Origin of the sequence: Kitasatospora sp. NPDC088346 (assembly GCF_044740765.1) — a bacterium.
Taxonomy (GTDB): domain Bacteria; phylum Actinomycetota; class Actinomycetes; order Streptomycetales; family Streptomycetaceae; genus Kitasatospora.
In genome coordinates, this window is record NZ_JBIURH010000028.1 from 1 (window position 1) to 98,804 (window position 98,804).

88 protein-coding genes, 5 tRNA genes and 2 pseudogenes are annotated in these 98,804 nt (G+C 72.6%); 77 read left to right on the forward strand and 18 right to left on the reverse strand.

The window, feature by feature from the left end; all coding sequences use genetic code 11:
- Positions 1-121, reverse strand: a pseudogene (locus tag ACIOFR_RS28220) (roadblock/LC7 domain-containing protein); the annotation flags it as partial.
- A complete protein-coding gene (locus ACIOFR_RS28225) occupies positions 81-3,872 on the reverse strand; it encodes a nitrate- and nitrite sensing domain-containing protein (RefSeq protein WP_401002006.1) in 3,792 nt (1,263 codons plus the stop codon). The pseudogene ACIOFR_RS28220 and the gene ACIOFR_RS28225, both read right to left, overlap by 41 nt.
- A 528-nt stretch (positions 3,873-4,400) precedes the next feature.
- Here ACIOFR_RS28225 and ACIOFR_RS28230 point away from each other — a divergent pair.
- The 8 genes from ACIOFR_RS28230 (at position 4,401) to ACIOFR_RS28265 (ending at position 7,800) form a co-directional block, all read left to right on the forward strand.
- Positions 4,401-4,622 (forward strand): hypothetical protein, encoded by a 222-nt coding sequence (locus tag ACIOFR_RS28230; protein ID WP_401002008.1) that lies wholly within the window; start codon positions 4,401-4,403, stop codon positions 4,620-4,622.
- A gap of 227 nt (positions 4,623-4,849) precedes the next feature.
- A complete protein-coding gene (locus ACIOFR_RS28235) occupies positions 4,850-5,650 on the forward strand; it encodes a fumarylacetoacetate hydrolase family protein (RefSeq protein WP_401002010.1) in 801 nt (266 codons plus the stop codon).
- A 10-nt stretch (positions 5,651-5,660) separates the two neighbouring features.
- Complete coding sequence (gene gltX / locus ACIOFR_RS28240) at positions 5,661-7,166, forward strand: glutamate--tRNA ligase (RefSeq protein ID WP_401002012.1); 1,506 nt, start codon at positions 5,661-5,663, stop codon at positions 7,164-7,166.
- Between the two features lie 175 nt (positions 7,167-7,341).
- Positions 7,342-7,413, forward strand: a tRNA-Gln gene (locus ACIOFR_RS28245).
- A gap of 26 nt (positions 7,414-7,439) precedes the next feature.
- Positions 7,440-7,512: transfer RNA gene (locus ACIOFR_RS28250), tRNA-Glu, on the forward strand.
- 41 nt (positions 7,513-7,553) lie between these two features.
- Positions 7,554-7,626, forward strand: a tRNA-Glu gene (locus ACIOFR_RS28255).
- 22 nt (positions 7,627-7,648) lie between these two features.
- Positions 7,649-7,721: transfer RNA gene (locus tag ACIOFR_RS28260), tRNA-Glu, on the forward strand.
- Positions 7,722-7,725: 4 nt separating this feature from the next.
- Positions 7,726-7,800 (forward strand) — tRNA-Gln (locus ACIOFR_RS28265).
- Between the two features lie 129 nt (positions 7,801-7,929).
- Here the strand turns inward: ACIOFR_RS28265 and ACIOFR_RS28270 are convergent.
- Positions 7,930-8,643: an IclR family transcriptional regulator gene (locus ACIOFR_RS28270; protein WP_401002013.1), complete on the reverse strand. Its 714-nt coding sequence runs from the start codon at positions 8,641-8,643 to the stop codon at positions 7,930-7,932.
- A 231-nt stretch (positions 8,644-8,874) separates the two neighbouring features.
- On the opposite strand from ACIOFR_RS28270, the gene leuC reads away from it, so the two are divergent.
- The 4 genes from leuC to ACIOFR_RS28290 all read left to right on the forward strand — a co-directional run bounded on the left by leuC (position 8,875) and on the right by ACIOFR_RS28290 (position 12,295).
- A complete protein-coding gene (gene leuC, locus ACIOFR_RS28275; RefSeq protein ID WP_401002015.1) occupies positions 8,875-10,314 on the forward strand; it encodes a 3-isopropylmalate dehydratase large subunit in 1,440 nt (479 codons plus the stop codon).
- A 5-nt stretch (positions 10,315-10,319) separates the two neighbouring features.
- Complete coding sequence (leuD, locus tag ACIOFR_RS28280; RefSeq protein WP_401002017.1) at positions 10,320-10,916, forward strand: 3-isopropylmalate dehydratase small subunit; 597 nt, start codon at positions 10,320-10,322, stop codon at positions 10,914-10,916.
- A gap of 229 nt (positions 10,917-11,145) precedes the next feature.
- Positions 11,146-11,412, forward strand: coding sequence for a hypothetical protein (locus tag ACIOFR_RS28285; protein WP_401002111.1), 267 nt, complete (start codon positions 11,146-11,148; stop codon positions 11,410-11,412).
- A 133-nt stretch (positions 11,413-11,545) separates the two neighbouring features.
- On the forward strand, positions 11,546-12,295 hold the full coding sequence (locus ACIOFR_RS28290) for an HU family DNA-binding protein (RefSeq protein ID WP_401002019.1): 750 nt from the start codon (positions 11,546-11,548) through the stop codon (positions 12,293-12,295).
- A 126-nt stretch (positions 12,296-12,421) separates the two neighbouring features.
- Here the strand turns inward: ACIOFR_RS28290 and ACIOFR_RS28295 are convergent, their stop codons facing one another.
- Positions 12,422-13,231 (reverse strand): GntR family transcriptional regulator, encoded by an 810-nt coding sequence (locus tag ACIOFR_RS28295; RefSeq protein WP_401002021.1) that lies wholly within the window; start codon positions 13,229-13,231, stop codon positions 12,422-12,424.
- 139 nt (positions 13,232-13,370) lie between these two features.
- Between ACIOFR_RS28295 and ACIOFR_RS28300 the strand changes: the two genes are divergently transcribed.
- Positions 13,371-13,625: a hypothetical protein gene (locus tag ACIOFR_RS28300; RefSeq protein WP_401002023.1), complete on the forward strand. Its 255-nt coding sequence runs from the start codon at positions 13,371-13,373 to the stop codon at positions 13,623-13,625.
- Entirely contained in the window at positions 13,622-13,915 is a 294-nt protein-coding gene (locus ACIOFR_RS28305) for a hypothetical protein (protein ID WP_401002025.1), read from the forward strand. The genes ACIOFR_RS28300 and ACIOFR_RS28305 overlap by 4 nt, the downstream gene beginning before the upstream one ends.
- Before the next feature lie 87 nt (positions 13,916-14,002).
- Here ACIOFR_RS28305 and ACIOFR_RS28310 read toward each other — a convergent pair whose 3' ends face one another.
- On the reverse strand, positions 14,003-14,227 hold the full coding sequence (locus ACIOFR_RS28310) for a hypothetical protein (protein ID WP_401002027.1): 225 nt from the start codon (positions 14,225-14,227) through the stop codon (positions 14,003-14,005).
- Between the two features lie 29 nt (positions 14,228-14,256).
- Positions 14,257-14,937 carry a 2-phospho-L-lactate guanylyltransferase gene (cofC, locus tag ACIOFR_RS28315; RefSeq protein WP_401002112.1) on the reverse strand — a complete coding sequence of 227 codons (681 nt, stop codon included), beginning with the start codon at positions 14,935-14,937 and terminating at the stop codon, positions 14,257-14,259.
- Positions 14,938-15,269: 332 nt separating this feature from the next.
- Between cofC and ACIOFR_RS28320 the strand changes: the two genes are divergently transcribed.
- Genes ACIOFR_RS28320 through ACIOFR_RS28330 form a run of 3 tightly spaced genes read left to right on the forward strand, consistent with a single transcriptional unit; the run spans position 15,270 to position 18,270 of the window.
- Positions 15,270-16,088, forward strand: a complete 819-nt coding sequence (locus tag ACIOFR_RS28320; protein WP_401002030.1) for a lysophospholipid acyltransferase family protein — start codon at positions 15,270-15,272, stop codon at positions 16,086-16,088.
- The gene (locus tag ACIOFR_RS28325) at positions 16,085-17,086 is read left to right on the forward strand and encodes an NAD(P)H-dependent glycerol-3-phosphate dehydrogenase (protein ID WP_401002032.1); all 1,002 of its coding nucleotides are present in this window, start codon (positions 16,085-16,087) and stop codon (positions 17,084-17,086) included. Before ACIOFR_RS28320 ends, ACIOFR_RS28325 begins: the two co-directional genes overlap by 4 nt.
- A gap of 41 nt (positions 17,087-17,127) precedes the next feature.
- Positions 17,128-18,270, forward strand: coding sequence for a D-alanine--D-alanine ligase family protein (locus tag ACIOFR_RS28330; RefSeq protein WP_401002034.1), 1,143 nt, complete (start codon positions 17,128-17,130; stop codon positions 18,268-18,270).
- A 72-nt stretch (positions 18,271-18,342) separates the two neighbouring features.
- Here ACIOFR_RS28330 and ACIOFR_RS28335 read toward each other — a convergent pair whose 3' ends face one another.
- Together ACIOFR_RS28335 and ACIOFR_RS28340 are read right to left on the reverse strand one after the other, a co-directional pair.
- Complete coding sequence (locus ACIOFR_RS28335; RefSeq protein WP_401002036.1) at positions 18,343-18,849, reverse strand: DUF3515 domain-containing protein; 507 nt, start codon at positions 18,847-18,849, stop codon at positions 18,343-18,345.
- A gap of 20 nt (positions 18,850-18,869) precedes the next feature.
- The gene (locus ACIOFR_RS28340) at positions 18,870-19,103 is read right to left on the reverse strand and encodes an Lrp/AsnC ligand binding domain-containing protein (RefSeq protein ID WP_363641437.1); all 234 of its coding nucleotides are present in this window, start codon (positions 19,101-19,103) and stop codon (positions 18,870-18,872) included.
- A gap of 248 nt (positions 19,104-19,351) precedes the next feature.
- Here ACIOFR_RS28340 and ACIOFR_RS28345 point away from each other — a divergent pair, with 248 nt between their 5' ends.
- From ACIOFR_RS28345 to thiD, 3 genes are all read left to right on the forward strand, one after another.
- Positions 19,352-20,320, forward strand: coding sequence for a thiamine-phosphate kinase (locus ACIOFR_RS28345; protein WP_401002038.1), 969 nt, complete (start codon positions 19,352-19,354; stop codon positions 20,318-20,320).
- Positions 20,321-20,522: 202 nt separating this feature from the next.
- The gene (locus ACIOFR_RS28350; RefSeq protein ID WP_401002040.1) at positions 20,523-21,548 is read left to right on the forward strand and encodes an ATP-dependent 6-phosphofructokinase; all 1,026 of its coding nucleotides are present in this window, start codon (positions 20,523-20,525) and stop codon (positions 21,546-21,548) included.
- Positions 21,549-21,571: 23 nt separating this feature from the next.
- Complete coding sequence (thiD, locus tag ACIOFR_RS28355; protein ID WP_401002042.1) at positions 21,572-22,384, forward strand: bifunctional hydroxymethylpyrimidine kinase/phosphomethylpyrimidine kinase; 813 nt, start codon at positions 21,572-21,574, stop codon at positions 22,382-22,384.
- A gap of 140 nt (positions 22,385-22,524) precedes the next feature.
- Here the strand turns inward: thiD and rpmB are convergent, their stop codons facing one another.
- Entirely contained in the window at positions 22,525-22,710 is a 186-nt protein-coding gene (rpmB, locus tag ACIOFR_RS28360; protein WP_073813963.1) for a 50S ribosomal protein L28, read from the reverse strand.
- Positions 22,711-23,017: 307 nt separating this feature from the next.
- Between rpmB and ACIOFR_RS28365 the strand changes: the two genes are divergently transcribed.
- The 10 genes from ACIOFR_RS28365 to mutM all read left to right on the forward strand — a co-directional run bounded on the left by ACIOFR_RS28365 (position 23,018) and on the right by mutM (position 32,646).
- A complete protein-coding gene (locus ACIOFR_RS28365) occupies positions 23,018-24,655 on the forward strand; it encodes a DAK2 domain-containing protein (RefSeq protein ID WP_401002044.1) in 1,638 nt (545 codons plus the stop codon).
- Between the two features lie 37 nt (positions 24,656-24,692).
- On the forward strand, positions 24,693-26,894 hold the full coding sequence (recG, locus tag ACIOFR_RS28370) for an ATP-dependent DNA helicase RecG (protein WP_401002046.1): 2,202 nt from the start codon (positions 24,693-24,695) through the stop codon (positions 26,892-26,894).
- Positions 26,895-26,988: 94 nt separating this feature from the next.
- Positions 26,989-27,420 (forward strand): hypothetical protein, encoded by a 432-nt coding sequence (locus ACIOFR_RS28375; protein WP_401002048.1) that lies wholly within the window; start codon positions 26,989-26,991, stop codon positions 27,418-27,420.
- Between the two features lie 64 nt (positions 27,421-27,484).
- Entirely contained in the window at positions 27,485-28,069 is a 585-nt protein-coding gene (rsmD, locus tag ACIOFR_RS28380) for a 16S rRNA (guanine(966)-N(2))-methyltransferase RsmD (protein WP_401002050.1), read from the forward strand.
- Between the two features lie 31 nt (positions 28,070-28,100).
- Entirely contained in the window at positions 28,101-28,586 is a 486-nt protein-coding gene (gene coaD, locus ACIOFR_RS28385) for a pantetheine-phosphate adenylyltransferase (protein WP_401002052.1), read from the forward strand.
- Positions 28,587-28,777: 191 nt separating this feature from the next.
- Positions 28,778-29,968, forward strand: a complete 1,191-nt coding sequence (locus ACIOFR_RS28390) for a cell division initiation protein (RefSeq protein WP_401002054.1) — start codon at positions 28,778-28,780, stop codon at positions 29,966-29,968.
- A gap of 165 nt (positions 29,969-30,133) precedes the next feature.
- A complete protein-coding gene (locus ACIOFR_RS28395) occupies positions 30,134-30,781 on the forward strand; it encodes a YceD family protein (RefSeq protein ID WP_401002056.1) in 648 nt (215 codons plus the stop codon).
- Between the two features lie 2 nt (positions 30,782-30,783).
- Complete coding sequence (gene rpmF, locus ACIOFR_RS28400; protein ID WP_030056747.1) at positions 30,784-30,957, forward strand: 50S ribosomal protein L32; 174 nt, start codon at positions 30,784-30,786, stop codon at positions 30,955-30,957.
- Positions 30,958-30,977: 20 nt separating this feature from the next.
- On the forward strand, positions 30,978-31,766 hold the full coding sequence (gene rnc, locus ACIOFR_RS28405; RefSeq protein ID WP_401002058.1) for a ribonuclease III: 789 nt from the start codon (positions 30,978-30,980) through the stop codon (positions 31,764-31,766).
- A gap of 19 nt (positions 31,767-31,785) precedes the next feature.
- Positions 31,786-32,646 (forward strand): bifunctional DNA-formamidopyrimidine glycosylase/DNA-(apurinic or apyrimidinic site) lyase, encoded by an 861-nt coding sequence (gene mutM, locus ACIOFR_RS28410; RefSeq protein WP_401002060.1) that lies wholly within the window; start codon positions 31,786-31,788, stop codon positions 32,644-32,646.
- A 77-nt stretch (positions 32,647-32,723) separates the two neighbouring features.
- On the opposite strand, the gene ACIOFR_RS28415 is transcribed toward mutM, so the two are convergent.
- Entirely contained in the window at positions 32,724-33,644 is a 921-nt protein-coding gene (locus ACIOFR_RS28415) for a hypothetical protein (RefSeq protein WP_401002062.1), read from the reverse strand.
- Between the two features lie 255 nt (positions 33,645-33,899).
- Between ACIOFR_RS28415 and ACIOFR_RS28420 the strand changes: the two are divergent.
- From ACIOFR_RS28420 to ftsY, 5 genes and pseudogenes are all read left to right on the forward strand, one after another.
- Positions 33,900-35,262, forward strand: a pseudogene (locus ACIOFR_RS28420) (hypothetical protein).
- 30 nt (positions 35,263-35,292) lie between these two features.
- Positions 35,293-35,586: an acylphosphatase gene (locus ACIOFR_RS28425; RefSeq protein WP_401002063.1), complete on the forward strand. Its 294-nt coding sequence runs from the start codon at positions 35,293-35,295 to the stop codon at positions 35,584-35,586.
- A 399-nt stretch (positions 35,587-35,985) separates the two neighbouring features.
- Positions 35,986-36,189, forward strand: a complete 204-nt coding sequence (locus ACIOFR_RS28430) for a hypothetical protein (RefSeq protein ID WP_401002065.1) — start codon at positions 35,986-35,988, stop codon at positions 36,187-36,189.
- Positions 36,190-36,430: 241 nt separating this feature from the next.
- Positions 36,431-40,027, forward strand: a complete 3,597-nt coding sequence (gene smc, locus ACIOFR_RS28435; protein WP_401002067.1) for a chromosome segregation protein SMC — start codon at positions 36,431-36,433, stop codon at positions 40,025-40,027.
- Positions 40,028-40,132: 105 nt separating this feature from the next.
- Positions 40,133-41,350: a signal recognition particle-docking protein FtsY gene (ftsY, locus tag ACIOFR_RS28440; RefSeq protein ID WP_401002068.1), complete on the forward strand. Its 1,218-nt coding sequence runs from the start codon at positions 40,133-40,135 to the stop codon at positions 41,348-41,350.
- Positions 41,351-41,445: 95 nt separating this feature from the next.
- On the opposite strand, the gene ACIOFR_RS28445 is transcribed toward ftsY, so the two are convergent.
- Positions 41,446-42,147, reverse strand: a complete 702-nt coding sequence (locus tag ACIOFR_RS28445; RefSeq protein WP_401002069.1) for a bifunctional DNA primase/polymerase — start codon at positions 42,145-42,147, stop codon at positions 41,446-41,448.
- 558 nt (positions 42,148-42,705) lie between these two features.
- Here ACIOFR_RS28445 and ACIOFR_RS28450 point away from each other — a divergent pair.
- From ACIOFR_RS28450 to ACIOFR_RS28475, 6 genes are all read left to right on the forward strand, one after another.
- A complete protein-coding gene (locus tag ACIOFR_RS28450; RefSeq protein WP_401002070.1) occupies positions 42,706-44,163 on the forward strand; it encodes a hypothetical protein in 1,458 nt (485 codons plus the stop codon).
- Positions 44,164-44,570: 407 nt separating this feature from the next.
- Entirely contained in the window at positions 44,571-45,911 is a 1,341-nt protein-coding gene (locus ACIOFR_RS28455; RefSeq protein ID WP_401002071.1) for an ammonium transporter, read from the forward strand.
- On the forward strand, positions 45,911-46,249 hold the full coding sequence (locus ACIOFR_RS28460; RefSeq protein ID WP_350641981.1) for a P-II family nitrogen regulator: 339 nt from the start codon (positions 45,911-45,913) through the stop codon (positions 46,247-46,249). Before ACIOFR_RS28455 ends, ACIOFR_RS28460 begins: the two co-directional genes overlap by 1 nt.
- Before the next feature lie 141 nt (positions 46,250-46,390).
- The gene (locus tag ACIOFR_RS28465; protein ID WP_401002072.1) at positions 46,391-48,835 is read left to right on the forward strand and encodes a [protein-PII] uridylyltransferase; all 2,445 of its coding nucleotides are present in this window, start codon (positions 46,391-46,393) and stop codon (positions 48,833-48,835) included.
- 198 nt (positions 48,836-49,033) lie between these two features.
- Positions 49,034-50,602 (forward strand): signal recognition particle protein, encoded by a 1,569-nt coding sequence (gene ffh, locus ACIOFR_RS28470; protein WP_371499426.1) that lies wholly within the window; start codon positions 49,034-49,036, stop codon positions 50,600-50,602.
- 164 nt (positions 50,603-50,766) lie between these two features.
- Positions 50,767-51,294: a GNAT family N-acetyltransferase gene (locus ACIOFR_RS28475; protein ID WP_401002073.1), complete on the forward strand. Its 528-nt coding sequence runs from the start codon at positions 50,767-50,769 to the stop codon at positions 51,292-51,294.
- Positions 51,295-51,344: 50 nt separating this feature from the next.
- Here ACIOFR_RS28475 and ACIOFR_RS28480 read toward each other — a convergent pair whose 3' ends face one another.
- A complete protein-coding gene (locus ACIOFR_RS28480) occupies positions 51,345-52,199 on the reverse strand; it encodes an SAM-dependent methyltransferase (RefSeq protein ID WP_401002074.1) in 855 nt (284 codons plus the stop codon).
- 257 nt (positions 52,200-52,456) lie between these two features.
- Here ACIOFR_RS28480 and proS point away from each other — a divergent pair, with 257 nt between their 5' ends.
- The 18 genes from proS (at position 52,457) to ACIOFR_RS28570 (ending at position 69,963) form a co-directional block, all read left to right on the forward strand.
- Positions 52,457-53,869 carry a proline--tRNA ligase gene (gene proS / locus ACIOFR_RS28485; protein WP_401002075.1) on the forward strand — a complete coding sequence of 471 codons (1,413 nt, stop codon included), beginning with the start codon at positions 52,457-52,459 and terminating at the stop codon, positions 53,867-53,869.
- 583 nt (positions 53,870-54,452) lie between these two features.
- On the forward strand, positions 54,453-55,031 hold the full coding sequence (locus ACIOFR_RS28490; RefSeq protein ID WP_371499434.1) for a hypothetical protein: 579 nt from the start codon (positions 54,453-54,455) through the stop codon (positions 55,029-55,031).
- 602 nt (positions 55,032-55,633) lie between these two features.
- Positions 55,634-56,062 (forward strand): 30S ribosomal protein S16, encoded by a 429-nt coding sequence (gene rpsP / locus ACIOFR_RS28495; protein ID WP_401002076.1) that lies wholly within the window; start codon positions 55,634-55,636, stop codon positions 56,060-56,062.
- Between the two features lie 2 nt (positions 56,063-56,064).
- Positions 56,065-56,304: an RNA-binding protein gene (locus tag ACIOFR_RS28500; RefSeq protein ID WP_033824615.1), complete on the forward strand. Its 240-nt coding sequence runs from the start codon at positions 56,065-56,067 to the stop codon at positions 56,302-56,304.
- A gap of 159 nt (positions 56,305-56,463) precedes the next feature.
- A complete protein-coding gene (gene rimM / locus ACIOFR_RS28505) occupies positions 56,464-57,189 on the forward strand; it encodes a ribosome maturation factor RimM (RefSeq protein WP_401002077.1) in 726 nt (241 codons plus the stop codon).
- Between the two features lie 5 nt (positions 57,190-57,194).
- The gene (gene trmD / locus ACIOFR_RS28510) at positions 57,195-58,013 is read left to right on the forward strand and encodes a tRNA (guanosine(37)-N1)-methyltransferase TrmD (protein ID WP_401002113.1); all 819 of its coding nucleotides are present in this window, start codon (positions 57,195-57,197) and stop codon (positions 58,011-58,013) included.
- 154 nt (positions 58,014-58,167) lie between these two features.
- Complete coding sequence (gene rplS, locus ACIOFR_RS28515; RefSeq protein WP_401002078.1) at positions 58,168-58,518, forward strand: 50S ribosomal protein L19; 351 nt, start codon at positions 58,168-58,170, stop codon at positions 58,516-58,518.
- Between the two features lie 386 nt (positions 58,519-58,904).
- Positions 58,905-59,546, forward strand: coding sequence for a signal peptidase I (lepB, locus tag ACIOFR_RS28520; protein ID WP_401002079.1), 642 nt, complete (start codon positions 58,905-58,907; stop codon positions 59,544-59,546).
- Between the two features lie 139 nt (positions 59,547-59,685).
- The gene (gene lepB, locus ACIOFR_RS28525) at positions 59,686-60,483 is read left to right on the forward strand and encodes a signal peptidase I (RefSeq protein WP_401002080.1); all 798 of its coding nucleotides are present in this window, start codon (positions 59,686-59,688) and stop codon (positions 60,481-60,483) included.
- Between the two features lie 302 nt (positions 60,484-60,785).
- Entirely contained in the window at positions 60,786-61,784 is a 999-nt protein-coding gene (lepB, locus tag ACIOFR_RS28530) for a signal peptidase I (protein ID WP_401002114.1), read from the forward strand.
- 261 nt (positions 61,785-62,045) lie between these two features.
- On the forward strand, positions 62,046-62,798 hold the full coding sequence (gene lepB / locus ACIOFR_RS28535) for a signal peptidase I (RefSeq protein WP_401002081.1): 753 nt from the start codon (positions 62,046-62,048) through the stop codon (positions 62,796-62,798).
- Positions 62,799-62,978: 180 nt separating this feature from the next.
- A complete protein-coding gene (locus ACIOFR_RS28540; protein ID WP_401002082.1) occupies positions 62,979-63,452 on the forward strand; it encodes an NUDIX hydrolase in 474 nt (157 codons plus the stop codon).
- Between the two features lie 56 nt (positions 63,453-63,508).
- Positions 63,509-63,835, forward strand: coding sequence for a DUF2469 domain-containing protein (locus ACIOFR_RS28545; protein ID WP_401002083.1), 327 nt, complete (start codon positions 63,509-63,511; stop codon positions 63,833-63,835).
- A 184-nt stretch (positions 63,836-64,019) separates the two neighbouring features.
- The gene (locus ACIOFR_RS28550; RefSeq protein ID WP_401002084.1) at positions 64,020-64,664 is read left to right on the forward strand and encodes a YraN family protein; all 645 of its coding nucleotides are present in this window, start codon (positions 64,020-64,022) and stop codon (positions 64,662-64,664) included.
- 1 nt (position 64,665) lies between these two features.
- The gene (locus tag ACIOFR_RS28555; RefSeq protein ID WP_401002085.1) at positions 64,666-66,318 is read left to right on the forward strand and encodes a YifB family Mg chelatase-like AAA ATPase; all 1,653 of its coding nucleotides are present in this window, start codon (positions 64,666-64,668) and stop codon (positions 66,316-66,318) included.
- Between the two features lie 288 nt (positions 66,319-66,606).
- Positions 66,607-67,668 (forward strand): DNA-processing protein DprA, encoded by a 1,062-nt coding sequence (gene dprA / locus ACIOFR_RS28560; RefSeq protein ID WP_401002086.1) that lies wholly within the window; start codon positions 66,607-66,609, stop codon positions 67,666-67,668.
- A 609-nt stretch (positions 67,669-68,277) separates the two neighbouring features.
- A complete protein-coding gene (whiG, locus tag ACIOFR_RS28565) occupies positions 68,278-69,111 on the forward strand; it encodes an RNA polymerase sigma factor WhiG (protein WP_401002087.1) in 834 nt (277 codons plus the stop codon).
- A gap of 195 nt (positions 69,112-69,306) precedes the next feature.
- Positions 69,307-69,963 (forward strand): TetR/AcrR family transcriptional regulator, encoded by a 657-nt coding sequence (locus ACIOFR_RS28570; RefSeq protein ID WP_401002088.1) that lies wholly within the window; start codon positions 69,307-69,309, stop codon positions 69,961-69,963.
- On the opposite strand, the gene ACIOFR_RS28575 is transcribed toward ACIOFR_RS28570, so the two are convergent.
- The gene (locus ACIOFR_RS28575) at positions 69,940-70,434 is read right to left on the reverse strand and encodes a M23 family metallopeptidase (RefSeq protein ID WP_401002089.1); all 495 of its coding nucleotides are present in this window, start codon (positions 70,432-70,434) and stop codon (positions 69,940-69,942) included. The genes ACIOFR_RS28570 and ACIOFR_RS28575 overlap by 24 nt on opposite strands.
- Before the next feature lie 897 nt (positions 70,435-71,331).
- Here ACIOFR_RS28575 and rpsB point away from each other — a divergent pair.
- From rpsB to rlmN, 6 genes are all read left to right on the forward strand, one after another.
- Entirely contained in the window at positions 71,332-72,228 is an 897-nt protein-coding gene (gene rpsB / locus ACIOFR_RS28580; RefSeq protein WP_401002090.1) for a 30S ribosomal protein S2, read from the forward strand.
- A gap of 130 nt (positions 72,229-72,358) precedes the next feature.
- Complete coding sequence (gene tsf, locus ACIOFR_RS28585) at positions 72,359-73,195, forward strand: translation elongation factor Ts (protein WP_401002091.1); 837 nt, start codon at positions 72,359-72,361, stop codon at positions 73,193-73,195.
- 268 nt (positions 73,196-73,463) lie between these two features.
- Positions 73,464-74,219, forward strand: a complete 756-nt coding sequence (gene pyrH / locus ACIOFR_RS28590; protein ID WP_363641522.1) for a UMP kinase — start codon at positions 73,464-73,466, stop codon at positions 74,217-74,219.
- A gap of 66 nt (positions 74,220-74,285) precedes the next feature.
- Positions 74,286-74,843, forward strand: coding sequence for a ribosome recycling factor (gene frr, locus ACIOFR_RS28595; RefSeq protein WP_401002092.1), 558 nt, complete (start codon positions 74,286-74,288; stop codon positions 74,841-74,843).
- A gap of 193 nt (positions 74,844-75,036) precedes the next feature.
- Positions 75,037-75,903 (forward strand): phosphatidate cytidylyltransferase, encoded by an 867-nt coding sequence (locus ACIOFR_RS28600; protein ID WP_401002093.1) that lies wholly within the window; start codon positions 75,037-75,039, stop codon positions 75,901-75,903.
- A 164-nt stretch (positions 75,904-76,067) separates the two neighbouring features.
- On the forward strand, positions 76,068-77,168 hold the full coding sequence (rlmN, locus tag ACIOFR_RS28605; RefSeq protein WP_401002094.1) for a 23S rRNA (adenine(2503)-C(2))-methyltransferase RlmN: 1,101 nt from the start codon (positions 76,068-76,070) through the stop codon (positions 77,166-77,168).
- A 14-nt stretch (positions 77,169-77,182) separates the two neighbouring features.
- Here the strand turns inward: rlmN and ACIOFR_RS28610 are convergent, their stop codons facing one another.
- The 4 genes from ACIOFR_RS28610 to ACIOFR_RS28625 all read right to left on the reverse strand — a co-directional run bounded on the left by ACIOFR_RS28610 (position 77,183) and on the right by ACIOFR_RS28625 (position 81,281).
- Positions 77,183-78,337, reverse strand: a complete 1,155-nt coding sequence (locus ACIOFR_RS28610) for a hypothetical protein (protein WP_401002095.1) — start codon at positions 78,335-78,337, stop codon at positions 77,183-77,185.
- A 10-nt stretch (positions 78,338-78,347) separates the two neighbouring features.
- Positions 78,348-79,079, reverse strand: coding sequence for an ABC transporter ATP-binding protein (locus ACIOFR_RS28615; protein ID WP_401002096.1), 732 nt, complete (start codon positions 79,077-79,079; stop codon positions 78,348-78,350).
- 337 nt (positions 79,080-79,416) lie between these two features.
- Positions 79,417-80,811, reverse strand: a complete 1,395-nt coding sequence (locus ACIOFR_RS28620) for an aspartate aminotransferase family protein (protein ID WP_350641956.1) — start codon at positions 80,809-80,811, stop codon at positions 79,417-79,419.
- Complete coding sequence (locus tag ACIOFR_RS28625) at positions 80,808-81,281, reverse strand: Lrp/AsnC family transcriptional regulator (protein ID WP_033822804.1); 474 nt, start codon at positions 81,279-81,281, stop codon at positions 80,808-80,810. The genes ACIOFR_RS28620 and ACIOFR_RS28625 overlap by 4 nt, the downstream gene beginning before the upstream one ends.
- Positions 81,282-81,556: 275 nt before the next feature.
- Here ACIOFR_RS28625 and ACIOFR_RS28630 point away from each other — a divergent pair, with 275 nt between their 5' ends.
- The 3 genes from ACIOFR_RS28630 to ACIOFR_RS28640 all read left to right on the forward strand — a co-directional run bounded on the left by ACIOFR_RS28630 (position 81,557) and on the right by ACIOFR_RS28640 (position 85,824).
- Positions 81,557-83,002: a gamma-aminobutyraldehyde dehydrogenase gene (locus ACIOFR_RS28630; protein ID WP_401002097.1), complete on the forward strand. Its 1,446-nt coding sequence runs from the start codon at positions 81,557-81,559 to the stop codon at positions 83,000-83,002.
- Positions 83,003-83,221: 219 nt separating this feature from the next.
- On the forward strand, positions 83,222-84,580 hold the full coding sequence (locus ACIOFR_RS28635; protein ID WP_401002098.1) for an aspartate aminotransferase family protein: 1,359 nt from the start codon (positions 83,222-83,224) through the stop codon (positions 84,578-84,580).
- A 74-nt stretch (positions 84,581-84,654) separates the two neighbouring features.
- A complete protein-coding gene (locus ACIOFR_RS28640; RefSeq protein WP_401002099.1) occupies positions 84,655-85,824 on the forward strand; it encodes a spermidine/putrescine ABC transporter substrate-binding protein in 1,170 nt (389 codons plus the stop codon).
- Between the two features lie 32 nt (positions 85,825-85,856).
- On the opposite strand, the gene ACIOFR_RS28645 is transcribed toward ACIOFR_RS28640, so the two are convergent.
- On the reverse strand, positions 85,857-87,512 hold the full coding sequence (locus ACIOFR_RS28645; RefSeq protein WP_401002100.1) for a PucR family transcriptional regulator: 1,656 nt from the start codon (positions 87,510-87,512) through the stop codon (positions 85,857-85,859).
- 422 nt (positions 87,513-87,934) lie between these two features.
- Here ACIOFR_RS28645 and ACIOFR_RS28650 point away from each other — a divergent pair, with 422 nt between their 5' ends.
- The 9 genes from ACIOFR_RS28650 (at position 87,935) to ACIOFR_RS28690 (ending at position 98,277) form a co-directional block, all read left to right on the forward strand.
- A complete protein-coding gene (locus ACIOFR_RS28650; RefSeq protein WP_401002101.1) occupies positions 87,935-89,452 on the forward strand; it encodes a gamma-aminobutyraldehyde dehydrogenase in 1,518 nt (505 codons plus the stop codon).
- Positions 89,453-89,496: 44 nt separating this feature from the next.
- Positions 89,497-90,744 carry a spermidine/putrescine ABC transporter substrate-binding protein gene (locus ACIOFR_RS28655; RefSeq protein ID WP_401002102.1) on the forward strand — a complete coding sequence of 416 codons (1,248 nt, stop codon included), beginning with the start codon at positions 89,497-89,499 and terminating at the stop codon, positions 90,742-90,744.
- A 50-nt stretch (positions 90,745-90,794) separates the two neighbouring features.
- Entirely contained in the window at positions 90,795-91,940 is a 1,146-nt protein-coding gene (locus tag ACIOFR_RS28660) for an ABC transporter ATP-binding protein (RefSeq protein WP_401002104.1), read from the forward strand.
- Positions 91,937-92,863 (forward strand): ABC transporter permease, encoded by a 927-nt coding sequence (locus ACIOFR_RS28665; protein WP_401002105.1) that lies wholly within the window; start codon positions 91,937-91,939, stop codon positions 92,861-92,863. Before ACIOFR_RS28660 ends, ACIOFR_RS28665 begins: the two co-directional genes overlap by 4 nt.
- Complete coding sequence (locus tag ACIOFR_RS28670) at positions 92,863-93,666, forward strand: ABC transporter permease (RefSeq protein WP_401002106.1); 804 nt, start codon at positions 92,863-92,865, stop codon at positions 93,664-93,666. Before ACIOFR_RS28665 ends, ACIOFR_RS28670 begins: the two co-directional genes overlap by 1 nt.
- A 57-nt stretch (positions 93,667-93,723) precedes the next feature.
- Positions 93,724-95,118: an NAD(P)/FAD-dependent oxidoreductase gene (locus tag ACIOFR_RS28675; protein ID WP_401002107.1), complete on the forward strand. Its 1,395-nt coding sequence runs from the start codon at positions 93,724-93,726 to the stop codon at positions 95,116-95,118.
- Between the two features lie 141 nt (positions 95,119-95,259).
- Entirely contained in the window at positions 95,260-95,706 is a 447-nt protein-coding gene (locus tag ACIOFR_RS28680; RefSeq protein ID WP_401002108.1) for a hypothetical protein, read from the forward strand.
- 56 nt (positions 95,707-95,762) lie between these two features.
- Entirely contained in the window at positions 95,763-96,584 is an 822-nt protein-coding gene (locus tag ACIOFR_RS28685; RefSeq protein ID WP_401002109.1) for a hypothetical protein, read from the forward strand.
- Positions 96,585-96,753: 169 nt separating this feature from the next.
- A complete protein-coding gene (locus tag ACIOFR_RS28690; RefSeq protein WP_401002110.1) occupies positions 96,754-98,277 on the forward strand; it encodes a CoA-acylating methylmalonate-semialdehyde dehydrogenase in 1,524 nt (507 codons plus the stop codon).
- Positions 98,278-98,804 lie beyond the last annotated feature (527 nt).

The following is a 98,804-nucleotide window of genomic DNA, read 5'->3' on the forward strand; positions in this document are numbered from 1 at the left end:
GCGACACCCCGGGGGTGTTGTCCACGAAATTGGTGATCAGCCAGTTCAGGTTCTGTGCGGCCTGGCTCATCTGACTCAACTCAACGCTCCTGGTGCTCGGGGCCGAAGCCGTAGGTGCCATCGGCGTTGCGCTGCCCGTCATGACCGGGACGGTTGCCGCGTGCGGCGCCGCCGAAACCGTCGAACCCCTGCTGGGCCTGGTCGGCCCCGGGGTTGGCGCCGGTCGTACCCGCCTGGCGCCCCTGCTGGATGCCGCGGCGCAGGTTGGTCAGCCGGCCGCGCACCTCGTCGGGGCTCCGGGACACCTGGGGACCGGTCAGCGGCGAGGCCTCCGCCGTGCCCGACACCAGGTTGGCCTGCGGGGTGCGGCGCGGGAGGCCCGAGGTGGTCAGCCCACCGGTGGAGGGCTCACGCAGCTGCTCGGCCCGCCGCCACCGCTCGTCGTTCGCGGACGGCCGCCACGGGGCCTCGCCCTGGGCGGGAGCCTGCGGCCGGCCCTGGGCGGGGCGCTGGGCACCCTGCTCCGGACCGCCCTGCGGGGCCTGGCGCTGCTGCGGGGCCGGCTGCGGCCGACCCTGCGGAGCCTGGCCCTGCTGCGGACCGCCCTGCGGGGCCTGGCGCTGCTGCGGGGCCTGACGCTGCTGCGGGCGGCCCTGCTGGGCCATCCCGGGGGCGGTGGTGCCGGGGCGCTGCGGCTGGTAGCCGCCGGGGCGGCCGGCGCCGTCGGCGTCCTCGGGACGGAACCACTGGGCGTCGTCGCCGGGGCCGGTCGGCAGCGCCATCGGCTGCGGGCGCTGACCGGCCTGCTGGCCGTTCGGCTGCCCGTTCTGCTGCGGGAACGCCTGCTGGGGCGCCTGGCCCTGCGGGGCCTGACCGGCCGGGCCGGGGACGCTGGGCAGCACCGGCTCGACCAGACCGAGACCCAGCGGGTCGCGCGGGTCGATGTCGCTGGCCTCGAAGCGGGGACGGGCGAACTGGGCGGTGCTCTCCGCGTCGCTCTCGGCGGCCGGCTGCGGCTGCTCCGGGCGGGCCTGGGGGGCCTGCGGGCGGCGCGGGGCGAGCCCGCCGCGGGCGGCGTCGTCCGGGAGCGGCCCGCGCTGCGGGCGGCCCGCGGCCTGATCGCCGTCCGGCGCCTGGTCGGCCCGGCCGTGCTGCGGACGCTCGCCGAACAGGCTCGCGTTCTCCGGCCGCTCGGCCCCGGCCCGCTGCTGGGGCTGCTGCTGCGGCTGCGGGCGCTCGGGAGCGGGCCGACGGCCGGGCTGGCCCTGGCCGTCCTGCGGACGCGGGGCCGGACCCCGGCGGGGCATCCCGCCGGGCGCACCGGCACCGGGCGCACCCGGGGCACCGGAGGCGCCGGGCACGCGGCGCGGCGGCAGGTCGGCGGGCTGGCCGCCCTGCGGCGCCGGGTTGCCCTGGAGCGCCTGGCCGACCTCACGGGTCGGCAGACCGCCGGCCCGGTTGCCGGGGCCGCCCGACGGCTGACCGCCGCCGAACAGCCCGCCACCGGACTGCTGGTTGCCCTGCGGACCGCCGGCCGGCGGCGCGCCGAGCTGCGGGCGGCCGCCCGGGGCGCCCGGGCCCTGGCCGAGGGCGGCGGTCTGCCGTCCGGCCAGTGCCTCGGCCGCACCGGCACGACCCTGCTGGCGCGGGGTCGGACCGGCGCCGCGCTGCGGCTTGCCACCGGGGCCGGACGGGCCGCCGGGACGGCCGCCCCGGCGGTCGGCGGAGTTGGTGACGTCGATCGGGAGCATGACCAGCGCGGTGGTGCCACCGGAGTCGCTGGGACGCAGCTGGATGCGGATGCCGTGTCGCAGGGACAGGCGGCCGACCACGAACAGACCCATGCGGCGGGAGACCGAGACGTCCACCACGGGCGGGCTGGCCAGACGCTCGTTGATGTCCGCGAGGTCGTCCGGGCTCAGGCCGATGCCGGTGTCGTGGATCTCGACCAGCACCCGGCCGTCCGGCAGGGCGTGGCCGGTGACCCGCACGCGGGTCTGCGGGCTGGAGAACGAGGTGGCGTTCTCCAGCAGCTCGGCGAGCAGGTGGACGAGGTCGTTGACGACGCGGCCGGCGACCTCGGTCGACGGGACGGCGGCGAGCTCGATGCGCTCGTACTGCTCCACCTCGGAGGCGGCGGCACGGAGCACGTCGACCAGGGGGACGGGACGGGTCCAGCGGCGGCCCGGGTCCTCACCCGCGAGGACGAGGAGGTTTTCACCGTTCCGGCGCATACGGGTCGCGAGGTGGTCCAGCTTGAAGAGGCTGGCCAGCTGGTCCGGGTCGGCCTCGCGGCTCTCCAGCTCGGAGATCAGCGACAGCTGGCGCTGGATGAGGCCCTGGCTGCGGCGCGAGAGGTTGGTGAACATCGCGTTGATGTTGCCTCGGAGCAGGGCCTGCTCGGCGGCGAGTCGGACGGCCTCGCGGTGCACCATGTCGAACGCGTGGGCCACGTGACCGATCTCGTCCGCGGAGTCGACGCCGACCGGCTCGACGGTGACGTCGACGTCCTGCGGGTCGCTCTCGGAGAGGGTCTTGACGAGCTCGGGCAGTCGCCGCTCGGCGACGTCCTCGGCCGCGGTCTGCAGTCGGGTCAGCGAGCGCACCATCGAGCGGGCCATCAGGGCCGCGCCGGCGATGGCGACGATGAGCACGATCGCGACCAGGGCCGCGTTGACCAGGGCCTCGGTGTCGGCGTCGGACTGCAGGGCCTGGGCCTTGCCGTCGAGGTCCTCGACCAGGGAGGTCTCGATGTTCTTCTCCGCCGTGATCTTGGCGGAGGCGGCGTCGTACCAGTCCTTGTAGGTCCGGCTCTCGGCCTGCTGGATGCCGTTCGGGTTGAGCACCGCCTTGGTGAAGCGGTCGGAGTCGGCGATCAGCTGGTTGTAGCTCATCTGCGCGCGCTTCGCGCGGGCCTCGCCCTCGCCGTAGATGGCGGTGAAGTTGGCGAGCGCGTTGTCCTCGCCGCCCTGCAGGCGGATGCCGAAGGTCTCGTCCGAGGTGCTCAGGTCGGGCTGGCCGGGACGGGCCAGTGCCGCGCTGATCAGCGCGCGCTGCATGGAGGTCGACTCCTTGGCCAGCGAGAACTGGCGCAGCGCACGGGTGATCTTGATCAGCTCGGTGCTGTTCGAGGTGATCGCGAGGTCCTGGATGATGTCGATCAGGTCCTTGATCATCACGTCGTAGCTCGTGATGGTCGCCTGGATGTTGTCCGGGCTGCGGTAGGCACTCGTCCGGGCCGCGGTCAGCTGGTTGAGGTCCTTGCGGACCTGGAGCAGCAGCGTCTTGCCACCGGCGAGGTCGAGCTCGTCGAACTTGTCGGCGCTGGCGTTGAACGCCTTGCTCAGTGCGTCGCTGGTCTTGCGGGCCTCGACGACGTCGGGGTCGGTCGCGTCACCCTGCTTGGCGGTGAGCGGGCCGGCGCTGACGTCACGCTCGGTCTGCAGGGCGTTGGCCAGGGCCGTCGCCTTGCGGGCCAGGTCCGCGAGGTCCTTCATCTGCGCCAGCTGCCGGGAGTTCTCCAGCGAGGTCTGCACCCGCAGGCCACCGAGGACCAGCGCGACCATCACGGGCAGCAGCAGCAGCGCGATCAGACGCGTCCGGATGCGCCAGTTGCGCATGGCGAACCGGCTGATGCCGGTGGCCCGGCGGCGGTTCAGACTTCCGCGCAGCCTGGATCGGCGGCTCTGCTTGTCGGCGTGCTCGGCGCTGTCCGCGCCGGCGGTGTCACCGGGTTCTGGCTCGGAGCCGCCGGAGACCAGCCGGTCGGCGGCAGCGCCGGTCATCGGTGCTGCCTGGTGGGAGCCTGACATGGGCTCGCGCTGCTCCGGGTCACCCGCGGCGCCGCTGCCCCTCTTGAAACGTCCCTGCACTGGCGTCGCAACCTCTGGACCGGGCGCCCCTCCCGCGACTGGCGGGATAGGACGGTGTCGAGTTTTTCCGTGGCATTCCAGCACAGCACGGGAAGTCCAACAAGGGGCGTTACCCGTCGGTGTCCTGAGCTACCCAGTGCGCGCATCGCCTCACGGACTGTGCGGTAGGGGTGCCGGAATACGGCCCTTTTCGGACACTTGCCCGATGCATGCCAAGTTGCCTGCGGATTCGCCGGAGGGTCGGAGGTCCCGAAATGTCCGAGATATCCCCTATGTCGGCGATTTCTGATCGCCGGATATGGCCGAGATCGCGGCAATTTTCCCGGCAAAAGTGAGCAAGGTCACACCGTAATGTGTAGCTTTGGTCACGGCGGCTGTGAAAGGAGATCCTTAACCTTGCTCCGGCGGGCACACGGTGATGTGCCGCTGTGATTCAGCCTGCCCATCCCGAGGCCCGCCCAAAAGCCCCGACCCCCGCGGGTCGGCCGCGACCGAGCGGGCCGACCCATGATCCCGAGGTGTGACGCAATGCCCGAGCCGACGAAGGCTTCGAAGTCCACGCTCAACTTCCGCCCCACGGCCAACCCGCGTCGGACGAGCCTGGCCTCCGTTGCGGACTTCGGTCAGCTGCCCGGCTTCGTCGCCGCACAGGAGCCCCGCGAGTACGCCACCGAGCTGCCCGACAGCACGGCCAACCCGCGCCGCACCAAGCTGATGGTCGCGCCGGCCCCGCGGATCCCGCTGGACTGACCCTCAACTCCCGACAGGGGCGCCGACCGCACCGCGGCCGGCGCCCCTGTCGTCTGTGCGCTCCTGTCGTCCCCGGGCCGCGCCGGCCGGGAACCGCCCCGCCCGGCGCGAACGGGTGGGCGACGGCCCACGCGATAGCCTGGGGACGATCGAGCAGGGCCCCGATCCGCGGGCTCCGCCAGCGTCCGGGCGCCCCGGCGGCCGACGAACCGAGAGGTTGCTGGGCAGTGCGCATTGCCAGGTTCTCCGTCCGGGAGGGAAGCCCTGCCGCCGGCAGCGTCTCCTTCGGTGTGGTCGAGGGCGATCCCTCGAAGCCCGACTCGCTGGTGCTGCACGCACTGGCCGGGCACCCGTTCGGGACTCCCCAGCCCACCGGTGAGAGCTACCGCTTCCAGGACGTACGGCTGCTGGCCCCGATGCTCCCCAGCAAGATCGTCGCGGTCGGCCGCAACTACGCGGCGCACGCCGCCGAGCTGGGCAACGAGGTCCCGGCCGTGCCGCTGACCTTCTTCAAGCCCTCCACCTCGGTGATCGGCCCGACCGAGGCGATCGCGTACCCGCCGTTCTCCTCGGACGTCCAGCACGAGGCCGAGCTGGCCGTGGTGATCGGCCGGATGTGCCGCGAGGTCCCGATCGACCGGGTGCCCGAGGTGATCCTCGGCTACACCTGCGCCAACGACGTGACCGCCCGCGACGTCCAGCAGCGCGAGGGCCAGTGGGCCCGGGCCAAGGGCTTCGACACCGCCTGCCCGCTGGGCCCGTGGATCGAGACCGACCTGGACCCGTCCGACCTCGCGGTCACCTGCACCGTCAACGGCGAACTCCGCCAGGCGGGCCGGACCTCCCTGATGGTCCGTCCGGTCGCCGAGCTGATCGCGCACATCTCCGAAGCGATGACCCTGCTCCCGGGCGACGTCATCCTCACCGGCACCCCCGCGGGTGTCGGCCCCATCGGCGTCGGCGACGAGGTCGCCGTCACCATCGAAGGTATCGGCACTCTCGCCAACAAGGTCATCTCCCGTGATTGAGGCTGTAAGCGTGGCTAACTCCGAGCTGGACCCGACCGTCCGGGTCCGCTTCTGTCCCTCCCCGACCGGCAACCCGCACGTCGGTCTGGTCCGTACCGCCCTCTTCAACTGGGCCTTCGCCCGCCACCACGGCGGCACGCTGGTCTTCCGGATCGAGGACACCGACGCGGCCCGCGACTCCGAGGACTCCTACAACCAGCTGCTCGACGCCATGCGCTGGCTCGGCTTCGACTGGGACGAGGGCCCCGAGATCGGCGGCCCGCACGCGCCGTACCGGCAGTCGCAGCGGATGGACGTCTACGCGGACGTCGCCCGCCGCCTCAAGGAGGCCGGCCACGCGTACGAGTGCTACTGCTCCACCGAGGAGCTGGACGCCCGCCGCGAGGCCGCCCGCGCCGCCGGCAAGCCCAGCGGGTACGACGGGCACTGCCGCGCGCTGACCGCCGACCAGGTCGAGGTCTACCGTCAGGAGGGCCGGCAGCCGATCGTCCGGTTCCGGATGCCGGACCACACCCTGACCTTCGACGACCTGGTCCGCGGTCCGGTCAGCTTCGACCCGAAGGACGTCCCGGACTTCGGCATCGTCCGGGCCAACGGCGCGCCGCTGTACACCCTGGTCAACCCGGTCGACGACGCGCTGATGGAGATCACCCACGTCCTGCGCGGCGAGGACCTGCTCTCCTCCACCCCGCGTCAGATCGCGCTGTACGCGGCGCTCGCCGAGATCGGCGTCGGCAACGGCACCACCCCGCGCTTCGGCCACCTGCCGTACGTGATGGGCGAGGGCAACAAGAAGCTGTCCAAGCGCGACCCGCAGGCCTCGCTCAACCTGTACCGCGAGCGCGGCTTCCTGCCCGAGGGCCTGCTGAACTACCTCGCGCTGCTGGGCTGGTCGCTCTCCGCCGACGACGACCACTTCTCGATGGACCAGCTGGTCGCGGCCTTCGACATCGCCGACGTCAACGCCAACCCGGCCCGCTTCGACCTCAAGAAGTGCGAGGCGATCAACGCCCGCCACGTGCGCGAGCTGGCGCCCGAGGAGTTCGTCCGCCGCCTGGTGCCGTACCTCCAGGCCCCCGGCCTGCTGCCGGCCGAGCCGAGCGCCGCGCAGCTGGAGCTGCTCGCCGCGGTGGCGCCGCTCACCCAGGAGCGGATGGTGGTGCTCAGCGAGATCGTCCCGATGGCCGGCTTCCTGTTCGTCGACCCGGCCGACTTCACGGTCGACCCCGACGACGCGGCCAAGGCGCTGACCGCCGACTCCCGTGCCGTCCTGGAGGCCAGCATCAAGGCGCTGGAGGAGCTCGGGGACTTCACCCCGGAGCCGATCCAGGCGGTGCTGCGCGAGGCGCTGGTGGACGGGCTGGGCATCAAGCCCAAGTTCGCCTTCACCCCGCTGCGGGTGGCCGTCACCGGCCGGCGGATCTCCCCGCCGCTCTTCGAGTCGATGGAGCTGCTCGGCCGGCCCGAGACGCTCCGCCGGCTGACCGCCGCGCTGGAGCTCGTCCCGGCCTCCTGAGCACCTCCGGGACGCCTGCGGGCCTGGTGCGCTGACCAGGCCCGCAGGCGCCTACGGCCCTGCCTGCGGTTATCGATTTTGGAGCGGGGCCACGCGTCGGGTAATGTTCTTTCTGCGCCGCCCGGGCAGGGAGGCGCGAAGCACCGAGGAAGGCCCCGCAGGGGTTGAACTCTGGTGGGGTATGGTGTAATTGGCAGCACGACTGATTCTGGTTCAGTTAGTCTAGGTTCGAGTCCTGGTACCCCAGCGCAGTACAGTGGTTCCGCAGTACAGGCCCCCGTTGTGTAGCGGCCTAGCACGCCGCCCTCTCAAGGCGGTAGCGCCGGTTCGAATCCGGTCGGGGGTACGCAATGCAAATTGCAAACTGAATACAGTAGTAATGAGTATGCCCCCGTTGTGTAGCGGCCTAGCACGCTGCCCTCTCACGGCAGTAGCGCCGGTTCGAATCCGGTCGGGGGTACTCAGCACCAGTGATGGTGCGGGCCCCCGTTGTGTAGCGGCCTAGCACGCTGCCCTCTCACGGCAGTAGCGCCGGTTCGAATCCGGTCGGGGGTACTTTTGGGGTATGGTGTAATTGGCAGCACGAGTGATTCTGGTTCATTTAGTCTAGGTTCGAGTCCTGGTACCCCAGCCAAAACAGCTCCGGGTGACCGGGGCTTTTTGCTTTTCCGGCGGAATTCCCCGTGCGGCCGCCGCGCACGCTCGAAGGCCCGCCCCGGGTGACCGGGGCGGGCCGTTCGCGGTTCCGGCGGGCCGTGCCGGCTCAGCCGCGGCGCAGCGCCTCGGTGAGGCGGTTCGCGGCCTCGATGATGGCCTGGGCGTGCAGTCGGCCCGGGTGGCGGGTCAGGCGCTCGATCGGGCCGGAGACCGAGACGGCGGCCACCACGCGGTTGGAGGGGCCGCGCACGGGGGCGGAGACGGAGGCCACTCCGGGCTCGCGCTCGCCGATCGACTGGGCCCAGCCGCGCCGCCGCACGCCGCTCAGCGCGGTCGCCGTGAAGCGGGCTCCCTGGAGGCCGCGGTGCAGCCGCTCCGGCTCCTCCCAGGCCAGCAGGACCTGGGCCGCGGAGCCGGCCTTCATCGGCAGGGTGGAGCCGACCGGCACGGTGTCGCGCAGGCCGGAGAGCCGCTCGGCGGCGGCCACGCAGATCCGCATCTCGCCCTGGCGGCGGTAGAGCTGGGCGCTCTCGCCGGTGACGTCCCGCAGGTGCGTGAGCACCGGTCCGGCGGCGGCGAGCAGGCGGTCCTCGCCGGCCGCGGCGGAGAGTTCGGAGAGTCGGGGGCCGAGGATGAAGCGGCCCTGCATGTCCCTGGTGACCAGGCGGTGGTGTTCGAGTGCGACGGCGAGTCGGTGGGCCGTGGGCCGTGCCAGACCGGTGGCGGCGACCAGCCCCGCCAACGTGGCGGGGCCCGACTCCAGTGCGCTGAGCACCAGAGCGGCCTTGTCGAGAACGCCGACGCCGCTAGTGTTGTCCATGTCTCGATACTGCAGTCTCAGTACGCGAGACGCAAGTTCAATCTTGCGAGAAAAGCGCCACTCTGGATGGAGCAGCCCGGGAGACACCCAGGACGGACCCTCACCAAGGTGTCCACATCCTGGACACGATCCGGCGTGCAGGTCGCCTGCGGCGAGCCTCACCAGGGTGGCTCGGGAAGAGACCTCGACGACACGAGAAGGCCGGCAATGCGGCCGGCTGGAGGGAAAGCGATGGGACGGACACTGGCGGAGAAGGTCTGGGACGACCACGTCGTCCGGCGCGCCGAGGGCGAGCCCGACCTGCTCTACATCGATCTGCACCTGCTGCACGAGGTGACCAGCCCGCAGGCCTTCGACGGGCTCCGGCTGGCCGGCCGCACCGTCCGCCGGACCGATCTCACGATCGCGACCGAGGACCACAACACCCCGACCCTGGACATCGACAAGCCGATCGCCGACCCGGTCTCCCGGGTCCAGCTGGAGACGCTGCGCCGCAACGCCGAGGAGTTCGGCGTGCGCATCCACTCGCTGGGCGACATCGAGCAGGGCGTGGTCCACGTGGTCGGGCCGCAGCTGGGCCTGACCCAGCCGGGCACCACGGTCGTCTGCGGCGACTCGCACACCTCCACCCACGGCGCGTTCGGCGCGCTGGCCTTCGGTATCGGCACCAGCCAGGTCGAGCACGTGCTGGCCACCCAGACGCTGCCGCTGGCGCCGTTCAGGACGATGGCCGTCACGGTCGAGGGCGAGCTGCCGGAGGGCGTCACCGCCAAGGACCTGATCCTGGCCATCATCACCAAGATCGGCACCGGCGGCGGCCAGGGATACGTCCTGGAGTACCGCGGTTCGGCGATCCGCAGCCTCTCCATGGAGGCCCGGATGACGATCTGCAACATGTCGATCGAGGCGGGCGCCCGGGCCGGGATGATCGCCCCGGACCGGACCACCTTCGACTACCTCCAGGGCCGTCCGCACGCCCCGAGCGGCGAGGACTGGGACGCCGCCGTCGCGTACTGGGAGACCCTGGCCACCGACGAGGACGCGGTCTTCGACCACGAGATCTTCATCGACGCCACCGAGCTCACCCCGTTCGTCACCTGGGGCACCAACCCCGGCCAGGGTGCGCCGCTCGGCGCCGACGTGCCGGACCCGGCCTCCTTCGAGGACCCGCAGGAGCGGGTCGCCGCCGAGAACGCGCTGGCGTACATGGGCCTGACGGCCGGCACGCCGCTGCGCGAGGTCGCGGTGGACGCCGTGTTCGTCGGCTCCTGCACCAACGGCCGGATCGAGGACCTGCGGGCCGCGGCCGCCATCGTGGAGGGTCGCACCATCGCCGAGGGCGTGCGGATGCTGGTCGTCCCGGGCTCGGTGCGGGTCGCGCTGCAGGCCGTCGAGGAGGGCCTGGACAAGGTCTTCACCGCCGCCGGCGCCGAATGGCGGCACGCGGGTTGCTCGATGTGCCTGGGCATGAACCCGGACCAGCTGGCACCGGGGGAGCGCTGCGCCTCCACCTCGAACCGCAACTTCGAGGGACGCCAGGGCAAGGGCGGCCGCACCCACCTGGTCTCCCCGCAGGTCGCCGCCGCGACCGCCCTGCTGGGCCGGCTGGCCGCGCCCGCCGACCTGAACGCCGCCGACCTGGCGGACCCCGACGTCGCCGTGGAGGTCTGAGCACCATGGAGAAGTTCACCACCCACACCGGCCGGGCCGTTCCGCTGCGCCGCAGCAACGTGGACACCGACCAGATCATCCCGGCGCACTGGCTCAAGAAGGTCACCCGCAGCGGATTCGAGGACGGCCTGTTCGAGGCCTGGCGCAAGGACGAGAACTTCGTCCTGAACCGCCCCGAGCGGGCCGGCGCCAGCGTCCTGGTGGCCGGTCCCGAGTTCGGCACCGGCTCGTCCCGCGAGCACGCCGTCTGGGCGCTGCAGAACTACGGTTTCCAGGCGGTCATCTCCTCGCGCTTCGCCGACATCTTCCGCGGCAACTCGCTGAAGAACGGCCTGCTGACGGTGGTTCTGCCGCAGGAGACGGTGGAGCGGCTGTGGGCCCTCGTCGAGGCCGATCCCGCCGCCGAGATCACCGTTGACCTGGAGGCCCGGCAGGTGCGGGCCGAGGGCGTGACCGCCTCCTTCGAGCTGGACGACAACGTCCGCTGGCGGCTGCTCAACGGTCTGGACGACATCAGCATCACGCTGCAGAACGAGGACGCGATCGCCGCCTTCGAGACCACCCGGCCGGCCTTCAAGCCGCGCACCCTCCCGGTGGCGTGAGAACGCGCTTTCTGATGCTCCGCCGGATGGCCCGCTCCCCTCGGGGGGGCGGGTCTTCGGCTGTTCGGGACGGGAGTTCGGCACGGTCGCCGCGGTCGGCATAAACCCCCGGCGCAGCGCAACTCCGTACAGATGGCACAATCGTCACATGCACCGGAACCCCGAACCTCCGTACCCGGGTGGCGAACCCGCGGCGCCGGAGGAGACGGACGGTGCAGCCGGCAGTCGAATTGACGACCGGACGGACCAACACACCTCACCTGCTGAGGAACCGGACGACTCGGAAGTCGAAGCGCTGTACGCGCTTGTGGCCGAGCGGTTGAAGCAAGCGCACGCTCGCGTTTCTGCGCTGAACGTGTCAACCGATGCAAAGACCGCTCTCACCCGTCAACTGCTCATCGTCACGGAGACCGCGAAGCGCGATCTCCCCGAGGCGGCGCGGCGGTTGAGTCGCTTTGTGCAGGACCTCGACGAGGGGCGCCAGCCGCTCCTGTGAGGTCGCCGATGCGCAAATCCATTGCGACACTAGGGTGATTCACGCGTTCGGTAATTGAAAGTCCGCAGATACATACCTAACGTGCGAAATGAACGGATGGAATCATCCGGCGCCCGTTTCCGAAGGGGAAGACGTGAACAAGGCTCAGCTTGTCGAAGCGGTGGCCGAGCAGCTGGGCGGTCGCAAGGCTGCCGCAGAGGCCGTCGACGCAGTGCTCGACACCATGGTGCGTGCCGTTGTGGCAGGAGACCGCGTGTCGGTCACCGGTTTCGGCACCTTCGAGAAGGTGGAGCGCTCCGCGCGCTTCGCCCGCAACCCGCAGACCGGTGAGCGCGTCAAGGTCAAGAAGACCGCGGTTCCCCGCTTCCGTCCCGGCCAGGGCTTCAAGGACCTGGTCTCCGGCGCCAAGAAGCTGCCGAAGGACGGCCCCTCGGTGAAGAAGGCCCCCAAGGGCTCCCTCACCCCGGGCAAGAGCGGGACCACCGCCGCCGTGAAGCGCGCCGCCACCAAGCGCGCCGCTGCCGCCGCCGCTGCCGCGCCGGCCGCCGCCAAGAAGACGGCCGCCCGCAAGGCGACCACCACCGCGAAGAAGGCGACGGCGGTCAAGAAGACCACCACCGCCCGCTCCACGGCGTCCAAGGCCACCGCGGCGAAGACCACGGCGGCCAAGACCACGGCGGCCAAGACGACCGCGGCGAAGACCACGGCGGCCAAGACCACCGCGGCCAAGACCACGGCGGCGAAGAAGGCCGCCCCCGCGAAGACCGCGGCCGCCAAGAAGGCCACCCCCGCCAAGAAGACGACGGCGGCGGCCAAGAAGACGGCTCCCGCCAAGAAGACCGCCACGCGCAAGACCACCGCGCGCAAGGCCACCGCCAAGTAGTTCGGGCGGATCGGCAGGACCAGCAAGACGACGGCTGCGGCGGCCCGAACTCCGGTGAAACCCGGGGTGGGCCGCCGCAGCCGTGTGCGTTTCCAAGGCCGCGGCGCCGGACGGGGTGACGACCGTTCAGTGCCCCCGGACCGGGAGCTCGTAGACGATCTCCCAGCGGGAGTCGGGCACCACCAGGTCGGCGGTCTCCACCGCCCGGCCGTCCGGGTCGTAGGAGGTCCGCTCGATGAGCGTCACCAGGTCGCCGGCCGAGATGCCGAGCAGGTGGGCCTGTTCCTGGGTGGCCCGGGCCGGACGGGGGCGTTCCACGACGCGGTCGACCACGATCCCGATCGCGGCCATCCGCTCCACCACGCCGCGCCCGGCGAGCGGGCCGAGTTCGGGCAGCAGGACCGGGGTTCCGCCGGTGACCGCCATCGGCTCCCAGCTCTCGGCGGTCTGCACCGGCCGGCCCTCGGTCAGGAACTCGTAGCAGGTGCGCACGGTCGGGTCGCCGGGCTCGATGCCGAGCCGGGCGGCGATCCGTGCCGGGGCCGGGGTGCGGGCGAAACTGTGCGCGTCCCAGGTGCCGTCCGGTGCCCGGCCGTCGAGCCCGGCCCGCAGCGGGGAGCGGCCCTCGGTGGGGCCGTCCGTGCGGCCGTCGGTGCGCCCGTCGGAGTGCCCCTCGTCGTCGCGCAGGCGGGCGCGCACCATCGGGCGGCGCTCCGTGGGCACCCGGACGTACGTCCCGGATCCGGCCCGGCCCTCCAGCACGCCCTCGACGATCAGCAGTTCCTGGGCCCGCTGCAGCACGTTGGCGCCGACCCCGTAGCTGATGGCGAGTCTGGCGCGGGACGGCAGCCGGTCGCCGACCCGCCACTCGCCGGCGGCCACCCGGCGGCGCAGGTCGTCGGCAATCCGCAGGTACGGGGGCTCCTCCGAAGGCATCCGGCTCTCCCGGCGGCAGATTCGTCCCCTGCCTTTCAGCAGGGCGGGTGATGCAGCTTTGACAATCTAATCCATCAGGAGGAATCTAAACAGTTAGAATTGCCTGCAGTAGTGGGATGCATGCACGGAGAGGCATCGTGTGCGGAGCACCAGGGTGTTCGACCTCGCAGGACGTCTCGCCGCCGCCGCCGGCGTCCGGGCCAGGGTCCGCCGACGGCCCGGCGGGGGCGGCTACCGGGTGGAGGCGCCGCTCTCCGGCGACCTCGGGGAGGACGCGCACCGCGCGGTGCTCGTCGCGCTCGCCGATGCCGACCGCTTCGGCCACGAGTACAGCGACGCGGCCCAGCTGGTCTGGGCCGAGGTCGACGACGACAGCGAGGAGCTGCCGAGATGACCACAGCCAAGTCCCCGGGGCAGGTCACCGTGTCCATCGAGGGCGTCGCCGGGCCGGCCACCTTCAGCCGGCTGCCGGACGCGCTCGCGGCCCTCTGGCAGTCCCTGCGGATGCTGCCGCTCGGCTGGACCCAGTACGACGCCTACCGCACCTTCTTCGGACCGGGCGTGGTGGAACGGGTCGAGGAGGCGCTGGCGCGGGACGGCGAACTGGCCATGGCGTTCACCATGGCCGGCCGTTCGCACGTGGTCAGGGTGGTCCCCACCCGCCGGGCGGGCCCGCAGGGGTGAGGGGCCGGCACCGCGCTGTCCGGGCTGCTGCGTGGTCCGCACCGGCACCCGGACGAGGACTCCGCCGGAGCCGGGAATCCGCCGGAGTCAGGAATCCGCGCCCGGGTCGGGAAAGGTCTGCAGGGTCAGGAAGACCACCCGCCGGCTCTCGCCGCTGCCCTTGGTGCGGATCCGGACCCGCTGGCCGGGCCGCAGCAGACGCAGGCCGCCGGCCTCGAAGGCCGCCGCGTCGAAGGGCACCGGGGTGCCGTCGTCGAGCAGGACGGAACCCGCCCGGGTCGCGGCGTCGAAGGTGAACGAGGTGGCCTGCATGCCAGCAGCATAGCGAGCGCCCGGTGGGCTCAGACCAGGGTGGCGGCCACGGCGGCGGTGTGCGGTCCGACGCCGAGGACGAGCGCCTCGGCCAGGTCCGCACCGGTGTCGACGTCCCGGCGCACCGACGGCACGTCCGGGAGCGGGAGTTCACGCGCCCCGCCGGCGGCGTGCCGGTCCCGGGAGCCGGGGCCGAAGGCCGGCCGCAGGGCCCGTCCGGGCGGGCAGGCCAGCAGGGTGGTCCCGGTCCCCGGGGTGTCCGCGAGGAAGGCCCGGCGGCCGGGCGGTACGGAGGCCAGGACGCGGGCGAGTTCGGCCGCCCGCAGCGCCGGGAGGTCGGCGGAGAGCGTGGCCAGGGGGGCGTGCGGAGCGAACAGGCGCGCTCGCGCTGCGCCGTGCGCCAGTGCGGGGTTGAGCCCGCCGCGCCGGCCGTCCGGTTCGTCCCCGACCACCGTCGCGCCGAGCGCGGCGACGCCGGCGGCCACCACGGAGTCTCCGGTCACCACCAGCACCCGGCCCACCAGCGGGCAGTCCAGTGCGGCCCGCACGGTGTCCAGGGCGAACGCCAGGGCCAGCTCGGCCCGTCGCGGCCCGGCGAACGGTCCGAGTCGGCTCTTGGCCAGTGCGAGGGGCTTCACGGGCAGCACCAGTGACCAGCGGGGCACGGCCGCGGCCCCGCCGCCGCGGCCGGGCGGGGAGGGAGCAGGCATGAGCGGCCCGGCGGGGCGTACGGTGTCCTCGGTCATCGGCGCCATTGTGGCGCCGGGCCCGGAGCCCTGGCCAGCCGCATCGCCCGTCCGGCGTGCGGTTGCTCACGTGCCCGCCGTTGACGGGCAAGTCCGCTCGACAGCCGGTGCGCCCGCGGGTGAGACTGGTCCGCGCCCCGGGGCGGCTGCCGGCCGTCGGACCGGGAGGGCCGCAGGTCGGCCGTCACCACCGGTGGCAGCCGGGGGACCGGGCCGCCGACCCCGACCGGTGAGACCGGGAGGCGAGGGAACACGTGCGGCACCCCGGGTGCCGCACCCGATGAGGAGGAGCTGGGGTGGCCCGCCGCTCGTACGCCAGGTTCGGCAACGCCGACTACGGCATCTGGTACCGCTTCGCGGCCGTTCTGGTGAAGCCGGTGACCACCGCCCTGGTGAAGCCGGACTGGCGCGGATGGGAGCACCTCCCCCAGGAGGGCGGCTTCCTGGCGGTGGTGAACCACAACTCGGTCATCGACCCGGTGGTCTACGCGCACTGGCAGTACAACAGCGGGCGTCCGCCTCGGATACTCGGCAAGTCCCAGCTGTTCTCCGTGCCGTTCATCGGGTTCATGCTCCGCAAGACCGGCCAGATCCCCGTGTTCCGGGAGTCCACCGACGCCGCCGAGGCGTTCCGGGCCGCGATCGACGCGGTCGAGCGGGGCCAGTGCGTGCAGTTCTACCCGGAGGGCACGCTCACCCGGGACCCGGACCTGTGGCCGATGACCGGCAAGAGCGGCGCCGCCCGGGTCGCGCTGATGACCGGCGCGCCGGTCATCCCGGTGGCGCACTGGGGTGCGCACGAGATCGTCCCGCCCTACGGCCGGGGCGGGAAGAGCAAGTTCAACCTCTTTCCCCGGCACCGGGTGACGGTCGCCGCCGGACCGCCGGTGGACCTCAGCCGCTACCAGGGCAAGGAACTCACCGCGCAGGTGCTGCGCGAGGCCACCGAGGACATCATGGCCGCGATCACCGAGGTGCTAGCCGGCATCCGGGACGAGCAGCCCCCGGCCGAGCGCTACGACATGCGCCGGGCCGCCCGGGAGCGGGCCGCCGCGGCGGCCGGCAAGCGCGAGCGCGCGGCCGGCGAGGACGACACCGAGGAGCAGGCCCAGTGACCCGTTGCGCCGTGTTCGGGAACGGCTCCTGGGGAACCGCGTTCGCGATGATCCTGGCCGACGCCGGCTGCGAGGTCTCCCTGTGGGGACGCCGCAAGGAGCTCGCCGACGCCATCAACCAGACCCGGGTCAACCCGGACTACCTGCCCGGGGTCCGGCTGCCCGACGCCGTCCGGGCCACCGCCGACCCCGCCGAGGCGATGGCCGGCGCGGACTTCGCGGTGCTGGTGGTGCCCTCGCAGACGCTGCGCGAGAACCTCGCCGCCTGGGCGCCGCTGCTCGGCCCGAGCACGGTGCTGGTCAGCCTGATGAAGGGCATCGAACTCGGCACTGCCAAGCGGATGACCGAGGTGCTGCAGGAGGTCGCCGGGGTGGGCCCCGAGCGGGTCGCCGTGGTCAGCGGGCCCAACCTGGCCCGGGAGATCGCCAACCGCCAGCCGGCCGCCACCGTGGTCGCGTGCACCGACGAGTCGGTGGCCAAGCGGCTCCAGACGGCCTGCCACACGCCCTACTTCCGCCCGTACACCAACACCGACGTGGTCGGCTGCGAGCTCGGCGGCGCGGTCAAGAACGTGATCGGCCTGGCGGTCGGCATGGCCGACGGCATGGGCCTGGGCGACAACACCAAGGCCACCCTGATCACCCGCGGCCTGGCCGAGACCACCCGGCTCGGCGTCGCGCTCGGCGCCGACCCGCTCACCTTCGCCGGCCTGGCCGGCATGGGCGACCTGGTGGCCACCTGCTCCTCGCCGCTGTCCCGCAACCACACCTTCGGCACCAACCTGGGCCGCGGCATGACCCTGGAGCAGGCCGTCGCGGCGACCAGCCAGACCGCGGAGGGCGTCAAGTCCTGCGAGTCGGTGCTCGACCTGGCCCGGCGCAGCGGCGTCGACATGCCGATCGTCGAGGCCGTGGTCGACGTGGTCCACAACGGGCGGCCGACCCACGAGGTCCTGAAGGGCCTGATGGCGCGTTCGGCGAAGCCGGAGCGTCGGTGACAGGACTCCGGAAACATCCGCACGGTAGTCTCAAAAGCGATATGAGCATCGAAAAGACCTCCCCGGACCACGCGGCCAGGCCGCGCGTCGCGATCGTCTTCGGCGGCCGCAGCTCCGAGCACCCCATCTCGGTCGTCACGGCCGGCAGCGTGCTCAGGGCGATCGACCGGAGCAAGTACGAGGTGCTGCCGATCGGCATCACCCATGAGGGCCGCTGGGCCCTGGTCGGCGACGAGCCCGACCGGATGGCCATCTCCGGCGGCCGGCTCCCCGACGTTGACCAGGTCGCCGAGTCCACCGAGGGCCAGGTGGCGCTGCCGGGCAGCCCCGCCAGCCGCGAGGTGGTCTGGAGCGAGCCCGGCGCCGCACCCAAGGTGCTCGGCGAGGTGGACGTGGTCCTGCCGCTGCTGCACGGCCCCTGGGGCGAGGACGGCACCGTGCAGGGCCTGCTGGAGCTCTCCGGGGTGCCGTACGTCGGCTCCGGCGTGCTGGCCAGCGCGGCCGGCATGGACAAGGAGTACACCAAGCGGATCCTCGCCTCGCACGGCATCGGCGTGGGCGACTGGACGGTCGTCCGGCCCCGCGAGTGGGAGAGCGAGCAGGGCCGCGCCGCCGCCCGCGAGCGGATCGCCGCGCTCGGCCTGCCGCTGTTCGTGAAGCCCTGCCGGGCGGGTTCCAGTATGGGCATCACCAAGGTCAAGGACCTGGCCGCGCTGGACGCCGCGATCGAGGAGGCCCGCCGCCACGACCCGAAGATCATCGTGGAGGCCGGGGTCACCGGCCGCGAGATCGAGTGCGCGGTGCTGGAGTTCGAGGACGGCCCGCGGGCGAGCGTGCCGGCCGAGATCCTGGTCGGCGGGGACTTCGAGTTCTACGACTTCGAGGCCAAGTACATCGACTCCTCCGAGGTCGAGATCCCGGCCCGGCTGGACGCCGCCCAGACCGCCGAGATCCGCCGCCAGGCCGTCGAGGCGTTCGAGGCCCTCGGCTGCGAGGGCCTGGCCCGGGTCGACTTCTTCCTGCTGGAGGACGGCAACTGGATGGTGAACGAGATCAACACCATGCCCGGCTTCACCCCCATCTCGGCCTACCCGAAGATGTGGGAGGCCAGCGGGGTCCCGTACCCGGAGCTGATCGACCGCCTGCTGCAGGCCGCCCTGCGGCGCCCGACCGGCCTGCGCTGAGCCCGCGGCCGGCCCGCCGGACGTCAGGAGCGGGCCCCGCAGAGGCGGGGCCCGCTCCGCCCGGCCACGGTCTCAGAGGCCGGCGGGGACGGTGGCCTTGATGGCGTCGGCGAACGAGCCGAGCGGGTCGGTGTAGTTCGGGTAGGCCCCCTTGGGCACCTCGATCTCGACGTACGCCTTGCGCAGCGTCGTGACGAAGCGGTAGCCGCCGTCCGGCGTTCCGGACATCCCCCACTGCACGTCGTTGACCTCGGGAGACTGCTTCAGCGGGTCGTCGTCCAGGTAGCCCGGCCGGTCGATGCCGCAGCGCAGCACCGTCCGGGGCGAGCTGCCCCACGCGGCGGTGTACGGCGACGCGGGGGAGGGGTCCTCACGCGGGTGCCCGAGGACCGTCCCCGGCAGCGCCTTGTCCAGCGCGGCGCAGTAGTCGGCGGCCCCGGCCCGGGGCACCGGCGGGGCCACCTCCGAGGGGGCGGCCCAGACGAAGGGCAGCGCGACGACCCCGGTCAGCAGCACCGCGGGCAGGGTGAGCCAGCGGACCGGGGCGGGCAGCGTGCTCAGGCGGGAAGTCAGCTTCACCCGCCGATGCTAACCGGGCCTTACAGGTTCACCACCGGACAGGTCAGGGTCCGGGTGATGCCCTCGACCTGCTGGACCTGGGCGACGACCATCCGTCCCAGGTTGTCCATCGTGTCGGCCGCGGCGCGGACGATCACGTCGTACGGTCCGGTGACGTCCTCGGCGGTGAGGACGCCCTCGATCTTGGAGATGGACTCGGCCACGGCCGTCGCCTTGCCCACCTCGGTCTGGATCAGGATGTATGCATGGACCACAGGGACCTCCAGGCGGCTCGGGAACGGAGATCGCCCTCCGGGGACCGGCCAGGGGTGCTGCGGCGGGCCGACCGGCAGGCTGGATCACCACGCTACCGCGCGGTGGCGCCGGTACGGGAGACCCTTGCCGGGCCCGAGGGCGTACGCTGCGCGCGGGGGCGCGCGGGACCACGGGTCGGCGCAGGCGTTCCGACCACGGCCGCGGAGCCATCCGCAGGCCCGGACGACGTGAGTTGAGAGGACGGCAGATGCAGGGGACCGTGGGCGAGCTCGGCGAGTTCGGACTCATCCGGGAGCTGACCGCCAGGTTGCCGATGACCCCGTCCGTCGAACTCGGGCCGGGCGACGACGCGGCCGTCGTCAAGGCGCCCGACGGGCGGGTGGTGGCCACCACCGACGTCCTGATCGAGGGCCGGCACTTCCGCCGGGACTGGTCCACCGCCTACGACGTCGGCCGCAAGTCCGCCGCCCAGAACCTCGCCGACGTGGCCGCCATGGGCGCCGTGCCGACCGCCATCCTGCTCGGCCTGGTCGCCCCCGCCGACCTGCCCACCACCTGGGCCACCGAGCTGATGGACGGGCTGCGCGACGAGTGCCAGGTGGCAGGTGCCACCGTGGTCGGCGGGGACGTGGTCCGCGGCGAGACCATCACCCTGGCCATCACCGCACTGGGGGACCTGCAGGGCCGGGCCCCGGTGCTGCGCTCCGGAGCCCAGGTCGGCGACGTGGTCGCGGTGACCGGCTGGCTGGGCTGGTCGGCCGCCGGACTGACCGTGCTGCAACGGGGGTTCCGCTCGCCGCGGGCCTTCGTCGAGGCGCACCGGCGCCCCGAACCGCCGTACCACGCCGGCCCCGCCGCCGCCGACCTCGGCGCCAACGCGATGGTGGACGTCAGCGACGGCCTGGTCGCCGACCTCGGCCACGTGGCCCGGGCGAGCGGGGTCGACATCGACCTGCGCGCGGCCGACTTCGACGTCCCGGCGCAGATGGCCGACATCGGCCAGGCGGTCGGCGTGGACCCGCTGCTGTGGGTGCTCTCCGGCGGCGAGGACCACGCGATCGTCGCCACCTTCCCCAAGTCCGTCCAGCTGCCCGCCCGTTGGCGGGTGGTCGGCGAGGTGGTGCGGACCGCGCGGGCGGCCCGCGGCGGCCGGGTCACCGTCGACGGCGCCCCCTGGGACCGGGCCGGCGGCTGGGACCACTTCGCCGACGCCTAGTCCGCGCTCCGGACCCCGGCCGCCGCCGCGCGGGCCGGTGGCGCGGGAGCGGCCCGGAAAGGGGCGAATTGCGTAGGCTTGCGCTGTCGGCGCCGGTCCGCCCTACCCCGCCGGTGCCCGACTGCACGGGTCCATCGACTCGGGGCCGCTCGGGGCCGCGCCCGGCCTGCGGGGCCCCACGGAGCGGAAGAGCACAGCCACCATGCGCATCGGTGTTCTGACCAGCGGCGGCGACTGCCCCGGCCTCAACGCGGTGATCCGGTCGGTGGTGCACCGCGGCACCGACGTCCACGGCGACGAGATCGTCGGGATCGAGGACGGTTTCCGGGGCCTGATCGAGGGCCGCTCCCGGGTGGTCTCGCACGACGACGTCACGGGCCTGCTCACCCTCGGCGGCACCATCCTCGGCTCGGCCCGGGTGCACCGCGAACGGATCGACTGGGCCGTCGACAACGCCCGGATCCTGGCCCGCAACATCGGCATCGACGCGCTGATCGCGATCGGCGGCGAGGGCACCCTGACCGCCGCCAGGAGGTTCAGCGAGGCCGGGCTGCCGGTGGTGGGCGTCCCCAAGACCATCGACAACGACATCGACGCCACCGACGTCACCTTCGGCTTCGACACCGCCGTCCACGTCGCCACCGACGCGATCGACCGGCTGGCGACCACCGCCGAGTCGCACCAACGGGTGCTGGTGGTCGAGCTGATGGGCCGCCACACCGGCTGGATCACCCTGACCGCGGGGGTGGCGGGCGGCGCCCACGGGATCCTCATCCCGGAGAAGCCCTTCGACATCGAGGGCGTCGCCCGGATGATCGAGGAACGGTTCAGGCGCGGCAAGAAGTTCGCCATCATCGCCGTCGCGGAGGGCGCCCGGCCGCTGCCCGGCACGCTGCGCTTCGAGCACGGCCAGGTCGACCAGTACGGCCACCAGACCTTCGGCGGCATCGGCACCCGGCTCGCCAACGAACTGGAGGGCCTGCTCGGCAAGGAGGCCCGGCCGGTCATCCTCGGCCACACCCAGCGCGGCGGCACGCCCACCGCGCGCGACCGGGTGCTCGCCACCCGGTTCGGCTGGCACGCCGTGGAGGCCGTCCACAAGGGTGCGTTCGGGCACTTCACCGCGCTGCGCGGCAGCGACATCCGGCTGGTCTCGATCGGTGAGGCCGTCACCCGGCTCAAGACCGTCAGCGAGGACCGCTGGTCGGAATCGGAGGCCGTGCTCTGAACGGCTGCCGGTAGGTTGGCCGCATGGTTTCGACAGCTCCTCCCCCCTCCGCGCCCCCCCGGGTGCTCACCGTGGCCGGCTCGGACTCCGGCGGCGGCGCCGGCATCCAGGCGGACCTCAAGGCGATGCTCGCGCTCGGCGTGCACGGCATGAGCGTGATCACCGCCGTCACGGCGCAGAACTCGATCGGCGTCCAGGGCTACTGGGAACTCCCGGCGGAGGCCGTCCGCGCGCAGTTCCGCAGCGTCGTCGACGACATCGGGGTGCAGGCGGTGAAGACCGGCATGCTGGCCTCGGTCGAGCTGGTCTCGGTGGTCGCCGAGCTGCTGGCCGGCGTGGACGCCCCGGTGGTGGTCGACCCGGTCGGGGTCTCCAAGCACGGCGACGCGCTGCTCGCGGCCGAGGCCGTGGCGACCGTCCGGGAACAGCTGCTGCCGGTCGCCACCCTGGCCACCCCCAACCTCCACGAGGTGACCCAGCTCACCGGCATCGAGGTCACCGGGCAGCGGGACATGCGGGCCGCCGCCGACGCGCTGCTGGCCCTCGGGCCGCGCTGGGTGCTGGTCAAGGGCGGCCACCTGGAGGGCGAGGCCGCCGACCTGCTGGTCGGCCGGGACGGAACGGAGCACTGGTACCGCGCACCGCGCTACGACAACCGGCACACCCACGGCACCGGCTGCACCCTCGCCAGCTCGATCGCGGCCGAGCTCGCCAAGGGCGGCGCGGTGCCCGACGCGGTCGCCGCCGCCAAGGAGTACATCACCGGCGCCATCGCCGCCGGCTTCCCGCTGGGCGCCGGGATCGGCCCGGTCGACCACGCCTGGCGCTGGCGCTGAGCCCGGACGCGGACAGCACTGAGGGGGTCAGGAGGAAGACCTCCTGACCCCCTCAGTGCCGTGCGGTCCGGAAAGACAGAGCAGCCGACCCACCCGAGGATGGATCGGCTGTCCGGAGGACCGGCTTACCGGTCTGCGCGTCAGCGCGAGACCTTACCGGCCTTGATGCACGAGGTGCAGACGTTGAGCCGCTTCGGCGTCCGCCCAACCACAGCGCGCACCGTCTGGATGTTGGGGTTCCAACGACGAGGGGTACGGCGGTGCGAGTGGGAGATGCTGTTGCCGAAGCCCGGCCCCTTGCCGCAGACGTCGCAGTTGGCAGCCACAGGAGTCACTCCAAGACTTCAGATCAGGTACGTTCGAAAACCCCGGCTGAGCGACCGCCCCCACTCATCGTGGGTTGAATCGGTTCAAGGGGTGAGCCCGGGTTGTTCCAGGCAACCGGAGAAGCATACAACGGCCGCTCCCGCCCAACGAAACTACCATGCTCAGGGCCGTGATCGTTCCCCGCGGCAGGTCCGGGCGCCCGGGGGCCGCGCGGGCGGGCCGGGGCCGGGCACCGATAACCTGCCAGCATCGCCCTAGCCACCGCGTTCAGTCGCGTTCCCGTGGCGTTCACCCGGAGGAGACCTGGTGCTGGACACGCTCGACGCCCCGGCCGTCCGCACCTGGTACCGGCTCTCGCTGGCCGCCCTCGGCGAGGCCCGCGAGGAGATCGACGCGCTCAACGTCTACCCCGTGCCCGACGGCGACACCGGCACCAACCTCTACCTCACCGTCGAGTCCGCCGCGGCCAACGCCGAGACCTGCTTCGCGCAGCACCCCGAACCCGGCCTCGGCCCCGCGATGGCCGCCGTCGCCCGGGGCGCGCTGATCGGCGCCCGCGGCAACTCCGGGGTGATCCTCGCCCAGTGGCTGCGCGGCCTCGCCGCCACCCTCGCCGACGGCGGGGCGCCCGCCCAGCTGCGCCTCGCCCTCGCCGGCGCCGCCGAGGCCGCCTACCAGGCGGTCGCCGAGCCCGTCGAGGGAACGCTGCTCACCGTCGCCGCGGCCGCCGCCCGGGCCGCCTCCACCGGCCCCGACACGCCCGACACCCTCGCCGCCGTCGCCGAGGCCGCCTACCTGGCCGCCCGCGAGGCCCTGGTCCGCACCCCGCTCCAGCTGGACGTCCTGGCCGAGGCCGGGGTGGTGGACGCCGGCGGACGCGGCCTGGTGGCCGTCCTCGGCGCCCTGCTGGACGCCGTCAGCGGACAGAGCCCGATGGGCCCGGTGGCGCTGCGCCGCGAGTCGGCCGTGCCCGCCCCGGACCCGCAGCCCGGCTGCGACGGCCACGAGCGCCCGCCCGGCCCGGGCCACCCCGCCTTCGAGGTGATCTACCTGCTGGACGCCCCCGACGACGCGCTGCCCACCCTGCGGGCCCGGCTCGCCGCGCTCGGCGACTCCCTGGTGGTCGGCGGCGGCGACGGCCTGTGGACCGTCCACGTGCACGTCGACGACGCCGGCGCCGCGGTCGAGGCCGGGGTCGAGGCCGGCCGCCCGCACCGGATCAGGATCACCCACTTCGCCGAGGCCGCCGCCCGGCAGGGCGAGAGCACGGTCCCCACCCCCCAGGGCCGGGTCGTGCTCAGCGTGGTCACCGGCAGCGGCCTCGCCGAACTCTGCGAACAGGCCGGCTCCGCGGTGCTCCCCGCCGACCCGGACCGCCCGCCGGTCAGCGGCGAACTGGTCGAGGCCGTCCGCCGCTGCGCCGCCCGCGAGGTGGTCCTGCTGCTCAACGACCCCGAACTGCGGGCCGCCGCCGGGGCCGCCGCCGACCAACTGCGCGAGGAGGGGCTGCGGATCGCCGTCCTGCCGACCCGCTCCCCGGTCCAGGGGCTGGCGGCGCTCGCCGTGCACGAGGTCTCCCGCCGGTTCGACGAGGACGTGGTCGCGATGACCTCCGCCGCCGGCGCCACCCGGTACGCCGAACTCGCCGTCGCCGAAGGGGAGTCCTGGACGATGGCCGGCGTCTGCCAGGCCGGCGACGTGCTCGGCCTGATCGACGGGGACGTCGCCGTGATCGGCGCCGACCTCGCCGACACCGCCGTCACCGTGCTCTCCCGGATGCTCGCCGCCGGCGGCGAACTCGTCACCCTCGTGCTGGGCGAGGCGGCCACCGACGAGCTGGCCGACCTGCTGGTGACCCACGCCCGCCGGCAGCGCCCCGAGGTCGACACCTTGGTCTATCGCGGCGGCCAGGAATCGGCTCCGCTGCTCATCGGGGTGGAGTAGGCCGCACTGTCCGCCCGGTGGTGTCCAATAGGTGCTGATGGGCGCTCTCGATGAACCACTGACCAAGCTGGTCGGCGACCGCACCGCCAAGGTGCTGGCCGACAGCCTCAAGCTGCGCACGGTCGGCGACCTGCTGCACCACTATCCGCGCCGGTACGTCGAACGCGGCTCGCTCACCAGCCTCGACGAGCTGGAGGTGGACGAGCACGTCACCGTGCTGGCCCGGATCGAGAAGGTCACCCTGATCCCCTTCAAGGGCCGCAAGGGCGACCGGCTCGAGGTGGTGGTCACCGACGGGCGCAGCCGGCTCAGCCTGGTCTTCTTCAACCAGGGCTGGCGGCAGAAGGAGCTGCGCCCCGGCGCCCAGGGCCTGTTCGCGGGCAAGGTCGGCCTGTTCAACCGCACCCGGCAGCTCGCCTCGCCGGACTACCAGCTGCTGGACGAGGAGGCCGACTCGGACGCCGCGCGGCAGTTCGCCGGACGGCTGATCCCGGTCTACCCGGCCAGCGCCCAGCTGCCCAGCTGGAAGCTGTCCCTGTGCGTGCAGACCGCCCTCGACAAGCACCTCGGCGACGTCGGCGAACCGCTGCCCGCCGCCCTGCGCGACAAGCACGAACTCATCCCGCTGCCCGAGGCGCTGGAGCTGATCCACCGCCCGCGCAACCAGGCCGAGCGCGAGCGCGCCCAGAGCCGGCTGCGCTGGGACGAGGCCTTCGTCCTCCAGGTCGCGCTGGCCCGGCGCCGGGCCGCGGACTCCGCGCTGCCCGCGGTCGCCCGCCGCCCGGGCCCGGGCGGGCTGCTCGACGCCTTCGACGCCCGGCTGCCGTTCACCCTCACCGAGGGGCAGCAGAAGGTCTGCGGCGAGATCTTCGCCGACCTGGCGAGCGAGCACCCGATGCACCGGCTGCTCCAGGGCGAGGTCGGCTCCGGCAAGACCCTGGTGGCGCTGCGCGCCATGCTCGCGGTGGTGGACGCCGGCGGCCAGGCCGCCCTGCTGGCCCCCACCGAGGTGCTGGCCCAGCAGCACCACCGGTCGATCGTCGAGATGATGGGGGACCTCGCCGAGGGCGGCATGCTCGGCGGCTCCGAACTGGGCACCAAGGTCGCCCTGCTGACCGGTTCGATGGGTGCGCCGGCCCGCCGCCAGATGATGCTCGACATGGCCTGCGGGGACGCCGGCATCGCGATTGGCACCCATGCGCTGATCGAGGACAAGGTGCAGTTCCAGGACCTGGGCCTGGTCGTCGTCGACGAGCAGCACCGCTTCGGCGTGGAGCAGCGCGACGCCCTGCGGGCCAAGGGCGGACAGCCCCCGCACCTGCTGGTGATGACGGCCACGCCGATCCCGCGCACGGTCGCCATGACGGTCTTCGGCGACCTGGAGACGTCCGTCCTGGACCAGCTGCCGGCCGGCCGCTCGCCGATCTCCAGCCATGTGGTGCCCGCGGTGGAGAAGCCCAACTTCCTGGCCCGCGCCTGGGAGCGGGTGCGCGAGGAGGTCGGCAAGGGCCACCAGGCGTACGTGGTCTGCCCCCGGATCGGCGACGAGCCGCCGGACGCGAAGAAGAAGCGCCGGGCGACGCCCGACGACCCCGAGGACCTCGGTGCCGCGAGCGACGACCGGCGGCCGCCGCTGTCCGTGGTGGAGACCGCCGAGATGCTCACCAAGGGCCCGCTGGCCGGGCTGCGGGTGGAGATCCTGCACGGCCGGCTGGCGCCGGACGCCAAGGACGAGGTGATGCAGCGCTTCACCGCCGGGCAGGTGGACGTGCTGGTCGCCACCACGGTGATCGAGGTCGGCGTCAACGTCCCCAACTCCACGGTGATGGTCATCATGGACGCCGACCGCTTCGGCGTCTCCCAGCTGCACCAGCTGCGCGGGCGGGTCGGCCGGGGCAGCGCGGCGGGCCTGTGCCTGCTGGTCAGCGACATGCCGGCGGGCAGCTCCGCGCGGGCCCGGCTGGACGCGGTGGCCGGCACGCTGGACGGCTTCGAGCTGTCCCGGATCGACCTGGAGCAGCGCCGCGAGGGCGACGTGCTCGGGCAGGCCCAGTCCGGGGTGAAGTCCTCGCTGAAGGTGCTCTCCGTGCTGGAGGACGAGGAGGTCATCGCCACCGCCCGGGAGGAGGCCACCGTCCTGGTGGCCGAGGACCCGGACCTCGCCCGCCACCCGGAGCTGCGGACGGCGCTGGAGAGCCTGCTCGACGAGGACCGCGCCGAGTACCTGGAGAAGGGCTGACGGTACGCCAACTGTCAGTGCCGGCGGTGATGATGGCCGTATCAGGGCGCGCCCGGCGGGTGCGCCGTCGGCACGGCGTCCAGGGGGTTCTGTCATGGCACTGCGTCAGATCGGCGAGATCCCGTTGGGCGGCGCGGCGGGCGGCACCGTCCTGCGGGTCGAGGCCGCCGGCCCGGGCGGCCGCGAGGTGGTGCTGAGCGTCGTCGGGCCCGGCGCCTCGGGCCGGCTCCGGCTGCCGGTGGAGGACGCGGCCGGTCTGCGCGGCGCGCTCGACCGCGTCCTGGCCGCGGTCGCGACCGCGGTCGGGGAGCGCCCGGCCGCGCCACCGGAGGCGGACCTGGTCCGGCGGTTCCACGCGGGGGAGAGCGTCGCGCGGATCGCCGCCCGCTACGGCCGGACGCCGGACGCCGTCCGGGCCCTGCTGCGCGGGCTCGGCCACGACCCGCGCCACCCCGAGCACTGCCCGCTGGCGACGGCCGCCCCGCGGGTGGCCGTCGGCGTGCCCGCCGCGGCCGGCGGGGCCTGAGGACGCGGCCCGGCGGCGAATCCGGATAGCGTGGTGGTGCCTGACGGAAAGGACCTACCACCTCATGACCCGCGTGATCGCCGGCACGGCCGGCGGCCGCCGGCTGGCAGTGCCGCCCGGCCGGACCACCCGCCCGACCTCCGACAAGGCGCGGGAGGCGATGTTCTCCACCCTCGCCGCCCTGCGCGGCACCGTCCACGGGGCCCGGATGCTCGATCTGTTCGGCGGTTCGGGCGCGGTCGGCCTGGAGGCGCTGTCCCGGGGCGCCGAGCACGCGCTGCTGGTCGAGTCCGACCCGTCCGCCGCCCGGGTCATCCGGGAGAACGTCCGCACCCTCGGCCTGCCCGGCGCCGAGGTGCGCGCCGACCGGGCCGAGCGGGTGATCGCGCAGGGCCCGCCCGGGGCGCCGTACGACCTGGTCTTCCTCGACCCGCCGTACGCGGTGACCGACGAGGAGGTGCGGGAGATGCTGATCACACTCGGCTCGGGGGGCTGGCTCAGCGAGGACGCACTCGTCACCGTGGAACGCAGCACCCGGGGCGGCGAGTTCGGCTGGCCGGAGGGGATCGAGCCGCTGCGCTCCCGCCGCTACGGCGAAGGCACCCTCTGGTACGGTCGCGCCGCCGCCGAGGGCGACCGACACCCGTAGCACCTGGAACCCCCACAAGGGAGCACACGACATGCGCCGCGCCGTCTGTCCGGGGTCCTTCGACCCCATCACCAACGGGCACCTCGACATCATCGGGCGGGCCTCGAAGCTGTACGACGTGGTCCATGTCGCCGTGCTGATCAACAAGAACAAGCAGGGCATGTTCAGCATCGAGGAGCGCATCGCGCTGATCGAGGAGACCTGCGCCCGCTACGGCAACATCGAGGTCGAGTCGCACAGCGGCCTGCTGGTGGACTTCTGCCGGGAGCGCGGGATCCCGGCCATCATCAAGGGCCTGCGGGCGGTCAGCGACTTCGACTACGAGCTGCAGATGGCGCAGATGAACCACGGCCTGACCGGCGTCGAGACGCTCTTCGTACCCACCTCGCCGACCTACAGCTTCCTGTCGTCCTCGCTGGTCAAGGAGGTCGCGTCGTACGGCGGCGACGTCTCCCACCTGCTGCCCGAGACGGTGAACCGGCAGCTCGTCGCGCGGATCGCCGAGCGCCGGGGCTGATCCGGCGAACCGGGGCACTCCTGGCGAACCATCACATCCCGTCCGCCTGTCGGGTGGCGCGGACACCCTCGGCGTTGTGAGCTCCGGGCGCAGTGGCCGTACAGTCTGTACTCCCGCCCCGTGGGCGATGCCGAGCCGACGGGGACTGCCTCCGCCGCACCTCGGCGGCACACGGAAAGACTGATGCGCCCGTGGACGTGCAGCAGAAACTCGACGAGATCGTCGCCGTGGTGGAGAACGCCCGCGCGATGCCGATGTCGGCATCCTGCGTGGTGAACCGGGCCGAACTGGTCGGGCTGCTCCGTGACCTGCGCGAGACCATGCCGGCCGAGCTGGCCCAGGCCCAGTCGGTGGTCGCCGACCACCAGCAGATGGTCGCCGACGCGCAGGCCCAGGCCGACCAGATCATCCGCGGTGCGCACGACGAGCGCGGTTCGCTGATCTCCGACACCGAGGTGGTCCGCCAGGCCCAGGCCGAGGCGGACCGGGTCCTCGCCGAGGCCCGCGCCGAGGCGCACACCAAGCGCGCCGAGGCCGACGACTACGTCGACAGCAAGCTCGCCAACTTCGAGGTGGTCCTCACCAAGACCCTCGGCGCGGTCGGCCGCGGCCGCACCAAGCTGCGCGGTGCGGCGGGCGTCTACGAGCCGGAGGCCGGGGGCGACGGCGACGGCGAGGAGTTCCAGCCGCACGCTACCCCCAGCCCCGAGGTGGACGAGTACGTCGATGTGAAGCTGGCCACCCTGGAGGCCGTCCTCAGCAAGACCCTGGAGGCGGTCGGCAAGGGCCGTGACACCCTCCTGGGCAAGGCCCCGATCGACGAGCTGGGTGCCTACCTGGCCGCCGCCGACGAGGCCCAGCAGCTGAAGAACCGTGCCGAGGCGGTGGCCGCCGGGTTCGCGGAGGACGGCGAGGAGCAGCCCTGGTACCGCGAGGAGGTCCCGCAGCAGCAGAGCTGGCCGGACCAGACCCCCGCCGCGGCCGGCTGGCAGGCGCCCGGCGAGGAGCCGTACGCGGCCCCGCAGTACGCGGAGGTCTACGGCGGCGGCTACGAGCCGTCCGGCGCCCCGCAGACCGACCAGTGGGGCAACCCGCAGCCCGACGCCGGCGCCGGCGGCCCGTACGGCTACCCGCAGCCCGGCTACCCGGGGCAGGACGCCGCGGCCGGCCACGACCCGTACTACCAGCAGCAGCCCGGCTACCCCCAGGTCCAGCAGTTCGACGCCTGGGGCAACCCGGTGCCGGACGCGGGCTACCAGCAGGGACAGCAGCAGGCCCAGGGGCACCCGCAGGTGCCCCAGCAGACCGGTCTGGACGAGACCAGCTTCTTCGACACCAGCATGATCGACATGACCAGGCTGCGGGAGCTCGGCGGCCGCTGAGGCCGTCCGGAGCGGGACCGAAGTTGGGCCTGGCCGCACTCTCCGGTAGTCTGACCACTCGGCCTGTTCCGGGGCCGTCTGCTGCCCGCAACACGGCGGCAACGCACTCTCAAGCTCGCTAGCGACCGCACCCACCGTGTGTCGCCACCAGGAAGTCAGGACACCTTGAACCGCCTCGACCACCGCGACCCGCTCGTGTTCGACACGCATGAGCTCGGCCGTCGCCCCGGTTCGCTGCGCAGGGTCTCCCGCACCGTGGCGGCCCCCGAGGGGCTGGGCATCGAGGACGTGATCGCCGTCCCGGAGGCCGCCGAGATCGCCGTCGAGCTGCGGATGGAGTCCGTGGTCGAGGGCGTGCTGGTGACCGGCACCGCCGAGGCCCACGTCGAGGGTGAGTGCGTGCGCTGCCTGGAGCCGCTGGACGACGACCTGGCGGTCGACTTCCAGGAGCTGTACTACTACCCGGAGTCCGACGACCGCGGCCGCGGCCGGACGACGGGTGCCGACGAGGACCTCGACGAGGACTCGGACGAAGATACTTACCGCCTGGAGGGCGATTTCTTCGACCTCCAGCCGGTGCTGCGTGACGCGGTGGTGCTCGCACTGCCGCTGCAGCCGGTGTGCCAGGAAGACTGCCTGGGACTGTGCGCCGAGTGCGGTGCACGCCTGAGCGACGACCCGTCGCACCACCACGACGCCGCCGACCCCCGGTGGGCGGCACTGCAGGGACTCTCCGCCGCCCCCGGCGACGAGGGTGACGGAATCAAGAACAGCGGTACCCGTGAGGGTCTCGCCGAGAACCAGGAGAAGTAGCCGTGGCTGTTCCGAAGCGGAAGATGTCGCGCAGCAACACGCGCCACCGCCGTTCCAACTGGAAGGCCGTCGTTCCGGCCCTCGTGGCGTGCGACCGCTGCCACGAGCCGAAGCTCGGTCACATCGCGTGCCCCAGCTGCGGCACGTACAACCGCCGCCAGGTCCTCTCGGTCTGATCGGCAGGGTGCACGGATCGATGTCGGAGAGCAACTCCCCCCGTAAGCAGGCTCCCAGCGTGAAGGACTCTTCCAACGGGACCAGGGGCAGTGGGCCGGCCTCGACCGAATACGACGTCCTGGAAGGGCGCCTCGGGTACACGCTCGAGCGCGCCCTTCTGGTACGTGCCCTCACTCACCGCTCGTACGCGTACGAGAACGGCGGGCTGCCCACCAACGAGCGCCTGGAGTTCCTCGGCGACTCGGTGCTGGGCCTGGTGGTGACCGACACCCTCTACCGCCTCCACCCGGAGGTCGCCGAGGGCACGCTCGCCAAACTCCGCGCCGCGGTGGTCAACTCCCGCGCGCTCGCCGAGGTCGGCCGCGGCCTGGACCTCGGTGCCTTCATCCGGCTCGGCAAGGGTGAGGAGGGGACCGGAGGACGCGACAAGTCCTCGATCCTCGCCGACACCGTCGAGGCCGTGATCGGCGCCGTCTACCTGGACCGGGGCCTGGACGCCGCCACCGTGTTCGTCCACCGGCTGTTCGACCCGTTGATCGCGGAATCCGCGCAGCTCGGCGCCGGCCTGGACTGGAAGACCAGCCTCCAGGAGCTCACCGCCTCGGTGGGCATCGGAGTGCCGGAGTACGTGGTCGCCGAGTCCGGTCCGGACCACGAGAAGACCTTCACCGCCGCCGCCCGCGTGGCCGGCGAGGACTTCGGGCACGGCACCGGCCGCTCGAAGAAGGAAGCCGAGCAGAAGGCCGCGGAGAGCGCCTGGCGGGCCATCAAGGCCAAGTACGCCGACGACCGCCCCGGCGCCGCCTGACCAGGCCGGGGGGCCCGACGTGCCTGAACTTCCCGAGGTCGAGGTGGTCCGCCGCGGCCTGGCCCGCTGGGCCGCCGGCCGCACCGTCGCCGAGGTCGAGGTCCTGCACCCGCGCGCCGTGCGCCGCCAGCCCGGCGGCGCCGGCGAGTTCACCGCCCGGCTCACCGGCAGCACCCTCGGCGAGGCCCGGCGCCGCGGCAAGTACCTCTGGGTACCGCTGGGGGAGGGCCAGTCCATGATCGGCCACCTCGGGATGAGCGGCCAGCTGCTCGTCCAGGACCCCTCGGTGCCCGACGAGACCCACCTGCGGGTCCGGCTGCGCTTCACCGACCTCGGTCGCGAACTGCGCTTCGTCGACCAGCGGACCTTCGGCGGCCTGGCCGTCGAGGAGTCCGAGCCCGAGGACCCCGAGCACACCCCGGTCTCCATCGCGCACATCGCCCGCGACCCGCTCGACCCGCGCTTCGACGACGCCGCGTTCATCACCGCGCTGCGGGCCCGACGCACCACGGTCAAGCGGGCCCTGCTGGACCAGACCCTGATCAGCGGCGTCGGCAACATCTACGCCGACGAGTCGCTCTGGCGCTCCTCGCTGCACTACGACCGGCCGACCGCCACCCTGACCCGCCCGCAGGCCGCCCGGCTGCTCGGCCACGCCCGGGACGTCATGGGCGCGGCACTGGCCGTCGGCGGCACCAGCTTCGACAGCCTCTACGTCAACGTGAACGGCGAGAGCGGGTACTTCTCCCGCGAGCTGGACGCCTACGGGCGGGAGGGCGAGCCCTGCCGCCGCTGCGGCACCGCGATCCGCCGGGCCGCCTGGATGAACCGCTCCAGCTACTTCTGCCCGCGCTGCCAGCGCGTCCCGCGGCCCCGCTAGATCCGGGCCCCGGCCCGTTCGGCGCCCGCACGGCGTCCGCACGGCACGGCGCCCGGCCGGTACGGCGTCCGGCCCGCTCAGCGCCCGGCCCGCTCGGGGAGCTTCGGCTGCGCGCCGTGCTCCTCGGCCTCGCTCTGGCCGAAGTAGGCCACCCCCACCGCGCTCACCACCGCGAGCACGAAACCGAACACGGCGAGCCAGCCGAGGCCCTCCCGCGAGGTGTCGCCCAGCCACACCACGCCGACCACCCCGGGCACCACCGTCTCGCCGACCACCAGGGCCGCCGTCGCCCCGTTCACCGACCCCACCTGCAGGGCCACCGTGTGCAGGTACATCCCGCCGATGCCGCCGACCAGGATCGCGTACAGCGCCGGGTCGGCGAGCAGCTGCGCCAGGTCGAACGGCTCGACGCCGTTCAGGATCCGCACGCCGACGCCCAGCGCACCGAAGCCGAGCCCGGAGAGCAGGCCCGCCACGATCGCCCCGCTGCGGCCCAGCCGCCGCACGATCAGGCTGCCGCCGGCGATCAGCACCACCGAGCCGATCAGCAGCCCCCAGTGGAAGGACATCGCCGCGTGGTGGCCGCCCTCCGGCCCGGCGGCGGCGGCCAGCATCACCAGCGCCCCGCACAGCACGGCGATCGAGATCCACTCCAACTGCTTGAGCCGCAGCCCGAGCAGCTTGATGCTGAGCAGGGCGGTGATCACCAGGTTGGCGCTGATGATGGTCTGCGAGAGGAACAGCGGCAGCAGCCGGGCCGCCAGTGCACCGAGCCCGAAGCCGATCAGGTCGAGCACGGTGCCGACGATGAACTCCCAGGTCACCGCCGCCTTCGCGGTCGAGGACAGGCTCGGCCCGCCGTGCTCGGTCGCACCGGCCCCGGCGCCCCGGGCGGCCACCTCCTCGCGCGCCGACCGCCGGGTGCCGACGGCCTGCAGGACGGATCCGGTGCCGTAGCAGACGGAGGCCGCCACGGCAGTGACGAGTCCGATGATCACCAGGTGCTCCGATCAGGGGCGGGCCGTGGGCGCCGGCACGGGCCGTGGGCGCCGGAGTCGGCCGGGGCGGAAGGGGTCGGCGGTGGGCCGGGGCGCGACGCTCGGCGACGGGCCGGGCGCCGGGAGGGCAGGCACCACTATGCCTGGTCCGGGCGGCAGATGATCTACCCGGCCCGGAAGACCGGCCGGTCGGCGGGGGACGGGTCGACCTGAGGTATCGGCACACCCCCCTCCCCGCCGAGTACCGTCGGTCCCATGAGAACCATCACCCGCCGGATCCCGGGCACCGCACCCGCCGCCCTGTTGGCGGCGCTGCTCGGGCTGCTCGGGCTGCTCCTGGCCCTCGCCGGTCCGGCCGCCACCGCCTCGGCCGCCTCCGGGGTCGACCAGGCGGCGAGCGCCCTCAAGCAGGGCCGGGTCTACGTCGACCCGGCGATGACCGGCCGGTTCTCCGAGGCCCAGGCGGCCGCGCTCACCCAGCGGATCGAGCGGGCCGACAAGCCGGTCTTCGTCGCGGTCGTCCCGGCCAGTGCCGACTACCCGGCCGCGACGGTCGCCCAGGACCTGCGGACCGAGGTCGGCATCGTCGGCGTCTACGCGATCTGGCGCGGCGACCAGTTCAAGGCCTTCGCCGACCGCCAGGCGCTGGCCCCCGGCACCGCAGACCGGATCGCCGGCGCGGCCGCCCGCTCGCACCCCGGCGACATCGCCGGCACCCTCGACGACTTCGTCGCCCAGGCCGCGAACCAGACCAGGGGCCACGGCGTCGACTCCGGCGGGATCAGCACCGCCGCGATCGTCGTGCCGATCGCCCTGCTCGGCCTGGCCGGCGCCGGCACCTTCCTGCTGCTGCGCCGCTCCAAGCGGCGCCGGCTGGCCCGCGAGCAGGCCGAGCTGGCCCAGCTGCGGACGGTCGTGGACGAGGACATCACCGCCTTCGGCGAGGAGCTGGACCGGCTGGAGTTCAGCCCCGGCGCCGCGGACGCCGACGACGTCCAGCGCGCCGACTACACCCACGCCCTGGACGCCTACGAGCGGGCCAAGCGGACCATGGACGCGGCCGCGCGGCCCGATGACGTCCGCCCGGTCACCGAGGCCCTCGCCGACGGGCGCTTCGCGCTGGCCACGCTGGCCGCCCGGCGCGAGCACCGGGCCCTGCCCGAGCGCCGGGTGCCGTGCTTCTTCGACCCCCGGCACGGCCCCTCGGTCGAGGACGCCGACTGGGCCCCCGCGGGCGGCGCGGCGCGCTCCGTCCCGGTCTGCGCCGCGGACGCGGCCCGGCTGGCGGACGGCCTGGACCCGGACATCCGCACCGTCCGCACCGACCACGGCGACCAGCCGTACTGGAACGCGGGCCCGGCCTTACAGCCCCTGGGCGGGCGGGTACTTCGGCTCCGGCGTCCTGCCGGGCCTGCTGGTCGGCACCATGCTGGGCTCGATGATGTCCCCCGGGACGGCCTGGGCCGCCTCCGACGGGTTCGACGGCGGCAGCGGGGTCGAGGCCGGCGACTACTCGGGCGGGGACTTCAACCCCTCCGACTTCGGCGGCTTCGGCGACTCGGGCGGCGGTGGCGGGGACTTCGGCGGTGGGGGCGGCGGCGACTTCGGCGGCTTCTGAGCCCTCCGGCCCGGCGGATAGGGTCGTCGCATGCACGGTCACCACAGTCAGCAGCCGGTCCGGGTCACCGCGTGGGTGCGCGGGAAGGTCCAGGAGGTCGGGTTCCGCTGGTGGACCAGGGCCCGTGCGCTGGAGATCGGCCTCACCGGCTACACCAGCAACCTGTCCGACGGCCGGGTGCAGGTGGTGGCCGAGGGCCTGCACGCCGAGTGCGAGGAACTGCTCGCGCTGCTGCGCGGGCCGGGCACTCCCGGCCAGGTCAGCGGCGTGACCGAGATCTGGAGTGCGACCGGCGGCGGCTACGACGGCTTCGCCATCCGCTGACTCCGGGGGCGGATCCCCCGCTCGGGGCAACTGCCGGTGTCATGCGGTTGCCATCCGGGCAGACTCGTGGTTGACTCCGCTCCGTGCAGTGATCCACGGGGCTCGGGCCCGTCGGTGGGCCCGCCCCCGCCCCGCGGCGTGACGTTCCGCCGTGCAGGTGACAGGGGCGCGGTAGCGTGCGGTGATCGTGTTGACCCGTACCGTCTTTGGTGAGACTCTGGAAACCCGCGCACACGTCCACGTTTTCCCGGTCGGGTCGATCCGCCGTGGGCCCAGCTCACTGCGGTTGTCCCGGGGTGCCCAGCCAGCACAGCCGGTCGCGTCGTCGGGTGCGTGTTCCCTTCCCCCTAGACCAGTACCGCTCCCGGTTCGGTCACTCAGCGTGGAGGACCATACATCATGGCAAAGGCGCTTCTCGGGTACGTCGGCGGCCCCGACCCGCGAATGCTCTCCGAGATGCGACGGCTCCAGCAGCGCGTCCAGGATCTGGAGGCCGAGCTCAGCCGGCTCCAGACGGAGAACGACGCACTGATTGCTGTCGCTGACGAGCACTCGCTGCTCAGCAGCATCGAGCTGGATCACCGGGAGCCCGCGCTCACCTGATCCCGCCCAATCCTCGCAGATCGACGCTGTTGTGCACTGAGCTTCCCGATCAGGGATGCAGCCTGCAAGGGACGTCCTGGTGACGTCCCTTCGTCGTGTCCGGCCATCAGTCGCATGCGGTCTTTTTCGGTAAAGGTGCCCAACCGCGGCGTGGCCAAACCGCCTCCTGACCACTCGCCGTCCGCGCTGCCGGATACAGTCGCCAGCAGAGCCGGAACGCCGAGGTCAGGAGGGCACGCGGGTGCACCTGAAGAGTCTGACGCTCCGCGGATTCAAGTCCTTCGCCTCGGTCACCACCCTGCGCTTCGAGCCGGGGATCACCTGCGTGGTCGGGCCGAACGGCTCCGGCAAGTCCAACGTCGTCGACGCGCTCTCCTGGGTGATGGGCGAGCAGGGCGCCAAGTCGCTGCGCGGCGGCAAGATGGAGGACGTCATCTTCGCCGGGACGAGCGGGCGCGCCCCGCTCGGCCGGGCCGAGGTCAGCCTGACGATCGACAACACCGACGGCGCCCTGCCGATCGAGTACTCCGAGGTGACGATCACCCGGACGATGTTCCGCAACGGCGGCAGCGAGTACGCACTGAACGGCTCCACCTGCCGGCTGCTGGACATCCAGGAACTGCTCTCCGACTCCGGCATCGGCCGCGAGATGCACGTGATCGTCGGCCAGGGCCAACTGGACTCGGTGCTGCACGCCGACCCGATGGGCCGGCGCGCCTTCATCGAGGAGGCGGCCGGCGTCCTCAAGCACCGCAAGCGCAAGGAGAAGGCGCTGCGGAAGCTGGACGCGATGCAGGGCAACCTCAACCGCGTCCAGGACCTCGTCGCCGAACTGCGCCGCCAGCTCGGCCCGCTCGGCCGGCAGGCCAGGATCGCCCGCCGGGCCGCCGGGATCCAGGCCGAACTGCGCGACGCCCGGCTGCGCCTGCTCGCCGACGACCTGCTCACCCTGCGGCGGGCCGTCGAGGTCGAGATCGCCGACGACCTCGCCCTGAGACTGCGCCGCTCCACCGTCGAGCAGGAACTGGCCGCCGCCCAGCAGCGCGAGGCCGTCCTGGAGGCCCAGGTCGAACAGCTCGGCCCGCAGCTGGAGGCCGCCCGACAGACCTGGTACCGGCTCTCCTCACTGACGGAGCGGACCAGGGGGACCGTCGGCCTGGCCGAGGCGCGGATCCGACACGCACAGGGCAGCGGGCAGGCCCAGGAACGGCCCGGCCGCGACCCCGAGGAGCTGGAACGCGAGGCCCGGCGGATCCGCGCGGAGGAGGAGGCGCTCGCCCGGGCCCTGGAGGAGGCGCACGACGCGCTGGCCGAGGCCGTCGAGGAACGGGCCGCGCTGGAGCGCTCCCTCACCGAGGAGGAGCACCGGCTGAAGGCCGCCGCCCGGGCCATCGCCGACCGCCGCGAGGGGCTGGCCCGGCTCCAGGGGCAGGCGGCGGCCGCCCGCTCGAAGGCGGCCGGCGCCGAGGCCGAGATCGGCCGGCTGACCGAGGCCAGGGACGAGGCGGTGCTACGGGCCGAGGCCGCCCGGCAGGAGTACGAGCTGCTGCGCGAGCAGGCCGATCACGTGGAGGCCGGCGACGAGCGGGCCGAGGCCGCCGACCGGCAGGCCCGGGAGGCCCTCGCCGGGGCCGAGCGGAGGCTGTCCGTCGCGCGGGAGGAACTGGGCGCCGCCGAGCGCGAGCGCGCCGCCCTGACCGCGCGCCACGAGGCCCTGGCCATGGGCCTGCGGCGCAAGGACGGCAGCGGCGCACTGCTCGACCGGGGTGCCGCGGCCGGCGTGCTCGGCCCGGTCGCCGAACTGCTGGTCACCGAACCGGGGTACGAGGTCGCCCTCGCGGCCGCGCTGGGTGCGGCGGCGGACGCCGTCGCGGTGGACGGGGTGGCGGCGGCCGCCGAGGCGCTCGGCCGGCTGCGCGCCGAGGAGGCCGGCCGGGCCGCGCTGCTGATCGCCCGGTCCCCGACGGCGGGGGAGCCGCCGGCCCTGCCGCCGGGTGCGCGCCGGGCGGTCGACCTGCTCGGCGGACCGGCCGGCCTGCTGGCCGCGGCCGCGGTGCTGCTGGAGCACACCGTCCTGGTGGCGGACCTCGACCAGGCCCGCCGACTGGTCGCCGCGCGACCGGAGTTGACGGCGGTGACCGCCGACGGCGACCTGCTGTCGGCCGGTTTCGCCCAGGGCGGTTCGGCCGGTGCGCCGAGCCAGCTGGAGACGCAGGCGGCGGTGGCGGAGACCGCCCGGCTGATCGAGGAGGCGGAGCGGCGCCACGCGGCGGCGGCGGCCGCGCGCGAGGAGGCCGCCGAGAGCCGGCGCCGGAGCGCGGCGGAGCTGGAGGAGCTGACCGCCCGGCGGCGCCTGGCCGAGCGTGAACGGGCCCAGCTGGCCGGTTCGCTGGGGCGCCTGGGCGGTCAGGCCAGGGCGGCCGAGGGCGAGGCGGAGCGGCTGGCCGGCGCGGCGGCCCGGGCCGAACAGGGCCTGGCCGAGGCCCAGGCAGCGGCCCGGGAACTGGCCGAACGGCTCGCCACCGCCGAGGAGTTCGCCGAGAGCGGCGAGCAGGAACCGGACCCCGCCGAGCGGGACCGGCTGGTCGACGCCGGGGTGGCGGCCCGGCAGGCCGAGATGGAGAGCAGGCTGTCCGTGCGCACCCACGAGGAGCGGGGCCGGGCGCTGGCCGGCCGGGCCGACCAGCTGGACCGGGCGGCCCGGGCCGAGCGCGCCTCCCGGGTCCGGGCGGCCGAGCTCCGCGAGCGGGCCCGGCACGAGGAGGCCGTGGCCACCGCCGTCGCGGCCGGCTCTCGGCAGCTGCTCGGCCACCTGGAACGCTCGCTCGCGCTCGCCGAGGCCGAACGCGCCGCGGCCGAGCAGGCCAGGGCCGCCCGCGAGAGCGAGCTGCGGACCGGGCGCGAGGCTGGCCGGGAGCTCAAGGCCGAGCTGGACCGGCTGGTCGACGCCGGCCACCGGGACGAGGTGCTGCGCGCCGAGAAGCGGCTGCGGATCGAGCAGTTGGAGGCCAGGGCGCTGGAGGAGTTCGGCATCGAGGGCGGCGAACTGCTCGCCTCGTACGGCCCGGACACCCTCGTCCCGCCGCCGCTCCCCGAGGAGGGCGAGGAGCCGGGCGAGCCCGTCGGGTACGTCCGGGCCGAGCAGGAGAAGCGGCTGAGGGCGGCCGAGCGGGCCCACCAGCAGCTGGGCAAGGTGAACCCGCTGGCGCTGGAGGAGTTCGCGGCGCTGGAGGAGCGGCACCGCTTCCTGGGGGAGCAGCTGGACGACCTGCGCAGGAGCCGGCGCGACCTGATGGACATCGTGCGGGACGTGGACGTGCGGGTGGAGCAGCTCTTCACGGCGGCGTACCACGACACCGCGGCGCAGTTCGAGGGCGTGTTCTCGCGGCTGTTCCCCGGCGGTGAGGGGCGGCTGGTGCTGACCGACCCGGACTCGATGCTGACCACCGGCGTCGAGGTGGAGGCCCGGCCGCCGGGCAAGAAGGTGAAGCGGCTGTCCCTGCTGTCGGGCGGCGAGCGCTCCCTGACAGCGGTGGCGCTGCTGGTCGCCATCTTCAAGGCGCGGCCCAGCCCGTTCTACGTGATGGACGAGGTGGAGGCGGCGCTGGACGAGACCAACCTGCGCCGGCTGGTCTCGATCATGGAGGAGCTGCGGGAGAGCTCCCAGCTGATCGTGATCACCCACCAGAAGCTGACCATGGAGTCGGCCGACGCGCTCTACGGCGTGACCATGAAGGGCGACGGCATCTCCCAGGTGATCAGCCAGCGGCTGCGCGAGGAGCACCGCCGACGGCCCGCGCCGCCGCGGCGGCCGGAGGCTGCGGTCGGCACGGACTGACCCCGCCCCTGCGCCGCACCGGCTGCGGCAGACGGGCGGAAGGTGACACAGGCCGCGAATGTCACCGTTCCCCGCGGCAGGGGTGTCGCGGATACTGGGGGGGTTATGGAATACGTGATCCTTGCCGTAGTCATCGCCGTGGTCGCCGTCGGCGCGATCGCGGGTCTCGTCGTCACCGGCAGACGACGCAAGCAACTGCCCCCGCGGGCCGGGACCCCCGTCGTCACCGCTCCGCCCAAGGCCCCGGAGGCCGCCGAGGAGGCGACCGCCGAGGCACCGCCGGCGCAGGCTCCGGTCGAGGGCGCCGAGGCTCCGGCCGGGCCGGCCCCGGTCGAGGCCCCGGTGGAGGAGGTGCCGGTCGAGGAGGCCGTCGCCCCGCCCGCCGTCGAGGTCCCCGAGCCCACCGCGGGCCGGCTGGTCCGGCTGCGCTCCCGGCTCTCCCGCTCGCAGAACACCCTGGGCAAGGGGCTGCTGACGCTGCTCTCCCGGGACCGGCTGGACGAGGACACCTGGGAGGAGATCGAGGAGACCCTGCTCATCGCCGACGTCGGCGTGGCGGCCACCCAGGAGCTCGTGGACAGCCTGCGCACCCGGGTCAAGGTGCTCGGCACCCGCACCCCGGCCGAGCTGCGCACGCTGCTGGCCGAGGAGCTGACCGGGCTGATCGGCACCGACGCGGACCGTTCGCTGAAGACCGCCAGGCACGAGGACGGCCGCCCCGCGGTCGTGCTGGTGGTCGGCGTCAACGGCGTCGGCAAGACCACCACCTCCGGCAAGCTCGGTCGGGTCCTGGTCGCCGACGGCCGCTCGGTGGTGCTCGGCGCGGCCGACACCTTCCGGGCCGCCGCCGCCGACCAGCTGCAGACCTGGGGCGAGCGGGTCGGCGCGCACACCGTCCGCGGTCCGGAGGGCGGCGACCCCGCCTCGGTGGCCTTCGACGCGGTCAAGGAGGGCATCGCCGAGGGCGCGGACACCGTGCTGATCGACACGGCGGGCCGGCTGCACACCAAGACCGGTCTGATGGACGAGCTCGGCAAGGTCAAGCGGGTGGTGGAGAAGCACGGCCCGGTCGACGAGGTGCTGCTCGTGCTGGACGCCACCACCGGTCAGAACGGGCTGGTCCAGGCCCGGGTCTTCGCCGAGGTGGTCGACATCACCGGCATCGTGCTGACCAAGCTGGACGGCACCGCCAAGGGCGGCATCGTGATCTCGGTCCAGCGCGAGCTGGGCGTGCCGGTCAAGCTGATCGGGCTCGGCGAGGGCGCGGACGACCTGGCGCCGTTCGAGCCGGCCGCGTTCGTGGACGCGCTGATCGGCGACTGAGCCGCGGGCGTTCCCGCTCGAAGGGCCGTCCCCCGCGGGGGACGGCCCTTCGGCGTACGGCCGTGCCGAGCTCGGGCGCCCGGCGGCCGGTGCGGTCAGCAGGCCAGCCAGGCCGGCTCGGCGGTGCGGGCGCGGCTGCGGTGGCAGGCGTACGCGAGGGTGCCGAGCAGCAGCCGGGCCTCCGGCGGACAGGCCGCGCTCTCCCGGCAGGGCCGGCGGAGCCAGCGCACCGCGCCGAGCCCGGCGAGCACGGTCGGCGGGGCCGCGACGTAGCTGCCGGCGCCGTGGCAGGCCAGGTCGAGGGCGGCGTCGTCCCAGCCCATCCGGTACAGCAGCTCGGGCAGCTGCCGGGCGGTGCCGGGGGTGACGAAGAACAGCAGCCGGCCGGTCGGGACGGCCAGGACCGGGCCGACCTGGGTGCCCATCCGCTCCAGCCGCACCAGGGCCTGCAGACCGGCCTGGGCCGGGACGTCCAGGACGTCGAAGTGGCGGCCGGCCGGCAGCAGCAGCGGGGCGCCCGCCGCGCAGCGGCCGGCCAGCTCCTGGGCGGGGGTGCCGGCGGACAGCTCGGGGCCGACCTCGTGGTGCAGGCCCGGGGCGGCGCAGTACGGCGCGGCGCACTCGCACGGGGCGTCGCCGGGGGCGCGGCCGGGTGCGGTGGCGCCGACCGAGACCGTCCAGCCGAGGCGGCCGGTGTACTCGGTGGCCGCCTGGAGCGAGGTGGCGCGGGTGCGGCGGGCGGCCCGCGGTGTCGACCACAGGGTGCCCAGCCGGAGATCGCCGAACAGGTTGTCCATGCCTCCCCCAACAGGATCGGGTTGCCGGTGGTTACGGGAACGTGACCATGCGTCAAGTGTCGGGTGTGGTGCGCGTGGTGCGCCGGCGGCGCGCAGCGGACGCCGTGCACCAATTCGGGCGGCGCGGGCGAGGAGCCGCCTTGCAGCGGCTCGCCGGATGCCGGATCGTCGTTGCTGCACGGGTGCCTCCGTGGTCTCCGGGGCCGGCAACGCACCGTCCTCTCGCGGGAGTTGGCCGCGGGCGGCGGCGGGTGGAGCGTCCCCGGGCGGGACTGGCATGTGCCGGTGTCACGCCGGGCGGGCTACCAGTGAACCGCCTGAGGTCCGCCGTTTGTTCACCCGCAGGGGTGGCGAAAGGTGGCGTTTCCGGAGTCATGCTCCCCCGGATGGCCGATGGGGCGTTACGTTCGGGCTACGGAAAGCAATGAGCCGCTCGGTTGGGTGAGCGGTACGAGGCATGGCACGGCACAGGCACCGCAAGCACGTCGAGCAAGCGCCCGCGACCGGCGGGCACACGATCGGGGCCCCCGGTGGGCCGGGCGGGATGGGGACGTTCCCATGGGAGACAAGCAACCGAACGAGAAGCTGACCTCGTGGTTCACACGCAGCGGCTGGTCCAAGGGGGAGCTGGCCCGCCAGGTGAACCGTCGGGCGCGGCAGATCGGTGCGCACCACGTCAGCACCGACACCTCGCGGGTGCGTCGATGGCTCGACGGCGAACAGCCGCGCGAGCCGATCCCGAAGATCCTCTCCGAACTGTTCTCCGAGCGGTTCGGCTCGGTGGTCTCGGTCGAGGACCTCGGCCTGCGCGCCGCCGTCCCGGTCTCCACCGTCGGCGGCGGCGTCGACCTGCCGTGGAGCGGCGAACAGACCGTCCAGCTGATCAGCGAGTACTCGCGCAGCGACCTGATGCTCAACCGCCGCGGCTTCCTCGGCACCTCCCTCGCACTGACGGCCGGCGCGGCGCTGATCGAGCCGATGCAGCGCTGGCTCACCCCCGGCCCCGGCGGAGCACCGATGCCCATCCTGACCGCAGCCAACCACGGCGAACCGCACACCGGCCGGCTCTCCGAGCCCGAGCTCCAACTGCTGGAGCAGACCACCGAGATGTTCCGGCAGTGGGACGCCCAGAACGGCGGCGGCCTGCGCCGCAAGGCCGTCGTCGGCCAGCTGCACGAGGTCACCGACCTGCTCCAGGAGACCTACCCCGAGCAGACCACCAAGCGGCTGTTCCGGCTCACCGCCGAGCTGGCCCACCTGGCCGGCTGGATGTCGTACGACGTCGGCATGCACCCCAGCGCCCAGAAGTACTACGTGCTGGCGCTGCACGCCGCCAAGGAGGCGGGGGACCGGCCCTTCGGCGCGCTCATCCTCACCGACATGAGCCGCCAGATGATCCACCTCAACCGGGGCGAGGACGCCCTGGAGCTGATCCACCTCGCCCAGTACGGCAGCCGCGACACGGCCGGCCCGCGCCAGCAGGCCCTGCTGTACGCGATGGAGGCCCGCGCCTACGCCACCATCGGCGAGGTCAACCGCTGCGCCCGGGCGGCCCGGCTGGCCGAGGACACCTTCAGCGACTGCCGGCCCGGCGACGGCACCCCGGACTGGCTGAAGTTCTTCTCCGAGGCCGAGCTGAACGCGGAGAACGCCCACTCCTTCCGCGACCTGGCCTACCACTCCACCCGCAGCCCGCTCTACGCCTCGATGGCCTCCCCGGTCATGGAGCGCGCGGTCGACCTCTTCCGGCAGGACGGCGAGCACGTCCGCTCGTACGCCTTCAACCTGGTCGGCATGGCCAGCGTCCACCTGCTGCAGAACGAGCCGGAGCAGGCCGCCGTGATGTGCGAGCAGGCCGTGGACATCGCCAAGAAGGTCCGGTCGGAGCGGCTGAACACCCGGGTCCGCAAGACCTCGGAGGCGGCCACCCGGCAGTACCGGGACGTGCCGGAGGTCTCCCGGCTCGCCGAGCGCGTGGTGCAGGACATCCCGGAGTTCGCCGCCACGGCGGTCTGAGCCGGGCCGCTGCGGGCCGCCGGGCCGCCGTGCCCCCGGGCCGCCGTGCCGCTGACGGGCCAGTGCCCAACGATTTCCGGCCATCGCCGGAGCAGGCTCCGACCGTGGAGGCCAACGAAACTCGCATCCGAACGGGCTCCCCCGCCCCACCGCGAGAAGGCCTCCACGGTCGGTGACGTCCCCGGCACGTCCGGTGTCGTGCGGCCGCAAGGTATCGCAAGATCTGTCATGGCGCGGCCGTAGTTCACGTCCTCGTAACGCGTGCGTCAACGACGTCACTGCGGTGAAACACCGAGCCGCATCGGCCGAAACCCGCCTTCGGCACGCTCCTCTCATCGCCGACACCCCGGGTGGCACGGGACAGGAATCCCGGGTGTGGATCGGCTTTCATCCCAGAGGAGACGCCGATGCCGGACGGCTTCAGCGCGGGCGATACCGCCTTTGTGTTCATCTGTGCGGCCCTGGTCATGTTGATGACCCCGGGTCTGGCCTTCTTCTACGGAGGCATGGTCAGGGTCAAGAGCACACTCAACATGCTGGTCATGAGCTTCATCTCGCTCGCGATCGTCAGCGTGCTCTGGGTCCTCTACGGCTACAGCCTGGCCTTCGGCCCCGACGCCGGGGCCGGCCTGATCGGCAACCTGGACTTCCTCGGGATGCGCGGCATCGGGATGAACGACATCACCGGCACCATCCCGGTCACGGCGTTCTCCGCCTTCCAGCTGATGTTCGCGATCATCACCCCGGCGCTGATCAGCGGTGCGGTCGCGGACCGCACCAAGTTCACCGGCTGGGCCCTGTTCGTGGCGCTCTGGGTCACCATCGTCTACTTCCCGGTCGCCCACTGGGTGTTCTTCTTCGACGGCGGCAACGGCGGGTGGCTCGGTGACCGCAACGGCGTGATCGACTTCGCCGGCGGCACCGCGGTGCACATCAACGCCGGTGTGGCGGGTCTCGCGCTGTGCCTGGTGCTCGGCAAGCGGATCGGCTTCAAGAAGGACCCGATGCGGCCGCACAGCCTGCCGCTGGTGATGCTCGGCTCCGGCCTGCTGTGGTTCGGCTGGTTCGGCTTCAACGCCGGTTCCGCGCTGGCCGCCAACGGCGTCGCCGGAATGGCCTTCCTGAACACCCAGGTCGCCACCGCCGCGGCGGTCCTCGGCTGGCTCGCCTACGAGAAGATCAAGCACGGCGCGTTCACCACGCTGGGCGCCGCCTCCGGCGCGGTGGCCGGTCTGGTCGCCATCACCCCCGCCTGCGGCTCGGTCTCCCTGCTCGGTGCGATCGCCATCGGCCTGATCGCCGGCGCCGTCTGCGCCGCCGCGATCAGCCTGAAGTACCGGTTCGGCTTCGACGACTCGCTCGACGTGGTCGGCGTCCACGCGGTCGGCGGCATCGTCGGCTCGCTGGCGATCGGCTTCTTCGCCACCGGACACGTCGGCCAGACCGCGCAGGGCCTGTTCTACGGCGGCGGCCTCGGCCAGCTCGGCAAGCAGGCCATGGGCGTCGCGGTGGTCGCGGTCTACTCCTTCGTCGTCTCCTGGCTGCTCGGCCAGGCCATCCACAAGACCATCGGCCTGCGGGTCTCCGAGGACGTCGAGGTGGCCGGCATCGACCAGGCCGAGCACGCCGAGTCCGCGTACGACTTCAGCGCCGTCGGCGCCAGCCTCGGCCGGGCCACCGCAGCGGCCCCCGTCACCGTCGCCGCCACCGCCACCGCCAGCACCCGGAAGACCGAGGTCGACGCCTGATGAAGCTCATCACCGCAGTCATCAAGCCCCACCGCCTCGACGAGGTGAAGGACGCCCTGCAGGCCTTCGGGGTGCACGGCCTGACCGTCACCGAGGCCAGCGGCTACGGACGGCAGCGCGGCCACACCGAGGTCTACCGCGGCGCCGAGTACACCGTGGACCTGGTGCCCAAGGTCCGGGTCGAGATCCTGGTCGAGGACGACGACGCCGAGCAGCTGATCGAGGTGGTGGTCAAGGCCGCCAGGACCGGCAAGATCGGCGACGGCAAGGTCTGGTCCGTCCCGGTCGACACGGCGGTCCGGGTGCGCACCGGCGAGCGCGGGCCCGACGCGCTCTAGCATTCAGCACAACCGTCCTTTGGCGGACCTGCTCCCGGCAGGTCCGCCGAAGGCGTATCCGGCTCCTGTCGCCGGGGGCGCGTCCGGCAACGCCGCCGGAGCCACCCGGTGCCTGCTCGTCACACGGATGGGGACCACGACGTGACCTCGACCGAAGCCCACCCCGCCGACCCGGCCCGCCCGGGCGACCACGCCGCCGACCGCGCCCGGCTGCTCGCCGACCCCGAGCTGTCCGGCACCGAGCGGCGCACCGCGCTGTCCGGCCTGACCGACCGCTGGCTGACCGGCCTGTTCCGCCGGGCCGGCGCCCCGGCCGGCACCGCCCTGGTCGCGGTCGGCGGCTACGGCCGCGGCGAGCTCTCCCCCCGCAGCGACCTCGACGTCCTGCTGCTGCACGACGGCGCACTCGACCCCGAACTGCCCGAGCGGCTCTGGTACCCGGTCTGGGACTCCGGCGCCGCGCTGGACCACTCCGTCCGGACCACGGCCGAGGCCCGGGCGGTGGCCGGCGAGGACCTCAAGGCCCAGCTCGGTCTGCTCGACGCCCGGCACATCGCCGGCGACCCCGGGTTGACCGCGGGCCTGCGCTCCGCCGTCCTCGCCGACTGGCGGGCCGGGGCCGCCCAGCGGCTGCCCGAACTGCAGGAACTCGGACGGGCCAGGGCCGAGCGGCACGGCGAACTCTCCTTCCTGCTCGAACCCGACCTCAAGGAGGCCCGCGGCGGCCTGCGCGACGTGGTCGCGCTCAACGCCATCGCCGCCACCTGGCTCGCCGACGCCCCGCGCGACGGGCTGGAGGCCGCCGCCCGCCGGCTCGCCGACGTCCGGGACGCCCTGCACCTGGTCACCGGCCGGGCCACCGAGCGGCTCAGCCTCCAGGACCAGGACCAGGTCGCCGCCCGGCTCGGCGTCCTGGACGCGGACACCCTGCTGCGCCAGGTGTACGAGGCCGCGCGCACCATCGCGTACGCCGGGGACGTCACCTGGCGCTCGGTCGACCGGATACTGGCCGCCCGCTCCCGGCGCGGCCGGCGGATCTCCCGGCTGGCCTTCCCGTTCAGCGGCGCCGGCCGGGCCGGCGGCGGCGCGGTCGCCAAGGGCGCGGTCGAGCGGCGCCCGCTCGCCGAGGGCGTGGTCGAGCAGGACGGCGAGGCGGTCCTCGCGCAGAGCGCCCGCCCGGCGCAGGACCCGGTGCTGCCGCTGCGAGCCGCCGCCGCGGCCGCGCAGGCCGGGCTCACCGTCTCGTACGCCACCGTCCGGCGGCTGGCCGCCGAGACCAGGCCGCTGCCGGTGCCGTGGCCGGACGAGGCCCGCGAGCAGCTGGTCACCCTGCTCGGCGCCGGCGAGGCCTGCCTGCCGGTCTGGGAGGCGCTGGAGGCGGAGGGGCTGATCAGCAGGCTGCTGCCGGACTGGGAGCGGGTCCGCTGCCGGCCGCAGCGCAACGCCGTCCACCGCTGGACGGTGGACCGGCACCTGATCGAGACGGCGGTGCGGGCCGCCGCCATGACCCGCCGGGTGGCCCGCCCCGACCTGCTGCTGGTCGCGGCCCTGCTGCACGACATCGGCAAGGGGTGGCCGGGGGACCACTCGGAGGCCGGCGAGGTGATCGTCCGCGACGTGGCCGTCCGGATGGGATTCGACCGGGCGGACACCGAGACGCTGGCCCTGCTGGTCCGCCACCACCTGACCCTGGTGGAGACCGCGACCCGGCGGGACCCGGACGACCCGGCCACCGTCGAACTGATCACCAAGGTGGTCGGCACCCTGCCCCAGCTGGAACTGCTGCACGCCCTCACCGAGGCCGACGCCACCGCCACCGGGCCCGCGGCCTGGAGCAGCTGGCGGGCCTCGCTGGTCTCCGGGCTGGCGGCCCGCGCGGCCGCGCAGCTGGCCGGCGGCGGGGACTTCCCGGCGGAGGCCGAACCGACCGTCGACGAGGAACGGCTGGCGGTCGAGGCGGCCAGGACCGGCGTCCCGGCGCTGGCGCTGCACGCCGAGACCGACCACGAGTCGCCGGTCACCGAGCCGATGGGCGTCGAACTGACCCTGGCCATCCCGGACCGGCCGGGCCTGCTGGGCACCGTCGCGGGGGTGCTCGCGCTGCACCGGCTGACGGTCCGCGCGGCCAGCCTGCGCGAGCTCGACCCGATCGGCGCCGGCCCGGTGCTGCTGATCTCCTGGACGGTCGCCGCCGAGTACGGCGAGCTGCCGGAGGCGGCCCGGCTCCGGGCCGACCTGCGGCGGGCGCTGGACGGCTCGCTGGACGTCTCGCGCAAGCTCGCCGAACGGGACGCCGCGGCGCCGCGCCGGCGGGGGATCGCCACCCCGCCCCCGGTGGTCACGGTGGCCCCGGACGCCTCGCGGAGCGCCACCATCCTGGAGGTCCGGGCGCACGACGCCCCCGGACTGCTGCACCGGATCGGTCGGGCGCTGGACGCGGCCGGGGTCCGGGTCCGCACCGCGCACGTCTCCACCCTCGGGGCGGACGCGGTGGACGCCTTCTACGTGACGGACCCGGCGGGGAGACCGCTGGCGGCCGAGCGGGCCGCGGAGGTGGCCCGGGCGGTCCAGTCGGCACTGGGCTGAGCCGCCGCCGCCGGGCCGGGGCCTGCCTTCGGGGCGGCGGCGGCTGTCCGGATCCCCGTCCCGACCGGTCTCGGGCGGGTGTCCGGACCGTCGTCGGGGACGCTCGTCCGCCGGGGTGGAGACCGCAGCTGGGCCGGGCGGATACCCTGGGGGCGACGACAGTACCCGTACCGATGCCGCAAGGGACCCGCGACCGACGTGTTCGACACTCTCTCCGACCGCCTCGCAGCGACGTTCAAGAACCTCCGGGGCAAGGGCCGCCTCAGCGAGGCGGACATCGACGCCACCACGCGCGAGATCAGGATCGCCCTCCTGGAGGCGGACGTCGCGCTCCCCGTGGTGCGGGCCTTCATCAAGCAGATCAAGGACCGCGCGCTCGGCTCCGAGGTCTCCGGCGCGCTGAACCCGGCGCAGCAGATCATCAAGATCGTCAACGAGGAGCTGATCAGCATCCTCGGCGGCGAGACCCGCCGCCTGCGCTACGCCAAGACCGGCCCGACCGTGATCATGCTGGCCGGTCTGCAGGGTGCCGGTAAGACCACCCTGGCCGGAAAGCTCGGCCACTGGCTGAAGTCGCAGAAGCACACCCCGCTGCTGGTCGCCTGTGACCTCCAGCGCCCCAACGCCGTCACCCAGCTCGGCGTGGTCGCCGAGCGCGCCGGCGTCGCCTTCTACGGCCCGCAGCCGGGCAACGGCGTCGGCGACCCGGTGCAGGTCGCCCGCGACTCGATCGAGTACGCGAAGCAGAAGCAGTACGACGTGGTCATCGTCGACACCGCCGGCCGCCTCGGCATCGACGCCGAGCTGATGCAGCAGGCCGCCGACATCCGCGCCGCCGTCACCCCGGACGAGGTCCTCTTCGTCGTCGACGCCATGGTCGGCCAGGACGCGGTCACCACCGCACAGGCCTTCCTCGAAGGCGTCGACTTCACCGGTGTGGTGCTCTCCAAGCTGGACGGCGACGCCCGCGGTGGCGCCGCCCTCTCGGTGGCCCACGTCACCGGCCGCCAGATCATGTTCGCCTCCAACGGCGAGAAGGTCGACGACTTCGACGCCTTCCACCCGGACCGGATGGCCTCGCGCATCCTCGGCATGGGCGACATGCTCAGCCTGATCGAGAAGGCCGAGCAGACCTTCTCCCAGGCCGAGGCCGAGAAGATGGCCGCCAAACTGCAGGGCGGCGGCAAGGACTTCACGCTCGACGACTTCCTGTCGCAGCTGGAGCAGGTCCGGAAGATGGGCTCGATCTCCAAGCTGCTCGGCATGCTGCCCGGCATGGGGCAGATCCGCGAGCAGATCAACAACATCGACGACAAGGACGTCGACCGCGTCGGCGCCATCATCAAGTCGATGACCCCCGCCGAGCGGACCGACCCGAAGCTCATCAACGGCTCGCGCCGGGCCCGTATCGCCAAGGGTTCGGGCGTCGGCGTCGGCGAGGTCAACAACCTGGTCGAGCGGTTCTTCGAGGCCCGCAAGATGATGTCCGCGATGGCCTCCGGCAAGGGGATCCCCGGCATGCCGGGCATCCCCGGGATGGGCGGCGGCGGCAAGAAGTCCGCGAAGAAGGCCCAGCCCGCCAAGGGCCGCAAGAAGTCCGGCAACCCGCTGAAGCGGGCCCAGGAGGAGGCGGCGGCCGCCGAGCGCCGGGCGCTCGGCCCCGGCGGCGCCCCGCAGGCCCCGGCCCCGGGCGGCGCGTTCGGCCTCGGCGCGGGCAAGGGCCCGGCCGACTTCGAGCTGCCCAAGGAGTTCAAGGACCTGATCTGACGGGTCCGTGCCCGATCCGACGATCGGTGCCCGACCTGACGGCCCGTGCCCACGGCCCGCCGCCCCGAGTGGGGTGCCGGGCCGTCGGCGTGCCGGGCGGCGTCCCGGGGGCCTGAGGGCCCGGTCCTCCGTACGGGTGCGCGAAAATGCTCGATGATGGTCCGATGCGAGTGAGGATCCGGGCGCCGAGGCCCACAGACGCAGAACCGTACGCCGAGGCGGTCCGCCGGTCCGCCGAGCACATCGGGCGGTGGAACCCGGTCGAGCCGGACGGGCTGCCGGAGTTGCTGGAGCGGCAGGGGCCCGGCCTGCGGACCTTCCTGATCGAGGATTTCGCGAGCGGCGGGCTGGTCGGGAAGTGCAACGTCGCCAACATCGTGATGGGCCGCTTCTGCAACGGCGCCCTCGGCTACGACTCGTACCTGCCGTTCGCCGGCACCGGACTGATGACCGAGGGCATGCGGCTGGTGGTGGACCGCTGCTTCGCCCCGATGGAGCGCAGCGGCCTGGGCCTGCACCGGCTGGAGATCAACGTCCAGCCGGACAACGAGCGTTCGATCGCGCTGGCGCGGCGGCTCGGCTTCCGGTACGAGGGGTTCACGCCGCGGATGCTGTTCCTGGCGGGAGCCTGGCGGGACCACGAACGGTTCGCCCTGACGGCGGAGGAGTGGCCCCGGCCGGCCGGGCGCTAGCGATACCGGCCGGGTGCCGACCGTGGCCGGGGCCTCGACGACGGGGGGCCTCAGCGGCGCTGTTCCGCCACCACGTAGCGGAACACGTTGGCCATCCGCACCGACCCGTCCGCCTGGACGTACGGATGCAGCGACTCCTCCAGCTCCTTGCCGACCAGGGTCGGCCCGGAGTCCTCGACCGCCGTCTCGAAGAGCCCCGTCGACAGCATTCCGCGCACCGCGCTCTCCAGGTCCGGATAGGCGAACGGACAGTGCACCCGGCCGCTGCCGGCGGGCCGCAGCCCGGCCCCGCCCAGCAGGTCCTCCAACGCGCCGGGGCCGCTGAGGGCGAACGGCGTGCAGGCGGGCGTACGGACCGAGAGGCGGCGCGCGACGTCCAGGGCGCCCGCGCTCTCGCACCGCTCCGGTGGGCCCCAGGACGCGAGCACCAGGTGTCCGTCCAGCATGGTCAGCCCCGCCGCCTCGGCGACCAGAACGGCCGGATCACGGACGTAGGGGAGCTGCTCGAAAACGGTGACCAGCGAATGGGCCGCCCGGGGGATGCCGTACGCCGTCCGGGTGACTTCCCGGGAGGGCTGTTGAGGCCCCCGTACGCCACCCGCCGACTCCGCCAGCACCCGCAGCCCGCGACCCTCCGCGAGCTCCCGCAGCTCCGCCTCCGGCTCCTGCCCGCAGACCTGCGCGCCGCGCGCCGCGGCGAGCAGCAGGGCCAGGCCCGAGCGGCACCCGAGGCTGAGCACACTGGTGGCCGGCCCGACCTCCAGCCGCTCGAAGACCGCCTGGTAGAGCGGTACGAGCATGCGCTCCTGGATCTCCGCCCAGTCCCGCGCCCGGCCGTGCGACCCCGCCATGCCGGCTGCGTCGGGGCGCTGTGCGGTTGTGCCGGCCACTCGCGCTGAAGCCATCGCGGCCTCCCATCCGGTTCTGGATTCCGATGTCTGCATCGGTGTCTGTTGAGATGTCTACGGCTCCCCCCGATGACCCCGCCCCGCATCCAGCGAACAGCGGTCGGGGCCCGGCGTCCAGAGGGGTGCGAGCAGGTATCCGCGCGCCGCGGTGGTGCGCCGGTGGGATGCGCCGGTGCGGGACGGACCCGCGGCCCGCCCGTTCGGCAGGTAAACCGATTCACAGTCGGCGGCCGAGTCCCCGTACCATCTGCCCCATGGCTAAGGCACCCGTTCTCACCCCCCAGGCGGACGACTTCCCCCGCTGGTACCAGGACCTCATCAACAAGGCTGAGCTGGCCGACAACGGTCCGGTGCGCGGCACCATGGTCATCCGACCGTACGGCTACAGCCTGTGGGAGCGGATGCAGCAGGAGATGGACGCGCGCATCAAAAAGGCGGGCGCGCAGAACGCCTACTTCCCGATGTTCATCCCGCAGTCCTACCTGACCCGGGAGGCCGAGCACGTCGAGGGCTTCGCCCCCGAGCTCGCCGTCGTCACCCACGGTGGCGGGAAGCAGCTGGAGGAGCCGGTCGTCGTCCGGCCGACCTCCGAGACGATCATCAACGAGTACTTCTCCAAGTGGGTCCAGAGCCACCGCGACCTGCCCCTGCTGATCAACCAGTGGGCCAACGTGGTCCGCTGGGAGCTGCGCCCGCGGGTCTTCCTGCGCACCACCGAGTTCCTCTGGCAGGAGGGCCACACCGCCCACGCCACGTACGAGGACGCGCGCGACTACGCCTCGCGGATCCACACCACCGTCTACGGCGACTTCATGACCAACGTGCTGGGCATCGACGTGGTGCTCGGCCGCAAGACCGCCAAGGAGCGGTTCGCCGGCGCCATCAACACCCTCACCCTCGAGGCCATGATGGGCGACGGCAAGGCGCTGCAGATGGGCACCAGCCACGAGCTGGGCCAGAACTTCGCCAAGGCCTTCAACACCACCTTCCTGTCCGGTGGCGACCAGCGCGAGCACGTCTGGCAGACCTCCTGGGGCGTCTCCACCCGCATGGTCGGCGGCCTGATCATGTCGCACGGCGACGACAACGGCCTGCGCGTCCCGCCGCGGCTGGCTGCCGTCCAGGTCGTCGTGCTCGCGATCAAGGGCGACGACGCGGTGCTGGCGAAGGTCCGTGAGATCGGCGCCCAGCTGGAGGCCGCCGGCGTCCGGGTCGTGGTCGACGACCGCACCGACACCCCGTTCGGCCGCCGCGCCGTCGACTGGGAGCTCAAGGGCGTTCCGGTCCGCGTCGAGGTCGGTCCGCGCGACCTGGAGAACGGCACCGCGATGCTGGCTCGCCGCATCGCCGGCGGCAAGGAGCCGGTGGCCGTCGACGCCCTGGCCGCGCTGCTGCCCGGGATCCTGGAGGAGGACCAGGCGCTGCTGCTCCGTCAGTCGCGTGAGCGCCGGGAGTCCCGCACCGTCGACGTGAAGAACCTGGACGAGGCCGTCGAGGCCGCCGCCACCGGCTGGGGCCGGATCTCCTGGGCCGAGCTCGGTCCGGAGGGCGAGGCCAAGCTGGCCGAGCAGGGCGTCTCGGTGCGCTGCATCGTCGCCGCCGACGGCTCGGTGCCGGCCACCGACGACCAGGACGGCAACATCGCGATCGTGGCACGCGCCTACTGAGCCGGACAGCGGTCCGCGGCCGGTCGCTCCCCTGCCTCCCCGACGGTGGAGCGGCCCGGCCCGGCGGTATCGGGATGGCGGTATCGGGATGGCGGTATCGGGACGGCGGTATCGGGATGGCGGCATCGGGACGGCGCGGTTCACGGACGGTTTCGGCGGCGCGGGCCGAGGGGGCTGACGAGCGATCGATCAGTGGTCCCGGCCGGTGAACTGTCGCTGAACAATGCGGTATCCGCGGGGGTTGACGTCCGTTCGAATGCCGTTCGTCCCCGGGCCCGTGTTCTCCGCTGAGACTACTCACCAGTCAACTGCCGGTCTTGCTGAACTAGCGGTACGGTATACGGCCCGTGGCCCTGTCAATTTCGACCAGGCCGCGGGCCGTCCGTCCCATGGGCGGCGGCGCCCTTGGGCGATAGCCGAGAGCCCGCCGAATCCGGCGGTCCCAGAGTTGCAGGGGGTTGGTCTTGCGTCAGATCCGAGCAGCGCAATTCGCGCACAGCTGTGTATTCCTGAGAGTTCGCTGGGAATTCCCCACGAACGGGAACTCGTGGAACGCCGGCTCTCTTCCCATCGTTGGTACAGCGTGAGCACGACACAGCCTCTCGTCCTGGCGGCCGAACTGGCCGCCGCCTGGAGCGACATCCAGGCCCATCATCAGGACCTCCCCGACCTGGCCTCGCCCGAGGCGCTGATCGGCGAGTCCTCCTCGGCCTGTGGCACGCGGCTCGACTTCGAGCGCCTGCTGCACGAGGCCGCCCACGGGCTGGCAGCCGCCCGCGAGATCCGCGACACCTCCAGGGCCGGCCGGTACCACAACCGGCGCTTCCTGATGCTCGCCTCCGAGCTCGGGCTGGCCCATCCGGTGGAGCCGCACGCGAGCAGCGGCTTCTCGCAGGTGACCATGCTCAACGACACCAGAGACCGGTACTCCGGCACCATCGAGCGGCTCGACCGCGCGCTGGGCGCCCACCAGCTGGCCGTGGCCGGCGAGGGCGGGCACCGGGCCTTCCGCGGTCCGGCGGCGCGGCACGGTTCGTCCGGCGGCGGTGTGCGGGTCAAGGCGGTCTGCGGGTGCGGCCGGAACGTGCGGGTGGTTCCGTCGGTGCTCGCGCAGGCCTCGATCGTCTGCGGCGCCTGCCAGCAGCCGTTCAAGATCGCGTAGTGCGGTGCCGGCACCCGGGACTCCGTGACCCCGGTGCTGCGGACCTCCGAACGCAGGGCAGTGGTGCCCGACCCATCGGCGCGCACGGCAGCAGTGGTGCGCACGGCAACAGCGGTACGCACGGCAACAGCGGTACGCACGGCAACAGCGGTACGCACGGCAGTAGTGGTGCGTGCGGCAACAGCGGTACGCAAGACAGTGGTAGTAGGAACAGCCGCAACAGCACGGACGAGCAGGGCCCGCGGTGGCAGCAGCAGGAACGGCGGACGTCGAAGCAGGCGGACGGCGGCGACTGTCGCAGCGGCAGTACATGGTGTGACTGGAGGGCGACGGAGGCCGGCTGGGCCGACCGGCGGCGCACCGCGCCGACTGGTGACGGCCGCTGCCATCTGCCGCCGAGTGGCTGTTCGGCTCTACCGGGGGCGGGGACCCTCGGTCGGGCCGACCTGCCCCGGTATGGCAGAATGGACAGCTGAGTACTCGGCAGCCGAGCAGGACCCCTCTCTCCTACGGCTGGCGTGTCCCTTGAACGACCGGGCCCGCAACCCCACGCGGTGCCATCCGGCCGCTCACCCACGTCAACACCAGGAGAATCCACTCCCGTGGCAGTCAAGATCAAGCTCAAGCGTCTCGGCAAGATTCGCGCCCCGCACTACCGCATCGTCGTCGCCGACTCGCGCACCAAGCGTGACGGCCGCGCGATCGAGGAGATCGGCATCTACCAGCCGACCTATGACCCCTCGAAGATCGAGGTCGACACCGACCGCGCCCAGTACTGGCTGTCCGTCGGCGCCCAGCCGACCGAGCCGGTCCTCGCCATCCTGAAGCTGACCGGCGACTGGCAGAAGTTCAAGGGCCTGCCGGCCCCGGCGCCGCTCAAGGTCGCCGAGCCCAAGGTCGAGGACTTCTCGCACCTCTTCGCGAAGGCCGTCGCCGGCTTCGAGGACGCCACCACCGGTGTCGCCATCACCCCGAAGGCCAAGAAGGCGGACAAGGCTGACGAGGCCGAGGCCGCTTCCACCGAGGCCTGAGCGTGATCGAGGAAGCCCTCGACCACCTGGTGAAGGGCATCGTCGAGCACCCCGACGAGGTGCAGGTGCGTTCGCGCCAGCTCCGCCGGGGCCACACCATCGAGGTGCGCGTGCACCCCGATGACCTCGGCAAGGTGATCGGTCGTGGCGGCCGCACGGCGCGCGCTCTGCGCACCGTGGTCGGCGCCCTCGGCGGCCGCAACGTCCGGGTCGACCTGGTCGACGTGGACAGCATTCGCTGACACTCGACCGTCAGGTTTCTGGGCCGGCCGGGACGCTTAGTCGTCCCGGCCGGCCCTTCCTCGTTGTTCGGGGCCGGCCTGCCCGGGCCCGCCCCGCTTCCATTCCTTCCGCCATCTCTGCTCAGCTCAGCAGCGCACGACACCAGGAGAGCGATCACCGTGCAGCTCGTCGTCGGCAAGATCGGCCGCGCCCACGGCATCAAGGGGGACGTCAGTGTCGAGGTCCGCACCGACGAGCCGGAACTCCGGCTCGGCCCGGGCGCCGTCCTGCTCACCGACCCGGCCTCGGCCGGTCCGCTGACCGTCGAGTCCGGCAAGGTGCACAGCGGCCGGCTGCTGCTGCGCTTCGCCGGCGTCAAGGACCGCAACGGCGCCGAGGCGCTGCGCGGGACCATGCTGATCGCCGAGGTGGACCCGGACGAGAGCCCCGAGGATCCGGAGGAGTACTACGACCACCAACTCGTCGGCCTGGACGTCGTCCTCGTCGACGGGACCCTGGTCGGCGAGCTCACCGAGGTCATCCACCTGCCGTACCAGGACCTGCTGACCGTCACGAAGACGGACGGGACCGAGGTGCTGGTGCCGTTCGTCAGCCGGATCGTGCCGACCATCGACCTGGAGAACCAGCGGGCGGTCATCGACCCGCCGCCCGGCCTGATCGACCCGGTCGACGCGGTGGACGCCGTGGGGGCCGTGGAGGCTGCTGCGGACTCCGATGCGGCCGCGGAGGCGGAGGCAGAGGCGGAGGCGGAGGCGGAGACTGACAGGTCCGCGGACGGGACCTCTGCCGGGGGCGGCGAGGATGGTGCCGGCAGCGTCGAGGGCGCTGCCGGTTCCGACGCCGGTTCCGGTACCGGTTCGGGCGCTGACGGGGGCGCCGCGTGAGCCGGATGCGGATCGACGTCGTCACGATCTTCCCCGAGTACCTGGAGCCCTTGAACGTCTCGCTGGTCGGCAAGGCGCGGGCCCGCAGCCAGCTCGACGTGCACCTGCACGACCTGCGCTCCTGGACCACGGACGTACACCGCACGGTCGACGACACCCCCTACGGCGGCGGGCCGGGCATGGTGATGAAGCCGGAGCCCTGGGGCGCCGCGCTGGACGCCGTGCTGGCCGAAGGACCCGAAGGGGAGGTGCCGACCCTGGTCGTGCCGACCCCCAGCGGACGTCCGTTCACCCAGGAGCTGGCGCAGGAGCTGGCCGACCGGCCGTGGCTGGCCTTCGCCCCCGCCCGGTACGAGGGCATCGACCGCCGCGTGATCGAGGAGGCCGCGACCCGGATGCCGGTCGTCGAGGCCTCGATCGGCGACTACGTGCTGGCGGGCGGGGAGGTCGCGGTGCTGGTGATGGTCGAGGCGATCGCCCGGCTGCTGCCCGGCGTGCTGGGCAACGCCGAGTCGCACCGGGACGACTCCTTCGCCCCCGGCGCGATGGCCGACCTGCTGGAGGGCCCCGTCTACACCAAGCCCGCGGAGTGGCGCGGCCGCGAGGTTCCCGAGGTGCTGCTGAGCGGTCACCACGGGAAGATCGCCCGCTGGCGCCGCGAGCAGGCCTTCGCCCGGACCCTGGCGCACCGCCCGGACCTGGTGGCGCGCTGGCAGATCGGTGCCTTCGACAAGAAGGAGCGGGAGGCGCTCAACCTCCTCGGCCTGGTCTGGGACGGCGAGCTGGGCCGATTTCTGACCACGGCCGATGCTGTGGAAGAATAGGCGACTGTTGTCTGTCGCTGGGTGCCCCTGAAGGGCGTCACGTGGACCGGTGCCCCCGCCGCGGGGGGATCACCGCCAGCCGATGCGGCCCGCAACAATCCCCATTGTGACGATTTTCCGTGGGCGGCCCGTGGCGCCTGCGATGGAGACCAAAATGAGCAACAAGCTCGCTGGTGTCGACGCCGCTTCGCTGCGTTCCGACATCCCGGCCTTCCGCGCCGGTGACACCCTGAAGGTTCACGTCCGGGTCATCGAGGGCAACCGCTCTCGTGTCCAGGTCTTCCAGGGCGTCGTCATCCGTCGCCACGGCGCCGGTGTCGGTGAGACCTTCACCGTCCGCAAGGTCAGCTTCAACGTCGGCGTGGAGCGCACCTTCCCGGTGCACACCCCGGTCGTCGAGAAGATCGAGGTCGTGACCCGCGGTGCCGTCCGCCGCGCCAAGCTGTACTACCTCCGTGACCTGCGCGGCAAGGCCGCGAAGATCAAGGAGAAGCGCGACAACTGATCGGACGGCCCCGGTCACCGGGGCCGCTTCCGCTCGGGGTCGCGCCGGGCCCTCTTCAAGGCCGTTGCCTTGGAGATAAGCTCAGCGCGATGAGCACGCAAGAACCACCCACGGACCGCGCCAGCAGTCCCGCGCCACTCGGTGCGGACTCGCCGGCGCGGTCCGTGGTCGTTTCTGCTGCTGGTGACGGGGTTGGTGTCCAGGTCGGGCAGGGTGCCCGCGCTGGGTCCGTCGAGGGCGACGGTGCCGGTGAGGGTGCCGTCACTGGTAACGGTGCCGTCGTTGCCGGGTCGCAGACGGTCGGCGCGGTCGGGCCCGCAGTGGCCGGCGAGGACGGGGCCGACGAGCCGGCCGCCGCCCGGTCCGGTCGGTGGTCGCGTGACCTGATGGCGGTGGCGGGTATCTGTGTCGGGCTCCTCGTCCTGGTCAACGCCTTCGTGGCGCGGCCGTTCGAGGTGCCGTCCGAGTCGATGGAGAACACCCTCAAGCCGGGCGACCGGCTGGTGGTCAACCGCCTCTCGTACGCGTTCGGTGCCCATGTGCAGCGCGGCGACGTGATCGTGTTCGACGGCACGGGCTCCTTCCTGCCGTACGCCGAGGAGCCCTCGGGCCTGCGCGGGCTGCTGGCCGACCTCGGGCTCCTGCCGACCGGGGACTCCGTCTTCGTGAAGCGGGTGATCGGCGTCGCCGGTGACCGGGTGACCTGCTCCGCCTCGGACGGCCGGGTCAGGGTCAACGGAGTGCCGCTCGACGAGTCGGCGTACCTGGCACCGGGCGACGCGCCCTCGCGGGTGGCTTTCGACATTGTGGTCCCGGAGGGCAAGCTTTGGGTGATGGGTGACCATCGGAGCGCGTCCAGGGATTCTCGGGACCATCTGGGTGAGCCGGGCGGCGGTACCGTCCCGGAACAGAAGGTGATCGGCCGTGCGGACTGGGTGGTCTTCCCCTTCGGCCGGTGGACGTCGCTCGACCGGCCGTCGGGATTCTCGGCGATAGAGGGGGTCACCGGACATGGGCACCAGGGCTAGGGGCCGACTGGCCGAGCGGCCGGTATCCGGCGGGTCGGGGTACTCCCCGTCGGGGACGCTCGGCGCTGCGCCCGTCCGCGGTCGCGCAGACCGCCGCCGCACGGCACAACGTGCGGCCCGTCGCCGCAGGCGCTCGCTGATGCGGGAACTGCCCCTCATAGCCGTGGTCGCGCTGATCATCGCCGTCATTCTCAAGACGTTCCTGGTGCAGGTCTTCGTGATCCCCTCCGGGTCGATGGAGCCGACCATTCAGGTGGGCGACCGGGTGCTGGTCGACCGGCTGACACCCTGGTTCGGCAGCGAGCCCGGACGTGGCGACGTGGTGGTGTTCAAGGACCCGGGCGGCTGGCTCGAGTCCGATCAGGAGCCGTCCTCGGACGGCCCGATCATGCGGCAGGTCAAGTCGGTCCTGTCGACCGCAGGCCTCATCCCCTCCAGCAACGAGGGCGACCTCATCAAGAGGGTCATCGGGGTGCCGGGGGACACGGTGGAGTGCTGCGACAAGCAGGGACGCCTGAGTGTCAACGGCGTCGCCCTGGACGAGGCCTATGTCGCCCCCGAAAACGCCCCCTCCCGGACGTCGTTCAAGGTGACGGTGCCGGCCGGGCGGCTGTGGGTCATGGGCGACCACCGCGACGTGTCGGCGGACTCCCGGTTCCACATGACGAATCCGGGCAACGGCACCATCCCGATGAGCAACGTGGTCGGTCGGGCTTTCATGATCGCCTGGCCGGTCTCCCGGACCGGTCAACTCGATACACCATCGTCACTCTCCTCCGTGCCGGGCCGGGCCGCCGCCTTCGGCCGCCCGCAATCGCAGACCCTCGACGGTGCGATCGGGTCGCAGTTCGCCCCCGGCCAGCCGGATCCTGCGGAACCTCCGCTCGTTATGGGTGTGTTGGGAGTTCTCCCGGTCCTGGTCCGCCGTCGGCGATAGACCGGAGCGGATGATCACTCGACCTGCCGGTCGGCCGGACCGCCGTGTGGGAGCGCCGGTGCGTCGAGCGGGAGTGATAGAGAAGGGATGGAGTGCCGGGTAACGGCTGTTCGGTGCCGTATCGTTCGATGCCGCATCGTCCGGTGTGCTGCCCGATCGTCTCCAAGGCTGCGCTGGTGTCAGGACCGCCCTTGCCGGGCAGTCGTGAGGCGGGTTGGCGGTCGATCACGCAACGTGGTGCCCGCTGTGCGGCACTGGTGAGCGCGGACGCGCGGGCGTCCGCACAGCAGGGAGGAGATGTCGTGGGGGATCTGGTGATCGGTGCCCGTTCGGGAGCCCCGGAGCCTGAGGGCGCAGGGGGCCGAGGGGTCCGGTCGGCCGAGGCCGAGCCGTCCTCGGAGTCCACCGGTGCCGAGAAGGCCGCCCGGCAGGGAGAGCCGTTCGACGGGCAGGGCCCGTCGGACGAGATCGGGCCCGGAGCTCCGGGCGGACCGGGAGAGAATCGCGCGACCACGTCGGAGGACGACGAGGATTCGCCGGCGAGAGGCCAGAAGCCGCGGTCGTTCTGGAAGGAACTGCCGATCCTGATCGGCATCGCCTTGATCCTCGCGCTGGTGATCAAGACCTTCTTCGTTCAGGCCTTCTCGATCCCCTCGGGCTCCATGGAGAACACCCTCCAGGTCGGAGACCGCGTCCTCGTCGACAAGCTGACGCCGTGGTTCGGTGCCGAGCCCGAGCGTGGCGAGGTGGTGGTCTTCCAGGACCCGGGTGGCTGGCTGACCGATGAGCCGGGCCAGCGGAGCGACAGCGCCTTCGTCCGTGGTGTGCAGGACGTGTTCAGCTTCATCGGGCTGATGCCGTCCAGCAACGAGAAGGATCTGATCAAGCGGGTCATCGGGGTCGGAGGCGACACCGTTGAGTGCCACGGCGACGGACCGGTCAAGGTGAACGGCGTCGCCCTGGACGAGCCCTACATCTACCCCGGCAACACTCCGTGTGGTGAGAAGCCCTTCGGGCCGATCAAGGTGCCGGAGGGGCGGATCTGGGTCATGGGTGACCACCGCGGCAACTCGCTCGACTCGCGCTACCACCAGGACCAGCCGGGCGGCGGCACCGTGCCGGTGGACAACGTGGTCGGCCGGGCGTTCGTCGTGGCGTGGCCGATCGGCGACTGGGCGACCCTCCCGATCCCGGAGACCTTCGACCAGAAGGGGCTCTCGTCGGCCGGCCCGATGGCACCCCCGCTGGCCGGAGCGGCGGCCGTCGTCCCCGCCGTCTGGTGGCTTCGCCGCCGTCGGTGACCTCGCCGGGGGCCGGGCGGTCGATGCCGTTCCCCGCGAATTGATCTGTGGCCGACTCTTGCGCGGGCCGCGGTACTCGTGAGTAATCTGCTCGCACGTGCCGCGGCCCGCGAGTCTTTCCGGACCCGTCGGGGTTCCCCGGGTACCGGTGCCGACGAGATGGCCGGCGCCCGGTGCGGGACGTGAACCGATCCGCCGGTACGGTCCGGGCCCGTCCGGGCCGGACCCGGAGGGTGGGCCGAACAGAACGGGTTGGTGACGATGAGCAGTGTGGCTGAGCGGACGGCGTCCAAGCCGGCGGTGTCCCGGCCGCGCCGGAGCAAGGCGGTGCTGCTCCAGGGCACGGTGATCGCACTCGGTTTCGTGGTCCTGGTGGCGGGCTTCGGCCTGATCGCCGGGTACTACCGGCCGTACCGCATCCCGACCACGTCGATGTCCCCGACCATCGAGGGCGGTGACACCGTGCTGGCCCGGCGGGCCGACGGCGCCTCGGTGGGGCGGGGCGACATCGTGATCTTTCAGGAGCCGCTCTGGGGCAACGCGGAGATGGCCAAGCGCGTGATCGGTGTCGCGGGGGACACCGTGGCCTGCTGCGACGACCGGCAGCGGATCAGCGTCAACGGTGTCACGATCGACGAGCCCTACACGCAGGTCGGTGTCGGTCCCGGCACCGGGTTCAGCGTGACGGTGCCCGAGGGGCGGCTCTTCCTGCTGGGCGACTTCCGGTCCAACTCGCTGGATTCGCGCAGCCACCTGGAGATCGCCTCGGGCACGATCGCCACCTCCAGCGTGGAGGCCAGGGTGGAGGCGACCGTCATGCCGACCTCCAGGAGCCGGACCCACGAGCGGACCTCCGCCTTCGACAACATCGGCGGGCCGAAGGCGCACAGCCCGGGCCCACTGCGGCCGGCCGTCTACGCGATGGCGGGAGGCGCCGCGGTGGTCGTGCTGGCCTCGGCGGTCGGGTGGGCGGTCTCCGTGGCCCGGTGGAGCAGACGACGCATCAGGCGATGACCTGCCCCGCGATGGCCCGCCCGGGCTGAGGAGGCCAGGCGCGGCCCGCTCGGAACACAGAGCACGCGGGATCCGCAGGTCCCGCCCCACCGCGGTCCCACCCGCGGTCCCACTCGGGAGAGGACCCTCGACAGGGCCCGTGGTGGCCGTGGAAGGGCCCGCAGCACGGAGGTGATCCAGATGTCGGTGGTACGGCGCAGGGCGGTCCGCGTCCTGCTCCTGGACCCGCAGGGACGGATCCTGCTGCTGCACGGGTCGGACCCGGCGGTACCCGGGGTGACCTGGTGGATCACGCCGGGCGGAGGCATCGAGCACGGCGAAGACCTCCGGACGGCCGCTCTCCGGGAGCTCCGCGAGGAGCTCGGGTCGGTCGAGGTGGAGCTGGGACCTCTGGTCGCGTACGGCACGACTGCTTTCTCCTATCGAGGGCAGGATTTCGAGCAGGAGCAGTGGTTCCACCTGGCTCGGACCGGCAAGTCCGAGGTGGGCCTCGCCGGGAACGGCGAGGATGAGCACGCCGAGCTGCTCGGCGTGCGGTGGTGGACACTCGCGGAGTTGTCGGCCACCCGGGAGACGATCTATCCGGCCGAACTGGCGGGGCTGCTGGAGCGCGTCTCCACCGGCGATCCGCCGGACCCGCCGGTTCGGCTCTGAGGACAGGTGCGGTGGTCCACAATGGGGTGGACGTGACGAGTTGAGGGGACGCTTGGATGAGTGCCGAAGACCTCGAGAAGTACGAGACCGAGATGGAGCTCAAGCTCTACCGGGAGTACCGGGATGTCGTCGGCCTGTTCAAGTACGTGATCGAGACAGAGCGGCGCTTCTACCTCACCAACGACTACGAGATGCAGGTCCACTCGGTCCAGGGCGAGGTGTTCTTCGAGGTGTCGATGGCGGATGCCTGGGTCTGGGACATGTACCGGCCGGCCCGGTTCGTCCGCAAGGTACGGGTGTTGACGTTCAAGGACGTCAACATCGAAGAGCTGGCGAAGAGCGACCTTGAGCTGCCGTCCGACGACGCGACCTTCGGCAACTGAGCCGAAGCCGTCCCCGGGTCACCGACACTGACCGCCGCACTCGCCCGATGTCCAGAGCTGGGCTCGATCACCACTCGTGTGGGTGACATCGGTTATCCACAGCCCCGACTTGTCCACAGGGAACAGACACCCTCTGGCCCGGTCGGCTCCCGATCGGCAACCTCCTGACCCGGAGGTGATTGCCGTGCAGAGTGGCAACAACGGCCTCGGCCGGTACGGCGAGGAGGTCGCCGCCCGCTGGCTCGTCCAGGGCGGCCTGAGGATCCTGGAGCGCAACTGGCGCTGCGCCGAGGGCGAGCTGGACATCGTCGCCCTGGACGGGGACACGCTGGCGGTCTGTGAGGTGAAGACCCGCTCGGAGCGTGGCTTCCAGCAGCCCACCCAGGCCATCGACCAGACCAAGGCGGAACGGCTCCACCGTCTCGCCCAGCGTTGGCTGGACGAGCGGTGGCCGGTGCACTTCGACCGGTTCGTCCGGACGCTCGATGCCGCCCGGGTAAGCGCGGTGACCGGCCTGCCGGACAGCCTTACCGCAGGCCCGCACGAGCTCCTGGCAGTTACCGCCGAAGGAGGGCCGCCGGGCAGTCCATCACAGCCGGATCAGGTTCCGCCGCCGACCGCGATGGAGAAGACGAGCAGATCGCGCAGGCGGAGGGGAAAACCTCCCGGCGAGGGGCCGCCGGCCGTGGCCGCCCTCGACAACGCAGCGGCCGTCCTGACAGTCGCCTCGGCACCGCCACCGCCCGGTGGTGTCCGAATCGACCTGGTCGCCGTGGTCAACCGTCGCAAGGGCGCAGCGCAGGTCGAGCACCTCCGAGGGGCGATCTGAGATGGCCTTCGCCCGCACCTGTTCCGTCGCGCTGGTCGGCGTCGACGGCGTCGTCGTCGAGGTCCAGGCCGACCTCGAACCCGGAGTGGCCGCCTTCGCTCTGGTGGGCCTCCCGGACAAAGCCCTCAGCGAGGCCCGTGACCGGGTCCGCGCCGCCGTGGTCAACAGTGGCGAGAGCTGGCCGCAGCGCAAGCTCACGGTCGGGCTCAGCCCGGCCTCGGTGCCCAAGGGCGGCAGCGGATTCGACCTGGCCGTCGCGTGTGCGGTGCTGGCCGCCGCCGAAAGACTCCCGCCGGACGCCATCGCCGAGTTGCTGATCATCGGCGAGCTCGGCCTCGACGGCAGGGTCAGACCGGTCCGCGGCGTCCTGCCCGCCGTCCTGGCCGCCGCGGACGCCGGCTACCGCCGGATCGTGGTCGCCGAACAGGCCGCGGCGGAGGCCTCGCTGGTCCCCGGCGTCTCGGTGGTGGGCGTGCGCAGCCTACGCCAGCTGATCGCACTGCTCTCGGGGACGGAGCCTCCCGACGAGGCCCCGGAGCCCGCGGCTGGGCAGCCGGACCCGATGCTGGCGGGCCTGCTCCTGCCCGGGACGGGGGTCCGGGATCTCGGCGGGCTGTCCAGGCCGGCACCCGATCTCGCCGATGTGGCCGGACAGCACGAGGCTCGACGTGCGCTGGAGATCGCCGCGGCCGGAGGACACCACCTGTACCTGAAGGGACCACCAGGTGCGGGCAAAACGATGTTGGCGGAGAGGCTGCCGGGCCTGATGCCACCGCTCACCCAGAGCGCGGCGCTGGAGGTCACCGCCGTCCACTCGGTGGCAGGCCTGCTCCCGCCGGGCCGGCCACTGATCGACACCCCGCCCTACTGCGCGCCGCACCACTCGGCCACCATGCCCGCCATCGTCGGCGGCGGTAGTGGCTTGCCGAGACCGGGAGCCGTCTCGCTCGCCCACCGAGGCGTGCTCTTCCTCGACGAGGCGCCCGAATTCTCCGCCCGCGCTCTCGACGCGCTGCGCCAGCCCCTGGAGTCCGGTGAGGTGATGATCGCCCGTTCCGCCGGGTCCATGCGACTGCCGGCCCGATTCCTCCTGTGCCTCGCCGCCAACCCCTGCCCGTGCGGCCGCCACTCGATGCGGGGAGGCGGATGCGAGTGCACCCCCGCGATGGTCAACCGCTATCAGGCGAGGCTCTCCGGTCCGCTGCTGGACCGGGTCGACCTCCAGGTCCAGGTCGCCTCCGTGACGAGGGTGGAGCTTCTCGGCGGGGACGGGGCCGCGGAGAGCACGCGGAGCGTCGCCGCCCGGGTGCTGGACGCCCGGTCACGTGCCGCCGCCAGGCTCGCCGAGACGCCGTGGCGGACCAACGGCGAAGTTCCCGGACACGAGCTCCGCACCCGCTGGCGGGTCGCTCCCGGCGCGCTCGCCGACGCCGAGCGGGACTTGGAGCGCGGTCTGCTCACAGCGCGCGGGCTGGACCGGGTGCTTCGGGTGGCCTGGACCGTCGCCGACCTCGCCGGACGGGACCAGCCGGGCCGTCTGGACGTCAGGACCGCCCTGATGCTGCGGACCGGAGTCCAACGAGGCCTCCCGCAGCAGGACCGCGCTCCGACCGGGGACCTCGGCCCGGACGCGGATCTCGGCGGAGAGACCTGACCGGCCGCCGCTCGAGAGCTCGGCCAAGGACCACGGAGCCCGCATCCGTGCCGACACCCGCACCTTCCCCGTACCCGCTCCGTCCTGGAGGCCATGGTGGAACACGCCCGGACGACCGCCGACCGCCACCCCATCCGTGAGATCACCGCACCCCCCGAACGGCCGGTAGCCCCGGGGACAGGGCCGCCGCCACCGCCCGAAGCGGCTGCGGCGTCCCGGCCCGCGCCCCCGGAGCTGGAACGTCGGGCCCGCGCGACCCTCAGCAGCATCGTCGAACCCGGGGACGCCGTGATCGGGCGCCTGCTCCGCAGCACGACTGCCTCCGGCCTGCTGGAGATCATCAGCGGCCGGACGGACCCCGGGCCGGACGACCCGAGCGGCGCGCGCCTGGCCTCGTACCGGGCGAGGCTCCGCGCCGTGAATCCCGGTGCCGGACTGGAACGGGTGGAAGCGTGCGGCGGGCGGTTCATCATTCCGGGCGACTGCGAGTGGCCGTCACAGCTCGACGATCTCGGTGACAGCCGACCCATCGGCCTGTGGGTGCGGGGGACGGGATCGTTGCGACTTCTGGCCCTGCGGTCGGTCGCCGTCGTGGGGGCCAGGGCCTGCAGTGCCTATGGAGCTCATGTGGGCGGCGAGCTGTCCGCCCAACTCGCCGAGCGAGGCTGGGTGATCGTCTCCGGCGCCGCCTACGGCATCGACGCCGCCGCTCACCGGGGCGCGCTCGCGGCGGGCGGGACCACCGTCGGGGTGCTCGCCTGTGGCGTCGACATGGCCTATCCGCCGGGCAACACCCAGCTGATCCGCAACATCGCCGAGCAAGGGATCCTCCTCAGCGAACTCCCACCGGGCGAGCACCCCACCCGGGCTCGATTCGTCCTGCGCAACCGGGTGATCGCCGCGCTCACCCGCGGCACGGTGGTCGTCGAGGCGGCGATGCGCAGCGGAGCCCTCAGCACGGCCCGCCGTGCCCGGGATCTCAACCGGCACACCATGGGCGTCGCGGGCCCTGTCACCTCGGAACTCTCGGCCGGCGTGCACGCCCTCATCCGCAGTGGGGCGGCCACCCTGGTCACCGACGCGGGCGAGGTCGCGGAGCTGATCGGGGCGATCGGCGACGACCTGGCCCCCGACAGATCAGGTCCCGTCCTTCCCCGGGACCTTCTGGAGCCCGCCGCGGCCCAGGTGCTGGACGCCGTCCCGGCCGACGCCAACGGTGCGCCGGTCGAGCGGATGGCCCGGCGGACCGGCCTGTCGGCGGACGAGGTCCTCCAACGGCTGTACGAGCTGGGCTCACTCGGTCACGTCGAAAGGTTCGGAGCGCACTGGAGGCTGCCACGACGCCGCTGACCTTCTCGTCGCGCCACGCCGCAGGGGCGGGCTCGCAGCCCGCAGGGCCGGTGACCGGATTACCTGCCGGATCAGCCACCGGATCGGGGGACGACCGAGTGGCGGTAGCACAATGCAGTGATGCGATCACGCTACGCTCGCATCTGGCTTCCCTATCGGCACAGGACTCGGCAGAACGGCGCAGACCAACGCATGCCCACACATACCCCCGGACACCGGGTGCCCGGTGACGCTCGGCCCTTGGAAGGGACGGCGGCCGATGCCCGTCCCACGGCGGAGCTGCAGCCGCCGAAGGCGCCGGCGATGGTGGGACTGGCTCGACAGGTGGGCCGTCCGCCGGGGCCGCAGAGCAAAGCGGCAGGTCGCATGCCCGGGCCGGATCAGCCGTCGGTCCGTCCGCCGGATCCCCGCCCGGACGCAGGAGCAGCACCCACCGTTCCCGGCACCGACCATGCCCCCGCCCCCGATGCCGCCCCCACCTCGGCGCCCGGTCCGTGTCCTCTTCCAGGCCCTGCCCACGGCCCGACGTCCACGCCTGGGCCCGCCAGCCCCACCCCCGCGCCGACCACCGCCACCGCTCCCACCGCCGCCGACGCCGCCGCGGCCCCGGTGGCCTCGCCCAGCCGCCCGCCCGCGCCGCCCGCGGCACAGCTCAAGCCGAAGTCACCGCCCGTCACGGCCGAGCGCACCGCGCTGGAGAAGCTCTGGCGGTCCTACAAGGAAGGCGGTGACCCGCGGCTGCGCGAGCAGCTGATCCTGCACTACTCGCCGCTGGTCAAGTACGTGGCGGGCCGGGTCAGCGTGGGCCTGCCGGCCAACGTCGAGCAGGCCGACTTCGTCTCCTCCGGCGTCTTCGGCCTGATCGACGCGATCGAGAAGTTCGACGTGGACCGGGCCATCAAGTTCGAGACCTACGCCATCAGTCGGATCCGCGGCGCGATCATCGACGAGCTCCGGGCGCTGGACTGGATCCCGCGCTCGGTCCGGCAGAAGGCCAAAGCCGTGGAGCGCACCTACGCGACCCTCGAAGCACGGCTGCGCCGGACGCCGCACGAGCCCGAGGTGGCCGCGGAGATGGGCATCACGCTGGAGGACCTGCGCACGATCTTCAGTCAGCTCTCGCTCGCCAACGTGGTCGCGCTGGACGAGCTGCTCCACCCGGTGGGGGAGAGCGGCGACCGGCTCAGCCTGATGGACACCCTCGAGGACACCGGGGCCGACAACCCGGTGGAGGTAGCCGAGGACAGGGAGCTGCGCCGGCTCCTGGCGACGGCCGTCAACACGTTGCCGGAGCGGGAGAAGACCGTGGTGACGCTCTACTACTACGAGGGGTTGACCCTCGCCGAGATCGGCCAGGTGCTGGGGGTGACGGAGAGCAGGGTGAGCCAGATCCACACCAAGTCCGTTCTCCAACTGCGCGCCAAGCTCTCCGACATGCGCTGACGAGATCGCGCAGGCGCGTGCCGGTGCGGCCGGGCACTCCCCGCGCTGCCCCCGCGCCGGCCCCCATGCCATCCCCCGCGCCGGCCCCCGTGCCGTCCCCGCGCAGGCCCTCGCTCGGGCCGTCGACTCGGTTCGGCGGACACGGAATTGCGCGGCACCGTACCGGGAGCCCGGCGGGGTTCGTAGAGTTGGGGGGTGCCGAAGATCCGAGCGGCGACGGTGGCCGCGCATCGCGAGTTGCAACGAGCAGCGCTCCTGGACGCTGCGCGCGCCCTGCTGACCGAGGGGGGCGGCGACGCCCTCACCTTCCACGCCCTTGCCGCGCGGACCGGGCTCGCTCGTTCGTCCGTCTACGAGTACTTCCGCTCGCGTGCGGCCGTCGTCGAGGCGCTGTGCGCGGTGGACCTCCCGCTCTGGGCGGCCGAGATCGAGGCCGGAATGGCCGCGTGTGACACGGCCGAGGCCCGGATCGAGGCCTACGTCCGGGGGCAGCTCGCCCTCGCCGGTGATCCGCGACACCGCTCGGTGGTGGCCATCTCCGAACTGGAGCTGGACGACGCCTCCCGGGAGCGGATCCGCGCGGCCCACACAGGTGTGGTGGGCCTGGTGCTCCAGGCCCTGGAGGAACTCGGGCACCCGCAGCCGCGGCTCGCTGCCGCCCTCCTTCAGGGGGTGGTCGAGGCGGCGGTCCGGCAGTCGGAGCGGGTGCTCGCGCACGGGCGTCCGGCGCACGAGGCGGACCCCGACGATCCCGACACCCGGGCCGCCGCCGAACAGATCGCCGACACGGCCGTCGCCCTGGCTCTACACGGCGTGACATCCGGGGCGTCAACCGCCACCCGGGACGGCTGACAGCGGCAGCAGCCGGGCTCGGCCGGTGCCGAGAAGGGCGAGCGGGTCCAGGTAGCGCCGCCCGCGGAGCAGCCCCCAGTGCAGGCAGCCCGTCGCGCAGTGGCCCGTTCCGGTGGTGACCTCGCCGATGACCTGTCCGGCCGATACCGGGGTACCGACCGGCAGGGTGCCGGTGACCGGCAGGTAGGTGGTCCGCAGTGGAGGGTTGCCGGATCCGGGGTGCTGCACGGTGAGCACCGGGCGCCCGGCGACCGTTCCGGAGAAGGCGATCACGCCGGCGGCCGCCGCCCGCACCGCGGTACCGGCGGAGGCCGCGAGATCGACCCCGCGGTGCCCGGCGGCCCAGGGGGCCGGTGGCGCGTCGAACCGCCGGAGCAGTCCGGAGCGGTCGCCGACCGGCCAGGCCCGTGAGGGGGAAGGGGCAGCCACGTCGGCGCGGGCCGAGGGCGGCGGCAGCGAGACGGCCAGCACGGCCGCCGTCAGGAACAGGAGGAGCGGGACGAGCGGGACGAGCGGGACCGCCGGCCACCGCCGGTCCGGCCCCCGCGGCGGAGGTACCGGGCGCGCACCGGCGGGTGCACCGACAGGTCCGCCGGCGCGTGCACCGCCGGCCGTACCGGGAGCCGGGGCGAGGGACGGAGCCAACCGCTGCGCTGTCATGGGCCAGGGGTTCATGGGCCGGAGGTTCATGGGCCGGAGCTTCTTGGGCCGGAGCTTCATGGGCGCGAGACTCTCGCCCATCCGGAGCGCCGACCAGCCCCTGCCCGGTTTCTGTGGACAACCCGGGGCTGTGGACAACCGGCATCCCCCACACGGGTGAACACCCACCCCCGCCGCAAGCCCACCGCGGGGTCTCCGACCCCACCCGCGGCCCCGCCGCAACCGCGCCCGCGAGCAAGCCGCACCCCAGCCCGCAAGCCCGTCCCGGGCCTGCTCCCCGCCCCGCCACGCGGTGCCGGGGCGGCACCCCCGTCCGCCCCGTCCGACGTCCGGGGTCGCTCCCGGCTCGGCGCTTCCCGTACACTTCACACGCGACCCGGTCCGCCGGGTCGACTTCGCACGCCCCGCCACCGGTGGAGCAGCCGATCCCGGAAGGGCCCGGCGAGGCCCCTCCGGTGCGAGTGCCGCTCGGTCCCCCGAGTCTGCGCAGCCGTGGATCGCGTCCCCGCCAGGATCGCTTTTCCGGCCTCCGGCCCAGCGCCGCAGTGCAGACGGAGGCGGGCACGGCACGTCCGGGGCGTCAGGCGTGGCGGTCATCCCGACCGGCACGGACAACCGAGACCGACCCGGCGCCGGAGCCGCAACTGCGCGAGCAGATATGCGAGCTCAGGGCGGATGAGCCGGGCGCAACACCTGAGGAGCACGGCCATGGCCGTCGTCACGATGCGGGAGCTGCTGGAGAGCGGCGTCCACTTCGGTCACCAGACCCGTCGTTGGAACCCGAAGATGAAGCGTTTCATCTTCACGGAGCGCAACGGCATCTACATCATCGACCTGCTGCAGTCGCTGAACTACATCGACCGCGCGTTCGAGTTCGTCAAGGAGACCGTTGCCCACGGCGGCAGCGTCCTCTTCGTCGGCACCAAGAAGCAGGCGCAGGAGGCCATTGCCGAGCAGGCCGGCCGCGTGGGCATGCCCTACGTCAACCAGCGCTGGCTCGGCGGCATGCTGACCAACTTCCAGACCGTCTACAAGCGCCTTCAGCGGATGAAGGAGCTCAGCGAGATCGACTTCACGGACGTGGCCGGCTCCGGTCTCACCAAGAAGGAGCTCCTGGTCCTCGAGCGCGAGCACACCAAGCTCGAGAAGACCCTCGGTGGTATCCGTGACATGCAGCGCGTTCCCAGCGCTGTCTGGATCGTCGACACCAAGAAGGAGCACATCGCGGTCGGCGAGGCCCGGAAGCTCAACATCCCGGTCGTCGCCATCCTCGACACCAACTGCGACCCGGACGAGGTCGACTACAAGATCCCGGGCAACGACGACGCGATCCGCTCCGTCACCCTGCTGACCCGCGTGATCGCCGACGCCGTCGCCGAGGGCCTGAAGGCCCGTGCCGGTGTCGCCAAGGGCGACGCCAAGGCCGAGCCGGGCGCCGACCAGCCGCTGGCCGACTGGGAGAAGGACCTCATCGAGGGCCAGAAGGCCGACGAGGCCCCCGCCGCTGAGGCCGCCGCCGTCGAGGCCCCGGCCGCCGACGAGGCTCCCGCCGTCGAGGCTCCGGCCGCCGACGAGGCTCCGGCCGCCGAGGCCGAGCAGGCCTGACGTACCAAAGGGTGAGGGGCGCCCACCGGGTACGTAGCCGGTAGGCGCCCCTCTCTCCCGTGCCGGGGCCGAACCAGCGGTCCCGGCACAACCCCACGCTGACACGCGAGACGTGAGAAGAGATCACACCATGGCGAACTTCACCGCCGCGGACGTCAAGAAGCTCCGTGAGCTCACCGGCGCCGGCATGATGGACTGCAAGAAGGCTCTGGACGAGGCCGAGGGCGACGTCCAGAAGGCCCAGGAGCTGCTGCGCATCAAGGGCCAGAAGGGTGTTGCCAAGCGCGAGGGCCGCGACGCCTCCAACGGCGCGCTGTCGCTGGTCCTGGAGGGCGGCAACTCCGGTGTCCTGCTCGAGCTGAACTGCGAGACCGACTTCGTCGCCAAGGGCGAGAAGTTCGTCGAGGTCGCCGACGCGCTGGCGAAGCACGTCGCCGCCGCCGCCCCGGCCGACCTGGAGGCCGCGCTGGCTTCCGAGATCGAGGCCGGCAAGACCGTCCAGCAGTTCGTGGACGAGGCCAACGCCAACCTGGGCGAGAAGATCGTCCTCAAGCGCTTCGCCCAGTTCTCGGGTGACGGCTTCGTCGCCGCGTACATGCACCGCACCTCCCCGGACCTGCCGCCGCAGGTCGGCGTCCTGGTCGAGCTCGACAAGGAGAACGCCGAGGTCGCCAAGGACATCGCGCAGCACATCGCCGCCTTCGCGCCGAAGTACCTCTCGCGCGAGGACATCCCGGCCGCCGACATCGAGAACGAGCGTCGCGTCGCCGAGGCCACCGCTCGCGAGGAGGGCAAGCCCGAGGCTGCCCTGCCGAAGATCGTCGAGGGTCGCGTGACCGGCTTCGTCAAGGAGAACTCGGTTCTCGAGCAGGCCTTCGCGAAGGACAACAAGAAGAGCGTCGCCAAGGTCCTCGACGAGGCCGGCGTCACCCTGAAGCGCTTCGTCCGCTTCCGCGTCGGCGCCTGAAACCAGTTCCCGCGCGCTTCCGGCCTAAGGTAGGAGGCGCTCCGTCCCGAGCGGGCGGCAGGAACGCGCCGATCAGGCTCTCCGGTACCCCGAGTGGGGCCGCGTCGGCACCATGAACGACGAGGAGGCCATTGCCGTGCAGGACACCGTACCGGTTCCCGCGGCAGTGGCCTCCTCGCGTGTACCCGCAGCTCCGGGAACCGCACACCCGGCACTGTGAGCAGCACATGCAGCCCTGCGAACCCGCAGGCGGAGAAGGAGAGGCCCCATGCACCAGACGCAGGAGACCGCGCAGGACGGCAACCGTCGGCGGGTGCTGCTCAAGCTGTCCGGTGAGGCCTTCGCCGGCGGCGGCGGCCTCGGCGTCGACCCGGACGTCGTGCACGCGATCGCCCGGGAGATCGCCACGGTGGTCCGCGCGGGCACCGAGGTGGCCGTGGTGATCGGCGGCGGGAACTTCTTCCGCGGCGCCGAGCTGCAGGTCCGCGGCATGGACCGGGCCCGCTCCGACTACATGGGCATGCTCGGCACCGTGATGAACTGCCTGGCCCTCCAGGACTTCCTGATCAAGGAAGGCATCGAGACCCGGGTCCAGACCGCCATCACCATGGGCCAGGTCGCGGAGCCGTACCTCCCGCTGCGTGCGGTGCGGCACCTGGAGAAGGGCCGTGTGGTCATCTTCGGTGCCGGAATGGGCATGCCGTACTTCTCCACCGACACGACCGCCGTGCAGCGTGCGCTGGAGATCCACGCGGAGGTCCTGCTGATGGGCAAGAACGGCGTGGACGGGGTCTACGACGCAGACCCGCGGACCAACCCCTCGGCGGTCAAGTTCGACGCGCTGGACTACACCGAGGTGATCTCGCGCGATCTGAAGGTTGCCGACCTGACCGCGATCACGCTGTGCAAGGACAACAGCCTGCCGATGCTGGTGTTCGAGCTGTTGGCCGAGGGCAATATCGCCCGTGCGGTGAAGGGTGAGAAGATCGGCACACTCATCAGCCAGGATTCCGCCCGGGCCTGAGCAGCAATCAGCCGTCCGGTGTACCGGTACGGGACTACAGCAGATGAAGCGGACAGGGAGCACACAGTGATCGAAGAGACCCTCCTCGAGGCCGAGGAGAAGATGGAGAAGGCCGTTTCGGTCGCGAAGGACGACTTCGCCGCGATCCGCACCGGCCGCGCGCACCCGGCGATGTTCGCCAAGATCGTCGCCGACTACTACGGCGCGATCACGCCGATCAACCAGCTCGCCTCGTTCGCCGTGCCGGAGCCGCGGATGGCGGTCGTCACCCCGTTCGACAAGAGCGCGCTGCGCAACATCGAGCAGGCGATCCGGGACTCGGACCTGGGCGTCAACCCGTCGAACGACGGCTCCATCATCCGGGTGGTGTTCCCGCAGCTGACCGAGGAGCGCCGCAAGGAGTACATCAAGGTGGCCCGCGGCAAGGGCGAGGACGCCAAGGTCTCCATCCGGTCGATCCGCCGCAAGGCGAAGGACGCTATCGACAAGCTGGTCAAGGACGGCGAGATCGGCGAGGACGACGGCCGTCGCGGCGAGAAGGAGCTCGACGACACCACGGCCAAGTACGTGGCCCAGATCGACGAGCTGCTCAAGCACAAGGAAGCCGAGCTGCTCGAGGTCTGACGGGCGACGCGCCCCGCGACCCCGTCGACCGGGGCGGGGCGCACCCCGTTGATCCTTTCGGCACAGCACCTCCCGCACCCCGACGCTGCGAGTGGCCCCGGCCGTCGCCGGACCCCCGGGTCCGACGGACCGAACGGGTCACTCGCAGCGCACTGCGGTGTACCAAGGGGGCACTGCGGCGCAGACTCAGATGATGCCCTCTGTCCAGGAGACACCCGTGGCCCAGCCCGACCAGCAGCCCCCCAAGCCCCGCGGTGGCCGCAACCTGCCAGCGGCGATAGGCGTGGGCGTCGGCCTCGGCGCGGTCATCGTCGCCTCGCTCTTCGTGGTGAAGGCGTTCTTCCTGGCGGTGGTCGCGGCCGCGGTGGGCGTCGGGGTCTGGGAACTGACCAGCCGGCTGGCCGAGCGCAAGGAGGTCCACGTCCCGCGGATCCCGCTGCTGCTCGGCAGCGTGGCGATGGTGGTCACCGGCTACTTCGCCGGGGCCCAGTGGGCGGCCGCCGTGCTGGCGCTGACCGGCCTGGCGGTGATGGTCTGGCGGATGAGCACGCCGCCGGAGAACTACCTGCGCGACATAACGGCCGGCATCTTCACCGCCTTCTACGTGCCGTTCCTGGCCACCTTCGTGGCGCTGATGCTGGCGGCGGACGACGGTGCCTGGCGGATCCTGCTCTTCCTGGTCGTCACCATCTGCAGCGACACCGGGGCGTACGCCGTCGGCTACAAGTTCGGCCGCAACAAGCTCGCTCCCACGATCAGCCCCGGCAAGACCCGCGAGGGCCTGGCCGGCGGCATCGGGCTGTCGATGCTGGCGGGCGCGCTGCTCATGGAGTACGTGATCGACGACGGCACCTGGTGGCAGGGGCTGATCCTCGGCGGCTGCGCGGCGATCACGGCGACGCTCGGGGACCTGGCCGAGTCGATGATCAAGCGGGACCTCGGGATCAAGGACATGGGCACCCTGCTGCCCGGCCACGGCGGCATCATGGACCGCCTCGACTCCCTGCTGCCGACCGCCCCGGTGGTCTGGCTGCTGCTCGCCGCCTTCGTCGGCGGCTGAGCGCCCGCCCGGGCGCGGGCGGCCGAGCCCTCGCCGGGCACGGACCGCCGCCCGGGCCCGAGAGCGCCCCACCGGAGCCCCGGACGTCCGTCGTCCGGGGCTCCCGTGCACCCGGCGGCAGCACGGGCAGGGGCACTGCGCCGATCTGCGACACTGGATGAACCATGCCTAAGCCCGGAGAACTGACCTTCGTCGCGCCGCGCGGCGCCAAGCCCCCGCGACACCTTGCCGACCTCAGCCCCGCCGAGCGCAAGGAGGCCGTCGCCGAGCTGGGCGAACAGCCGTTCCGCGCCAAGCAGCTGTCCAACCACTACTTCGGCCGGATGTCGAACGACCCGGAGAGCTGGACGGACATCCCCGCGGCGAGCCGCGAGAAGCTGACCGAGAACCTGCTCCCGGACCTCATGTCGGTGGTCCGGCATGTGTCCTGCGACGAGGACACCACCCGCAAGACGCTCTGGAAGCTCTTCGACGGCACGCTGGTGGAGTCCGTGCTGATGCGCTACCCGGACCGGGTCACGATGTGCATCAGCTCGCAGGCGGGCTGCGGGATGAACTGCCCGTTCTGCGCCACCGGCCAGGCCGGTCTGACCCGCAACCTCTCCACCGGCGAGATCGTCGAGCAGATCGCCGCGGGGATGCGGGCGCTGAAGGCCGGGGAGATCCCGGGCGGCGAGGCGCGGCTGTCCAACGTCGTCTTCATGGGCATGGGCGAGCCGCTGGCCAACTACAACCGCGTGCTGGCCTCGATCCGCCGGCTGACCGACCCGGCGCCGGACGGCTTCGGCCTGTCGCAGCGCGGCATCACGGTCTCCACCGTCGGCCTGGTCCCGGCCATGAACCGGCTCGCGGACGAGGGTCTGAGCTGCCGCCTCGCGCTCTCGCTGCACGCCCCCGACGACGAGCTCCGCGACGAGCTGGTGCCGGTCAACACGCGCTGGAAGGTCGCCGAGGTCCTGGACGCCGCGTGGAACTACGCGGAGAAGTCCGGCCGCCGGATCTCCATCGAGTACGCGCTGATCAAGGACATCAACGACCAGGCCTGGCGGGCGGACCTGCTCGGGCGGCTGATCAAGAACCACCGGGTGCACGTCAACCTCATTCCGCTCAACCCGACGCCGGGCTCCAAGTGGACGGCCTCCCGCCCGGAGGACGAGCGCGAGTTCGTCCGCCGGCTGCAGTCCCACGGCGTGCCGACGACCGTCCGCGACACCCGCGGCCAGGAGATCGACGGCGCCTGCGGCCAGCTGGCGGCCGCAGGCTGAGCGGAGCGGCCCCGCTACGCGGTCAGCGCGCCGGAGGCGAGCAGCGCGGTCAGGCCGCCGGTCACCAGCAGGACGGTGCCGGCGGCCAGGGTGCGCAGGGCGACCGCCCCGACCAGCAGGCCGGGAGCGGCGCCGAGCCCGATCAGGTTCAAGGTGACCTCGCGCCGGCTGCTCCTGATCTCCACCAGGCGGGCGGTGACCGCGGCCGCGGCGCAGCCGACCAGCAGCACGCCCTCCGCCACGGGCAGCGGCTCGGCCGTGCCCGGGTGGCCGGTCCAGTGCCGGGCGGCCGTGAGCACCACGGCGAGGGTGAGGACCAGGACCGCGAGCGGGCCGGCCAGTCGGTCCGACTGGGCGGTCAGGCCCCGTCCGGCGAGCAGCCGCAGCGGGGTCGGTCGGCCGAGGGCGAGCAGGCGTCCGCCGAGGGCCAGCAGCGGGCCGGTCAGCAGGGCCGTGCCGAGCGCGGCGAACGACCAGCCGACCAGCAGCGCCGCGCTGGCGGAGCCGAGCCCGGCGGGCAGGTCGATGGGCCGGCCGTCCTGGGCGGCGCCGGGGCGCAGCCCGTACAGCTCCAGCGCGGTGCCGACGACGGTGAGGCCGAGCGGCAGGGCGATCCGCAGCGGTCCGTGGGCGGGGACGGCGGCGGTGCGGGCGGCACGGCCGGGGAGGTGTTCCGGGGCGCTGACGGCGCCCGCCGCGGCGAGTCCACCGACCAGCGGGACGAGCGCCAGCAGGGTGATCGGGGCCGCGGCCGGCAGCGGGGTGCCCATACCGAGGTCGGCGGCGAGCGCGGGGTCGGCGATGTCGTTGCGCAGCACCAGGAAGAGCAGCAGCGCGCCGGCGCTGCCGAACACGCAGGCGAGCGCGGTCTCGCCGGCGATGAGGGCGCGGATCCGGTTGGGGCCGGCGCCGGCGGCGGTCAGCCCGGCGATCCGTTCCGGCCGCTGGGCGGGGACGGCGCGGGCGGTGACGGCGGCGAGCCAGCTCACCGCGGCCAGCGGCGGCAGGCACCAGACCAGGCGGGCCAGTGAGGCACTGGCCGGGTCGCCGAGCGCGCGGCCCAGCGCCCGGAGCAGGAAGGCGGCGACCACGGCGGCGGCGGCCGCGGTGAGCAGCCAGCGGCCGAGGTCGAGGGTCCGGTAGCCCCGGGCGAGTCGGAGGTAGAGCACGGCCGTCCCCTCAGCGCCCGGCCGGGACCGCGGAGGCGTCCCGCGGCGGTACCGGTGCGGCCGGCCCGGTGAGCCGGCCGTCGACCAGCGCGACCGTGCGGTCGGCGTAGCGGGCGAGTTCCGGGTCGTGGGTGGCAAGGACCAGGGTGAGCCGGTGTGAGCGGGCGGCGCTGGAGAGTATCCGCAGGACCTGGTCCTGGGCCTCGCGGTGCAGCGGCGCGGTGGGGTCGTCGGCGAAGACCACGGTGGGCAGCGGGGCCAGGGCCCGGGCGACGGCGATCCGCTGGCGCTGGCTCTGGAGCAGATCGGCGGGGCGCAGGGCGGCGCAGTCGGCGACGTCGAGGCGCTCCAGCCACTCACCGGCGGCCGCGTGGGCGGCCTTGTGGCCGGCGCCGGCGAGCAGCAGCGGCAGGGCGACGTTCTCCCGGGCCGTCAGCTCGGGGACGAGGTGCGGCTCGGAGCCGACGAAGCCGAAGCGCTCCCGGCGCAGCTTCTCGCGGCCGGTCCGGGAGAGGGTGTGGACGGGACCGCTGTTGAACCACACCTCGCCCTCGTCGACCGGGAGGAGGCCGGAGAGGCAGCCGAGCAGGGTGCTCTTGCCCGATCCGCGCGGACCGGTGACCGCGAACACCTCGCCCTCGTGGACGCCGAGGGAGACCCCGCGCAGGGCGGGGGTGCCGTGGTGGGACTTGACGATCCCTCGGGCCCACAGCACGTCGTTGTCAGGCGGGGCCGCTGACATGAGGTTCCATCCTGATGGCTGCGCAGGGATATGACAGTCGTCAGATTAGAACGACCGGGGCTCCCCGTGGTTGCGGCACACTGGCCCATCCGGGGGCAAATCGTCACCAATCCGGCGTGTTGGGTCCGGAAAACCTTGTCCCGGCCGAAACCCGGTGGCGGACCTGGCGGACCTGGCGGACCTGGCGGACCTGGCGGACCTGGCGGACCTGGCGGTCCCGGCGGTCCCGGCGGTCCCGGCGGACCACCGACCGGGTGGCCGACCGGGGCTCGGGGGAAACACCGCAGGGCGGTCCCGGAGGCCGGGACCGCCCTGGCGGCGGAGGGTGGGGGAGGGGTCAGAGCTTCGCCCACGCGTCGGTGAGGCTGGTCCGCAGGATCTGCTCGATCTCGTCGAAGGTCGACTGGTTCGAGATCAGCGGCGGGGCCAGCTGGACGACCGGGTCGCCACGGTCGTCGGCGCGGCAGTACAGGCCGTTGTCGAAGAGCGCCTTCGACAGGAAGCCGTAGAGCACGCGCTCGACCTCGTCGTCGTTGAACGACTCCTTGGTGACCTTGTCCTTCACGAGCTCGATGCCGTAGAAGTAGCCGTTGCCGCGGACGTCGCCGACGATCGGCAGGTCGCGGAGCTTGTTCAGGGTGCCGAGGAAGTTCGCCTCGTTGTCCAGCACGTGCTGGTTGAGGCCCTCGCGCTCGAAGATGTCGAGGTTGGCCAGCGCGACCGCGGAGGACACCGGGTGGCCGCCGAAGGTGTAGCCGTGCAGGAAGGTGTTGTCACCCTTGTAGAACGGCTCCGCCAGGCGGTCCGAGATGATCGTGGCGCCGATCGGGGAGTAGCCCGAGGTCATGCCCTTGGCGCAGGTGATCATGTCGGGCTGGTAGCCGAACTTGTCGGCGCCGAACATGGTGCCCAGGCGGCCGAAGGCGCAGATGACCTCGTCCGAGACCAGCAGCACGTCGTGGCGGTCGCAGATCTCGCGCAGGCGCTGGAAGTACCCGGGCGGCGGCGGGAAGCAGCCGCCGGCGTTCTGCACCGGCTCGACGAAGACGGCGGCGACGGTGTCGGCGCCCTCGTTGAGGATGGCGACCTCGATCTCGTCGGCGCACCAGCGGCCGTAGGCCTCCGGGTCCACCGTGCCGTCGGGGCCGGCCAGGAAGGCGGGGGCGCGGTAGATGTTGGTGTTCGGGGCCTTGTGGGTGCCCGGCACCAGCGGCTCGAACGGGGCCTTCAGGCCCGGCAGGCCGGTGATCGACAGGGCGCCCTGCGGGGTGCCGTGGTACGCGACGGCGCGTGAGATGACCTTGTACTTGGTCGGCTTGCCGGTGAGCTTGAAGTACTGCTTGGCCAGCTTCCAGGCGGTCTCGACGGCCTCGCCGCCACCGGTGGAGAAGAAGACCTTGTTGAGGTCGCCCGGGGCGTAGTTGGCGAGGCGCTCGGCCAGCTCGACGGCCTTCGGGTGGGCGTAGCTCCACACCGGGAAGAAGGCGAGCTCCTTGGCCTGCTTGGCGGCGGCCTCGGCCAGCTCCTCGCGGCCGTGGCCGGCCTGGACCACGAACAGGCCGGCGAGGCCGTCGAGGTACTTCTTGCCCTTGTCGTCAAAGACGTAGGTGCCCTCACCGCGCACGATGGTCGGCACGGGGGAGTTCTCGTACGACGACATGCGGGTGAAGTGCATCCACAGGTGGTCGTAGGCGGTCTTCGAAAGGTCCTTCTGTGCCGGGTCGGCGCTCATCGGGTGCCCCAGGTGTAGGTCTGTTTCCGGAGCTTCAGATAAACGAAGCTCTCGGTGCTCCGCACGCCGGGAAGCGCGCGGATGCGCTTGTTGATCAGTTCGAGCAGGTGCTCGTCGTCCTCGCAGACCAGCTCGGCCAGCAGGTCGAACGAGCCTGCGGTGCAGACCACGTAGTCGACCTCGTCGAGGGCGGCCAGCGCGTCGGCGACGGGTTCGATGTCGCCTTCGATGCGGATCCCGACCATCGCCTGACGGGTGAATCCGACGGTGAGCGGGTCCGTGACGGCGACGATCTGCATCACGCCTTGATCGAGCAGCTTCTGGACGCGCTGGCGCACGGCCGCCTCCGACAGGCCGACGGCCTTGCCGATGGCGGCGTACGGGCGGCGCCCGTCCTCCTGGAGCTGCTCGATGATCGCCTTGGAGGCGGCGTCGAGGGGAACGCTGGCGTTCCGGTCGCGGTTGGCCACGTCGCCACTGTGCCCGATCGGCCCGGGGTGCGCAACCCGTCCGACTGCTGATTTCGTCGCGGTTTCGAAAAATCGGTACGGATTGCGTCGTTCTTCTGCGGAACTCCTGTCGATACCGCCAGGTGGCGCGATAGTCTGGCCAGGTACACGCGAACGCGTGAACACGTCCACATGAGGACAGCGGACCTGCCGTTTCGTCGGGTCCGCCTCGCGCGGTGCCGGAGTACCCTGGCGCCGGAACTGCAACGCCGCAGGCCAGACCGTAGGAGAGACCCGTGAGCGAGCTTCGTACGCTGCGCAACTACATCAACGGTGAGTTCGTCGATGCGGCCGACGGCCGCACGCTGGACGTGATCGACCCCACCACCGGCGAGGTGTACGCGACGTCGCCGCTGTCCGGTGAGGCCGATGTGGACGCGGCCATGGCCGCCGCCGACGCCGCGTTCCCGGCCTGGCGGGACGCCACCCCGAGCACCCGGCAGAAGCTGCTGCTGAAGGTCGCCGACGCGGTCGAGGCGCGCGCCGACGAGATCGTGGACGCCGAGTGTCGCAACACCGGCAAGCCGCGCGGGCTGACCCTCTCCGAGGAGATCGGCCCGATGGTCGACCAGCTGCGCTTCTTCGCCGGCGCCGCCCGCCTGCTGGAGGGCAAGGCCGCGGGCGAGTACATGGACGGCATGACCTCGATCGTGCGCCGCGAGCCGGTCGGCGTCTGCGCCCAGGTCGCGCCGTGGAACTACCCGATGATGATGGCCGTCTGGAAGTTCGCCCCGGCCATCGCCGCGGGCAACACCGTCGTCCTCAAGCCCTCGGACACCACCCCGGCGTCCACCGTGCTGCTCGCCGAGATCATCGGCGGGGTGCTCCGCGACCTCGACCTGCCGGCCGGCGTGTTCAACGTGATCTGCGGCGACCGCGAGACCGGCCGCCTGATGGTCGAGCACCGCACCCCCGCGATGGCCTCGATCACCGGCTCCGTTCGGGCCGGCATCCAGGTCGCCGAGTCGGCCGCCAAGGACGTCAAGCGGGTCCACCTGGAGCTGGGCGGCAAGGCCCCCGTCGTGGTGTTCGAGGACGCGGACATCGCCGAGGCCGTCGAGGGCATCTCGGTGGCGGGCTACTTCAACGCCGGCCAGGACTGCACCGCCGCCACCCGCGTGCTGGTGCACGAGTCGATCCACGACGCCTTCGTGGAGGCGCTGGCCAAGGCCGCGGCCGACACCAAGACCGGCGGCATCGACGACGAGGACGTGCTGTACGGCCCGCTGAACAACGCCAACCAGCTCAAGCAGGTCGCCGGCTTCATCGAGCGGCTGCCCGCGCACGCCAAGGTCGAGGCCGGCGGTCACCGGGTCGGCGAGGTCGGCTACTTCTACGCCGCCACCGTCGTCTCCGGCCTGAACCAGGACGACGAGATCATCCAGAACGAGGTCTTCGGCCCGGTCATCACCGTGCAGAAGTTCTCCGACGAGGACCAGGCCGTCGGTTACGCCAACGGGGTGGACTACGCCCTCGCCTCCTCGGTCTGGACCAAGGACCACGCCCGTGCCATGCGGATGTCCCGCCGCCTGGACTTCGGCTGCGTCTGGATCAACACCCACATCCCGCTGGTCGCGGAGATGCCGCACGGCGGCTTCAAGAAGTCCGGCTACGGCAAGGACCTCTCCTCCTACGGCTTCGAGGACTACACCCGCGTCAAGCACGTGATGACCGCGATCTAGTCGTCCGGCGCCCCTCGGCGCCGTCCGGCGTCCGTCCCGGTACGGACAGCCGCCCACGGGCGCGGGGAACCGCGCGGCCCGGCCTCCTCGGAGGCGTACGGCCGCCGGCCCCGCGCCCGTTCCGCTGTCCGCGCACCCCTGTCAAGCTGTCGGCCGACGCGGGGACCGCCTGACACGATGCACCTGCAGGCGGGGGGCGGATTTCCCTACGCTTGCGGCATGAGCATCCCCACCGCTGACTCGGCTGCCGGGCAGGCCGTCAAGGCCACCGACCGCGCACACGTCTTCCACTCGTGGTCCGCCCAGGCGCTGATCGACCCCCTCGCGGTGGCCGGCGCCGAGGGTTCCTACTTCTGGGACTACGACGGCAACCGCTACCTCGACTTCTCCTCGCAGCTGGTGAACACCAACATCGGGCACCAGCACCCGAAGGTGGTCGCCGCGATCCAGGAGCAGGCGGGGAAGCTCTGCACCATCGCCCCCGGCTTCGCGCAGGAGTCCCGCAGCGAGGCGGCCCGGCTGATCGCCGAGCGCACCCCCGGCGACCTCGACAAGATCTTCTTCACCAACGGCGGCGCCGAGGCCAACGAGAACGCCGTCCGGATGGCCCGGTTGCACACCGGCCGGCAGAAGGTGCTCTCCACCTACCGCTCCTACCACGGCGCCACCGCCAACGCGATCGCACTGACCGGCGACCCCCGCCGCTGGGCCAACGAGACCGGCGTCTCCGGCATCAAGCACTTCTGGGGGCCGTACGCGTACCGCTCCAACTTCCACGCCGAGAACGAGGCGCAGGAGTGCGAGCGCGCGCTGGCGCACCTGGAGCAGGTGCTCGCCTTCGAGGGCCCGGGCACCGTCGCGGCGATCATCCTGGAGACCGTGGTCGGCACGGCCGGCATCCTGATCCCGCCGGCCGGCTACCTGGCCGGGGTCCGGGAGATCTGCGACCGGTACGGCATCGTCTTCATCCTCGACGAGGTGATGGCGGGCTTCGGCCGGACCGGCGAGTGGTTCGCCGCCGACCACTGGGGCATCACCCCCGACCTGCTGACCTTCGCCAAGGGCGTCAACTCCGGCTACGTGCCGCTGGGCGGCGTGGCGATCTCGGCCGAGATCGCGGCGACCTTCGCCGAGCGGCCCTTCCCCGGCGGGCTCACCTACTCCGGCCACCCGCTGGCCTGCGCCTCCGCCGTGGCGACGATCAACACGATGGCCGAGGAGGGCATCGTGGAGAACGCCAAGCACATCGGCGAGACCGTGCTCGGACCGGGCCTGCGCGAGCTGGCGGAGCGTCACCCCTCGATCGGCGAGGTCCGCGGCCTGGGCGTGTTCTGGGCGCTCGACCTGGTGAAGGACCGCGAGACCCGCGAGCCGCTGGTGCCGTACAACGCGGCCGGCGCCGCCAACGCGCCGATGGCCGAGCTGGCCGCTGCCTGCAAGCGGCGCGGCCTGTGGCCGTTCGTGAACATGAACCGCTTCCACGTGGTGCCGCCGTGCACCGTGACCGAGGAGGAGGCCAAGAGCGGCCTGGCCGTCCTCGACGAGGCCCTCACCGTGGCCGACGCGCACACCGTCTGACCCCTCCCCAGCTCCGCACCGCGGCCCCGGGCAGCGCTGCCCGGGGCCGTCCTATGTCTGGAGAACCTCCCCCCATGGTCACCACGCTCTCCCGCCGTTCCGTGATCGGGGCCGCCGGTCTGCTCGGCCTCGGCCCGCTGTCCGCCTGCGGCATCGCCCCCGCCTACGTGCCGGCCGAGCGCCGCTCGGTGCCGGACCGCTCGGAGTCCGACGCCTCGCTCGTCTTCTCCAACTGGACCCAGTACATCGACGTGGAGGAGGGCTCCGGGAAGCGTCCGACGCTGGAGGAGTTCACCGAGCGGACCGGGATCGAGGTCGAGTACAGCGAGGACATCAACGACAACGACGAGTTCTTCGGCAAGATCAGCCCGGTGCTCGCCCAGGGCGGGGCGCCGGGACGCGACCTGATGGTGATCAGCGACTGGATGGCGGCGCGCTACGTGGCGCTCGGCTGGGTGCAGTCGCTCGACCGGGCCAACCTGCCGAACGTCACCCGCCACCTGGACCCGCAGCTCAGCCGGCCCGCCTTCGACCCGGAGCGCGCGCACAGCGTGCCCTGGCAGTCCGGGATCACCGGGATCGCCTACAACCGCAAGGCACTGGGCCGCGAGATCCGCAGCACCGCCGACCTCTGGGCCCCGGACCTCAAGGGCCGGGTGACGCTCTTCGCCGGCATGGACGAGGCGCTCGGCCTGCTGATGCTGGCCCAGGGCGCGGACATCTCCGCGTTCACCGCCGACGACGCCTACCGGGCGATGGCCCGGGTGCAGAAGCTGGTCGACGGCCGCCACATCCGCCGCTTCACCGGCAACGACTACACCAGCGACCTGGCCTCGGGCGCGGCCGTCGCCTGCCAGGCGTACTCCGGCGACGCGATCCAGCTGAAGGCCGAGAACCCGGACATCGAGTTCGTGGTGCCCGAGGAGGGCGGCGAGCTGTGGGCGGAGAGCCTGATGGTCCCGGACCGCGCGCTGCACAAGCGCAACGCCGAGCTGCTGATCGACCACTACTACCAGCCCGAGGTGGCCGCCGAGCTCGCCGCCTTCGTGCAGTACATCTGCCCCGTGCCGGCCGCCCGCGACGTGCTCGCGGGCAGCTCCGACGAGGAGACCGCGGCGCTGGCCGAGGAACCGCTGATCTTCCCGACCGACGAGATGCGGGCCCGGCTGCACACCATGCGCGACGTCACCTCCGCCGAGCGGCCCGGGTTCCACCAGGTCTGGGGCCAGGTCGCCGGGGTCTGAACCGGCCGCACGGAGGGCGCCGCTGACGCCTGTCAGCGGCGCACCGCGTCCAGGGCCAGCAGCGCCACGTGCAGCGACAGGCAGGACTCGACCTGGTCGAGGTCGACCCCGAGGATCCGCTCGACCTTGTGCAGCCGGTCGTAGAACGACGGCCGGGACAGGTGCGCCGCGTCGGCCGCCGCCGACTTGTTGCGGCCCTGCTCCAGGTAGATCCGCAGCATCCGGACCAACTGGCCGCCGTGCTCCGCGTCGTACGCGAGCAGCGGGCCGAGCTCGCGCTCGACGTAGGTCTGCAGCCGCTCGTCGTCGCGCAGCAGGTGCAGCAGACCGCGCAGCCGGACGTCCGGGAGCCGGTAGTACGCGGCGGCCCGGCCGCCGGGGACGTCGTGCAGGGCGGCGTCGGCGACCTGGGTGGCCTCCAGCAGGGTGCGCCGGGCGTCCCGGACCGAGCCGACCGAGGAGCCCACGGCTATCACCGGCTGGGGGAGTGCCGCGGTCGGCTCCCGGGTCGCCTCGGCGAGCAGCTTGCGCAGGGCGGCGGCGAAGGCCTCCAGCGCGGCGTGCTCGTCCTGCTGGGAGCCGAGCGCGACCAGCAGCCCGACGCCCTCGTCGTCGAACGCGCCGACCAGGGCGGACAGCCGGGCGGTCCGGATCGCGGTGGCCGCCAGCTCGGTGAAGTCGCGCAGCCGGGCCTGGGCCTCCAGGGCGGCCGGGATCGGCCCCTGGCGCCGGCGCAGCACCACCCCGACCAGCCGGCGGCCCTCCAGCGGCACCCCCAGTGCCTGGGCGCGCAGCGCCACCTCGGAGACGGTCAGCGCGTGGGTCAGGATCCCGGAGAGCAGGGTGCGGTGGGTCTGGCGCTCCAGGCTCTCCCGGTCGCGGACCACCAGCCGGTTGAGGGCGAGGGTCGCCGCGCCGCGCTCCAGCATCATGGTGTGCCGGTGCTGGACGCCCTCCGGCAGCGGACCGGGCTCGTCGACCAGCACCAGCCGGCCCCAGTCCTGCCCGCGCGCGCCGACCGTGGTGACCAGCCATCCGCTGCGCGGGTCGTGGCCGGTGCGGCCGGGCGGGCGGACCCCGCGGGAGCGGCGCTCCCAGCCCTCCAGCAGCTCGGCCTCCGGCCGGCCGGCCGGGTCGTGGGCCAGGACCTGGTGGGCGAGGTTCTCCAGCACCACCGGCGCCCCGGCCAGCTGGGCGACCTGGCGGACCACCTCGCCCGGCTCGGCGCCCTCGGTGGCCAGCTCGTTGAAGATCTGGTGCACCGCCTCGGAGGTGCGCAGCTGCTCCAGCTGGGCGTTGACCACCAGCGCGTGCACGGCCTCGGTGACGGCGACGAAGCGCAGTTCGCGGCGGAGCACGATCAGCGGCAGCCCGCGCTGCTCGGCGGCGTGCACCAGGGCGCGCGGCAGCGAGTCGAAGTAGCGCCGCCCGAACTCGATGACCAGCCCGGCCACGCCGACCTCGGTGAGCTCGCGGACGTAGCGGGCCAGGCCCTCGCGGTCCTCGGGCAGCGCGATGCCGGTGGAGAGCACCAGCTCGCCGCCCTGGAGCACGCCGGCGACGTCGGGCAGCTCGCTGACGTGCACCCAGCGGATCGGGCGCTCCAGGTGCTCCGCGCCGGCCACCACCTGGGGCAGGCCGCGCCGCATCACGTCCAGGTCGAGCACGCGGGCGACGGTGGGGAGCATCGCGGGTCCTCCTGCGGTTCAGAGTGTCAGGTAAATCATCCATCTCCACGACGCCCTGTCATCCGGATGCAGCCTTGCACCCTGTAAGGCACTCGGAGCGCGGCCTGTCGCAGTGACCCTTGTCACCCGGTCGCCGGAACGGGCATCGTCAGCGAGTCGGCAGTGGCGCTGAGCGCACGTGCCGCCGGAATCCGTCGCGTAACCAGATGGCAACAGCGGAATCCCTTGTGGGCGCCGACAGGGCCTGCCAGGATCCACACAATCCCGGCGATTCGACCTCGCGGGCCGATCCGGAGCTGCCAGGCGCGACTCGACCAGCCGTACCCGCGCAGTACCGGATCCGACTCGTCGACGCGTGCAGCATGACGGCAGCGGCACCCCCACGCCGCTGCCGTCGAACCACCGGGCACATGGAGGAACTGATGGACCTGACCGACTTCAGCGCGGGCGCGCAGTACATCGCGGGCCGGCTGACCGAGGGCACCGGCAGCGAACCTTTCCAGGTCGTCAACCCGGCCGACGGCAGCGTCGTCCAGCGGGTCACGCTGGCCTCCACCGCCGACGTCGACACGGCCGTCGCCGCCGCGCGGGCCGCGTTCCCCGAGTGGTCCGGCGCGACCCCGGGCGCGCGTTCGGAGGCGCTGCTGAAGCTGGCGGCGATCCTCGGCGAGCACGCCGAGGAGTTCGCCCGGACGGAGACCGCGCAGACCGGCAAGCCGATCAAGCTCTCCACCGAGTTCGACGTCCCCGGCACGGTCGACAACACCTCCTTCTTCGCGGGCGCCGCCCGCAACCTGGAGGGCAAGGCGGCCGGGGAGTACTCCGGCGACCACACCTCGTACGTCCGCCGCGAGGCGATCGGCGTCATCGGCTCGATCTCGCCGTGGAACTACCCGCTGCAGATGGCCGCCTGGAAGGTCCTCCCGGCGATCGCGGCCGGCAACACCATCGTGCTCAAGCCCGCCGAGCTCACCCCGCTGACCTCGCTGATGTTCGCCCGGGCGTGCACCGAGGCGGGCATCGCCGACGGTGTGGTCAACGTGGTCACCGGCGCGGGCCGACCGGCCGGCGAGCACCTGATCTCGCACCCCGGTGTCGCGATGGTGTCCTTCACCGGCTCCACGCCGGTCGGCAAGCGGGTCGCCGAGCTGGCCACCGCGACCGTCAAGCGCACCCACCTGGAGCTCGGCGGCAAGGCCCCGTTCGTGGTCTTCGACGACGCGGACCTGGAGGCCGCCGTGCACGGCGCGGTCGCCGCCTCGCTGATCAACAGCGGCCAGGACTGCACCGCCGCGACCCGCGCGTACGTCCAGCGCCCGCTGTACGACGCCTTCGTCGCCGGCGTGGCCGAGCTGTTCGCCGCCGTCCGGCTCGGCGACCCGCTCGACCCGCGCACCGACCTCGGGCCGCTGGTCTCGTACACCCACCGGGACCGGGTGGCCGGCTTCGTCGACCGGGCCCGCGCCCACGGCGCCACCGTGGTGACGGGCGGCGAGGCCCCGGCCGTCGGCCACGACGGCAGCGACCTCACGCGCGGCGCCTACTACCGGCCGACCCTGATCACCGGCGCCCCGCAGGACAGCGAGGTGGTGCAGGGAGAGATCTTCGGCCCGGTGCTGGTCGTGCTGCCCTTCGAGGGCGACGACGAGGGCCTGCGGCTGGCCAACGACACCCCGTACGGTCTGGCGGCCTCCGCCTGGACCACCAACGTGCACCGCTCGCTGCGGGCCACCCGGGAGCTCGCCGCCGGGTGCGTCTGGGTCAACGACCACATCCCGATCATCAGCGAGATGCCGCACGGCGGCTACAAGTCCTCCGGCTACGGCAAGGACATGTCGCAGTACTCGCTCGACGAGTACACGCAGGTCAAGCACGTCATGTTCGACACCACGGCGGTGGCCCGCAAGGACTGGCACCGCACGATCTTCGGAGACCGATAACCCCCGTCGTCTCCCGTCCTCTTCCCCCAGGAGGGTGTCCCCGCATGGAGCTCAACGAGATCACCGGCAGCCTGCCGGACCCGGTCCGCAAGGCCTGGGAACGCAGTCTGACCGGAGGCCGGGCCGCGCTGTCCCGGCGCGCCCTGCTGCAGGCCGGCGCCGTCGCCGCGGGTGCCGGCACCCTTGCCGCCTGCGGCATCCCGCCGGCCAGGAGCTCCGCCACCGGTGACGCGGTCGCCGCCCCCGACCACTCCGACGAGGAGAAGGCGGTGAACTTCTCCAACTGGCCGCTCTACATCGACGTGGACGCCCAGGACGAGCAGAAGCACGCCACCCTCGACGAGTTCGAGGCGGCCACCGGCATCAAGGTCCGCTACACCGAGGACGTCAACGACAACGTCGAGTTCTTCGGCAAGGTCAAGCCCCAGCTCGCGTCCGGCCAGGACACCGGCCGCGACCTGATGGTGCTCACCGACTGGATGGCCGCCCGGCTGATCCGGCTCGGCTGGGCCCAGCGGCTCAACCCCGCCAACCTCACGCACGCCGTGACCAACATCGAGGACCGCCTGCGGACCCCGGACTGGGACCCGAACCGGCAGTACTCCTACCCCTGGGCCGGCATCCAGGTGGTGGTCGCCTACAACAAGAAGGCCACCGGCGGGAAGGCCGTCACCAGCGTCACCCAGCTGCTGGACGACCCCGAGCTCAAGGGCCGGGTCACCTTCCTCTCCGAGATGCGGGACACCGTCGGGATGGTCCTGCTGGAGATGGGCAAGGACCCGGCGAAGTTCACCGCCGACGACTACGACGCGGCCATCCACCGCCTGCAGAAGGCCGTCGACAGCAAGCAGATCCGCAAGTTCACCGGTAACGACTACGGCCAGGAGCTCTCCTCCGGCGACATCGCCGCCTGCGTCGCCTGGGGCGGGGACCTGATCCAGCTGCGGGCGGACAACCCGGACATCGAGTTCGTCATCCCGGACCACGGATACGTCTCCTCGACCGACAACATGCTGATCCCCGCCAAGGCCCAGCACAAGAAGAACGCCGAACTGCTGATCGACTTCTACTACCAGCCGAAGGTCGCCGCGGCGCTCACCGCCGGGATCGGCTACGTGTCGCCGGTCACCGGGGTCCAGGCCGAGCTCGCCGCGCTCGACCCGGACACGGCCGCCAACCCGCTGGTCATCCCCACCCCGGAGATGGCCGCCAAGGTGCACGCGTTCCGCAGCCTCACCGAGGCCGAGGAGAGCGACTTCGAGGACAAGTTCTCCAAGCTGATCGGCGCCTGACCACCACTCGGCCTCCGGGCACCCAGTACGGCATCTGACAGAGGGACACCATGACGGAGCAGCTGCGCGACACCGCGGCCGCCGGCGGAGACGTTCGCCTCACCGGCATCAGCAAGACCTACGGCGCGTCGACCGCCGTCCACCCGCTCGACCTGACCGTGCCCCAGGGCTCGTTCTTCGCCCTGCTCGGGGCGTCCGGCTGCGGCAAGACCACCACCCTGCGCATGATCGCCGGCCTGGAGGAGCCCAGCGGCGGCACCGTGGTGATCGGCGGCCAGGACGTCACCGCACTGCCGCCGTACAAGCGCCCGGTGAACACCGTCTTCCAGAGCTACGCGCTCTTCCCGCACCTCGACATCTTCGAGAACGTCGCGTTCGGGCTGCGCCGCCGGGGACGCAAGGACGTCCGCAAGCAGGTCGAGGAGATGCTCGACCTGGTCGAGCTCGGCCCGATGGCCCGCCGCAAGCCGCACCAGCTCTCCGGCGGCCAGCAGCAGCGCGTCGCGGTCGCCCGCGCCCTGATCAACCACCCCCAGGTGCTGCTGCTCGACGAACCGCTCGGCGCCCTCGACCTCAAGCTGCGCCGCCAGATGCAGCTGGAGCTCAAGCGGATCCAGACCGAGGTCGGCATCACCTTCGTCCACGTCACCCACGACCAGGAGGAGGCCATGACCATGGCCGACACCATCGCGGTGATGAACGGCGGCCGGATCGAGCAGCTCGGCGCCCCCGCCGACCTGTACGAGAACCCGGCCACCACCTTCGTGGCGAACTTCCTCGGCCAGTCCAACCTGATCCCCGCCGAGGTCACCGGCCGCTCGGGCGACGACCTGCTGCTGAGCGCCTCCGGCGTCCGGCTCGCCCTGCCGAAGGCCCGCTGCGCCACCGACGCCACCCGGGTCCACCTCGGGGTGCGCCCCGAGAAGATCACCATCGCGCACGCCGACACGGTGGTGGCCGACGGCCGCAACCAGGTCGCCGGCACGGTGGTCGACTCCAGCTTCATCGGCGTCTCCACCCAGTACGTGGTGCGCGCCGAGACCGGCCAGGAGCTCGCCGTCTTCGAGCAGAACATGGACCGCGACGTGCGGATAGCCGCCGGCGCCCCGGTCGTCCTGCACTGGAACCCGGCCCACTCCTTCGGCATGGACGCCACCCAGGCGATCGACGCCGGCACCGCGGAGGAGGCGGCATGACCACCACCACCGAGGCGGCGCCGGCCCAGGTCGTGCCGCTCGCCGAGCCCCGGCGCACCCGCCGCAGACTCACCCCGTACTGGCTGCTGCTGCCCGGCATCGCCTGGCTGGTGGTCTTCTTCGCGGTACCGATGGTCTACCAGGGCTCCACGTCGCTGCAGACCGGCTCGCTGGAGGAGGGCTTCCGGGTCACCTGGCACGTCGCCACCTACTGGGACGCCCTGGTCGAGTACCGCTGGCACTTCGTCCGCTCGTTCTCGTACGCGGCCACCGCCACCCTGCTCTGCCTGGCCATCGGCTACCCGCTCGCGTACACGATCGCCTTCAAGGCGAGCAAGCGCTGGCGCAACGTCATCCTGATCCTGGTGATCGCGCCGTTCTTCACCAGCTTCCTGATCCGCACCCTGGCCTGGAAGACCATCCTGTCGGACGGCGGCCCGGTGGTGGGCGGCCTCAACGCGCTGCACCTGCTGGACCTCAGCGACGCCGTGGGCCTGACCTCCGGGCACCGGGTGCTGGCCACTCCGCTCGCGGTGGTCTGCGGTCTGACGTACAACTTCCTGCCGTTCATGATCCTTCCGCTCTACACCTCGCTGGAGCGGATCGACCCGAGGCTGCACGAGGCGGCCGGCGACCTGTACGCACGGCCGTTCACCACCTTCCGCAAGGTCACCTTCCCGATCTCGCTGCCCGGCGTGGTGGCCGGCACCCTGCTCACCTTCATCCCGGCCTCCGGCGACTACATCAACGCCCAGCTGCTCGGCTCGCCGAGCGAGCAGATGGTCGGCAACGGCATCCAGAAGCAGTTCCTGAACGTGCTCGACTACCCCACCGCGGCGGCGTTGAGCTTCATCCTGATGGCCCTGATCCTGGGCATGGTGACGGTCTACATGAAGAAGGCCGGAACGGAGGACCTGGTCTGATGACCCGATCGATCGCATGGGTCCGCCGGAACCTCGTCGTCCTGGCCGGCATCCTCGCCCTCGCCTACCTGGTCCTGCCGAACCTGGTGGTGCTCGCCTTCTCGTTCAACAAGCCCGCGGGCAAGTTCAACTACGAGTGGAGGGAGTTCTCCACCGACGCCTGGACCGACCCCTGCGGTGTCGCCGACATGTGCGGCTCGCTCACCCTCAGCCTGAAGATCGCCGCCCTGGCCACCCTCGGCGCCACCGTGCTGGGCACCATGGTCGCCTTCGCACTGGCCCGCTACCGCTTCCGCGGCCGGTCCGCCACCACCGCGATGATCTTCCTGCCGATGGCGATGCCCGAGGTCGTGATGGCCGCCTCGCTCGGCACCCTCTTCCTCAACATGCGCATCCCGTTCGGCTTCACCACCATCCTGATCGCGCACATCATGTTCTGCCTCAGTTTCGTGGTGACCGCCGTCAAGGCCCGCGTGATGAGCATGGACCCCCGGTTGGAGCAGGCCGCCCAGGACCTCTACGCCACGCCCCTGCAGACCTTCCTCAAGATCACCCTGCCGCTGGCCGCCCCCGGCATCGCCGCCGGCGCGCTGCTCAGCTTCGCGCTCTCCTTCGACGACTTCATCATCACCCAGTTCAACTCGGGACCGACCACGGTCACCTTCCCGATGTTCGTCTGGGGCGCCTCCCAGCGCGGCATCCCGGTCCAGGTCAATGTGATCGGTACCGCGATGTTCCTCGCCGCGGTGGTCCTCACCGTCGTCGGCCAGACGATCGGCAACCGACGAAAGGCGCGCGCCTGACACCCCGACCGGCAGGCCGCGCGACACCATCGACGACCAGAAAGTAGCTGATAGAGCATGGACTCCGCCCGTGCGCTCAGTGACGTCCAGCCGACCCCCTTCTGGCTGGAGGATCCGGGCCGGCCGCAGGCCCTGCCCGCCCTGGTCGGCGACACCACCTGCGACCTGCTGGTCGTCGGCGGCGGCTACTCCGGCCTGTGGACGGCACTGATCGCCAAGGAGCGGGACCCCGCGCTGGACGTCGTCCTGGTCGAGGGCCACGAGATCGGCTGGGCCGCCTCCGGGCGCAACGGAGGCTTCTGCGCGGCCAGCCTCACCCACGGCTTCGGCAACGGCCTCCAGCGCTGGCCCGGCGAACTCGCCGAGCTGGAGCGCCAGGGCGCCGCCAACCTCCAGGCCATCGAGGACGCGGTCAAGCGCTACGGCATCGACTGCGAGTGGGAGCGCACCGGCGAGATCGACGTCGCCACCCAGCCCCACCAGCTCGCCGAACTCCACGAGGTCGCCGAAGCGGTCGCCGAGTACGGCCTGGACCTCACCGTCCTGGACGCGGACGAGCTGCGCCGCGAGGTCGACTCCCCGACCTTCCTCGGCGGCGTCTGGGACAAGGACGGCGTCGCCATGGTCCACCCGGCCAAACTGGCCTGGGGGCTCAAGGCCGCCTGCCTGGCCCAGGGCGTGCGGATCCACGAGCGCACCCGCGCCACCGACATCGCCGAGTACGGCAGTGGCATGGCCGTCCGCACCCCGTACGGCCGGATCCGCGCCCGGCGGGTGGCCCTCGGCACCAACGTCTTCCCGTCGCTGGTCCGCCGGGTGCGCCCGTACATCGCCCCGGTCTACGACTACGCGCTGATGACCGAGCCGCTCACCGCCGAGCAGCTCGCCTCGATCGGCTGGAGCGGACGCCAGGGCCTCGGCGACAGCGCCAACCAGTTCCACTACTTCCGGCTCTCCGCCGACAACCGCATCCTCTGGGGCGGCTACGACGCCGTCTACAACTACGGCGGCAAGGTCCGGGCCGAGTACGACCAGCGGCCGGAGACCTTCCGAACCCTCGCCCGGCACTTCTTCGAGACCTTCCCGCAGCTGGAGGGCGTGCGCTTCACCAACGCCTGGGGCGGCGCGATCGACACCTGCACGCGCTTCTCGGCCTTCTTCGACACCGCCTACCGGGGCAAGGTCGCCTACGCCGCGGGCTTCACCGGCCTCGGCGTCGGCGCCACCCGCTACGGCGCCGAGGTGATGCTCGACCTGCTGGCCGGCGAGCTGACCGAACGGACCTCGCTGGAGATGGTCCGCAGCAAGCCGCTGCCGTTCCCGCCGGAGCCGGTCCGCTGGGCCGGCATCGAGATCACCAAGTGGTCGCTGGACCGCGCCGACCACAACGGCGGCCGGCGCAACCTGTGGCTCCGCACGCTCGACCGCCTCGGCCTGGGCTTCGACAGCTGACCGGTCACCCGACCCCGAAGGGGGCGCGTCCATTCCTGGATGCGCCCCCTTCATGCTGGTCCCGTGCCCAGCCACCCGTGTAAGAGCCGACACCCCTCCCGCTCTCCCCGTGGTGAGAACCCATCGAGCGGAGGAAACACCATGGCCCCCGGAAATCCCCACGAGACCGCACTCGGCTGGCTGGCCGGCGCGGCCCCCGACCCCGACCGCTGCCGGCAGGACTGGGCCAGGGCCGGCTCCGCCCTGCTGCTCCTGCCCGCCGGACAGCAGTGGGACCTGCTGTCCGTCCCCGATGCACTCGGCCTGCCGGCCCTCGACGTCCTGACCCGGCTGCCCGGCGGCGGCCCGGTGCTGGCCGGCTCCGGACAGGTCGGCTTCCTCGTCCCGGTCGGCACCGCCGCCCGCTGGTTCGGCACCGGCGTCAAGGTCGCCGGGCCCGGACTGTGGGTGGCCCTGCCGCACCCCGCCCGACGACGACACGGTCTGCGCTGGCTGGTCCCCCCGGACGGCTCAGGCCGCCTGGTCGATCCCGTCCTGCTGGAACTGGCCCTGCACGACGCGGCGGCCCGCCGCCACACCGCCGGATGAGGCCGACGGCCGAACCAGCCCCTGCACCCGCGGCCCCGGGACGGGAGACTTGGGGCATGACCCCGAGCCTGCTCGCCGAGGAGCACCTCCAGCTGCTGGAGACCGCCCAGCCGTACTGCCTGCGGCACGCCCTCGCGCTGGCCGGCACCGAGGCCCTGCGCGCCCACGGACTGGCCGTCGGCCGTTCCACCGGACTGGCACTGATCGCCACCGAGGGCCCGCCGCTGGAGGAACTGGCGGCCGGCCTCGCCGAGACCCTCCGAGCCTCCGGCTTCCCCGTCCGGGCCGAACCGGGCACGCCCCGGCGGGTCCAGCTCTCCGGCGCCTCCTGCCCGGTCGAGCTCCGCAAGGAGCCGCTGCGGCACCCGCCCCTGCTGCTGGACGCCCCCGTCCCGGTGATCGCCCTGGCCGACGCCGCAGGCCTGGCCGTCCTCGAGCTCTGCGACCGCGCCCTGCCCGCCGACCTGGCCGCCGTCCACGCGCTGACCGACCACTTCCGTGAGGGCGAGCTGCTCGCCCTCACCGCCGGACTCGACGAGGACTTCCAGCCCGCCGTCCTCGCCGACCGGCTGGAGGGCGCCGCCGAACTGGCCGGCGCCCACCGCCCCGCCCTCCAGGCCTGGGCCCAGAACTGGGCCCAGGACCTGCGGCTCGACCTCATGGAGACGCTCACCCTGCCGGACGGCCTGCACGACCCCTACCTGGAGGAGACCGACCCCGAGCGCGACGACCCGGACGGCGATCCGGATCGGGGCGGGCCGGAGGCGGTCGGGCCGGCTCGTGGCGGGCCAAACGCGGGTGGGCCAAACGCGGGTGGGCCGGACGCGGGTGGGCCGGGGCTCGATGGCCCGGAGGGCCGTACCCCCGACGACCTGTAAGGGTGAATCTCCGTTCCCCGTCATGCTGCTCGTTGAGACCCGCCCGCCCGGTCACCAGACTGGAACCTGAGCGCGGGAGCCCCGTGTTCCCGCCGCCCGGCCGTCGTCCGGGTGGTGCCGGCACGGTACCGGCGGCGCTGCGCCGTACGGACTTCGGAGGCAGAAGACCTTGAGCAAGCACATCACGCACTGGATCGGCGGCGCCCCCGTCGCCACCGCCGGCTCCGCGCCCCGGCGCGGCGACATCTTCGACCCCGCCACCGGCCAGGTCGCGGGCCAGGTCGACTTCGCGGAGATCGCCGAGGTCGACCAGGCGGTGGCGGCCGCGTCCGCCGCGTTCGCCGAGTGGCGCACGGCCTCGGTGGCCAAGCGGACCCAGGTGCTCTTCAACTTCCGCGAGCTGTTCAACGCCCGCAAGGACGAGCTGGCGGCGATCATCGTCTCCGAGCACGGCAAGGTGCACGCGGACGCGCTCGGCGAGCTGGCCCGCGGCCAGGAGGTCGTGGAGTACGCGTGCGGCGTCCCGCAGCTGGTCAAGGGCGGCTTCACGGAGCAGGCCTCCACCGGGATCGACGTCTACTCGATCCGCCAGCCGCTCGGCCCGGTGGCGATCATCTCGCCGTTCAACTTCCCGGCCATGGTCCCGATGTGGTTCTTCCCGCTGGCGATCGCGGCCGGCAACTCGGTCGTCCTCAAGCCGTCCGAGAAGGACCCGTCCGCCGCGAACTTCCTGGCCCAGCTGTGGAAGGAGGCCGGTCTGCCCGACGGCGTCTTCAACGTCGTCCACGGCGACAAGGTCGCGGTCGACCGCCTGCTGGAGCACCCCGACATCAAGTCGGTCAGCTTCGTCGGCTCCACCCCGATCGCCCGGTACGTCTACGAGACCGGCACCCGGTACGGCAAGCGCGTGCAGGCGCTCGGCGGTGCCAAGAACCACATGCTGGTCCTCCCCGACGCCGACCTCGACCTCAGCGCCGACGCGGCCATCAACGCCGGGTTCGGCGCGGCCGGCGAGCGCTGCATGGCGGTCTCGGTCCTGGTCGCGGTCGACCCGATCGGCGACGAGCTGGTCGACAAGATCAAGTCCCGGATGGCCACCCTCAAGGTCGGCCCGGGCTGCAACGGCGACTCGGAGATGGGCCCGCTGGTCACCGGGCAGCACCGGGACAAGGTCACCTCCTACGTGGAGTCCGGTGTCGCCGACGGCGCCGAGCTGAGCGTCGACGGCCGCAAGCACACGATCACCGCGGAGGACGCCACCGGCGCCCCGACCACGGACGGCTTCTGGCTCGGCCCGACCCTGTTCGACCACGTCAAGCCCGGCATGTCCGTCTACAACGACGAGATCTTCGGCCCGGTCCTCTCGGTCGTCCGGGTCGCCTCGTACGAGGAGGGTGTGGAGCTGATCAACTCCAACCCCTACGGCAACGGCACCGCGATCTTCACCAACGACGGCGGTGCGGCCCGGCGCTTCCAGAACGAGATCGAGGTCGGCATGGTCGGCATCAACGTGCCGATCCCGGTCCCGGTCGCCTACTACTCCTTCGGCGGCTGGAAGGCCTCGCTCTTCGGCGACGCCCACGCCTACGGCCCGGACGGCGTCCAGTTCTTCACCCGCGGCAAGGTCGTGACCCAGCGCTGGCTCGACCCGTCGCACGGCGGGATCAACCTGGGCTTCCCGACCAACTCCTGACCGACCCCCGACCGACCCCGACCGACTCCTGAGCAGTGGCCGCCCGGCCCGCCCGCCGTCCTCCGACGGTGCGGCGGCGCCGGGCGGCCCTCGTTTGCCTCTCGCGGGGGATGGGCGTAGTGTTCTCTAGTCGCTCGGCTGGGAGCACCGGACACGTGTCTACGCGGACGGTCCCGGGGCGGCTAATCCCTTGAAACACCCTCTGTATTCGGCTGGGCCGTGCTTTGTCGCGTCCCGGTGTGAATTGGTGTGCGTGTTTTTAATGGATTGCGGTCGGATTCGCTTTTCGGAGTGGCTCTCGGCTAGAGTTCGGAACGTCGGACAGGCCGTCAGGTCGGGCCGGCGGAAGGCGAATCGGACAGGGAAGCCCGGAAACGGCGCGGAAAACGTCTGATAAGCTGGAAACACGAAAGACCGGCAAGTCGGGTGAGCGAAACTCCGGAAAACGGAGCGGAAAACATCTGGTAAGCTGGGAAACACGAACGAAGCGCCCGGAGGGCCCGCTGGAAGGCGGTCCGAAGGAAGTG

What these genes read in the sequence shown, in the direction of transcription:
- leuD (WP_401002017.1), top strand. Translation starts at nt 10,320, where the DNA reads ATGGAGAAGTTCACCACCCACACCGGCCGGGCCGTTCCGCTGCGCCGC.
- ACIOFR_RS28660 (WP_401002104.1), top strand. Translation starts at nt 90,795, where the DNA reads ATGACGGAGCAGCTGCGCGACACCGCGGCCGCCGGCGGAGACGTTCGC.
- ACIOFR_RS28670 (WP_401002106.1), top strand. Translation starts at nt 92,863, where the DNA reads ATGACCCGATCGATCGCATGGGTCCGCCGGAACCTCGTCGTCCTGGCC.
- rnc (WP_401002058.1), top strand. Translation starts at nt 30,978, where the DNA reads ATGTCGGAGAGCAACTCCCCCCGTAAGCAGGCTCCCAGCGTGAAGGAC.
- ACIOFR_RS28545 (WP_401002083.1), top strand. Translation starts at nt 63,509, where the DNA reads ATGAGTGCCGAAGACCTCGAGAAGTACGAGACCGAGATGGAGCTCAAG.
- tsf (WP_401002091.1), top strand. Translation starts at nt 72,359, where the DNA reads ATGGCGAACTTCACCGCCGCGGACGTCAAGAAGCTCCGTGAGCTCACC.
- ACIOFR_RS28350 (WP_401002040.1), top strand. Translation starts at nt 20,523, where the DNA reads ATGCGCATCGGTGTTCTGACCAGCGGCGGCGACTGCCCCGGCCTCAAC.
- ACIOFR_RS28645 (WP_401002100.1), bottom strand. Translation starts at nt 87,512, where the DNA reads ATGCTCCCCACCGTCGCCCGCGTGCTCGACCTGGACGTGATGCGGCGC.
- ACIOFR_RS28650 (WP_401002101.1), top strand. Translation starts at nt 87,935, where the DNA reads ATGGACCTGACCGACTTCAGCGCGGGCGCGCAGTACATCGCGGGCCGG.
- ACIOFR_RS28330 (WP_401002034.1), top strand. Translation starts at nt 17,128, where the DNA reads ATGAGCATCGAAAAGACCTCCCCGGACCACGCGGCCAGGCCGCGCGTC.
- lepB (WP_401002081.1), top strand. Translation starts at nt 62,046, where the DNA reads ATGAGCAGTGTGGCTGAGCGGACGGCGTCCAAGCCGGCGGTGTCCCGG.
- ACIOFR_RS28305 (WP_401002025.1), top strand. Translation starts at nt 13,622, where the DNA reads ATGACCACAGCCAAGTCCCCGGGGCAGGTCACCGTGTCCATCGAGGGC.
- rlmN (WP_401002094.1), top strand. Translation starts at nt 76,068, where the DNA reads ATGCCTAAGCCCGGAGAACTGACCTTCGTCGCGCCGCGCGGCGCCAAG.
- ACIOFR_RS28615 (WP_401002096.1), bottom strand. Translation starts at nt 79,079, where the DNA reads ATGTCAGCGGCCCCGCCTGACAACGACGTGCTGTGGGCCCGAGGGATC.
- ACIOFR_RS28430 (WP_401002065.1), top strand. Translation starts at nt 35,986, where the DNA reads ATGGCAAAGGCGCTTCTCGGGTACGTCGGCGGCCCCGACCCGCGAATG.
- ACIOFR_RS28685 (WP_401002109.1), top strand. Translation starts at nt 95,763, where the DNA reads ATGACCCCGAGCCTGCTCGCCGAGGAGCACCTCCAGCTGCTGGAGACC.
- ACIOFR_RS28455 (WP_401002071.1), top strand. Translation starts at nt 44,571, where the DNA reads ATGCCGGACGGCTTCAGCGCGGGCGATACCGCCTTTGTGTTCATCTGT.
- pyrH (WP_363641522.1), top strand. Translation starts at nt 73,464, where the DNA reads ATGCACCAGACGCAGGAGACCGCGCAGGACGGCAACCGTCGGCGGGTG.
- ACIOFR_RS28640 (WP_401002099.1), top strand. Translation starts at nt 84,655, where the DNA reads ATGGTCACCACGCTCTCCCGCCGTTCCGTGATCGGGGCCGCCGGTCTG.
- recG (WP_401002046.1), top strand. Translation starts at nt 24,693, where the DNA reads ATGGGCGCTCTCGATGAACCACTGACCAAGCTGGTCGGCGACCGCACC.
- ACIOFR_RS28540 (WP_401002082.1), top strand. Translation starts at nt 62,979, where the DNA reads ATGTCGGTGGTACGGCGCAGGGCGGTCCGCGTCCTGCTCCTGGACCCG.
- ACIOFR_RS28450 (WP_401002070.1), top strand. Translation starts at nt 42,706, where the DNA reads ATGGGAGACAAGCAACCGAACGAGAAGCTGACCTCGTGGTTCACACGC.
- trmD (WP_401002113.1), top strand. Translation starts at nt 57,195, where the DNA reads ATGCGGATCGACGTCGTCACGATCTTCCCCGAGTACCTGGAGCCCTTG.
- ACIOFR_RS28295 (WP_401002021.1), bottom strand. Translation starts at nt 13,231, where the DNA reads ATGCCTTCGGAGGAGCCCCCGTACCTGCGGATTGCCGACGACCTGCGC.
- lepB (WP_401002080.1), top strand. Translation starts at nt 59,686, where the DNA reads ATGCGGGAACTGCCCCTCATAGCCGTGGTCGCGCTGATCATCGCCGTC.
- lepB (WP_401002079.1), top strand. Translation starts at nt 58,905, where the DNA reads ATGGCGGTGGCGGGTATCTGTGTCGGGCTCCTCGTCCTGGTCAACGCC.
- rpsB (WP_401002090.1), top strand. Translation starts at nt 71,332, where the DNA reads ATGGCCGTCGTCACGATGCGGGAGCTGCTGGAGAGCGGCGTCCACTTC.
- ACIOFR_RS28555 (WP_401002085.1), top strand. Translation starts at nt 64,666, where the DNA reads ATGGCCTTCGCCCGCACCTGTTCCGTCGCGCTGGTCGGCGTCGACGGC.
- ACIOFR_RS28475 (WP_401002073.1), top strand. Translation starts at nt 50,767, where the DNA reads ATGCGAGTGAGGATCCGGGCGCCGAGGCCCACAGACGCAGAACCGTAC.
- ftsY (WP_401002068.1), top strand. Translation starts at nt 40,133, where the DNA reads ATGGAATACGTGATCCTTGCCGTAGTCATCGCCGTGGTCGCCGTCGGC.
- ACIOFR_RS28655 (WP_401002102.1), top strand. Translation starts at nt 89,497, where the DNA reads ATGGAGCTCAACGAGATCACCGGCAGCCTGCCGGACCCGGTCCGCAAG.
- proS (WP_401002075.1), top strand. Translation starts at nt 52,457, where the DNA reads ATGGCTAAGGCACCCGTTCTCACCCCCCAGGCGGACGACTTCCCCCGC.
- ACIOFR_RS28230 (WP_401002008.1), top strand. Translation starts at nt 4,401, where the DNA reads ATGCCCGAGCCGACGAAGGCTTCGAAGTCCACGCTCAACTTCCGCCCC.
- rplS (WP_401002078.1), top strand. Translation starts at nt 58,168, where the DNA reads ATGAGCAACAAGCTCGCTGGTGTCGACGCCGCTTCGCTGCGTTCCGAC.
- ACIOFR_RS28310 (WP_401002027.1), bottom strand. Translation starts at nt 14,227, where the DNA reads ATGCAGGCCACCTCGTTCACCTTCGACGCCGCGACCCGGGCGGGTTCC.
- ACIOFR_RS28665 (WP_401002105.1), top strand. Translation starts at nt 91,937, where the DNA reads ATGACCACCACCACCGAGGCGGCGCCGGCCCAGGTCGTGCCGCTCGCC.
- ACIOFR_RS28635 (WP_401002098.1), top strand. Translation starts at nt 83,222, where the DNA reads ATGAGCATCCCCACCGCTGACTCGGCTGCCGGGCAGGCCGTCAAGGCC.
- ACIOFR_RS28270 (WP_401002013.1), bottom strand. Translation starts at nt 8,643, where the DNA reads ATGGACAACACTAGCGGCGTCGGCGTTCTCGACAAGGCCGCTCTGGTG.
- ACIOFR_RS28620 (WP_350641956.1), bottom strand. Translation starts at nt 80,811, where the DNA reads ATGAGCGCCGACCCGGCACAGAAGGACCTTTCGAAGACCGCCTACGAC.
- ACIOFR_RS28445 (WP_401002069.1), bottom strand. Translation starts at nt 42,147, where the DNA reads ATGGACAACCTGTTCGGCGATCTCCGGCTGGGCACCCTGTGGTCGACA.
- ACIOFR_RS28345 (WP_401002038.1), top strand. Translation starts at nt 19,352, where the DNA reads ATGCAGGGGACCGTGGGCGAGCTCGGCGAGTTCGGACTCATCCGGGAG.
- cofC (WP_401002112.1), bottom strand. Translation starts at nt 14,937, where the DNA reads ATGCCTGCTCCCTCCCCGCCCGGCCGCGGCGGCGGGGCCGCGGCCGTG.
- ACIOFR_RS28680 (WP_401002108.1), top strand. Translation starts at nt 95,260, where the DNA reads ATGGCCCCCGGAAATCCCCACGAGACCGCACTCGGCTGGCTGGCCGGC.
- ACIOFR_RS28375 (WP_401002048.1), top strand. Translation starts at nt 26,989, where the DNA reads ATGGCACTGCGTCAGATCGGCGAGATCCCGTTGGGCGGCGCGGCGGGC.
- thiD (WP_401002042.1), top strand. Translation starts at nt 21,572, where the DNA reads ATGGTTTCGACAGCTCCTCCCCCCTCCGCGCCCCCCCGGGTGCTCACC.
- ACIOFR_RS28600 (WP_401002093.1), top strand. Translation starts at nt 75,037, where the DNA reads ATGCCCTCTGTCCAGGAGACACCCGTGGCCCAGCCCGACCAGCAGCCC.
- coaD (WP_401002052.1), top strand. Translation starts at nt 28,101, where the DNA reads ATGCGCCGCGCCGTCTGTCCGGGGTCCTTCGACCCCATCACCAACGGG.
- rsmD (WP_401002050.1), top strand. Translation starts at nt 27,485, where the DNA reads ATGACCCGCGTGATCGCCGGCACGGCCGGCGGCCGCCGGCTGGCAGTG.
- ACIOFR_RS28480 (WP_401002074.1), bottom strand. Translation starts at nt 52,199, where the DNA reads ATGGCTTCAGCGCGAGTGGCCGGCACAACCGCACAGCGCCCCGACGCA.
- ACIOFR_RS28460 (WP_350641981.1), top strand. Translation starts at nt 45,911, where the DNA reads ATGAAGCTCATCACCGCAGTCATCAAGCCCCACCGCCTCGACGAGGTG.
- ACIOFR_RS28675 (WP_401002107.1), top strand. Translation starts at nt 93,724, where the DNA reads ATGGACTCCGCCCGTGCGCTCAGTGACGTCCAGCCGACCCCCTTCTGG.
- ACIOFR_RS28425 (WP_401002063.1), top strand. Translation starts at nt 35,293, where the DNA reads ATGCACGGTCACCACAGTCAGCAGCCGGTCCGGGTCACCGCGTGGGTG.
- leuC (WP_401002015.1), top strand. Translation starts at nt 8,875, where the DNA reads ATGGGACGGACACTGGCGGAGAAGGTCTGGGACGACCACGTCGTCCGG.